Origin of the sequence: Rhizobium sp. Root482 (genome assembly GCF_001426565.1) — a bacterium.
GTDB lineage: Bacteria > Pseudomonadota > Alphaproteobacteria > Rhizobiales > Rhizobiaceae > Pararhizobium.
Genome location: NZ_LMFA01000023.1, coordinates 223251 through 333911 on the forward strand (window position 1 = coordinate 223251; position 110661 = coordinate 333911).

A 110661-nucleotide genomic window follows, 5' to 3' on the forward strand; every position below is an offset into this window, starting at 1 on the left:
GACGGCCGGCAGCGCCGGGCCGCTGACGGACGGCCCCGAGGCGCGCGCCCGTTTCATCCACCGCCAGTCCATGGCCAACGCCATGCGTTTCACCACCACCGAGCTTGCCGATCTCGAAACCAGAATCGCCAATGCCGCCGACCGGGCGCTGACCATCGAGCTGGAGGCTTTCGACCGATTGACCGCGGCCGTCGTCGCTGAAGCCGAGGCGATCAAGGCGGCGGCCCTGGCGCTTGCCGTCCTCGACCTCACGGCCGGTCTGGCATGTCTGGCCGAAGAACAGGCCTATTGCCGGCCGCTGGTTGATCGGTCGAAGATGTTTGCCATCGAAGGCGGCCGCCATCCGGTCGTCGAGCAGGCCTTGCGCCGCCAGACCGGCGCCGCCTTCGTCGCCAATACCTGCGATCTGTCACCCTTCGACGGTGAGGGAAATGGGGCGATCTGGCTGCTCACCGGCCCCAATATGGGCGGTAAATCCACCTTCCTGCGCCAGAATGCGCTGATCGCCATCATGGCGCAGATGGGAAGCTTCGTGCCGGCCGCCTCTGCCCATATCGGCATTGTCGATCGCCTCTTTTCCCGCGTCGGCGCCTCGGACGATCTGGCGAGGGGCCGCTCCACCTTCATGGTCGAAATGGTCGAGACGGCGGCGATCCTCAACCAGGCGACGGACCGCTCGCTGGTGATCCTGGATGAGATCGGCCGCGGGACCGCCACCTTTGACGGCCTGTCGATCGCCTGGGCCGCCGTCGAGCATCTGCACGAGGCCAATTGCTGCCGTGGCCTGTTCGCCACCCATTTCCACGAATTGACGGTGCTGTCGGAAAAGCTCGCGCGGCTGTCCAATGCCACGATGCGGGTCAAGGAGTGGGACGGCGACGTCATCTTCCTGCACGAGGTCGGCCCCGGTGCGGCCGACCGTTCCTATGGCATCCAGGTGGCGCGGCTTGCCGGACTCCCGGCCTCCGTCGTCGCCCGCGCCAAGGATGTGCTGGCCAAGCTCGAGGATGCCGATCGCAAGAACCCGGCAAGCCAGCTGATCGACGACCTGCCCCTGTTCCAGGTGGCGGTCCGCCGCGAGGAGCGCGACAAGGCCGGCCCCTCCAAGGTCGAGGCGGCGCTGAAGGCACTCAATCCCGACGAGATGACCCCGCGCGAGGCAATGGACGCGCTTTATGCGCTGAAGACGCAACTTGGCGCATCGTGACCGCGCAAGCCTTGTCCGCGCCCGGACAAAAGGTCTATAGCGCATGAAGAGCGGCGCGCGGCGCCCGCCGGACGGGAAGATGGTCGGCATTGACAGGCAAGAACGAAAATTCATCTCCTGATAAACTGGCCGGCATCCTCGACGTCCAGGCGCTGAGGGCCAGATGCAGCTTCATCGCCTCGGCGCATGCCGAACAGCGCGACCTGATGCGCCAGGCCCTGCTGGCGGCTTTCCGGCAGGCCAATCTGGAGGGGCGTGAAAAGGCCCGCCAATTGCTCCTTGAGGACGGCAGCGGCCATAAATGCGCCGAGCGGATCTCCTGGCTGCAGGACCAGCTGATCACGATCCTGCATGATTTTACCCTGAACGAAGTGTTCAACGCGGCCAATGCCAAGCCCTCGACGCGGCTCGCCGTCACCGCCGTCGGCGGCTATGGCCGCGGCACGCTGGCGCCGGGCTCCGACATCGATCTTCTGTTCCTCCTGCCGGCCACCAAGGCGGTGTGGAGCGAGCCGGCGATCGAGTTCATGCTCTATATCCTGTGGGATCTCGGCTTCAAGGTCGGCCACGCCACCCGCACCATCGAGGAGTGTATAAGGCTGTCGCGCGGCGACATGACGATCCGCACGGCGATCCTCGAGACCCGTTATGTTTGCGGTTCGATGGAACTGGCGGCGGAACTTGAAATCCGCTTCGACGCCGAGATCGTCAAGAATACAGGCCCCGATTTCATCGCCGCCAAGCTTGCCGAGCGCGACGAGCGCCATCGCAAGGCCGGCGACACGCGCTATCTGGTCGAACCCAATGTCAAGGAAGGCAAGGGTGGGCTGCGCGACATCCATACCCTGTTCTGGATCGCCAAATATTTCTACCGGGTCAAGGACAGCGCCGATCTGGTCAAGCTCGGCGTCCTGTCGCGCCAGGAATACAAGCTGTTCCAGAAGGCCGACGATTTTCTCTGGGCGGTGCGCTGCCATATGCATTTCCTCACCGGCAAGGCCGAGGAGCGCCTGTCCTTCGACATCCAGCGCGAAATCGCCGAAAGCCTCGGCTATCACGATCACCCCGGCCTGACCGCGGTCGAGCGTTTCATGAAGCACTATTTCCTGGTGGCCAAGAATGTCGGCGATCTCACCCGCATCTTCTGCGCGGCGCTGGAGGACCAGCAGGCAAAGCAGCTCCCGGGCTTCACCGCGGCGCTGAACCGATTCACCCATCGCATCCGCAAGATCGCCGGCACCCTGGAGTTCGTCGATGACGGCGGGCGCATCGCGCTGGCCAGCCCGGATGTCTTCAAGCGCGATCCGGTCAACCTGATCCGCCTCTTCCATATGGCCGATATCAACGGCCTGGAATTCCATCCCGCCGCCCTCAAGCAGGTAACGCGGTCGCTCGGTCTCATCACGCCCTCCGTGCGCGAGGATGAGGAGGCGAACCGGCTGTTCATCTCGATGCTGACCTCGCGGCGCGATCCGGAACTGATCCTGCGGCGCATGAACGAGGCCGGCGTGCTTGGCCGCTTCATTCCGGAATTCGGCAAGATCGTCTCGCTGATGCAGTTCAACATGTATCACCATTATACGGTGGACGAGCATCTCCTGCGCGCCGTCGATGTGCTTGCCCGTGTCGATCAGGGGCGCGACGAGGACATTCATCCGCTTTCCGCCAAATTGATGCCGGGCATCGAGGATCGCACCGCGCTTTTCGTCGCCGTGCTCCTGCACGATGTCGCCAAGGGAAGGCCCGAGGATCATTCCACCGCCGGCGCCAAGGTTGCCCGCAAACTCTGCCCGCGCTTCGGCCTGACGCCGAAACAGACCGAAACGGTCGCCTGGCTGATCGAGGAACACCTGACGATGTCGATGGTCGCGCAGACGCGCGATCTCAACGACCGCAAGACGATCATCGATTTCACCGAGAAGGTGCAGTCGCTGGAGCGGCTGAAAATGCTTCTGGTCCTGACGGTCTGCGATATCCGCGCCGTCGGCCCGGGCGTCTGGAACGGCTGGAAGGGCCAGCTTCTGCGGACATTGTATTATGAGACGGAACTGCTGCTGTCCGGTGGCTTTTCCGATCTGCCGCGCAAGGAAAGGGCGGCCCATGCCGCCGATATGCTTCAGGAGGCGCTGTCCGACTGGAGCCAGAAGGACCGCAAGACCTATAGCAAGCTGCACTATCAGCCCTATCTTCTGTCGGTGCCGCTGGAGGACCAGTTGCGCCATGCCCGCTTCATCCGCGAGGCCGACAAGGCGGGCCGGGCACTCGCCACCATGGTGCGCACCCACCAGTTCCACGCCATCACCGAAATCACGGTCCTGTCGCCGGATCATCCCCGGTTGCTAGCGGTGATCGCCGGTGCCTGTGCGGCGGCAGGCGCCAATATCGTCGATGCGCAGATCTTCACCACATCCGATGGCCGGGCGCTCGATACGATCCTGGTCAATCGCGAATTTCCGGTCGATGAGGACGAGATGCGCCGGGCCGCCAGCATCGGCAAGATGATCGAGAATGTCCTGTCCGGCGCAAGGCGCCTGCCGGAGGTGATCGCCTCGCGCACCCGCAATCGCAAGCGCAACAAGACCTTCACGGTGCCGCCCGCCGTCACCATCTCCAACAGCCTGTCCAACAAGTTCACGGTCATCGAGGTCGAGTGCCTCGACCGGACCGGCCTCCTGTCGGAAATCACCGCTGTGCTCTCCGATCTCTCCCTCGACATCGCCTCGGCCCATATCACCACGTTCGGCGAAAAGGTTATCGATACCTTCTATGTCGCCGACCTCGTCGGCCAGAAGATCACCAATGAGAACCGGCACAACAATATCGTCGCACGGCTGAAGGCCGTGATGTCGGACGAGGCGGACGAGATGCGTGACCGCATGCCCTCGGGCATGATCGCGCCGCAGCACATCCGTTCCGTCACCGGCGCAAGGAAGGCCAAGGCAGAATCATGAGTCTGGTGCGGAAATTCATGACCGTGGGCGGCGCCACGCTCGGCAGCCGCATCTTCGGTTTCGCCCGCGAAATGCTGATGGCGGCGGCGCTCGGCACCGGGCCAATGGCCGACGTCTTCTATGCCGCCTTCCGGTTTCCCAATCTGTTTCGCCGCCTCTTTGCCGAAGGCGCCTTCAACGCCGCCTTCGTGCCGCTGTTTTCCAAGGAAATAGAAGCCAACGGCATCGATGGCGCCAAGCGCTTCTCCGAAGAAGTGTTCGGCGTGCTGTTTACCGTGCTTCTGCTGATCACCATCGCGATGGAACTGTCGATGCCGCTTCTGGTGCGCTTCGTCATCGCGCCCGGTTTTGCCGACGATGTCGAGAAATCGAGCCTCACCGTGCGCATGGCGATGGTGATGTTCCCCTATCTGATGTGCATGTCGCTGACGGCGATGATGAGCGGCATGCTCAATTCGCTGCATCATTTCTTCGCCGCCGCCGTCGCGCCGATTTTCCTCAACATCGTGATGATCAGCGCGCTCATTTATGCGCTTTATACAGGCGCCGATCCGCTGATGACTGCCTGGTACCTGTCCTGGGGCGTGCTCGTGGCGGGCGTGCTGCAGCTTGGCGTCGTCTATTTCGGCGTCCTCCATGCCGGCATGAGCATCGGCCTGAAATTTCCGCGCTTCACACCCAACGTCAAGCGCCTGCTCGTCCTGGCCGTGCCGGCCGCCATCACCGGCGGTATCACCCAGATCAACCAGATCATCGGCCAGGCGATCGCATCGGCGCAGGACGGCGCCATCGCTGCCCTGCAATATGCGGATCGCATCTACCAGCTGCCGCTCGGCGTGGTCGGCATTGCCGTCGGCGTCGTCCTCTTGCCGGAATTGTCACGGGCCTTGAAGGGCGGGCATCTGCGGGAGGCCGGAAACCTGCAGAACCGGTCGATCGAGTTCGTGCTGTTCCTGACCATCCCCGCCGCCTTTGCACTGTGGATACTCTCCGACGAGATCATCCGCGTGCTCTACGAGCGTGGCGCCTTCCATGCCGAAAATACCGCCATCGTCGGCTCGATCCTTGCCATCTACGGTATCGGCCTGCCGGCCTTCGTCCTGATCAAGGCGCTGCAGCCGGGTTTCTACGCCCGTGAGGACACCAGGACGCCGATGCGGTTCTCGGCAGTCGCCGTGGCGGCAAATTGCGCGCTGGCAATCACGCTGTTTCCACGCCTCGGCGCGCCGGGCATTGCGGTGGCTGAGGCCACGGCCGGCTGGATCAGCACGGTCCTGCTCTTCGTCACGCTGCTGCGCCGTGGCCATCTTGTCTGGGAATGGTCGCTTCTGCGCCGCGCGGCGCTGCAGGCCGTGGCAGCCGCCGTCATGGGCGGCGTTCTCTATTATCTGCGCGGCATCTTTGCCGCCTCGCTGGCCTCCGGTGCGCCGTTCTGGCCGAAGCTGGGCGCGCTTGGAATCCTGATCGGCGTGTCGATGGTCGTCTATTTCGCCGTCGCCTTCCTGATCGGCGGAGCGGATTTGTCGATGATCCGCCGCAATATCAAGCGCAAGGGCGCGGCCGCACCGCCACCCCCAACCGATAGCTGAGGCTTCAGGATCGCTTCCCCGAGCGGCGCTTGGCGCTGAGGAAATGGCGTTTCGATCTGCCGCAATGAGCCCATTGGCGCCGGGGGCCGGTATCGACGTGAACGATGCCGTTGCAATAGCGGCCGATGCCGCCGATGCCCGGCGCGGTTCTTGCGGCGGCGAGTATCCTGCTTTCCGAAACGCCTGGCACGCGGATATCCGCCGCTCGGCAGGATCTGTGCATCGAGCCGCGCCGATGCGCCCGCGGCCGATGGCCTGATGTCACCAGCGGCCGATGCCCGGTTTTCGCGGCGATATGCGCCAGGATACCCTCGAGTCGCGCCGAAAAGCAGCCTGTTCTGACCGACACGGTCTGGACGGCATAAGCCATGGTTCTGCTATGGGCGGGAAGCTTCGCTTTGCGCGGGCGGTTGTCTCTGGCTTCGGCAATGGCGAAATTGGAAATGGCGAGCAGGCTCGCAAGAGCGAGCAATAATAGATTACGCATGACAATCCCCTCGGCACGCCCGCTCCGCGTCGTTCGGGGGGGCATGCAAATCTGGGTTCGCCGCGCCATTGGTATGCATCGTACAGCAGGATGAGCTCGGCTGAGAACCTGTCTGTGGTGGCAATTGGTGAATTCATCCGAAATGCAGCAATTTTATGGAATTTTCTTCCGACGGCGCAGAATAATGTCCTGCAGTTCCGCCTCCTGCCTAACTTCATAGGAAACATTAGAGGAAAAATTTCTAATATGAATCTTTGGATTCAAGGTCTTGGCGGTTCGCTCCCTTTCCATGAGTGGAATTTGCCGAAGGTGCGCCTGCATGCCCCTTGATCGCTGCCGGCGCCTGTGCGCATAAGCCTGCCAACAGCAACAGAGGCCGGGCCCTCCACAAGCCCGAATGAGGACACGATGTCAGACTTCAAGCCGCTCGTCTTTTCCGGCGTCCAGCCGACCGGAAACCTGCATCTCGGTAATTATCTCGGCGCGATCCGCAAATTCGTGGCCCTGCAGCAGGACCATGACTGCATCTATTGCGTGGTCGATCTGCATGCCATCACGGCGCAGCTCGTCCACCAGGACCTGCGCGGCCAGACCCGCTCGATCGCCGCCGCCTTCATCGCCTCGGGCATCGACCCGGAAAAGCACATCGTCTTCAACCAGTCCGCCGTGCCGCAGCATGCCGAGCTTGCCTGGGTCTTCAACTGCGTCGCCCGCATCGGCTGGATGGAGCGCATGACCCAGTTCAAGGACAAGTCCGGGGGCAAGAATGCCGAGCAGACCTCGCTCGGCCTGCTCGCCTATCCGAGCCTGATGGCTGCCGATATCCTCGTCTATCGCGCCACCCATGTGCCTGTCGGCGACGACCAGAAGCAGCATCTGGAGCTGGCCCGCGATATCGCCCAGAAGTTCAACATCGACTTCACGGATCATATCCGCAAAACCAGCTATGGCGTCGATATCATGGTCGGCGAAGAGCCGGTCCATGCCTATTTCCCGATGGTCGAGCCGCTGATCGGCGGCCCGGCGCCGCGTGTCATGTCGCTGCGCGACGGCACCAAGAAAATGTCGAAGTCGGATGCCTCCGACCTGTCGCGCATCAACCTGATGGACGATGCCGAGACGATCTCGAAGAAGATCCGCAAGGCCAAGACCGATCCGGACGCCTTGCCGTCCGAAGTCGAAGGCCTGAAGGGCCGGCCCGAGGCCGACAATCTCGTCGGCATCTATGCGGCCCTGTCGGACAAGACCAAGCAGGAGGTTCTCGGTGAGTTCGGCGGCCAGCAGTTTTCCGTCTTCAAGCCGGCCCTGGTCGATCTTGCCGTCGAAGTCCTGGCGCCGATCTCGGGCGAGATGCGTCGCCTCATGGACGATACCACCCATATCGATGCCATCCTGCGGAAAGGGGCCGAAAAGGCCCGGGCGCGCGCCGATCTCACCATGAACCAGGTGCGCGAGATCGTCGGCTTCCTGCAATAATTCGCCGCAAATGAGTCCTTGCAGCCGAAAATATCGGGTGTAAGAGTCCCGCCATGGTTTCGACACGACTCTCAAGACTGGAAGGTCACCGCCGCAAGTTCATGGCGGTGATCGACGACACCCCGGAATGCGGCCGCGCCGTCCACTATGCCGGCATGCGCGCGAAAAACTCCAGCGGCGGCCTCGTTCTCCTCTATGTCATCGCCGACGCCGACTTCCAGCAATGGCTGGGCGTCGAAGGCATCATGCGTGCCGAAGCGCGCGCTGAAGCGGAAGCGACGCTGGCAAAGATCGCCCAGACGGTGCGCGAGACGATCGGCATCGAGCCGGAAATGGTCATCCGGGAGGGCAGCGCCACCGAGCAGATTTACGGCCTGATCGAGGAAGACCGCGATATCGCCATCCTGGTCCTTGCGGCAGGCTCGGCCAAGGAGGGCCCCGGTCCGCTGGTATCCTCCATTGCCGGCAAGACGGCCGCCTTTCCTATCCCGGTCACCGTCATCCCCGATCTTCTGACGGACGAGGAAATCGATGCGCTCAGTTGAGTGCCGCTTTCGACTGTGCCGAAAGCCGTTTGCTGCCGATGCCTGCCGACTTCCCGATTGTCTGAATTTCGGCCCTGCGATAAGAGACTTCAAGCACGTCCATGTCTCTTGAAGCAGGGCGTCAAACCGCTTATATTGGCTAGAATAATTCTAAACAGCCGCCTGCCGACAGGTGGCACGGAGCCGTCATGTTCATCCAGACCGAAGCTACCCCGAACCCCGCGACGCTGAAGTTCCTGCCTGGCAAGGTGGTGATGGAGAACGGTACCGCCGAATTCCGTGATGCGGAAGAAGCGGCGGCCGGTTCCGCGCTTGCCGCCCGCCTGTTCATGATTCCCGGCGTCACCGGCGTCTATTTCGGTTACGATTTCATCGCCGTCACCAAGGAAGCCCAGGAATGGCAGCATCTGAAGCCTGCTATTCTGGGTTCGATCATGGAGCATTTCATGTCCGGCCAGCCGGTCATGGCCGTTCACACACGCGCCGAGGAAAGTGACCAGGACGGCGAGTTCTTCGAGCCGGGCGACGAGACGATCGTCGCGACGATCAAGGAACTGCTGGAAAGCCGGGTGCGCCCGGCCGTGGCCCAGGATGGCGGCGATATCACCTTCAAGGGGTTCCGCGACGGCACTGTCTTTCTCAACATGAAGGGCGCCTGCGCCGGCTGCCCGTCCTCGACGGCGACGCTCAAGCATGGCGTGCAGAACCTCCTTCATCATTTCATTCCCGAAGTGCAGGCCGTCGAAGCCGTTTGAGCGAGCGTTTCCCGTGCTGTCCCCATCCAAGGCCCGAAAGCCATGATCGTCCTGGCCCTTGATACGGCCGGGACGGGTTGTTTTGCGGCTGTCTATGACGGCGGCGAAGACCGGGTTCTCGCCTCTGCCGGCGCCGTGATCGGTCGCGGTCATGCAGAGCAATTGATGGCCTTCGTCGATCAGGCGCTGGAGGCAAGCGGCAGGACGCTGGGCGAGGTCGAGCGGATTGCCGTCACCATCGGCCCAGGTTCCTTTACCGGCATTCGCGTCGGCGTCGCCGCCGCGCGCGGTTTTGCGCTGGCGCTGGGCGTTCCGGCCGTCGGTATTTCCATTCTTGAAGCCCTTGCGAAGGCGGCGCGTGAAGTCCAGCCCGGGCGTGACGTGCTCGCCGTGATGGATGCCAAGCGCGACGAACTCTATTGCCAGAGCTTCAAGGCAAACGGCGAGGCCAGCGACACACCTGCGATCCTTTCCCTGGACGAAGCGCGCAGGCTCCATGCGGGTTTTGACGGCGTCGTCTGCGGATCCGCTGCCGGGTTTCTGACCGATGCTCCGCAACCCGGCATTTCCGTATCCGATGCGGTCGATATCGGCGTTGTCGGGCGGCTTGGCGCGGCAGCCGATCCGCGCCGGGGAAAACCCAGCCCGCTTTACCTGCGCGGTCCCGATGTCAAGTCGCAGGCCGGCTTTGCGGTGGCGCGGGCTTGAGATGTCGCTGACGGATTATTTCGCCCGCAAGCCGCAATTCGAAATCTTCCCCTTGGAAACAAGCGACCTGGGGCAGGCGGCGGCCATTCACCGGCTGGGTTTCAAACGGTGCTGGAGCGATGGCGAACTGCACGCTTTGCTTGCCCAGAGTACAGTTTTCGGTTTTATCGCCCGCCAGAGCAATGCCGTCTCGCGGCCCTTGACGGGCGGTTTCGTGCTGTTTCGGATCGCGGGCGGCGAGGCGGAAATCTTGACCATCTGCGTCGATCCACGCTTCTCGAGGCTCGGCCTCGGCTGGCGGTTGATGCGGGCGGCCATCCGGGAGACGCGCGACCAGGCGGCGGAAGCAATGTTTCTCGAGGTCGATGAAACCAATCTCGCTGCCGTCGGGCTCTACCGCAAGCTGGCCTTCGCGAAGGTCGGCGAGCGGCAGGCCTATTACCAGGATGAGTCGGGCAAAAGGACGTCCGCCCTTGTCATGCGCCTCGATCTTGGCTAGCCCTTTTTCCATGGGAAAAGAGTTGCAACTGCACTGGCAGTCCGGCGAACCCTGCCGGCAGGCGGCGAGGCGACCCCTGTCGGCTTTGGCACGGGAATTTCGCGCGTGATCAACTGGCTGCGTGTCGCGCTCTGCATGACCGTGCTTCTGGGCGCGACCCTCGTCATGGCGCCGGCGCAGATGCTGTTCCTGCGCTTCGACCTGCCGCAGCGCCGCACCTTGCCGCGCCTCTGGCACCGCATGGCTTGCCGCCTCGTCGGCATAAGGGTGCGTGTCCATGGTACGCCGGACCGGCAGCGGCCGCTGATGCTGGTGTCCAATCACGCCAGCTGGAAGGATATTCTCGTTCTCGGTTCGATCTGCGATGTCGTCTTCGTCGCCAAGTCGGATGTGAAGTCCTGGCCGGTCTTCGGCCTTCTGGCCCGGCTGCAGGCGACGATCTTCGTCGAGCGTGAGCAGAAACGGACCACCGGCAATCAGGTCAACGAGATCGGCAAACGGCTGGCCGATGGCGAGATCGTCGTGCTTTTTCCTGAAGGCACGACTTCGGACGGCAATCGGCTTCTGGAGATCAAGACCTCGCTGTTCGGCGCCGCCGCTGCCGCCGTGCCGCTGTCTCCCACCGGCGCGGTGCATGTCCAGCCCGTTGCCATTGCCTATACCGGCATTCACGGCATGCCGATGGGCCGCTACCATCGCCCGATCGCGGCCTGGCCGGGCGATATCGCCCTTGGCCCGCATCTGCTTGGCATCCTCCATGAGGGCGCCGTCGATGTGGATGTGATCTTCGGCGAGCAGTTCACCTATACGCCGCAAAGCAACCGCAAGCTCGTCAGCCGCGAGGTCGAGAAGAGCATCCGCTCGATGCTGGCGCTGAAGCTGCGCGGTCGCTGATGACGCCGAAAGGGCTTCAAATCAGGCCCTCTTTGCTCTATGGAACCGCCTATGACACAGGAAACCGCCATCCTCTCCGCAAAACCCGACATGGGCGTCGAAGCGCCGCCTGTCCGCAAGGTCTTCGTCAAGACCTATGGCTGCCAGATGAACGTCTATGATTCCGAGCGGATGACCGATGCGCTGGCGAAGGACGGTTATGTCGCGACCGATATGGTGGAAGACGCCGACCTCGTCCTGCTCAATACCTGCCATATCCGCGAGAAGGCGGCGGAGAAGGTCTATTCGGCGCTTGGCCGCCTGCGCGACCTGAAAAGCCGAAAGGCCAGCGAAGGCAAGACCGTGACGATCGGCGTCGCCGGCTGCGTCGCCCAGGCCGAAGGCGACGAAATCCTGCGCCGGGCGCCCTCCGTCGATCTCGTCATCGGCCCGCAAACCTATCACCGTCTCCCGCAGGCCTTGAAGCGCGTCGAACGCGGCGAGCGCGTGCTGGAAACGGACTATGCTGTCGAGGACAAGTTCGAGCATCTGCCGGCGCCCGATAAGGCAAGGACCCGCTCGCGCGGCGTCACCGCCTTTCTCACCGTCCAGGAAGGCTGCGACAAGTTCTGCACCTTCTGTGTCGTGCCCTATACGCGCGGTTCGGAAGTGTCGCGCCCGGTCGCCCAGATTGTCGCGGAAGCACGCAAACTGGTCGAGGCCGGGGTGCGCGAGATCACCCTTCTCGGCCAGAACGTCAATGCCTGGCACGGTACCGGCCCGGATGGCGACAAATGGGGCCTCGGCGAACTCCTCCACCATCTGGCAGGGATCGAGGGGCTGGCCCGCCTGCGCTATACCACAAGCCATCCGCGCGACATGGATGACGGCCTGATCGCGGCCCACCGCGATCTCGGCCAGCTGATGCCCTATCTGCATCTGCCGATCCAGTCCGGTTCGGACCGGATCCTGAAGGCGATGAACCGGCGCCATACCGCGGCCGAATACATTGCGCTGATTGCCCGCATCAAGGCGGCGCGGCCGGATCTCGCCCTGTCGGGAGATTTCATCGTTGGTTTCCCCGGCGAGACCGATGAGGACTTCGAGGATACGCTGAAGCTGGTCGAGACGGTCGGTTATGCACAGGCATTTTCCTTCAAATATTCGACCCGTCCGGGAACGCCGGGCGCCGATCTCGAGGATCAGGTGCCCGAGGAGGTCAAGGCCAACCGGTTGGAAAGATTGCAGGCTTTGCTGCTTTCCCAGCAGAACGCCTTCGCCAGGGCCTGTATCGGCAAGACCATCGACCTGCTTCTGGAAAAGCCCGGGCGCATGCCGGGACAGTTGATCGGCCGTTCGCCCTGGCTGCAATCGGTGAATGTTGATGCAATGTCATCGCAAATCGGTGACATTATTTCTGTACGAATCACTGGTGCGGGCCCTAACAGTCTGTTTGCCGAGGTGGTAAGCTGAAGGTCCGCCACATCAAGGAGCCTGACCGCTTGAACGGACACGAATTGGTTTCATCCTCGCCGCGCCAGTCGAAAACATCCGCGACAGACGTCAATCACTTCGTGCTCACCTTCGAGAACAACCGGTTCGCCAGCGAGCTTTTCGGCCAGTTCGACCAGAACCTGAAGCTGATCGAGCAGCGGTTGAACATCGATGCCCGTCCGCGCGGCAACTCCGTTTCCATCTCGGGCGAGGTCGTGGCCACCAACCAGGCGCGGCGGACGCTGGACTATCTTTACGGGCGGCTGCAGAGCGGCGGCATCGTCGAGGCCTCCGACGTCGAGGGCGCCATCCGCATGGCCGTCGCCGCCGATGACCAGTTGCAACTGCCCACCATGGAAAAGAAAGCCAAATTGAATCTGGCGCAGATTTCTACCCGCAAGAAGACGATCACTGCCCGCACGCCAACGCAGGACGCCTATATGCGCGCGCTGGAACGGGCCGAGCTGGTCTTCGGCGTCGGCCCAGCCGGTACCGGCAAGACCTATCTGGCCGTCGCGCATGCCGCCCAGCTTCTCGAGCGCGGTGCCGTCGATCGCATCGTCCTGTCGCGCCCGGCGGTCGAAGCCGGCGAAAGGCTCGGCTTCCTGCCCGGCGACATGAAGGACAAGGTCGATCCCTATCTGAGGCCTCTCTATGATGCGCTCTACGACATGATGCCCGGCGACAAGGTGGAGCGGGCGATCACCGCCGGCGTCATCGAGATCGCGCCGCTCGCCTTCATGCGCGGCCGCACTCTTGCCAATGCCGCCGTCATTCTCGACGAGGCCCAGAACACCACGACGATGCAGATGAAGATGTTCCTGACTCGTCTGGGCGAAAACGGCCGGATGATCGTCACCGGCGATCCGAGCCAGGTCGACCTGCCGCGCGGCGTCAAGTCCGGCCTGGTCGAGGCGCTGCAGATCCTCCACGGCGTCGAAGGCGTGTCGGTGACCCGCTTCAAGGATGTCGATGTCGTCCGCCATCCCATGGTCGCCCGCATCGTGCGGGCCTATGAGGCGCAGACCGCCGTGCCGGACGAAAGCGAGCAGGCCTATCGCTGAGGCGATGGCGATTGTCATGACGGCCCTAGATATCCAGATCAGCATCGAGGAAGGCCCCTGGCCGCCGGAAACCCAGCTTGAGGCCATCTGCGGCCGCGTGCTTGGCGCTGCCGCGGCCTTCCTGGCGCGCGAGGAAAAGCAGCCCTTTCCGAAAATGCCAGCGGAAGTGTCGCTGGTTTTCACCGACGATGCCTCGATCCGGGCCATCAATGCCGAATGGCGCGGACAGGACAAGCCGACCAATGTCCTGTCCTTCCCGGCCTTTCCGCTGGTCCCGGGCAAGATGCCGGGGCCGATGCTTGGCGATATCATCCTTGCGCAGGAAACTTTGGTGCGCGAGGCAGCGGAACTCGGCAAGCCTTTCGATGACCATCTCACCCATCTTCTCGTCCATGGTTTCCTGCATCTTTTCGGCTACGACCATATCGATGAGCGCGATGCGGAAAGAATGGAGAGCCTCGAGACTGGTATTTTGGCCGGTCTTGGTCTATCTGATCCCTATGGGGACAGTGATCCCGTATGATAGTCTGGAACGATGAGCGAATTTAGAGCACAGCCGGCTGCGGCTGTAAGAGACGAGGCGGAAGCCTCCAGCCAGGACGAGGCAGGCAGTAGTAGCGCCGCCGCCCCACGGCCTGAGGGCGGCAAATCCGGTTCTACCTTCTGGAGCCGCGCTGCACGATTGTGGCGCAGCAACGGCAACAGCCTGCGCGAGGATCTCGCCGATGCGCTGATGACCGATGCCGGCGGCGATACGGCATTTTCGCCGGCCGAGCGCGCCATGCTCAACAATATCCTTCGCTTCCGTGAGGTGCGTGTCGAGGACGTCATGGTTCCGCGCGCCGATATCGAGGCAGTCGATATGAGCATCACCATCGGCGAGTTGATGACCGTCTTCGAGGAATCGGGCCGCTCGCGCATGCCCGTCTATAGCGACAGCCTGGACGATCCACGCGGCATGGTGCACATCCGCGATCTTCTCTCCTATGTGACGAAACAAGCGCGCAACCGGCGCCGTGGACCGGCCCGGATCGCGGTTGCCTCATCCGACAAGCCGGAAAAACCGCAGCGCCAGCCGAAGGCCGGCTTCGACCTTGGCCGCGTCGATCTTTCGAAGTCGCTGGAAGAGGCCGGCATCGTCCGCCAGGTCCTGTTCGTGCCGCCGTCCATGCATGCCTCGGACCTGATGCAGCGCATGCAGGCGGCCCGCATCCAGATGGCGCTGGTGATCGACGAATATGGCGGCACGGATGGACTGGCCTCGCTCGAGGACATCGTCGAGATGGTCGTCGGCGATATTGAGGACGAGCATGACGACGAGGAGGTCATGTTCGCCAAGACCTCCGATGATGTGTTCGTCGCCGATGCGCGCGTGGAACTCGAGGAGATCGCGGCGGCGATCGGTCCGGATTTCGACGTGCGCGAGCAGTTGGAGGATGTCGATACGCTGGGCGGTCTGGTGTTTGCCTCGCTCGGCCGCATCCCCGCCCGTGGCGAGGTTGTCCAGGCGATACCCGGCTTCGAATTCCAGGTGCTCGATGCCGATCCGCGCCGCGTGAAGCGGGTGCGGATCGTGCGCAAGCGGCCGCCGGCGCGCCGCCGTCCGACAAAGGGCGAAGACGAGCTTCATGCCGAGGCCGCCCCTTCCTCCGTGATCGAAAAATCCCTGCGCGAAACCGGTTGAACCTTGTCCATCTGCAGATGATCGCCCTTGCGGGCAGGACAAGCGGCCGCTTTTTTGGAAGACTGCCGCGGATTGATTCGGATGGATGGTTTTGCGCCGTCGCCCCTCCGTGCTTCTGGCCGGAAAGCGGCTGTGCCGATGGGGGACGTTGATGGAGTGGCTTGCGGGCAGGATCATGCTGTTGTCGGGCGGTAGCCGGGCCTGTGTCGCCATTGCCGCCGGCCTTGTCGCCGTTCTTGCCCTGCCGCCCTTCGGCATTTTCGCAACACCCTTTCTCAGTTTTCCCATTCTCGTCTGGCTCATCGACGGCGCATCGGGAGATCCGGATCATGGCCGCCTGCGGCGCAGCCTTCCGGCTTTCTTCATCGGCTGGTGTTTCGGCTTCGGTTATTTTCTCGGCGGTCTCTGGTGGCTCGGCAATGCGCTGCTGGTCGAGGCCGACGACTTCGCCTGGGCGCTGCCGCTGGCGGTGATCGGGCTGCCGGCCTTGCTGGCGATTTTCCACGGTGTCGCCGCAGCGCTCGCCCGTCTTCTCTGGTCGGACGGTATGGCCCGCATCGCCGCGCTCGCCTTTGCCTTCGGGCTTGCGGAATGGCTGCGCGGCTTCGTTCTTACAGGCTTTCCTTGGAATGCGCTCGGCTACATGGCCATGCCCGTGCCGGTGATGATGCAGTCCGCGGCCGTTATCGGGCTTTCCGGCATCACTATGCTGGCGGTCTTCGTCTTTGCCATGCCGGCGCTGCTTGGGACGCGCAAGGGGCTGCGGGCAGGCCTTACCCTTGCCTTGCTGCTGATCGCCGGCCATTTCGGCTACGGCCTTTACCGCCTGAGCCAGTTGCCGCCAGCTGCCGCCGATCCGAACATGATCATCCGCCTCGTCCAACCGCTGATCGACCAGTCGAAGAAGCTCGACGACCGGCAAAGGGCGTCCGTCTTCGAGGAACATCTGAAGCTGACGCAGGCAAAGCCGTTGGATGGCGCCCGCCGGCCGGATGTCGTGGTCTGGCCGGAAACCTCCGTGCCGTTCATCCTCACCGAGAACCCCGATGCGCTGCTGCGGATCTCCGACGTGCTGCAGGAGGGCCAGATTCTGATCGCCGGCGCCGTGCGCGCCGAGGATGCAGGCGCCGGCCAGCCGCCGCGCTACTATAATTCGATCTACGTGATCGACGACCGCGGCCAGATCGTCGGTGCCGCCGACAAGACCCATCTCGTGCCTTTCGGGGAATATCTTCCCTTCGAGCAGCTCCTGTCGTCGGCCGGCCTGCAGGCTATAGCCGCCGCCATGCCCGGCGGGTTCACCGCCTCCGCGTCGCGTGCGCTGCTGACGTTGCCGGGCGGCCGCACGCTCTACCCGCTCATTTGCTACGAGGCGATCTTCCCCGGGGAAATCGGCGACAATGCCCTGGCCGCCAGCGCCCTTCTCAATCTCACCAATGACGCCTGGTTCGGCGATACGCCCGGCCCCTATCAGCATTTCCAGCAGGCCAGGCTTCGTGCCGTCGAGACCGGGTTGCCGCTGATCCGGGCCGCCAATACCGGGATTTCAGCGGTCGTCAACGCCCGCGGCGAAGTCGTCACCGGGTTTCCTTTCGGCACAAAGGGATTTGTGGACACAATTTTGCCGGGAAAGCTTGATTTGCTAATGTATCCACGGGATCAAGCGAGAAATGCACTCCTGATCGCTGGTCTTTTACTAGGATTGGCGCTTATTTCCCGCGTTAGTTTTACTTCAAGGGAGAATTGACCAAAAACCGCCCAAATTGCAGTGTGATGTCCGCGAATGATTTTCACCTCGGTTTGGAAGGTTTAGCCATCTGCACGCATCTTGCGTGTGGCCCGCTCTCTGGACGCCCATTATGGGCCATCTGAAAACACCGCTTATTAGGAAGCCGTCATGATAGAAAACAAGAAGAAGCCGAATCCGATCGATATTCATGTCGGCAGCCGGATCCGTCTTCGCCGCACGATGCTTGGCATGAGCCAGGAAAAGCTCGGAGAGAGCCTCGGGATTACCTTCCAGCAGATCCAGAAATACGAAAAAGGCACCAACCGGGTCGGCGCCAGCCGTCTGCAGAACATTTCGACCATTCTGAATGTTCCGGTATCCTTCTTCTTCGAAGATGCACCGGGTGAGAACGCAGCCGGTGCCTCCGGCATGGCGGAAGCCTCCAGCTCGAACTATGTAGTCGATTTCCTGTCCTCCTCCGAGGGGCTCCAGCTCAACCGGGCCTTCGTCAAGATCAACGATCCCAAGGTTCGCCGCAAGCTGGTGGACCTGGTCAAGGCGCTCGCGGCCGAAACCGAGGCCGAATAGGCCTGCGGACACGATTTGAAGAAAGCGGCCCGGGTGCCGCTTTTTTTGTGTGGTGGATCCTCCCGAGTGGAACGCATGAACCGGCCCGGCCAGATAATCCCCGCTTCCGCGCCCGCAAATCCCGCAAAAACTTTCCCGCCTTAGACATATAAAGATATATTTATGTCCTTGTGCGCTTGTGTTTTTGTGCCAAAATCACTAAACGCTTTTAGCAGTTTTTTCTTTGAGGGGACGTCCCGCATGCGTGCAAACTACCTGTTTACGAGTGAGTCCGTGGCAGAAGGCCATCCCGACAAGGTCTGCGACCGGATTTCCGACGAGATCGTCGATCTCGTCTATCGTGAAGCCGCCAAGACCGGTGTTGATCCCTGGGGCGTCCGCATCGCCTGCGAAACGCTGGCGACGACCAATCGTGTCGTCATCGCCGGCGAAGTCCGGGTGCCCGATACGCTGTTGAAGAAGGACAAGGAAGGCAAGGTCCTGCAGGACGCCGCCGGCCATCCCGTGATCAATCCGGCGAAATTCAAGGCCGCGGCCCGCAAGGCCATCCGTGAAATCGGCTATGAGCAGGCCGGCTTCCACTGGAAGAGCGCCAAGATCGACGTGCTGCTGCATCCGCAATCGGCCGATATCGCCCAGGGCGTCGACAATGCCGCCGACAAGCAGGGCGACGAAGGCGCTGGCGACCAGGGCATCATGTTCGGCTATGCCTGCCGCGAGACGGCCGATCTCATGCCGGCTCCGATCTATTATTCCCACCGCATCCTGGCGCTGTTGGCCACGGCCCGCAAGACGGGCGAGGGCGATGCCGGCCGGCTTGGCCCCGATGCCAAGAGCCAGGTCACGGTACGCTATGTCGATGGCAAGCCGCGGGAAGTCACCACGATCGTGCTCTCGACCCAGCATCTCGACGAAAGCTGGGATTCGGCCAAGGTCCGCACCGTGGTCGAGCCCTATATCCGCGAGGCGCTGCACGATATCGAGATCGCCGAGGACTGCGACTGGTACATCAACCCCACCGGCAAGTTCGTCATCGGTGGACCGGACGGTGATGCGGGCCTGACCGGCCGCAAGATCATCGTCGATACCTATGGCGGGGCTGCCCCCCATGGCGGCGGTGCCTTCTCCGGCAAGGACACGACCAAGGTCGACCGTTCGGCCGCCTATGCCGCCCGCTATCTGGCAAAGAACGTCGTCGCTGCCGAACTGGCGGATCGCTGCACCATCCAGCTTTCCTACGCGATCGGTGTTGCCCAGCCCCTGTCGATCTATGTCGATCTGCACGGCACCGGCAAGGTGAGCGAGGACGAGGTCGAGAACGCGATCCGCAAGACGATGGACCTTTCGCCGTCTGGCATTCGCCGCCATCTCGATCTCAACAAGCCGATCTACGCCAAGACGTCTGCTTACGGTCATTTCGGCCGCAAGGCCGGCCGCGACGGGTCCTTCTCCTGGGAGAAGCTGGATCTCGTCAAGCCGCTCAAGGACGCCTTGAAAGAGGACGCGCGCAAGGCCGCCTGATCCGCCTCTGGACGGATGACCGCTGAAAACAGTAAAGAGCGGGTGTTTCCTTCATGGGAGGCACCCGCTTTTTTTGCAATGGCCCGCTTTTTTGCAAGGGAAAGACCGCGCATGACCGAACAGCACCGAAACCGCTCGACGGAAGCCTTTTTCGGACGCCGCAAGGGCAAGCCCCTGCGCGCCCTGCAGGCATCCCATCTGGAAACGGTGCTGCCGGCCCTCAGGCTCGATCTGGAAACGCCGGCACCGGCGGACCTCAGGACGCTGTACAGGCATCCTGTTGACCGGGTCCGGCTGGAGATCGGCTTTGGCGGCGGCGAACATCTGATCCACCGAGCCGTGGAGGCGCCCACCACCGGCTTCATCGGCGTCGAGCCCTTCGTCAATTCCATGGCAAAGCTGGTCGGGCACATCGAGGAACGCGGTGCCGAGAACATCCGCCTTCATGATGACGACGCGACGCAGGTGCTCGACTGGCTGCCGGATTGCTCGGTCGACCAGATCGACCTTCTCTATCCCGATCCATGGCCGAAGCGGAAGCACTGGAAGCGCCGTTTCGTCTCGAAGGCCAATCTCGACCGGTTCGCGCGCGTGCTGAAGCCCGGCGGCCTGTTCTGCTTTGCCTCGGATATCGATAGCTATGTCAATTGGACGCTGATGTTTTGCCGCGATCACGCCGCTTTCGAATGGACGGCGGAAAATGCCAACGACTGGCTGATCCCCTATCCCGGTTGGCCGAGCACGCGCTACGAGGCCAAGGCACGACGGGAAGGGCGCAAGTCAGCCTATCTGACGTTCCGGCGGGCCTGATACCACGCTCGGAACGATCGGCATTTCAGGTAGACTCGTCTCAGTGCAGGCTGACGGTGCGCAGATCGTCCTCGGCTGCCTTGAAGAAGGTGCTCGAGCGATTGTCGGTCAAGAGGATCGGCGTGCCGTCGGCGCCGAACAGCGCCCAGAGGTCGAGACCCGGATCCATGTCCGGCGCTTCCGGAAAGACGCGCGACACTTCGTCGGAGCGCATCTTGCGGATATAGCCGACTTCACCGGCGCCCAGATGCGCCAGGTCGTTTTTCGACAGATGCGAGCTGATCTGCTTCAATCCCATGAGACTTACTCCGTAGCCTTTCCGCAGTGTTCGCCAAGTGGCGCGCAGAAGCGGAAATCATTGATTCGCTGCGGCAAACGTCCGAGTTTACATAGGTTCCCGGTGCTTTCCGCAGCCGGCAGAAACTGTCGGCTATCTTACTCTGGGACCAAAATATTAATTTTCTTTACCATGCGCTGAGGTTCCGGCCGGATGAGATCGACGGACAGTAGGCCGTTCTTCAGTTCCGCCTTCATGACCTGCATTCCCTCGGCGAGCACAAAGACGCGTTGGAACTGGCGGGCGGCGATGCCGCGGTGCAGATAGTCCCGTTCGCCCGTTTCCGCCTGGCGGCCGCGGATGAAAAGCTGGCTTTCCTCGATGGTGACGTCGAGATCGTCCTCGGAAAAGCCGGCGACCGCGAGCGTGATGCGCAGGCGCTCCGGCGTGCCGACAGGGTCGTCGCGGCGGATGCGTTCGATATTGTAGGGCGGGTAGCCGTCATTGCCCTTGGCGATCCGCTCGAGGGTCTTTTCCATCGCGTCGAAGCCAAGCAGAAGCGGGCTCGTGAAGGGCGTGATTCGGGCCATGTCTTAGTCCTTGGCTTCAAGCGACCGTTTGCGTGGACCTGCAAGGCAGCATCCGCGAGGGCTCAATATGGTAGTTGTGCGTAGCCAGCGCAAGGCGCTTGCACAGCGCTGGCCAGCAAATCATAGTCGGCGCGCTGATTTGAGAGGAAGACCCGCATGACTGTTCCGAGAAAGATCATCATCGATACCGATCCGGGGCAGGACGATGCCGCCGCGATCATGCTGGCGCTCGGCAGCCCCGCGGAAGTCCACGTGCTCGGTATCACCGCCGTTGCCGGCAATGTGCCACTGGCGCTCACCGAAAGAAATGTCCGGATCATCTGCGAACTCTGCGCCCGCCCCGACATCAAGGTCTTTGCCGGCGCCGACAGGCCGCTCTCCCGGTCGCTGGTGACGGCCGAGCATGTCCATGGCAAGACCGGGCTCGACGGACCCGAACTGACAGAGCCGACCATGCCGCTTCAGCCCGGCCACGCCGTCGATTTCATCATCGAGACGCTGCTTTCCGAAGCGCCGGGCACGGTGACGCTCTGTACCCTGGGCGCGCTCACCAATATCGCGCTGGCGCTCACCAAGGCGCCTGAAATTGCTTCCCGTGTCCGTGAGCTGGTGATGATGGGCGGCGGCTTCTTTGAAGGCGGCAACATCACGCCGGCCGCCGAGTTCAACATCTATGTCGATCCGCAGGCAGCCGATATCGTCTTCAAGTCCGGCATCCCGATCGTCATGATGCCGCTCGACGTCACCCACCGCGTCCTGACCCACAAGGCCCGGGTCGAGAAGATCAAGGCGATCCGCTCGCCGGCCGCCGTCGCCATGGCTGAAATGCTGGAATTCTTCGAGCGCTTCGATATCGAGAAATACGGCTCGGATGGTGGCCCGTTGCATGATCCGACGGTAATCGCCTATCTCCTGCGCCCGGATCTCTTCAAGGGGCGCGATTGCAATGTCGAGATCGAGACGAAATCCGAGCTGACCATGGGCATGACGGTGGTCGACTGGTGGCGGGTGACCGGACGCAATCCCAATGCTAGGGTCATGCGCGAGGTGGATGCCGATGGCTTCTTCGAGCTCCTGACGGAGCGTCTGGCGCGCCTGTGATCGGTGCGAGACCTTGAAATGAAAAACGGCGCCGCAAGGGCGCCGTTTCCATTTCAGTCCCCGGGCTTAGAATTCTTCCCAGTTGTCCTCCGCCAACGCGGTATTTCCGGCAACCGGCGGCATGGGTCTGGGCGCTGCCGCGACGCTGCGTGCCGGTACCGGACTTGCAACTGCGGCATAGCTCGGCGCCGACACTCTGGCGGGCGCCCGCATCTGCTTGGCGGTTTCGCGCAGCGCCTCGGCCGGCGAGCGGCCCTGCTGCGTGACCTGGAAGCGCGAGACGAGTGTGCTCAGCGCGCGTGCCTCTTCGTTCAGGGCCATGCTGGCGGCAGTGGTTTCCTCCACCATGGCTGCATTCTGCTGGGTCACCTGGTCCATCTGGTTGACCGCCGTATTGATCTCCTTGAGGCCGACCGCCTGTTCGGAGGCCGAGCCGGAAATCTGGCGGATCAGTCCGTTGATCTGGACGACCTGGTCGGCGATCTTCTGCAGCGCGCCACCGGCGCGGCCGACGAGATCGACACCGTCTCGAACCTGTCCGGCCGAGGTATTGATCAGCGCCTTGATCTCCTTGGCGGCATTGGCCGAACGCTGCGCCAGTTCGCGGACCTCCTGGGCAACGACCGCAAAGCCCTTGCCCGCCTCTCCGGCGCGGGCCGCCTCGACGCCGGCATTCAGCGCAAGCAGGTTCGTCTGGAAGGCGATTTCGTCTATGACGCCGATAATACGGCTGACCTCGCCGGAGGATTGCTCGATGCCCTTCATCGCCGCGATCGCCTTCTGCACGACCTCGCCGGACTGCTCGGCATCGCTGCTGGCGGTCTCCACCGACTTCGCCGCCACCTTGGCATTGTCGGCGCTGGCATTGACCTGCGAGGTCAGCTGGTCGAGCGCTGCCGCCGTTTCTTCCAGGCTTGCGGCCTGCTGCTCGGTGCGGTGCGACAGGTCATTGGCCGCATTGCTGATCTCGCTCGTGCCGGTGCCGATATTGACGACGGAGGTATTGACCGTCTGGATCGTCTCCTCCAGGCTGTCCATGGCCGAGTTGAAGTCGGTCTTCAGCTTGGCATATTCGCCGGGGAAATCCTCGACGATCCGGTAGGCGAGGTCGCCGGCCGAAAGACGCGACAGCCCGTTTGCAAGCCGGGCGACGATCTCGCGCTGTGTCGCGTTCGACTGTGCCCGTTCCGCCTCCGATTGGCTGCGTTGCTGTTCCGAATGCTGGCGCTCGTGCTCCGCCTCGGCTTCCAGGCGCTTGGTATCGGCCAGACGATGGCGAAAGCCTTCAAGCGCCTGTGCGACCGACCCGGTCTCGTCGCCCCGGTCCTGGCCGGAAATCGGCTTGGTATAGATCCCGCTGTTCAGTTCGGCGACGTCGCTGACCAGTCCGGCCAGCGGCTTCTGAACCAGCTGGCGCACGGCGAGATAAAGCCCGAGAAGGACGGCACCCAGAACGATCAGCCCGCCGAAAACCATCAGATAGGTCTGGTCGGCGATCGGCGCATTGATGGCGGAATGCGGCACATCGACGAGAACCAGCCAGGTGGCATTCACGTCCGGCAGCGCGAACGGATAGACGATGCGCTCGAATGTCTCGAGACCATCATAGCTCAGATCATGGACGATGCCCGGGCTGGATGTGGAAAGAGCGGTCTTGACGATATCCGCGCCGACCCCGTCATACTCCTTCATCAGGAGATCGGGCTGGGGTGCGACGAGCCATTTGCCGGTCTGCGACAGAAGCATCACGCGACCGGTTCCGAAGGGGTGGATGTCCTTCAGCTTGTCGGCCAGCGAGCTCAGCGAAACATCGGCGCCGCTGACGCCCAGCAGCTTGCCGTTGGACATAACCGGATAGCCGATCGACGACATCGTGATATTGTTGCCGGTACCGGTCTCGGTGTAGGGCGGGGAGATCGCGCCCTTCATGCTGCGGGCCGCCAATGCGTACCAGTCGGCCTTGTAGTCCGAATTGAACACGGAAAGGGCGATGCCTGTCTTGCTCTTGGTCCAGTAGGGGTTGAACGATCCGTCCTTGTTGCCGCCGAACTCCGTCTTGCCGGCAAATTCCGTGGCCTTGCCGTCGAAAGCGGCGGGCTCCTCGGCAAACCAGCTGCCGAAGGCCGAAGGGTTCTTCTCGACATTGGTCTTCAGCATGTCGACGACGGCCTTGCGGTCGAGATAGCCGCCTTCATGCCCACGCCCGATGACGCCCGCCATCGAGCGCACCGCGCCGGCCAGTTCGCCGATACCGCTGGCGATGTCGGAGGCGATGGACTTCGCTTCGCCGCGCGCCTGGTCCAGGACAAGCGTCTCGACGCGATCCTGCGTCTGCGAAATCAGTACATAGTTGGAAGCGAGAAGAACGAGCGCAATCGTGCCGCCGGTGACGGCGATAAGCTTTGTGGCCAGCGATCTGGTCCGGAAGTTGAGCATGAATGTCCCCACAGGTGAGAGATCCACGGTTTTCGGCCGAGGATGACGTGATCAAAATGCTTGGAAGTGTCCCCTCATGGGACGCCAGATGCCGACCGACATCGTCAGGCCGTTTCAATGCAGAAGGACGGCCTTTGAGAGGAATTGAATAGCGCGATATTTGTTAAAATTGGACCAACATCGAAGACGCAAATCTCGGGATTTCCAGAAGATTTACGCGGACCTATCGTGGATGCGGCCTTTCCTGTCCTGTTTGCACATCCGGCCTTCCGGCAGGCCTGGTCAAGCCCTGACGTCGACCTCACGAGCATCCGGAATCGCCGGCTGGGCACCGGGCTTCAGGCAGGCGAGGGAGCCGGCCACGGCCGCCCGGCGAAGGGCGGCGGTGAATTCCATGCCGGCATCCAGGCTGGCGGCAAGATAGCCGCAGAACGTGTCGCCGGCGCCGACCGTATCGACCGGCTCGATGGCCAGCCCCGAGGCGCGGTGAAGCGCGCCGTCGCGCACCGCAACGACGCCCTGCGCACCGAGCGTCACGATGATGATCTGGAGGGTTTCTCCCGAGAGCCGCATCATGGCCTCCTCACGCTCGGAAGCCGAGAGTTCGCTGCGCCCGGCAAGGAGCTCGAATTCGGTCTCGTTGGCAACGACGATATCGGCCATCCTCCCGAGGCGCGCCGCCTCGTCCGTCAAAGGGGCGATATTGATGATCGAGGTGACGCCTCTGTCCCTGGCAGCGGCAAGCGCCGCTTCCACCGCGGCGGGCGGGATTTCCAGTTGCAGCATCAGCGTATCGCCGGAAGCCATCGTCTCGACGGTTCCCTGCGCATCGGCGGCACTGACCGTGCCATTGGCGCTTGCCACGACGACGATGACATTTTCACCGTTGCCGCTGACGAGGATATGCGCCGTACCCGTGGGCTTATCCACCGTCCTGGTGAGCGAAAGATCGGTACCTGCCTGTTTCAGCAGGGCAAGCGCACCCTCGGCAAAGCCGTCCGATCCGACGGCGCCCGCCATGCGAACTTTAGCCCCGGCCCGGCTGGCCGCCAGCGCCTGGTTGGCGCCCTTGCCGCCGGCCGCGGTCGAGAAACCGGTTCCGGCCACCGTTTCGCCAGGCTTCGGCAGTCGCGGCGTGGTGGCGATCAGGTCCATGTTGATAGAGCCGAATACCGTGATCATCTGAGCCTCCCCATGCCGGCGATTTTGCCCGGACAGTGCCCGAGACCCTCAGTCCTCGTCAACCACCCTGAGCTTCAACTGCCCCAGGCGATTGTCCAGCGGCCGAGCATCCGGCGATGGCTGCGCCTTGTCGAGCTCAAGCGCCTCGATCCTTGCGCCGCGGCGCTTGAGCTTTTCCGAGGAAATGAGGATGTCGTCGACATCCTTCTGGGATGTCAGGAAATGGCCGTGCAGCTTGCGCACCCGGTCGTCGAGACGGGTCAGGTCCTCCATCAGCCGGATGACTTCGCCCTGGATCAGATGCGCCTGTTCGCGCATTCGCGCATCGCGCAGGATCGCCTGGATGACCTGGATCGACAGCATCAAGAGCGATGGCGAGACAATGACGATGCGTGCTCGGTGCGCCTTCTGGACGATGCCTTCGAAATGTTCGTGGATTTCCGCGAAGATCGATTCGGACGGGACGAACAGGAAGGCGGTTTCCTGGGTTTCGCCGGGGATCAGATATTTGCCAGAGATATCGCGGATATGCACCTCCATATCGCGCCGGAACTGCTGCGATGCCTGCCGGGCGCCGTCCGGATCGGTTGCCGCCCGGATCGCGTTCCAGCCTTCCAGCGGAAACTTGGCGTCGATCACCAGTACGGGCTGGTCGTTCGGCATGCGGATGGTGCAGTCGGGCCGCGAGCCGTTGGAAAGCGTCGCCTGGAAAGCATAAGCGCCCATCGGCAGTCCATCGGCGATAATCGTCTCCATGCGCGACTGGCCGAAGGCGCCACGCGTCTGCTTGTTGGAGAGAATGCTTTGCAATCCGGCCATGTCGCGGGCCAGAGACTGGATATTGGTCTGCGCCGTATCGATCACCGCCAGCCGCTCCTGCAGCCGCCGCAGATTGTCGTGCGTGGCCTTGGTCTGCTCGGTGATGGAGGCGCCGAGTCGGTGCGTCATGCCGTCTATTCTCTGGCTGATCGACTGGTTGAGCTCCGACTGGCGAGCGCCGAAAACCTCCGCCATCGCCGCGATGCGCCCCTGCATCTCCGTCTGGGCGGCAAGCAGCGCCGTCATGCGTTGTTCCGCCTCCAGCGCCGATTGCCGGGCGCGGCGCCTCGCCAATGTCGCGGGAATGCCAGCAAACAGAAGAAGAGCGACGGCGAAAAACAGGCATAGTCCAAGCGTCACCGGAAAGGTGCCGAGCTGGAAGAGCGGCTGGTCGAAGGAAAGGCTTGCGGGTTCCATCTTGCCAGCTTAGGCGAAATTGTGCGGCATGACCAGATCAAAACAAGAACATCGGCGAGGCGGAAAGAGCCAGCTGCCGCCTCGGCAACAAAAATCTTGAAATCGAGAATTCCATCGGGGCAAAAGATCGGTTATGGGAGCCAGATGACCATCAAGCCCCTCATCATCCTTCCCGATCCCGTGCTGCGCCAGCTTTCCGAGCCGGTGGAAACGGTGAATGCCGATATTCGCCGACTGGCGGACGACATGCTGGAAACGATGTATGACGCGCCGGGGATCGGCCTCGCCGCCATCCAGATCGGCATTCCGCGCCGGCTTCTGGTCATCGACGTATCGAAGGAGGGCGAGGACAAGCAGCCGCAGGTCTTCATCAATCCGCAAATCCTCACCTCGTCCGACGAGCGTTCGGTCTATGAGGAGGGCTGCCTGTCGATCCCGGATTACTATGCCGAGGTCGAACGCCCGGCCGCGATCAAGGTCGATTATGTCGATCTCGACGGCCGCCAGCAGATTGTGGAAGCCGACGGTCTTCTTGCGACCTGCCTCCAGCACGAGATCGACCATCTGAACGGCCTGCTGTTCATCGATTATATCTCCAAGCTCAAGCGCGAAATGGTGATCCGTAAATTCACCAAGGCCGCCAAGGTCCGCGGCGCCAAGGCAATCTGACACGCGTTGAAAATCCCTCCGTTTCGTCCTATGATATCGGTGATATCAAAAGGAGGCGAGCATGGGCGATTTGCTGATCCGCGGGATTGACGAGGCACTGAAGATCGATCTTCAGGAAAGTGCGCGCCGGAACGGCCGTTCTCTTTCCGACGAGGCGATCGAGCGCATTCGCTCGGCACTGGGGCAGGAGCAACATCAAGGTCAAACAGCCGGAACGCGACTGCGTGCCGCTTTGGGAGAAACCCGCTTCGAGGACGACGAGTTGCAGGCGATCGAGGCATTCCGCAAGCAGCCGGATCGCGCGCCGCCTGGCTTCGAATAATTGCCATGATCGTCCTGGACACCAATGTCATTTCCGAGCTGCAGGGCAGGCGGCACAGCGACCTCATCCTCCGTTGGCTGGACCGCTATGACAGGGAAGTCGTGTTCGTGACGGCGATTGCCGTGGCGGAGATTCACTTCGGCATCGCGCAATTGCCGCAAGGAGCACGACGAGAGGCCTTGGCTGCGGTGTTTCGGCGTATCGAAGAGGAATTTTCGGGAAGAGTCCTCAGCTTTTCCCACGTCTCAGCTGCTCGTTATGGAACGCTTGCCGCCCATTACCAGAAAAGCGGCAGGCCGATGGAAACCAAGGACGCCATGATCGCCGCGATCTGCCTCTCCCATGGCGCGACATTGGCGACGCGCAATGTAAAAAACTTCGAAGGGCTTGATTTGAAGCTCGTAAACCCGTTTGAAGAAACCTGATCAGAAACGGGAGGCAGCCGCGATGCCGCTTCGCATCATCTTCATGGGAACGCCGGAATTTTCGGTCCCGACGCTTGCGGCGCTGGCGCAGGCCGGCCACGAGATTGTCGCCGTCTATACGCAGCCGCCGCGTCCCGGCGGCCGGCGCGGTCTCGATCTCCAGAAATCGCCGGTCCATCAGGCGGCCGAACTGCTCGGCCTGCAAGTGCTGACGCCGGTCAATTTCAAGGGCGAGGCCGACCGCCAGACTTTCCGCGATTTCAACGCGGATGTCGCCGTCGTCGTCGCCTATGGGCTCTTGCTGCCGAAGGTCATCCTCCAGGGCACACGGCTCGGCTGCTACAACGGCCATGCTTCGCTTCTGCCACGCTGGCGCGGTGCTGCGCCGATCCAGCGTGCGATCATGGCCGGCGACCACGAAACCGGCATGATGGTGATGAAGATGGACGAGGGCCTGGACACCGGCGATGTCGCGCTGACCAGGGTCGTGGCGATCACGCCGGAGATGACGGCGGGTGAACTGCATGACAGGCTGATGCTGGCCGGCGCCCGTTTGATGACCGAGGCGATGGAAAAGCTCGATGCGGACGATCTGCCGCTGACGCCGCAGGCCGGGCACGGGGTGATCTATGCGTCGAAGATCAGCAAGGCCGAGACGCGGATCGATTTCAAGAAGACCGCGACGGAAGTGCACAATCATATTCGCGGCCTGTCGCCTTTTCCCGGTGCCTGGTTCGAGCTTGAGATCGGCGGCAGGCAGGAGCGGATCAAGGTTCTCGCCGGCGTGGTCGAGGCGGCTGGCGGGGAAAGCGGAACGGCGCTCTTCGATGACCTGACGATTGCCTGCAGCGAGGGCTCGGTGCGCCTCACGCGGCTGCAGAAGGCGGGCGGCAAGGTTCTCGACGCTGATGATTTCCGCCGCGGCACGCCCATTCCCGCCGGCACGAGGCTCGCCTGAATGCCGCGTTTCCGCCTGACCATCGAATATGATGGCTCGGCCTATGTCGGCTGGCAGCGGCAGGAGAATGGGCATTCGGTACAGAGTGCCGTCGAAAAAGCGATCCTGGCGCTGACGCGCGAACCGGTGCTGATCCGCGGGGCGGGGCGAACCGATTCCGGCGTGCATGCGAAAGGCCAGGTCGCCCATGCCGATCTCTCGCGGTCCTGGAAGCCGGAGACATTGCGCAATGCGTTGAACGCCTATCTCGGACAGTCCGGCGAACAGGTCTCGATCATCGAGGCGGCCGAGGTTTCCGACGAGTTCGACGCCCGCTTTTCGGCGTTGAGGCGGCATTATCTCTACCGTATCATCTCTCGTCCTTCGCCGCTGGCGCTGGAGGCGAAACGGGCCTGGTGGGTGTCGCGGAAACTGGATCACGAGGCGATGCACGAGGCGGCCCAGATCCTGGTCGGCCATCACGATTTCACCACCTTCCGCTCCACCCATTGCCAGGCGAACAGCCCCTTTCGGACGCTCGACCGGCTGGACGTGACGCGCGACGGCGAACTGATCGAGATCCGCGCCACCGCGCAGAGCTTCCTGCACAACCAGATCCGCTCCTTTGCCGGCACGCTGAAGCTGGTGGGCGATGGCAAGTGGGCGCCGGACGATGTCCGCGCAGCGCTCGACGCCAGGGACCGCAAGGCCTGCGGCCCGGTGGCGCCGCCGGACGGGCTTTATTTCATGAAGGTCGATTACTGACGATGCTTCAGAACGGCATGAGCCCGAGCGCGCGCTGCAGGCTTTCTCCAAGAATGAGCGATGGCAAGACGAGCAGGGCGGTCAGGGTGCAGGCCAGCAGCGTCTGGTCGTTGGCAATGGTCTTTATCAGCCGGAAAATGGCCGCGAAGGCGGTTATCAGGAGGATTAGCGACAGCAGGCTCGTCAGGCCGCCACTGCCCGGAATCACCAGCCTGATAGCGGCGGGAACGGCCATCGCGTAGAACACGGGCACGCAAAGCCAGTTGGTGGCAACGACGATCGCCGCCAGGAACTCGCCATAGCCGAGCGGTCGGGCGAGAGCGGCCACCAGAAGCAGCGGGAACATCCAGGCGGCAAGATCGACAAGCAGCAATTTGAGGATGAAGACCAGGCCGGTCTCGGTGCCGGGCGGCATATTGGCGAGATAGAAGAGCCGCCAGGCGCCCCAGCTCACCGCCATGGCCGGCAGGCACCAGAGGAAGGCGGCAAAGGAGCGCCAGACGCCGGAAACGCTGATGTCGAGCCAGTCGTAACCGTCGCGATTGCCCTGGATGAGCAGCCAGATACCCCTGACATAGGCGCCGACCTCATCAATCTGCGGCATGGTCGAACCAGCGGCGGATGAAGTTTTCGTAGATCCGCGTCAATGTCTCCAGGTCGGCGACGGCGACGCGCTCATCGACCATGTGCATGGTCTGGCCGACAAGGCCGAACTCGACGACCGGGCAGAAATCCTTGATGAAGCGCGCGTCCGACGTGCCGCCGGTGGTCGACAGCTTTGGCGCGCGGCCGGTGACGGTCTCGACAGCACCGGACAGGGACGCGATCAGCGCATTGTTGCGGGTGAGGAAGACCTGGCTCGGCCTTTCGCTCCAGACAAGGTCGTAGCGAACCGGCGGGCGGTCCGGCCGTAACGTGCTATCGGCGGCGGCGCGATCGAGGCGGGCGATGATCTCGGCCTTGAGGCTGTCCGCCTCCCAGCTGTCGTTGAAACGGATGTTGAAGCGCGCCGAGGCCTTGGCCGGGATGACATTGGTTGCCGGATTGCCGACATCGATCGAGGTCACTTCGAGATTGGATGGCTGGAAATTCTCGGTGCCGGCGTCGAAGGGCGGGTCCATCAGCGCCTGGGCAAGGGTGAGAATGCCGCGCACCGGACTGTCGGCCAGATGCGGATAGGCGGCGTGGCCCTGGACGCCGTGGACGGTGATCGTTCCCGACAGGGAGCCGCGTCGGCCGATCTTGATCATGTCTCCCAGCCGGTCCGGATTGGTCGGCTCGCCGACGAGGCAGGCATCCCAGCGCTCGCCCCGGGAGGAGGCCCAGTCGAGCAGCTTCGTGGTGCCGTTGATCGCCGGACCTTCCTCGTCTCCGGTGATCAGGAAGGAGACCGATCCCGCGGGCGCGCCATGGTTCTCGACATGGCGGGCGATGGCGGCGATGAAACAGGCAATTCCGCCCTTCATGTCGACGGCGCCGCGCCCGTACATCTCGCCATCGGCGATCTCGGCCGAAAAGGGCCCATGCGTCCAAGCCGCCGCGTCGCCGACCGGCACCACGTCCGTATGGCCGGCAAACATCAGATGCGGGCCCTCTGTGCCGAGCCGCGCATAAAGGTTCTCGATATCGGGGGTGCCCTCCTCTGACGCCGTGACCCTGTCGACCTTGAAGCCGAGCGGGCGCAGCATGTCCTCCAGCGCGCCGAGCGCGCCGCCTTCTGCGGGAGTGACGGACGGACAGCGAATCAGGGTGGCGAGATTGGCGAGGGGATCGGTAGCGGTCATTGGCAAGCCTGTTGTTTTTCGCGATTGGTTTAGCCGATCCGTTCGGGGCTGTCACGGGGTTCCCCGTGGCGTTCGAGACGAAGTGCCGGCGCTCGACACACGCCTCGGCCCCTCATCCGCCCTGTCGGGCACCTTCTCCCCGTCTGGACGGGGAGAAGGGAAGAACGGCGTTTGCAGCCCCCACAACGACCTCCAGCCACGCCCGGAAAATCCGTCGTGGGTTTGCTCTGCATTCATTCACTTGGCCGGGGCGCTGGAAAGTGCCGTGACTAAGTTAATTTATATGACGCCTTCCAGCGCCCCGTTCAGTGTTGGTCGATGGGCAACTTCGGTTTCTCTGCGGGGGTGGCGGCGCCTTTTTCTAGCACAGGGTGACGCTCGTCGTGCCCGGATTGCTCCGGTGCCGGTGGCGCCACGAAAGGGATTGCTTGTGGCAAGCCCAGTCGCCGCTCCTCTTGTGCGCCTCACAAGCGCGCCCCGCCCTGTTTCAGGCGAGAGGGAAACCATTTTCTGCCCATCCACCGAATGAAGACTTGCGTCCCGCCCCCATCCGGNCCTCACAAGCGCGCCCCGCCCTGTTTCAGGCGAGAGGGAAACCATTTTCTGCCCATCCACCGAATGAAGACTTGCGTCCCGCCCCCATCCGGCACCGGCTCCGCCTCACCACCACGCCTGGCAGCGTATCCAATGACGGAACAGGCATAAGGTGACACGGATTCGTAGGGCGAGGATGAGCGGGGAGGAATTTTTGTCTTGGGGGGTAGTGGGTGGAGGGAGGCTGGCTTCTTCAAAGGGCCGCTGCCCTAGGCTGTGAGGGAGCCGTTCCCACCGTCCAACAGGCTTTTCCCTATAGCCGGCTCTTCTCTCTCCGTCATCCTCGGGCTGACCCGAGGATCTGCGTTCGTGCCCGTTTTCCGTGCTTGCGGTTTGGATCCTCGGGTCAAGCCAGAGGATGACGGAGGTGGGGTATGAAGACGAGACGAAGGAGGCGCGGAGGTGAAATCCAAAGAGGCTCTTTCCTTGGCAATGCCCGGGGGAAGCAACCCGGGCGAAACCGCATTGGCGCCTGTACACGACGGTCTTTCGCGTCCAAGGCTTGCATCTTGGCGCCATTCCGCCGAAATAGAAAGCTCGCTTTGTATCTTCAATCGAAAGCAAAACATTGGACGACTTTCCCGCCGCTGCCGTCGAGGCGATCGCGCAGATCAGTGTCGTGCCGACCATCCTCGATGTGGTCTGTAAAGCAACCGGTATGCGCTTTGCCGCCGTCGCCCGGGTGACCGCAGACCGGTGGATCGCCTGCAGCGTCCGCGACGAGATTGCCTTCGGATTGCAGCCGGGCGGAGAATTGAAGATCGAGACGACGATCTGCAACGAAATCCGCGAGCATCGGCAGGCGGTGATCATCGACAATGTCGCCGAAGACCTAGTCTATGCCCGCCATCACACGCCAGCCATCTATGGCCTGCAAAGCTATATTTCGGTGCCGATCCTGCTAGCCGACGGGACCTTCTTCGGGACGCTCTGCGCCATCGACACGGTTCCGCGCCAGCTCAGCAGGCCGGAAACGACGGGTATGTTCCAGCTCTTCGCCAATCTGATCGCCTTCCATCTCGAAGCCCAACAGCGCAGCGATCAGGAGCGGCAGGGCAATGAGCTGCGCGAGCAGTTCATCGCCGTGCTCGGCCATGACCTGCGCAATCCGCTCGCCTCTCTGGATGCCGGAACGCGCATGCTGCTGCGCACCGTCGAGGACGAGAAGGGAAAATCTGTGCTGGCGCTGATGCAGAGCAGCATTTCACGCATGTCCGGCCTGATCGACAATGTGCTCGACTTTGCCCGCGGCCGGCTGGGTGGCGGCATTCCGGTGGAGCAGGCCGATCGTGTGCCGCTGCGGCCGGTGATGGAGCAGGTGATTTCCGAACTGCGTATTGCCAACCCCGGCCGGATGATCGAGGCGGACCTGACCGAGGCGCTGGTGCGCTGCGACGAGGGCCGCATCGGCCAGCTTCTTTCCAATCTCTTGGCCAATGGGCTGACGCATGGCGACCCCGAGCGCCCGGTTCGCATATGTTCCAGCGTGGATGGCGAGTGGTTCGAGCTTTCGGTGACGAATTTCGGCGAGCCTATTCCGCAAGAGGTGACGAGAGATCTGTTCAAGCCCTTCGTGCGCGCCTCCGCCAAGGCAAACCTGGAAGGCCTGGGGCTTGGCCTCTATATCGCCTCTGAAATCGCCAAGGCGCACAAGGGCAGGCTTTCGGTGACCTCGTCGGGCGACGAGACCCGGTTTACCTTTCGCATGCCCAGGCAGTAGCGCACGAACCGCCGGCCAACCCAAAGCGCGCCGCGATCTCTCGGGCGCGCTTTCCTGTTTCAGGAGCCGTGGCTTGCCTATGCGCAAACCACGGCTCCTGTGCGAAAAGCCGGTTGCTAATCCCGCAGCAATTCGTTGATGCCGGTCTTCGAGCGGGTCTTTTCATCGACGCGCTTGACGATGACGGCGCAATAGAGGTTCGGTGCCGGCTGGCCATTGGCCATGGTGGCGTTCCCGGACGGCATGGAGCCGGCGACGACGACCGAATAGGGCGGCACTTCGCCATAGGTGACCTCGCCGGTGGCGCGATCGACGATCTTCGTCGACTTGCCGATGAAGACGCCCATGCCGAGCACCGAGCCCTCGCGCACGATGCAGCCTTCGACCACTTCGGAGCGGGCGCCGATGAAGCAATTGTCCTCGATGATCGTCGGGCCGGCCTGCATCGGTTCCAGCACGCCGCCGATGCCGACGCCGCCGGAAAGATGCACATGGCGGCCGATCTGGGCGCAGGAGCCGACCGTCGCCCAGGTGTCGACCATCGTGCCTTCGCCGACATAGGCACCGAGATTGACGAAGGACGGCATCAGGATGGCATTGGGGGCGATATAGGCCGAGCGCCGGACGATGGCATTGGGCACGGCGCGGAAGCCGGCCTTCTCGAACTCGTTGACACTCCAACCGTCGAACTTGGAGGGGACCTTGTCCCACCAGGAGGCATCGCCCGGCCCGCCCTTGACTACCTCCATCGGGTTGAGCCTGAAGGAGAGGAGCACGGCTTTCTTCAGCCATTGATTGACGGTCCAGTTGCCGTCTTCGCCGCGGTCCGCGACGCGCACCTTGCCGGCATCGAGCAGGTTGAGCGCGGTTTCCACCGCGTCGCGCACCTCGCCCGTCGTGGCGGTGGTGATGGCGTCGCGATTGTCGAAGGCGGTGTCGATGGAATGCGACAGGGAGGCGAGATCATGGGTCGTCATCGGGAATTCCTTAAACTTCGGCATCTATCGTGACCTGCTCTAGTGCATGATCCCGAAGAATTGAAGAGTTTTCGGTTGCTGTCGGCGCTGGATAAAGGTGTATGGCACGAATGGCGGCGGCAAGCGATCTTGCAGCCTGCGTGACATTGGCCCCGAAATCGGGAGAAGGAGCATCCGGCAGCGATGAATTGCCGCCGGTTTGCGGCAGGAAAGTATGACATGGCAAGGATGAAGAAGAAGAACCTGCGGCGCAAGGACGGGGTCTGGGACCCGCTGGCGGACAGCGACCAGGCCCGCCACCGGGCAGCCGGCGTGCCGCTGACGCCGCAATCAATGTCGCCGGCCTACCGGCTTGCCTATGCCGACGATGATTTTCTCTGCCGCGAGGAATTGCGCCCGGTGCGGCTGCAACTCGAACTGCTGAAGACCGAAATGATGTTGGCCGAGCGCGGCATCACCTCCACCGTGGTGATGTTCGGCGGCGCGCGCATCCCGGAACCGGGCGGCGATGCCTGGGCGGCAAAGAACGAGACGCAGCGCCGCAATCTGACGGCGGCCTCGGTTTACTACGAGGAAGCGCGCAAGTTCGCGCAGCTCTGCTCGCTGCATTCGGCCCAGTCCGACTACAAGGAATATGTCGTCGTCACCGGCGGCGGGCCGGGCGTCATGGAGGCGGGAAACCGGGGCGCCGACGAGGTGGGCGCGCCATCGATCGGCCTCAATATCGTCCTGCCGCACGAGCAGGCGCCCAACCGCTTCGTGACGCCGGAGCTTTCCTTCAATTTCCACTATTTCGCCATTCGCAAGATGCATTTCCTGGTGCGGGCGAAGGCAGTGACGGTGTTTCCCGGCGGCTTCGGCACGCTGGACGAGCTTTTCGAGACGATCACGCTGATGCAGACCGGCCGCATGGCGCTGGTGCCGCTCATCCTGTTCGGCGAGAAATTCTGGCGCCAGATCATCGATTTCCAGGCGCTCGCCGATTTTGGCACGATCGCGCCCAGCGACATGGACCTGATCAAGTTCGTCGAGACGGCGGAGGAAGCCTGGGAAATCATCTCGACCTTCTATGAAGCCGTCGATCCCGCATCGATCCCGATGGCTTCGGGCGCACGCTAGGCCGGTGCCGGCCGCCGCCTGAACCAATCGGGCTGATCCGCGTTTCCGCTTTATCCTTGAAGCGGAGACGACCAATGAGCGAGAAAAGCCTTTCCGAAATAGCCAAGAGAATGCGCGATATCGATATCGCCATGCTGTCGACCCATACGGACGGCGGCGCCATTGCCGGGCGACCGATGAGCAACAATCGCGAGGTCGATTATGACGGCGATTCCTATTATTTCACCTGGGAGAAATCCCGCATGGTCGAGGATATTCGCGGCAATTCGAAAGTGTCACTGGCTTTCCAGGGCAAGAAGGCATTTTCGGTGGCGGTGGAGGGGCAAGCCGAGGTGATCAAGGACAAGGCCGAATTCAAGGACCACTGGACACCGGATCTCGACCAGTGGTTCGAGGACGGCATCGACACCAAGGGCGTGGTGATGATCAAGATCAGCGCGACGCGTCTCCATTACTGGGACGGCGAGGACGAGGGCGAGGTCAAGCTTTCCGCCAAGCGCCGAAAGTAGGCAGGGCCTCTTTCGGCCCAGTCATGCATTGAGAGAGGAACGGCCGCCCTGTCTCCATGGCGGCCGTTTCAGGTCATGACGAACGCGTCAGATCTTCCGGGCGAAATCGGCGGCGTCGAGAACGCCGTCGCTGTTCTTGTCGCGGCGCTTGAACATCCGGCCGGCCTGCTCGGTCACCTCGGCAAGGCTGAGCGAACCGTTCTTGTCGGCATCGGCGTGCTTGAAGCCCTTGCGGCCCATGCCGGGCAGCATGGCCGGGCGCATGGCCTTGACCTTTTCCATTGCCGCCGTCTTTTCCGCGCCGGTCTTGTCCCTGGCAGCCCGCCATTCCTTGCGGACTTCGCGAAACGCCTGGCGCTTGACCTTGATTTCGTCGCGGGTGACTTCGCCATTCCCGTCCGCATCGAAGGTCTTGAAGGCCGCCGATGCCTGCGCATGGACCTCGTCCAGCGAAACCTTGCCGTCGCCATTGGTATCGAGCCGCTTCATCATCCGCTCGGCGCGCCGTTCGGGATTGTGCTTGCCCTGGCCGGCAAAGCTCGGGGTGATGGAACCGGTGAGGGCAAGGGCGGCCGCGAGGCCGGAAATAAGAATGGTGTTGCGCATGTCGCAGTCCTTTCAGTGATCATGTCCCTGGAAGGAAGATAGGCGGGTGCACCGACAACGCCAGTTAAATTTTGGTAATGCGGACTTGGGGTTAGCCCGTGATCAGTCGTCCGACAGAAGCCGGGTGAGGAAGCCGGTGAGGTCCTCGGTGACGTAATCGACCTCGGTGTCGGTGCCGTTGGTGCGCTCCCAGGTCTCGGCGAATTCATATTCGAAATTGCGCGGCACGAGGAGCACGGTCTTCATGCCCAGCGTCTTCGGCACGATGAGGTTGCGCGGCAGGTCCTCGAACATGGCGGCATTCTTCGTATCGACCCGGTGCAGGCTCATGAACTTGTGATAGGTATCGCCGGCCGGCTTGGGCACGAAATCGGCGGCGACGATGTCGAAGATATCGTCGAAATGGTCGAGAATGCCGAGCGCCCGCGCCGTCTTTTCCGCATGCGGCACGCTGCCATTCGTGAAGATGAACTTGCGGCCCGGCAGTGCCTTGATGGCCTCGCCGAGCGCCGGATCGGCGGGCACCACGGTATAGTCGATCGCATGCGCTTTTTCGAGGAAATCGTTCGGGTCGATGCCGTGGTGGAGCATCAGCCCCTGCAGCGTGGTGCCGTGATCGCGGTAATAATCCTTCTGCAGCGTCTTGGCCGCCACCGGATCCATCTGCAGCAAGGCCGCGACATAGGCGGTCATGTTGCGGTCGATCTGCGAGAACAGATTGACGTGATGCGGATAGAGCGTGTTGTCGAGATCGAACACCCAGTCGGTGACATGGGCGAAATCGGCTTTGGTGGGCAGGCGGTCGAGCTGGTTCATGGCGCTCTTATGCCACGGGCGGCGACCAAGGCAAACGGGAAATGCGGGCAAGCCAGGTGTCTGGACGCTGATCGCATCACCCGATCCTTTGCAACGACTGCCGCCCGGCAAAGATTCCGTCCAGGGCGACGCCCGGCAATGGATTCTCTGCGCGGCTCATGTTAGCTCGAACCATGCAAACTTGGATTCTCATCACCATCGCGGCTGCCTTCCTGCAGAATATCCGCTCCTCCCTGCAAAAGCACCTCAAGGGCGTCATGGGCACGACCGGGGCGACCTTCGTGCGCTTCGGCTACGGAGCGCCCTTCGCGCTCGTCTATCTCGCCATCCTCTGGCGCGGCCTCGGCCATCCGCTGCCGGTACCGGACCGGCATTTCTTTCTCTGGGCGGTCATTGGCGGACTGTCGCAGATCACCGCGACCTTCCTTCTCGTTCATCTCTTTTCCTTCCGCAATTTCGCCGTCGGCACCGCCTATTCGCGCACCGAGCCGGCGCAGGCGGCGCTGTTCGGGCTGATCTTCCTTGGCGAAACGGCCAGCCGCGGCACATTGGTGGCGATCGCCATTTCGGTGGTCGGGGTGATGATCATCTCGGTGGCGCGCACGACGCTCAGCCTGAAATCGCTGGTCACCTCGGTCTTTACCCGCACCGCCGGCGTCGGGCTCTTGTCCGGCACTTTCTTCGGCCTGTCGGCGGTCGCCTATCGCTCCGCATCGCTCAGCCTGGCGCCGAGCCTGCCGCAGCCGGATTTCGTCATGCAGGCAAGCTTCACGCTCGGCTTCGTCATCCTGTTGCAGACGGTGATCATGCTCGCCTGGATCCTGATCCGCGAACGGGACGAGATGAAGCGCGTGCTTGTCGCCTGGCGGCCGGGGCTGATCGTCGGCTTTGCAGGGGCTTCCGCCTCCTTCGGCTGGTTCATGGCCATGACGCTGCAGCAGGCGGCGATCGTCAAGGTGGTGGCGCAGGTGGAAATGCTGTTCACCTTCGCTTCGGCGGTGTTCATCTTCCGCGAATGGATCAACCGGCTGGAGGTGATCGGCTGCCTCTTGATCGTGCTCGGCGTGGTCATGCTGCTGGTGATCTGAGAACGGCGATGCGCTTGATGGAAACACTCTGAAAAAATAGACGCCCGATTTTCGGCGGCGTCCGGTTTGTCCGGGTGGTAGAACGTCTCATGCTTTTTGATCTGCCCCCCGAGGAAACCCTCTACGACGCGCTTTTGGCGCGCAGCACCGATTACGAAGGTTCGGCCTTCGTTTGCGTCAAGACAACCGGCATTTTCTGCCGGCTGTCGTGTCCGGCCCGCAAGCCCAAGCGCGAGAATACGATCTTCGTCGATTCGATCGGCACCTGCCTGGAGGCGGGCTTTCGAGCCTGCCGGCGTTGTCGGCCGCTGGAAACCGCCGGCGGCAAGGATGCGATCGTCGACGATCTGATGCGGGCGCTCGATGCCGAGCCCGAGCGGCGCTGGATGGAGGGCGATATGATCCGGCGCGGCTACGATCCCTCGACCGTGCGGCGCGCCTTCAAGCGTCATCTCGGCATCACCTTCCTCGATCTCGCCCGGTATCGCAGGCTCGGCGCCGCTGCCCGGCAGTTGGCCGATGGCGGCAGCGTCATCGATGCCCAACTCGAGGCGGGCTATGAATCGCCGAGCGGTTTTCGTGCCGCCTTCGCGCGGCTGATCGGGGAGGCGCCGGCGATGACGCAGGGGCGTGAACTGCTGTATGCCGACTGGATGGAGACGCCGCTTGGCCCGATGGTCGCGGTCGCCGACGAGGCATACCTGCATCTACTTGAATTCCACGACCGCAGGGGATTGCCGGCCGAGATGGAGCGCTTGAGACGCAGGACGCGCTCCTCCATCGCGCCGGGAAGGACGCCGCCGATCGAACAGATCAAGACGGAGCTCATGGCCTATTTCAAGGGTGAAAGCGGTGCATTCAACACGCCGCTGGCGCTCAGTGGCACGGCCTTCGAGCGACAGGTCTGGGCGAAGCTGCAGGATATTGCGCCCGGCCAGACACGCTCCTATGGCGATATTGCCTTGGAAATAAATACGATCAAGGCGGTCCGGGCGGTTGCCAAAGCCAACGGCGCCAACCAGATTGCCATCGTCATCCCGTGCCACCGCTGCATCGGCTCTGACGGTTCGCTGACGGGATATGGCGGCGGGCTCTGGCGCAAGCAATGGCTTTTGCGGCATGAAGGCAGGATGGCGGAATTGTTTTCGGAGGAAAAGCGATGAACCAGACGGAGAAAGCACGGGCATTCACGGCATTGCACCGCAAGGGCGATCCGGTGGTGCTCTACAATATCTGGGACGCCGGCAGCGCCCGCGCGGTCGCGGAGGCGGGCGCCAAGGCGGTGGCGACCGGAAGCTGGTCGGTGGCCGAAGCCAATGGTTATGGCGACGGCCAGGAAATCCCGATGCTGCAGCTTGTCGATATCGCCCGCGGTATCGTCGCGGCCACGGATTTGCCGGTGTCCATCGATTTCGAGGGCGGTTACGCGGACGACGCGGCGACCGTCGCCTTGAATGTCGGCCGGGTGATCGATGCTGGCGCCATCGGCATCAATTTCGAGGATCAGGTGGTCGGCGGCAGCGGGCTGCACGCGCTCGACGCGCAGGCTGAAAAGATCAAGGCGATCCGGGCGATGGCGCAGGAGAAGGGCGTGCCCTTCTTCATCAATGCGCGCACCGACCTGTTCCTCAAGGTTTCCGATCCCGTCCGGCACGCGCCGCTGGTGGACGAAGCGATCGAGCGGGCGGCGGCCTATGCGCAGGCCGGCGCCAGCGGCTTCTTCGTGCCGGGATTGTCGAATCCGGACCTGATCGGACGGGTCTGCGAAGCCGTGGCCTTGCCGGTCAACATCATGATGCGGTCGGGAATGGATGCAAAAGCCCTGGCCGGGCTCGGCGTCGCCCGCATCAGCCACGGGCCGGGGCCGTATCGGGCGATGATCGAATGGCTGAAGGCGGAGGCGGGGAAGGTTTACTGATGGGGGCTGGCTGATCGGCTTCGCTGACCGACGTGGCCGGAAATCGGGGCGGCTTACCCCCCTCTGTCACTCCGTGACAGAGGGGGGTAATTCTCCTCAACCTCCGAGGCGATCGACCGGAAACAGCATCACGGAACGATCAGTGTCCCCGCGCCATGCTCGGTGAAGATTTCCAAAAGCACCGAATGGGCCGTCTTGCCGTTGAGGATGACGACGCCCTCGACGCCGCCGGCGAGCGCCTCGATGCAGGTTTCGACCTTGGGGATCATGCCGCCGGAAATCGTGCCGTCCTTGATCAGTGCGCGCGCTTCGGCGACGGAAAGCTCCTTGATCAGTTCCTTGTTCTTGTCCAGAACGCCGGGCACATCGGTGAGGAACAGCAGGCGGGTGGCGTGCAGCGCACCGGCAATGGCGCCGGCAAAAGTATCGGCGTTGATATTATAGGTGGCGCCGTCGCGGCCGGGCGCCACGGGCGCGATCACCGGGATCATTTCGGAACGGGCAAGAAGATCGAGCAGGGTGCGGTCGACCTCGACGATCTCGCCGACGAAGCCGAGATCGAGCACGCGCTCGATATTGCTGTCGGGGTCCTTGATGGTCTTGCGGGCCTTTTCGGCAAAGACCATATTGCCGTCCTTGCCGCAGAGCCCGATCGCCCATTCGCCGGTCTGGTTGATCAGCGCGACGATTTCCTTGTTGATCGAACCGGCCAGCACCATTTCGACGATCTCGACCGTCTTCTGGTCGGTCACCCGCAGGCCGCCTTCGAATTTCGATTCGATACCCATCTTGTCGAGCATGGCCCCGATCTGCGGGCCGCCGCCATGGACGACGATCGGATTGACGCCCGACTGTTTCAACAGCGCGATATCGGCAGCAAAGGCCTTGCCAAGCTCGGGATTGCCCATGGCATGGCCGCCATATTTGACGACGATGGTCTTGTTCTCGTAGCGCTGCATATAGGGCAGGGCCTTGGCGAGAAGATTTGCCTGGATTTCGCTTTCGGATGCGGACATCAAAAATACCTCTGGAAGAACCGGGTGCTGTTTAGCGCAACTTGCCAGCGGAGGGAATGATCGCCGACAAAGATAAAGCCGCTGTGACGCGTGAGCGGCGGGGGCTGGATTATCTGTCGCGCCGGTCTTTTTATCCCGCATCTCGTGCTCTATGTTCGCCAGCGAGACGGAGAGCGGAACCCTATATGGCCATTGACGATATTTCAGCGCTGATCGGCCGTGTTTCGCTGAAGGATCGTGCGGCCTTCTCCGATCTCTACCGCAGGACAAGCCCGAAACTATTTGCAATCTGCGTCCGTATCTTGAGGGATAGGACGGAAGCGGAAGAGGCCCTGCAGGAAATCTACATCAAGATCTGGCAGCGCGCCGACCGCTATGCCGCCGGCGATACCCATCCGATGTCGTGGCTTTCAGCGATCGCGCGCAACCAGGCGATCGACCGCCTGCGGGCGCGAAAGCCGGTGGCGAACACGATCGACGAAGCCTATGATCTGGCCGATTCTGCTCCCGATCCGGAGAAAACCGCCATCAATACCGGCGAAGGCCGCCGGATCGACCAGTGCATGAAAGAGCTTGAGGCAGAGCGCGCGGATGCCGTGCGCAAGGCCTATGTCGAGGGATTGAGCTATCAGGAACTGGCTGAAAACTTCGGCATTCCCTTGAATACGATGCGGACCTGGCTGCGCCGCAGCCTGTTGAAACTGAGAGAGTGCATGGAGCGATGAGCACACAGGACCCCGAAGGCGGAGATTCCCGCCGCGACCAGGTGATCGCGGGCGAATATGTGCTGGGCGTTCTCTCCCTCGAGGACCGCCGCAAGGTGGAAGCCCGGATCGTTCTCGACCGCGCCTTCGCCGCCATGGTCAAGCACTGGCAGAGCAATCTTTCCTCGCTCGATGAGGCCTATGAGCCGGTGCCGCCGCCGCCGCAGGTGTTCGCTGCCGTGGAGCGCCGGCTTTTCGCCGAAGAGGAGAGGCCGGCTGCGAAGGCGGGCGGCATCTGGAACTCGCTGGCCTTCTGGCGAGTGCTGACGCTTTCGGCCGTGGCCGGTCTCGTCGCCCTGGCGACGTTTGATTCGGGAATTCTGACGCCGGCGGACAGGCGAGAGCCGCTGGTCGCCGAACTTGCCGGCGAGGGCAGCGCCTCGGTCAATCTCCTGGCGCAATACGATCAGCCGAGCGGCACCCTCAAGGTAACGCCGGTGGCAGCCAGGCAGGGCGAGGAAAAATCGCTGGAACTCTGGCTGATCGAGGGTGACAACCCGGCCGTATCGCTCGGCGTCCTGCCGCAGAGCGGTGATGGCCGGATCGTCATTGCGCCGGAGATGCGCGCGAAAATCAGTGAAGGCGTGACGCTCGCCGTCAGCATAGAGCCGCTCGGCGGTTCTCCGACCGGCGTGGCCACGGGCGCCGTGATCGCCGTTGGCAAGACCCGCCGGCCTTAGCCGTTCTATCCGAATTGCTGGTCCCCAGATGCCGCGCCCGTTGCGCGGCATTTTTCCATCGAGCGGCCTGATAAATACAGAAAGACCAATTTATCAATGGCTTGAACGATTTTTGATTTTCCTGAAACTCTTTTTCGTGCCCTCCCGTTTCTTGCTCTGTCCTCTGCAGGGAACGGAATTCCAGAACAATCGGGAGAGGCCCGCCAAGCGGGTCCGCGAGATCAACAGGAAGGAAGAGAAATGTTCAAGTCCATGCTGCGCACGGTCACCGTCGCTTCGATACTGGCCGCCGGCACCTTTGCCGCCCATGCCGAGAACCCGATGGTGGGCGGTGCGGCGATGTATGAAAACAAGAACATCGTCGAGAATGCCGTCAACTCCAAGGACCACACGACGCTGGTTGCTGCCGTCAAGGCCGCTGGCCTGGTGGAAACCCTGTCCGGTGCCGGTCCCTTCACGGTGTTTGCGCCGACCAATGCCGCCTTCGAAGCGCTGCCGGCCGGCACGGTCGACACGCTGCTGAAGCCGGAAAACAAGGATCAGCTTACCAAGGTTCTGACCTGCCATGTGGTCGCTGCCAATGCCATGTCCGACGCGATCTCGAAAATGGTCGCCGACGATGGCGGCACGCATGACGTCAAGACAGTCGGCGGCTGCGTGCTCAAGGCCAAGGCCGATGGCGGCAAGATCACCCTGACCGATGAAACCGGCGGCGTTGCAAATGTCACCATCGCCGACGTCAAGCAGTCGAACGGCGTCATCCACGTGATCGACAAAGTCCTGCTGCCGAAGTCCTGATCGGCGTCTGACCGTTTGAGGGCCTGATGCGTGTCGGCACGCATTTTCGGCCCCGGCCGGAGACCTTATCCCTCCGGCAAGGCCACCGGTTTCACTCCCGGTGGCCTCTTTCGTGTTCCGGTTGGCCTTGCGCTTCTTGGCAAAGGGCCGATCGCGGAGCATCCTGTCACGCCGGATTGATCGGCAATTGTTTTGCTCAAAGCCATCGCTGGCGCTAGCGTCTCGCCATGGCTGCCAAAGGTGGAGCAGAAGGAGACCAGCATGAGGAACAGGCGATTTTTTCTTCTATCCGGTGCCGCCGTCCTGGTCGCGGCGGCCGGGCGCAGTTTTCCGGGCAGGCCCATGGGCGCGCAGGCAGCCGAAACATTCGAGGTAACCCGGACCGATGCCGAATGGCAGGCGCTTCTCGGCGAGGAGCGCTATAGGGTCCTGCGGCATGAGGATACCGAGGCGCCTTTCACCAGCGCGCTCAACGACGAAAAGCGCAAGGGCATCTTCCATTGCGCCGGCTGCGACCTGCCGGTTTACTCCTCGGAGACGAAATTCGAGAGCGGCACGGGCTGGCCGAGCTTCTGGGAGGCACTGCCGAACGGGATCGGCACCCGCGAGGACAATTCCCTGTTCATGGCGCGCACCGAATGTCACTGCCGCCGCTGCGGCGGCCATCTCGGCCATGTCTTCAACGACGGGCCGAAGCCGACTGGAATGCGCCACTGCATCAATGGCCTGGCAATGACCTTCAAGCCGGCCGCGGCCGCCTGACCGTCATGTTGCCGGTCGCCGGCATCAGGTGGTGATGGCCACTCTGATGGCGGCGCGCAGCTCTTCCATGCCGATACCCTTTTCCGAAGAGGTGGCAAGCACCTCCGGGAAGGCGGCCGGCCTCTTCCTGATTTTTTCCAGCGTCTCGGAGATCAGCCTTGGAACGGCCGGTTCCTTGATCTTGTCGGTCTTGGTCAGCACGACCTGGTAGGAGACGGCCGCCTTGTCGAGCAGGTCCAGCACGTCGTCATCGTTCTTCTTGATGCCGTGGCGGCTGTCGATCAGCACATAGACGCGCTTCAGCGTCGAGCGGCCGCGCAGATAGTCGAAGACCAGCCTGGTCCAGGCATCGACATGCTCCTTCGGCGCCTGGGCATAGCCATAGCCGGGCATGTCCACAAGCGCCATGGGCGGCAGGTCGCCGTCGGCGCCCGAATAGCCGTCCGGAACGAAATAATTGAGTTCCTGGGTGCGGCCCGGCGTATTGGAGGTTCGCGCAAGACCCTTGTGGCCGACCAGCGCATTGATCAGCGAGGATTTTCCGACATTGGAGCGGCCGGCAAAGGCGATTTCCAGCGGGCCTTCCGGCGGCAGGAACTTCATCGCCGGCACGCCACGAATGAAGATCCACGGCCGTCCGAACACGGGCTTGTCGTCCTGGGGCTTCACGTCTGTCATGTCGGTTCCGTCCTTGAGGCTATCGACTGGACTTCAGGCTTTTGAGCAGTGATGTCAAGGAACTTGCAGCGGATTGCCACTTGGCCGGCTGGCAAGCGAGCTGGGAGAAGGGAAAAAGAAAAGGCCCCGGACGATCGTCCGGGGCCTTGGCATGCGGTGGGAAGTCCGGCCTATTCGGCCGGTTTGGGTTTCCTCGAGAACAATCCCTTCAGATTGCTGAACAGCTCGACCTTGACGCCATGGCGCTTCATGATCACCGCCTGCTGGGTGATGGACAGCGTATTGTTCCAGGCCCAGTAGATGACGAGGCCGGCCGGGAAGCTCGCCAGCATGAAGGTGAAGACGACCGGCATCCAGGTGAACAACATGGCCTGGGTCGGATCCGGAGGCGTCGGGTTCATGCGCATCTGCAGGAACATGGTGATGCCCATGATCAGCGGCCAGATGCCGATCATCAGCGCATGCGGAACGTCATAGGGCAGGAGGCCGAAGAGGTTGAACAGCGAGGTCGGGTCCGGCGCGGACAGGTCCTGGATCCAGCCGAAGAACGGTGCGTGGCGCATTTCGATGGTGACATAGATCACCTTGTAGAGCGCGAAGAACACCGGGATCTGCAGGAGGATCGGCCAGCAGCCGGCGATCGGATTGATCTTTTCTTCCTTGTAGAGGGCCATCATGCCCTGCTGCAGCGCCATGCGGTCGTCGCCATGCTTCTTCTTCAGTTCCTCCATCTTCGGCTGAACCTTCTTCATGTTCGCCATGGAGGCATATTGCTTGCTGGCGAGCGGGAAGAAGAGGGCCTTGACGACAATGGTGGTGAGAAGGATCGCCACACCGAAATTGCCGAAATAACGGAAGAAGAAATCCATCAGTTTGAACATCGGCTTGGTGATGAAGTAGAACCAGCCCCAGTCGATCAGCAGGTCGAACTGGGGGATCGAGTAGGTCGTCTCGTAGCCGTCGACCAGCGGCACCTGCTTGGCGCCGGCAAAGACGAGGGTCTTGAGTTCAACAGCCTCGCCGGCGGCGATCGTCACGGCGTCCTGCTTGTAGTCCGCCTGGTAGCGCGGGCGTCCGTCGGGGAAATGGGCGAATTTGGATTCGTACGGCGTCGCCTGTGGCGGAACGATCGCAGCCGCCCAATATTTGTCGGTGATGCCGAGCCAGCCGGAGGTTGCCTTGCCGGGCTGGATCGGAGCTTCGTCCTCGATCTTGCCATAGGCGACCTCGTTGAGGCCATGCTCGCCGATGACGCCGATGAAGCCTTCATGCAGCACGTAGACGCTTGGCGTGGTCGGTTTGTTGAAACGGGTAACGCGGCCATAGGAGGAGAGCGAAACCGGAGCGCCGCTTTGATTGTCGATGGTATCGACGACCTGGAACATGAAATGTTCGTCGATGGAGATCTTGCGTTCGAACACCACGCCCTTCTCGTTGGTGAAGGTCAGCACCACCGGCGTCTCGGTCGTCAGCTTGTCGCCGCTCTTCACCGTCCAGACCGTCGTCGGGCCGGGAACCGAGCCGGTTGCCTCGCTGCCGATATAGCCGATTTCGGTAAAGTAGCCTTCCGGCGTATCGGCCGGGCTGAACAGCGTGATCAGCGGGCTCTGGTCATCGACGGTCTCGTGATATTCCTTGAGCTTCAGGTCGTCGAAGCGGGCGCCGGTCAGGTTGATCGAGCCGCTGAGTGCCGGCGTGTCGATGGTGACGCGGGCCGACTTGGCGATGGCCTGGTCGCGGGTTTCGACAGCGCCGGGAACCGCGGCCTGAGCCGGCTGGGCCTGGCCCGAAACGGCGGGCGTGCCGGCCGGCTGGCTCTGCTGGGTGAGCTGATGCTGGGCTTCCGCCGCAATCCGTTCTCTCTCTATCTTCGGGTTGACGTAGAGAAACTGCCAGGCAATCAGAATGAGCACCGACAGCCCGATCGCCACGAAGTAATTGCGGTTTTTTTCCATCATTCTTTCCTGGAGCCGGCCGGGGGCCGTGAATTTTTTTGCTTGCTTTCAATCCGCTCGCAGAGGGTCTTGCCGATCCGCTCGAAAGGGGCGTTCAAAAGGTCGCGCCTGGCGACGATCACATAGTCATGTCCGGGCTTCATTGCAAATGACGCCGAAAGCCTGACGGCCTCCCTGAGGCGTCGGCGCATCCGGTTGCGCTCGACCGCATTGCCATGTTTCTTGGTGACGGTGAAGCCGACGCGCGGAAGGGCATCCGGTTCGCCGCGATCGAGAACCTCGAGCAGGAACAGCGGTCCCCTGCGTTGCTCGCCGTTGCGAACGGCAAGAAACTGCGGCCGGCTTTTCAGCCGCCCGGCAGTTGTGTTTCGATCAGATGAGGTCATTCGCCAGCCTTCCCTCAGAAAGAAGGGGCATCAAGCGTCCCTTCGGACGCGATGGCGACGCCCCGGCGCCGCGAACCGCGCCTGCATGCTTCAGAAAACCGAATGCAGGCGAGCGCGGCACGCGCTTGACGGCCTCAGGCCGACAGACGCTTGCGGCCACGTGCCCGGCGGGCAACGATAACCTTGCGGCCACCCTTGGTGGCGATACGTGCACGGAAGCCGTGACGGCGCTTGCGAACAAGCTTGGACGGTTGATAGGTACGCTTCGTCATTTATTTTAATACCGCGGTGTGCGGCCCTTCTTGGGTTTGCTTCTTAGCAAGGGAGCGTTACGTTCCGGACACGGCATTGCGCAGGGCGCAAGGGGACTTGTCCGGACGTGGGCGGCTTATAGAAGCAAAGACCGGCGAAAGTCAATTGCCGGTGCATGAAAGCCCGCAATCGTGGGCGGGTGGCGCCTCGGACGCTGCTCACAAGGGGAATGCGCGAACAGGCCATTGCGCCCCCCATCTGGTTTGAAAAGCCATCGTTTTCAAAAGCGCAGCGGAAACAGCGGCGTAGCCCGGATGTACTAAAATTTTACAAGTTTGCGAGGGCTTCGTTAACCAAGGATACGCTATGGTTTCTCTCATATCACCGCCGCCAACTGCGAAATATCCGGCGGAGCCCGCTTGAAAGAGAGAATATTCCATGAAAATTCGAGGCAAAATCTACCTTATCGTCGGCATAATGAGCCTGATCACGCTTGCCGTCACCGGCATGGCTCTGACGGTGGTCCGCCAGTACAATGCCCAGCTGGTCCAGTTCGACAATGCCTCGGATCGCGCCTATCACGGCGAACACCTCAACCGGCTGGTAACGGCGGTGGTCATGGAGGCGCGTGGTATCTACGCCGCGCCGACGATCGAGAAGGCAAACCCCTTCGCCGCGGGACTGATGAAGAACCTCGACAAGATCGATGCGCTGCTTGCCGAATGGCGACCGCTGGTTCCATCCGAAGAGCTTGCGACCTTCGAGGCCGTGGTCGAGCGCGCCGCCGAATTCCGGACCTTCCGCACCGAAACGGCGCGGCTCGGCCAGGAAGTCTCGCCGCAGGCCGCCAACGAGCAGGGCAATAACGAACTGAACCGCGCCAACCGCAAGGCTTTCCAGGCCGAGATCGATGCCGTGACCGCAACCGACCGGGAGGTGCTGGACCTGATCAAGGCCGAGGTCGACGCGATCGAAGGCCGGATGACCCTGATGGTGCTCCTGACCGCCGGTCTTGGTCTCGCCATCGGCGCCGGGATCGCCTTCACGATCGCCACCAACCAGCTCAGCCGCCCGATCCTGAAACTGACGGATGCGATGAAGCAGCTGGCCGGCGGCGATCTCGATGCCGAGGTTCCCTTTGCCGGACGCAACGACGAGATCGGCGAAATGGCCGCCGCCGTCGAGATTTTCAAGCGAAACGGCATCGCCGTCAACGAACTGAATGCGCAGGAAACGGCGATGCGCCAGAAGAGCGCCGACCTTCAGTCGAGCATCGGCGTCGTCGTCACGGCCGCCGTTGCCGGCGATTTTACCCAGCGCATCAACAAGGACTACGGCAATGCCGACCTGAACAGGTTCGCCTCGAGCGTCAATGAACTGGTGGGCAGCGTCGATAGCGGCATCAACGAGACCCGCCGGGTCATCGCCAGCCTGGCGGTCGGCGACCTCACGCAGAATATGAACGGCAATTTCCAGGGCGCATTCGCCGAATTGCAGCAGAACGTCAACGACACGCTTTCCACCCTGCAGAACACCCTTCGCGAAGTGCGCACCACCACGGATTCGATCAACGGCAATTCGACCGAGCTGCGTTCGGCAGCCGACGACCTGTCGAAGCGCACCGAGCAGCAGGCCGCGGCGCTGGAGGAAACCTCGGCGGCACTCGACGAGATCACCTCGGCCGTACGCCTTTCGACCGACCGTGCTCAGGAAGCGACCGTCATGGTTTCCGAAGCCAAGCAGAGCGCCGAGCAATCGGGCGAAGTGGTGCGCAAGGCCGTGGACGCCATGGGCCGGATCGAGCAGGCCTCCAACGAGATCGGCCAGATCACCAATGTCATCGACGAGATCGCCTTCCAGACCAATCTTCTGGCATTGAACGCCGGGGTCGAGGCCGCGCGCGCCGGCGATGCCGGCAAGGGCTTTGCGGTCGTCGCCCAGGAGGTTCGCGAGCTTGCCCAGCGTGCCGCGAGTGCCGCCAAGGACATCAAGGGCCTGATCGCCAAGTCTGATTCGGAAGTCGCGACCGGCGTCAAGCTCGTCCAGGAAACGGGCGAGGTGCTCGGCAAAATCGAAACGCGGGTCCTGACGATCAACGATCATATCCATTCGATCGCCACCGCCGCCCGCGAGCAATCGACCGGTCTCGGCGAGGTCTCAACCGCCATCAACCAGATGGACCAGGTGACCCAGCAGAACGCCGCCATGGTGGAAGAGGCGAATGCCGCCACCCACAAGCTCTCCGCCGAGGCCGACAGCCTGGCCCGCCTGATCTCGCATTTCAGGCTCGACGAGACCGGATCGCGCCGCGTGGCGGCCGCGCCGGTTCGCGAAGACACGCGCCCTGTCGCTTCGCCCGCCCGCAAGATGCTCAACAGCGTCGCCCGGGCCTTCGGCGGCGCACAGTCCAATGCAGCGGTGGCCAAGGACAGCTGGGAAGAATTCTGATCTCTCCGGATAGTGCCGTGCATTGACAAGATCCCGCGGCCTGGCCGCGGGATTTTTTATTCGATCACGCCGACGTTTGTTGCCGCGATCATTCGTTATTGGTTTGCGCCCGACTTTCCTTCTAATGCTGCTGGAGATCAGGGGACGACGGCGGGAAAGGCGATAATCGACCGTGGACGGGCACCAGAAGGCGACAGATGCGAAATCAGGACCCGCGCTGCAAAAGGCGCCGCCTGTCCTGCGCGCCCTGCCGCTGATGCTTCTCCTCGCCGGGCTTGCCTGCGCCTATGCCCTTGAGCTTCATCACTATGTCTCGCTCGGCTGGCTTGCCGACCAGCGCCAGGCGCTGCTCGACTTCGTCGCCCTGCATTCGGTCGGCGCGGCGGCGCTGTTCTTCATCGTCTATGTCGCCGTGGTTGCGCTTTGCGTGCCCGCGGCCTCGGTGCTGACGATCTTTGCCGGCTTCCTGTTCGGCTGGCTGGCGGGCGGGCTGCTGGTGCTGGCCGCCGCCACGCTCGGCTCCTGCCTTTTGTTTGCGGCGGCGCGCAGCATGTTCGGCGATGTGCTGCGGCAAAGGGCAGGCCCCTTCCTTGCCCGCTTCTCAGAGGGGTTCTCGAGCCACGCCTTCGGCTATCTGCTGGTCCTGAGGCTGGTGCCGCTCTTTCCGTTCTTCGTCGTCAATATCGCTCCGGCCTTCTTCTCCGTCAGCCTGCGAAGCTTTGCCGCCGCCACGCTCGTCGGCATCATTCCCGGCACCTTCGTCTATGCCTGGCTCGGCCGCAGTTTCGAGCAGCTTATCGGCGATGCCGCCCTTGAGGGACGTCCGCTGGCGCTGGCCGATTTCCTGACGCCGCAACTGACGCTCGCCTTTACCGCGCTTGCCGCCATTGCGGCGCTGCCGCTTGTCGTGCAAGCAGTGAGGGAAAGAAAGGCGGCGAGCCGCGCCGGGGACGACTGACCGCGTGACGAATATCCTTCATCCCGATATCTGCGTGATCGGCGCCGGCTCGGCGGGGCTTTCGGTGGCCGCCGGCGCGGCCGCCTTCGGCGTGCCGGTCGTGCTTGTCGAGAAAGGCCTGATGGGTGGCGATTGCCTGAACCATGGCTGCGTGCCTTCCAAGGCGCTGATCGCCGCGGCGCGGCATGCGCATGCGGTGCAGCAGGCCGCCGCTTTCGGGATCGCTGCGGGCGAACCGCGGGTCGATTTCGAGAAGGTGCAGGCCCATGTAAAGGACGTGATCGCATCGATTGCGCCCAATGATTCGGCCGAGCGCTTCACCGCCATGGGCGTCCATGTCATTCGCGACGAGGCGCGCTTTGCCGATGCCGAAACGGTTGCGGCCGGCGACACGCTCATTCGCGCCCGCCGCTTCGTGATCGCCACCGGGTCTTCACCGGCAATTCCGCCCATACCAGGCCTTGCCGATCTCGATTACCTCACCAACGAGACGCTGTTCGGCCTCAAGCGCTGCCCTGACCATCTTCTGGTGATCGGCGCCGGGCCGATGGGGCTGGAAATGGCGCAGGCGCATCACCGGCTGGGGGCAAGGGTCACCATCGTCGAGACCGCAACGGCTCTGGCGGGGGAGGCGCCCGAACTGGTGCGGATCGTTATCGAAAGCCTGCGCGGCGAAGGCGTCGCCCTATTCGAAAAGACCCGCATCATCGCCGCCGAAAGAATGGCACAGGGCGTGCGGCTGACATGCGAGACCGAAGAGGGGCCGTTGACGGTAGAAGGCAGCCATCTCCTGGTGGCGACCGGGCGCCGCGCCAACAGTGCCGGGCTCGGGCTGGCGGCGGCCGGCATCCGCGAGACATCGTCCGGCATCATGGTCGATGGCAATCTGCGCACGGACAATCGCCGTGTCTATGCGATCGGCGACGTGGCGGGCGGCCTGCGGTTCACCCATGCGGCCAATTACCACGCATCCCTGGTGCTGCGCGAAATCCTCTTTCGGGTGCCGGCCCGCGAAAACCGCGCGATCGTTCCGCGCGTCACCTTCACCGATCCGGAAATTGCCTCCGTCGGCCTGAGCGAGGCGGAGGCGCGGCGGGCGCATGGCAAAGTCGACATCCTGTCCTGGTCCTATGGGGACAACGACCGTGCCCGAACCGAGCGCGCGACGACGGGCCTGATCCGCATCATCGCCGGCCGGCGCGGCAGGATTCTCGGCGTCGGCATCGTCGGCGCCGGCGCGGGCGAGATGATCCATCTCTGGGCAATGGCGCTTTCGAGCGGCCGCAGGCTGAAACATATGCGCGACTATGTCGGCCCCTATCCGACCCTGACGGAGATTGGAAAACGCGCGGCCATCGCCTATTATGCGCCCTTGGCGCGAAAGCCGTTCGTCCGGGCGATTGTCCGGCTGCTACGGCGTTTCGGCTGACGACAGGATCGCGCGTGACATGGTGGCAGAGATGACAGACCCAGCAAGCAGCGGAAAGGCGCCGGTGCGCGCAGCCCTGCTTCGCGGCCTTTCCGGCAAGCTGCTTCTGCTGACCGTGGTTTTCGTCATGCTGGCCGAAGTGCTGATCTTCGTGCCCTCGGTCGCCAATATGCGCATCCGCTGGCTGGAAGACCGGCTGAACACGGCCGCCGCCGCCAGCGTGGTCGTGGACGGCATGGAGGGCGTCCAGCTGTCGCAGATGGTGCAGAAGGAGACGCTGATGGCGACCGGTACCAAGGCGATCGTGCTCCGGCGCAAGGGCGCCTCGCGGCTGATCGCGGCGGCCGATGCCATGCCGCTGGAGGTTGATGCGCAATACGACGTCGCGGCCATGACGCCGCTGATGGCGATCCGCGATGCTTTCGACACGCTTTTGTTCGGCGGCGACCGGATCGTGCGCATCTACGGGCCGGTCGGCGACAGTGCGGCGATCATCGAAGTGGTGATGGAGGACCAGCGCCTGCGCAAGGCGATGCTGATCTATTCGCGCAACGTCCTTATCCTCTCGATCGCCATTTCGCTGTTTACCGCGACACTGATCTTCCTGGCGATCAACCGGATGATGATCGCGCCGATCCGCCGCATGACTGCCAATATGCAGGAATTCTCCGCCGATCCGACCGATCCCGCCCGCGTTCTCCAGCCGCAACCGGGCGGCGACGAATTGTCGATGGCCGGCCAGCATCTGGCGACGATGCAGCGGCGGCTGCAAAAGACCCTGAAGGAGCAGAAGAATTTGGCCGATCTCGGCCTCGCCGTTTCCAAGATCAACCATGACATGCGCAACATCCTCGCTTCGGCGCAACTGATCTCCGACCGGCTTGCCGATGTCGACGATCCGATCGTCAAGCGCTTCGCGCCGACACTGCTGCGCACCATCGACCGCGCCGTCGGCTATACGACGGAGGTGCTCTCCTATGGCCGCACCACCGAGCCGGAGCCGCGCCGCCGGTTCCTGCCGCTGCGGCCGCTGGTTGGCGATGTCGCCGAGATACTGGCGATCGATCCGAAATCCGGCATCGATTTCAACATCCAGATACCGGAAGACCTGCAGGTGGATGCCGATGGCGAGCAGTTGTTCCGCGTCATCCACAATATCAGCCGCAATGCCGTCGAGGCGCTTTCCGGCGAACGGTCCGACGGGGAGCTGCCGCGACGGATCAATGTCTCGGCGATGCGCACCGGCAGCGTCGTTGCGATCTCGATCGACGATACCGGGCCGGGCATGCCGCAAAAGGCGCGCGAGAACCTGTTTGCCGCTTTCCGCGGCTCGGCCCGCTCGGGCGGCACCGGGCTTGGCCTGGCGATCGCCCGCGAACTGGTGCTCGCCCATGGCGGCACGATCGCGCTGGTGGAAAAGGCGACGCTAGGCACCCTGTTTCGCATCGAACTGCCCGATCGACCGGTGCCGCTCGACGCCTTCCGCTCCCGGGCGCATCACTGAACGGAAGCCCGGCGGCAGGCCTCCGCCGCTGCCGAAACGCAAGCGCCGATACCTGGATACCCATGGAATTCGCCTAACGTTTCAACGCAGTAGACGAGGAAGCGGGACAAAAAACAAAGTTTCTGCGCAAATTCGCTTGCATTCCCCGGTGGGACGTTTTAGAGGATCGCCACGCCAGCGGTTCTGCACCGCGGCAAGACGCACCCGTAGCTCAGCTGGATAGAGCATCAGACTACGAATCTGAGGGTCGGACGTTCGAATCGTTCCGGGTGCGCCATTTTTCCCCTTACTATCAATCTGTTCCGGTATTCTGGCGTAACCGCATTCCTGCGCGCGTTCTATGTCGGCCTTCGCCGCAGGGTCTCGATCAGCATGCGGGTTTTTCCGGTGGCGTAGGAAATATCCTCGCGTTCGAGATGCACGGTGATCTCGACATCCTTCCAGCCGGCGCCGTTGTCGCGGGCAAAGATCACCGCTTCTTCCAGCGATGGGAAAAGCGAGGGAGCGTCGCCCTCGACCCAGAACTGCACCGAACATTCCGCCTGCGAATAATTGGCGAGTGCCTTGAGTGGATCGAAGGTCATGCGGGTCTCCGGCAATTGATATCAGGCTCACAGGGCGTCCGAGCGCCGAACGCTGCTATAGCGGGAAAAAATCGCTCCGTCTCCCCCGCACGAATGCCGATTGCGGCTTCACAGGCCGCCAAGGATGTCCAGGGTCCTGCCGTCGGCCTCGCCGTCGAAATAGCGGTCGAGGGCTGCCTGGAAGGGTTTGGGGTCTTCCGCCGCCTCGCGAAACAGCGTCATCGACGAGCCGAATTTCAGGTCGTCGGGCGAGCCGAACAGGTCGAGGGCGCTGACGGCTTGCGAGGCATTGATGGTTCGCGTGCATTCCAGGAGCCGGGCGCCGAGCAGGGGATGGGCGCCATAGGCACGGGCCTCCTCGAGGCTTGAAATGGCGAAATAACGCGCGGTCGAGGAATGGCCGAGGCCGGCGATCTGCGGAAAGACGAACCACATCCAGTGTGTTTCCTTGCGGCCGCGTTCCAGTTCGGCAAGGGCATTGCGGTAAAAGGGTGCCTGCGCCTCGACAAAGCGAAAAAGATTGAACCGGTCCCGCATGTCGTCTCTCCCTCTGTCGTCCTGCCATCGGACAGCCTTGATCGAACGCCGGTGCATGTCCACCGGTTCCACGCGTGCTATCGTGAGCGAGGCGAAGAAGCGGCGTGCGTCGATCGGTTGTGCTGTACTAATCGTCGAGGCGGACGGTGGCGCGGCCGCGGCTGAGATCGGCGATTGTCGCGACCGCCGCGCCGCATCCGGCTTTCTCGATCCGCACTGTCAGTTCGGCGCCGGTATCGGTAAAGCTCTCGGCCGTGAGCGTTGCGCCGACGCCCGGCAGGCGCGCCTTGATGAGAGCCAGATCGGCGAAGTCGCAGGCGATCACGGCGCCGACGGTTTCGATCAGTTCGGTCTTCTCCGCCGCGCGAAAACACATTGCCGCCGTGCCGCCATAGGCGCGCATCAGGCCACCGCTGCCGAGCAGCGTGCCGCCGAACCAGCGGGTGACGACGACGGCAACGCTATCGAGCGACTGGCCGTCGATCGCCTGCAGGATCGGCTTGCCGGCCGTACCGCTCGGTTCTCCGTCGTCGTTGAAGCGGTAGGTCTGGCCGATGCGGAACGCCCAGCAATTATGGCTGGCTGTGGGATCGGAATGGCCGGTGACGAATTCCTTGGCCGCCGCTTCGTCGGTCACGGGGGCGCAGACCGCCAGAAAGCGGCTCTTCTTGATTTCCTGCTCGAAACGCTCGATGCGCTGAAGCGTAAACATCCGCCGGCCCCGTTTGTGCGCGGTGATAGCGCATCGGCAAACGGGATGCCAGCGGTTGTCGGCCTTATCCGATCGACATCAGGCTGGCATTGCCGCCGGCGGCCGCCGTATTGATGCTGGTGGAAACCTCTTCCAGCAGCCAGTTGAGGCAATAGGCATCGGGATTTGCCGACAGCTCCTGCGCCGATGCGGCCTGGACGAGCACCAGCGGGCCGGGCAGGGCGGCGATCTTCTTGTTGGCGGTGCGGATATGGTCCGCATCGCCTTCGATCAGCGCCCCGGAAAAGGGCACGTCGGCCGCCCAGTCCGAGGTGAAGGATAGCCGGGCCGCAACATTGGCGGGCAGGGCCGAAAGCCTGTCCTTCAGGCCGGAAGCGGTGTCGATCACGGCGGCATTGCCGGTGGCGAGCACGGCGGCGAGCTGGCGGTAAAGCCCTTCCTCGGTTTCCGAGACCAGCAGAATGCGGCCACGCGGATGCAGCGCATACAGATTGCGCTCGCCGACCGGTCCGGCCAGTTCCGTGGTCAGGCCGAGCGCCGACTGGCTGCCGGTTTCGCGCGCGGCCTGCGCCTGCGCCTTCAAGCCCTTGCCCTCCAGCCATCTGGCGAAATCGAGCAGGACCGGATCGAGATGGACCGAACTATGCTGCGGCGGCACCGGCGGCGTGGCGACGAGGCGGCCGAGATAGAGCGGGCCGCCGGCCTTGGGACCGGTGCCGGAAAGCCCGCGCCCGCCAAAAGGCTGGACGCCGACGACGGCGCCGATGATATTGCGGTTGACGTAAAGATTGCCGGCCTGCACGCGGCTCGTCACATGGGCGATCGTCTCGTCGAGGCGTGTATGCAGCCCGAAGGTGAGGCCGTAGCCGGTGGCATTGATATCGTCGATCAACCGGTCGAGATCGTCACGCTCGTAGCGCAGCACGTGCAGGACCGGGCCGAAGACCTCCTGCTTCAGGTCGGAGAGATTTTTCAGCTCGATGATCGTCGGCGGCACGAAGGTGCCCTTCGCGGTTGCCGGCGAAAGCGCGATCTGCTCGACCTTGGCACCGATGCCGCGCATGGCTTCGATATGCTTTTCGATAACGCCCTTGGCTTCCTCGGTAATCACCGGGCCGACATCGACGGCAAGACGGTCGGTGCGGCCGATATCGAGCTCGTGCAGCGCGCCCTTCAGCATGGCGAGAACACGGTCGGCGACATCGTCCTGCAGGCAGAGCACGCGCAATGCCGAGCAGCGCTGGCCGGCGCTGTCGAAGGCCGACGCGATGACATCGCCGACGACCTGTTCGGCAAGGGCGGAACTATCGACGATCATGGCGTTCTGGCCGCCGGTTTCGGCAATCAGCGGGATCGGCTTGCCGGCCGCAGACAGCCGGTCCGCCAGCTGCGCCTGGATCAGGCGGGCAACGGCGGTCGAGCCGGTGAACATCACGCCGGCAATGTTCGGCGCGCCGACAAGGGCGGCGCCGACGCGGCCGTCGCCCGGCAGAAGCTGCAGCGCTTCGGCTGGAATGCCGGCCTCGTGCAGGAGGCGCACGCCCTCGGCGGCGATCAGCGGCGTTTCCTCGGCAGGTTTTGCCAGCACCGGATTGCCGGCCACCAGCGCCGCTGCGATCTGGCCGCAGAAGATCGCCAGCGGGAAATTCCACGGGCTGATGCAGACGATGGGCCCGAGCGCCTTATGGGCCGGGCCGAGCGTGCGGGCCGCCTGTTCGGCATAGTAGCGCAGGAAGTCGATCGCCTCGCGCACTTCGGCAATCGCGTTGGGCAGCGATTTGCCGGCTTCGCGGATGATCAGGCCGAGCAGGGTGGGCATGCGCGCCTGCATCAGATCGGCGGCGCGCACCAGGCATTGGGCACGCTCGGCGGGTGCAACCGTGCTCCATCGCGCGCCTTCCGCAAGGGCGATCTCGACCGCACGGCGGGCATCGTCTTCCGCGGTCTCGATGACCGAACCAACCACATCACGATGGTCACCGGGATTGAGCACGGGGCGGCTCTCGCCGCGCAGTTTTTCAGCGCAGAGATGCGGGGCAGCCGTCCAATCCATCGCAGCACTGGCTTTCAGGGCATCCGACAGCATCGACAGCGTTGTCTCGCTGGAAAGATCGAGGCCGGCGGAATTGTCGCGTCCGGCATAGAGATCGACCGGCAGCTTGATCTGGTCATGCGGCGCGCCCATGACGGGCATGGCGCGGACGGTATCGACGGGATCGGCGATCAGTTCTTCCACCGAGACCGTCGGATCAGCGATGCGGTTGACGAAGGAGGAGTTCGCGCCGTTTTCCAGAAGGCGGCGAACGAGATAGGCGAGCAGCGTCTCATGGGTTCCGACTGGCGCATAGATGCGGGCCGGGCGATCGAGCTTGTCCTTGCCGACGACCTCGTCATAGAGCGGCTCGCCCATGCCGTGCAGGCACTGGAACTCGTATTTTCCGACCTTGAAATCGGGGCCGGCCATTTCGTGGATCGTCGCCAGCGACTGGGCATTGTGGGTGGCGAATTGCGGGAAGATCACGTCCACCGCATCGAGCAGCTTTTTCGCGCAGGCGATATAGGAGACGTCGGTATGGATCTTGCGGGTAAAGACCGGAAAATCCTCCAGCCCGTCGATCTGGGCGCGCTTGATTTCGGCATCCCAATAGGCGCCCTTGACGAGGCGCACCATCATGCGGTGGCCGGAGCGGCGGGCAAGGTCGATGATGAAATCGAGCACGAAGGGGCAGCGCTTGCCATAGGCCTGGACGACGAAGCCCATGCCGTTCCAGCCTGAGAGGTCCGGATCGAGCCGCAACGCCTCAAGCAGATCGAGCGACAGTTCCAGCCGGTCGGCTTCTTCGGCATCGATATTCAAGCCGATATCGTAGCTCTTGGCGATCAGCGCCAGCGCCTTCACCTTCGGCAGAAGTTCGCCCATGACGCGGGCCGACTGGGCGCGGACATAACGGGGATGCAGCGCCGAAAGCTTGATCGAGATGCCGGGACCTTCATAGATGCCGCGGCCGTTCGAAGCCTTGCCGATGGCATGGATGGCGTTTTCGTAGTCGGCATAATAGCGCTCGGCATCGGCCGCCGTGGTCGCGGCCTCGCCCAGCATGTCGTAGGAATAGCGGAAGCCGCGTGCCTCGAGCGCCCGCGAGCGCTTCAGTGCTTCCTCGATGGTTTCGCCTGTCACGAACTGCTCGCCCATCATTCGCATCGCCATGTCGACGCCGCGGCGGATCACCGGCTCGCCGGCGCGGGCAATGAGGCGGGTGAGGGCGGCGGACAGGCTACGGTCGTTGACGGTGGAGGTGAGCTTGCCGGTAACGACGAGGCCCCAGGTGGCGGCATTGACGAAGAGGGAGCGGCCGCCGCCGATATGCGAGCGCCAGTCGCCATCGGCGATCTTGTCGCGGATCAGCGCGTCGCGGGTGGCGGTATCGGGAATGCGCAGCAGGGCCTCGGCCAGGCACATCAGCGCCACGCCCTCCTGGCTCGACAGCGAATATTCATGCACCAGGCCCTCGACGCCGGAGCCCTTGTGCTTGGCGCGCAGTGCCAGGATCAATTTGCGGGCGGTCGCCTTGGCGCGGGCGCGGATATCCTCGGGCAGAGTGGCGGCCGCTACCAGCGGCGCCACGCATTCGGTTTCCGGCCGACGATAGGCGGCGGTGATGGCCTGGCGCAGGACCGTCTGGGTGGAAATCGGCGGGGCGAAATCGGCAAAGGGCAGGGGCGCGGATGCGGTCTGCGAGGTCTCGGACTGCTGCGGCTGGCTCATCAAATTTCGTCCCTTTGAAACTGGCCCGGCGCACCGACTATGCGCCTTTTATGCTGGGCGCAAAATAGGAGAGAGGACGCCGCATATCCATCCGGTAAATTAGGGTGAATTCGGGATGTTTCACTAAACGATACGGGTAACGACGAATGATATACGGAGAAGGCAAGTTGTCGCCGGATGACTGCCCTATAGCAGGACGGTCTGCGACAGTTTGTGCCGGGCCATCAGGCATTCGTCGTCACCGGGCATGCAGGTACGGCAGACGATCGGCCGTACCGCATAGATCTTGCAGCCGACATGGACGCCGAGCCTGCCGTCGAGCGCCGAACAGCGATTGTCCTCGCAGCGCATGCCGCCGAGATCGGCGGACACATAGGCGGCCGGAATCCGGTCCAGTTCCTCGTCCGTCTCCAGCGAAAAGCGCGGCCAGTCTTCGGAGTAGCTGCAGCAGGCGCCACAACTCTGGCAATCGAACTCTTCGGTGGGAACGGTAAGGGTCATGGGGGCGAGGGTAACATGGAATGGGGGGATGGCGGAATGGGGCGGCATATCCCTTCTCCCCGCATGCGGGGAGAAGGTGGCCGACAGGCCGGATGAGGGGGAAAAGCCACATCATGAACGGCCAGACGGACAAGAGACTTTGAAAAAAATGAAACGAAATCAATGCTACGCCGATGCCGTACCACCCCCTCATCCGCCCTTCGGGCACCTTCTCCCCAAGGGGAGGAGAGACGATGCGGTCGGCTTCCCGGCACTTCAAGGCCACCCTGCACGCGGGGAGAAGAGACTACGGAGTGCGCAAGGCTCGGCACGTCTCCCCGCTGGGGAGAAGGGAAATCAAGCCACCGCCGCTTCCCGCACGGCGATCTCGTAATCCTCCGTATGCACCAGCACGCCCGTGTCGGTCATGACGGCGATGCCGTAGGCTGCGGGTTCGTCGATGGAGAGCGAAGTATCGGGCGTGTCGAAGGGCATGGGCTGCTGGTGCACCGGGCTCTTGAAGACGGAGAAGGGGATGCCGCGGCTGGAGCCGGAAATCGTCCGGTGCACATGGCCGGCGAAAATATGCAGGACATTGCCGCGGCGCTTCACCAGATCGTAGAAATCCACCTCGTTGATCAGTCGCATCATGTCCATGCCGGAAAAGCCGGTGGCATGTGGCGGGTGATGCATGAACAGCAGCACAGGCCGGTCGCCCGCCGTTTCCAACTGCCGGTCGAGCCAGGCAAGACGCTTGGCGCACAGGAAGCCGGCATGGCTGCGCGGATAGTCGTAGGGCGGGGCGAACAAGGTATCGAGAAGCACGGCGCGGCAATCGGGAAAATCCACCACCCGCTGGACGAAGCCGTCCTCGTCGTGCACCGCATCGGCAAAGACCTCGAGGAAGATATCGCGGCGGTCGTGATTGCCGATGGTGATGGCAAGCGGCGGAACAAGCCGGTCGAGCAGCGTCTTCAGCCGCTCATAGGACGGCCGGTCGGCCCGGTGGGTGAGGTCCCCCATGACGATCACCCCGTCCGCATCGGCGTGATAGCGGTTGACATGGTCGATGCCGGCTAAAAGCCGCTGGTAGGGATCAAGGCCGATGATCGACGCGCCCTCGGGCACCATGTGCAGGTCGGTAAAGATGATCAGCTTTGTCATTGGAATGCCCGGTGAGAGGAAGGCGGATGGAGGTCGCCAAGCTGTCGGCGGCGGCCTCTGGCGTCAAGCAACATAATTGGGAGGGTTCAGCCCGGTCCGATCTCGAACAGTGCCTCGCCATAACCGACACCCCGGCCCGGCGCGGCGAGGATGCGGAGCAGGGTGCAATCGGTCGCCGCGCCGACGGCACGCAGCGTCATGCCGGTCTTGATATAGGCGACAACCTCGCCCTTTGCTGCCCTGCGCGGCAGGGGCAGCGGAGCGGCGGCGCTGGCCGGATGGGCGAGAAGAAGGAGGCCGACGCCCGGCGAGCAGAGGTGGCCCACCGGCTCTTCCGCTTGCGGCGGCGCTATTTCGACCGGGCTTGTCTGCCGGTGGCCGCCGTCGAGCCTCAGCCGGAGTTCCGTCGCGCCGGACTCATAGTCGAAGGCGGCGATGCCATGCCGCTCCATCAGGGCGATCGCCTGCCTTATATCCTCGCTGTCCATCGCCTCACGCCGTCTTTTCGATGGTGAAGAGCGCCATGCCCGCTGCCACCGGGGCGGCGTCCGGCAGGTGGATGGCGGTGATGCGGCCGGCGCAGTCGGCTTCCACCGGATTCATCATCTTCATGGCCTCGACGATGGCCAGTTTCTGCCCGTCCTCGACCAGGTCGCCGACCTCGACGAAGGGCGGCTCGCCGGGCATTGGCGAGCGGTAGAAGGTGCCCGGCAATCCGGCGACGATGATGTGGGTCGCGGCGGTCGTGGCGGCCGCGGCCGAGGCTGCTCCGGCCTCTCCGCTGGAGGAAAAGGAGGAAGCTGCGTGGACCGTGCCGGGTGTCGGAGCCTGCGTCACCGTCTTTGCCAGACGGATGCGCGTGCCGTTCTCCGTCAGTTCCAACTCGTTGACGCTGGAGCTTTCCAGAAGCCGCATCAGCCGTTCGATCAGGTTGAGGTCCATGATTGTCCCGTTTCGCCGCTCAGGAGAGAAAATTCTTCACGGCGATGCCATCGGCCTCGAGCGCCCGGCGCACGGTCAGCGCAATGGTGACGGCGGCCGGCGTGTCGCTGTGGACGCAGATGGAGTCGATCGGCGTCTCGATCGCCTGGCCGGTGATGGTTTCGATGGCGCCGGCGCGCACCATGCGCACCACGCGGGCGGCGGCCTCGGCCGGATCGTGGATGACCGAGCCGGGCAGCTTGCGATCGACCAGATGGCCTTCCGGCGTATAGGCGCGATCGGCGAAAATCTCCGATGCCGTCTTCAGGCCCATCTCATTGGCCTGGCGCTGCTGGTGGCCAAGCGCGATGACGAGGCAGACGAGCGAGGGATCGACCGCCTTGATGGCGCGGTTGACGGCCATCGCCACCTCGGCATTCTGCTGGGTGAGATTGCCGAGCGCGCCATGCGCCTTGACATGGGTGATCGGGTGGCCGGCATAGGCCGATAGGGCCTGCGCGGCACCGATCTGGTAGGCGGTCAGCCGCTCGATCTCTCCGGCCGAAAAGGGAATGTTGCGGCGGCCGAAGCCCCAGAGATCCGGAAAGCCGGGATGGGCGCCGACGGCCACACCGCGCTCCTTGGCAAGAGCAAATGTCGTCGCCATGATCTCCGGATCGCCGCCATGGAAGCCGCAGGCGATATTGGCGGAGGTGACGATCTTCAGGATCGCATCGTCGTCGCCCATCCGATAGGCGCCGAAACCTTCGGCCATGTCGGAATTGAGGTCGACGCTCAAGGGCTTGCTGTTCAAGGCTTTTTCCAGTTCGTTGCATGCGGGTCGCGGCGATCCTAGCGCATGTGGAAGGTGGTGGGAATAACGGGCAGGCAGCCTAAGCCGTCAAAAATCCGCCGGCTCTGCAGTCACCCCCGCGATTTCATGGGGCGGATGCGATAACGACTAGGCAAGGCCGGAAAGCTGAATTATCAAATCCCCCATCGTGTTCTGCAAGACGGGTATCCGGTGACCGAGACTGTTTCTCCAAGGCTCAGCATGCAAGGGGCGGGCGCGATCCTGCTGGATGCGGCCGGCGCCGTCTTTTCCGACGATATCCAGTCGCGCCTCTGGGCCGTGGCCGCGCATATGAAGACGCGCGAGGGCATTGCCGAGACCGTGCCGGGCATGAACAATCTGATGATCGTCTTCGATCCGCTCCTGGCTGCACCGGATCGCGTCGAGCAAGTGTTGCGCGATGCCTGGGAGAGCGTGGTGCCGGATGCCGTGGGCGGCCGCGATGTGGATATTCCCGTGGTCTATGGCGGCGAAACCGGCGAAGATCTCGCGGTGCTTGCCGCGCATGCCGGTCTGAGCGTCGAGGATGTGGTGCGCCGGCATTCGCAGGCGGTCTATTCGGTGGCAGCCGTCGGCGCCATGCCGGGCTTCGTCTATCTCTCCGGGCTCGATCCGCAGCTTGCCATGCCACGCCGGGCGGTGCCGCGCATGAAGGTGGAGATCGGCTCGGTGATCATCGGCGGCGCCCAAGCGGGCATCATGCCGTGCACGGCGCCCTCCGGCTGGCATATCATCGGCCGGACACAGGTCCCGCTGTTCGACCCTTTGCGTGATCCGCCGGCAGCCTGCAGGCCGGGCGATCGCATCCGCTTCCGGGCGGTCGAGGTCAAATCATGATCGAGATCCTGTCGACCGGCGCCGTCAATTCCGTCCAGGACCTCGGGCGTGTCGGCCATCTGGATGCCGGCGTCGGCCGCTCCGGCATGATGGATGCGGCGGCACTCGAAATCGCCAATCTGATGATCGGCAACGAACGGGAGGCAGCCGGCCTCGAAGTGGCGCTGTTTCCCTTCCGGCTGCGGTTCGAGGCTGATACGGTGTTTGCCATCGCCGGTGCCGATTGCCCGGCAAAAATCGGCGACAGGCAAATGCCCTGCTGGTGGGCGATGAATGCAAAGGCGGGCGAGGTGCTGACGCTCGGCCTGCCGCATTCAGGCGCCCGCGCCGTCATCGCCTTCAAGGGCGGTATCCAGGTGCCACCGGTTCTCGGATCGCGCTCGACCGATCTGAAGAGCGGTTTCGGCGGGCTGGAAGGGCGCGGCTTGAACCGGGGCGACCGGCTGCCGCTTTCACAAACGCCGGCCAGATTGCTGAAAATGGACGGCGGTTTCGGCGTCGATCCCTCGTCCCTGCGACCACCGGCGGACAGCGATCAGCCCATCGCCCTGCGCGTCCTGCCGAGCGCGGAATTTGATGCCTTCACCGACGAGGCGGTTTCGCATTTCCTCAAGTCCGACTGGCTGGTCACCAATGACGCCAATCGCATGGGCTATCGCCTGGGCGGGCCGGAGCTTTCGCTGATCCGCAAGCTGGAGCTCTTTTCCCACGGCATCATGCCCGGCACGGTGCAGGTGCCGCCGAACGGTCAGCCGATCATCCAACTGGCGGAAGCCAATACCTGCGGTGGCTATCCGAAGATCGCCAATGTCATCGAGGCCGACCTGTGGAGACTGGCGCAGGCGCCCGTCGGCACCCGGCTGCGCTTCGCCATGACAGACCGCGCCGCCGCCATTACGGCGCTGCGGCAGGAGCGGGATTTCATGGCCGAGGTGGCGGCATCGGCAAGCCTGATGCGCGGCTGGATGTGATTTTCGGGAGCGGTGTTGTTGTCCGCTTGCCCCTCATCCTAGCCCTCTCCCCGCAGGCGGGGAGAGGGGGCGACTAAGGTCGATTGTAACGACTGAGCATGCCGCACATTCCTTCTCCCCGCCTGCGGGGAGAAGGTGCCCGATAGGGCGGATGAGGGGTGGTTGCCCGGATTGCGACTGCGGCTGTAGCCGCGTTCCCTCACTTCACCCGGTTTGTCTTCGACAGGACGAGACTTGCCTGTTCGCTCGCTTCGACGGCCGCGGTGGTGACCGTGTCGACGGGCGGCGGGGTGATCCTGGCAAGCGCGAAGCTGTCGCCTTTCCTGGCGGCCATCGAGAACAGGGCGGCTGCGGCGGCAGGATCGGCCGGCATGCCTTCGCCGGTTTCCAGCATCAGGCCGAGATTGACCATCGCATCGACATTGCCGCGTTCGGCCGCCAGCCTGTAGAAATAGGCGGCCTTTCCATTGTCCTCGTCGATCCCGGTTCCTTCGTCCAGCATCACGGCAAGATTGAATGCGCCGAGATTGTCCCGGGCAAGCGATGCCCGCTCGAACCATTGCGCCGCAAGCCTGCCATTGGCCGTCGTGCCGACGCCGTCGCGATAGGCAACACCGAGATTGTAGGCGGCAAGGATGTTGCCGGCCGCGGCGGCTCTCTGGTAGAGGGCGAAATCGCCGGCATGATCACCCCGCTCGCCGACCGCGACCGCATAGCTCACCATGGCGGCCGCATAACCGCTTTCGGACGCCTCTTCGAGCAGGACCATTGATTTCGCCGGCTGGCCGGCGGCATGGAGCACACGGGCAAGCTGGAAGGTCTGCCGGGCGCCGCTTTTCTGGTTATAGGCCTCGCGGCAAGCCGAAAGGGCAATGCCGATGCGGAGATCTTCGTTCGCCACCGGCCGAAAGGAGAGGTTGCGCTGGAGATCGTGCTCGCTGCCTGCCTCCGCGTCGCATTGGTCCGCTGGTAGGAGCGAGGCGGCCCGTGCCGAGGGAAGAGCGATGGCGGCAACCGATGCAAGACTGACGGCGGCGAGCAGGATGGCGTTGAGCGCTGACACGCGCCTGGAAATGCGGTTGCCGGTTTCGTTTTTCATGGCTTTCTCCCTTGCCTTTGTGTCACCCTATTGTCCGTGCCGGACTGCGGCAGTTCCTTGGGAAACAGGCGCAAGCCGGGCCGGATGGAAGAATGCGTGAGACCGGACAGATCCGTCCCGGAAGCGCGTCGGAAGCCGGATGGTGGACAGGGAGCAAGGGCAATGATCAGAGATAGTTTCCCGATGCGTGATATCCTCTTCGGACGCCGGGCATTTCTCGCCGGCTGCGCATTGGTCGCAACCGGCCTCGAAGCAATGCCGGTGCAGGCCGGCGCCGTCATCGGCAAGGCGTCGGACGTGCGCGGTACGGTCGATGTCAAGCGGGCGGAGCAACAGGAAGGCCTCGTTGCCGGCGGGCAGATCATGGATAGGGACACTGTGCTCACCGGCACAGAGAGCTTTGCCGATCTGCAACTGGACGACACGCGCATCCTGCTCGGCAGCGACACGGAGCTGCTGCTCGACAGCTTCATCGCCAGCCAGGGCGGCACGATGGAACTCGGCACCGGGCAGATGGTCTTCGACCGGCCGGAAGGCCTGCCGAAGATCGATCTGACGCTGCGCACCACTTTCGGCATGATCGGTGTGCGCGGCACGAAATTCTTCTGCGGACCGAACCGCGGCGTCTTTGCGGTCTTTGTCGAGCATGGCGCGGTCGCGGTCGAGGGCGGCGGCGTCGAGCGGCTTGTCGGCGCCGGCGAAGGCGTCGAGATCGCCAGGCCAGGCGATCCGCCGGGCAAGGTCGTCGTCTGGAAGGAAGCAAGGATCGTCGAAGCCTATGCCAGCGTTGGCCTCAAGCGCTGACCGTCCTCAGGCCGGCGTCGTAAACAATTCCATTTCGCCGAAGCCGCGGATGCCGTGCATCCCGAGGGATCGCAGGTCGCGGCCACTTTCCGCTGCGGCCTGCGGGCCGATGCAGATGGCCGTGCCCAGGAATTTATTGGCCTCTTGAAGCCGGGCGGCGAGATTGATCGCATCGCCATGGGCGGTGTAATCGAGCTTGCCGCCGGCGCCGACCTCGCCGAGCACGGCGATGCCGGTCTCGATGCCGATGCGGGTGCGGCCGAATTCATGTTCGATGAAGCCCGACCGCCGGCGCATCTCCTCCGTCAGCGCCCCGATCGCCTGCGCGCAGTCGATCGCCCTGTTGACGTGGTCGTCGAGATCCTCAGGCGCGTTGAAGAAGGCGTGCACGGCATCGCCGACCACCTTGTCGACCATGCCGCCATGGGTGGCGACCAGGCCGTTGACCTCGGCATAATAGATGTCGAGCAGGGTGACGAGGTCGCGCGGCGGTAGCTTCTGCGAAAGTGTCGAGAAGCCTTCGATATCCGTGAACAGCGCGGTGACGGGCCGCTCCTCGCCGGCCAGGCGGTCGTCGTCCGGATTGTCGATATAGCGCGCAACGACGGAGTGCGGCAGATATTGCGAGAATTTGCTGCGCGCCGCCGATTCCGCCCGCCGAACCCGGGCGAATTGCAATGTACTGGTGACGATCAGCACGAAGACCAGCACAAGACCGATGCCGACCGCATCGACGAGAAGCGCGTTTGTCGCATAGATCGCCACCGCCGCCCCGATCGTCGCTGAAATCGCCAGCAGCCCGAGCGCAGCAGAGGTAACCGGGCGCAGGCGTGTGGCAACAAGCGCCACCAACAGCCCGGCGCTCAGCGCCACGCCGGCTTCGAGCAACGGAAGCCGGGCATCGCGGCGCGGAATGAAGCCGGTCAGGATGGCATTGGCGATATCGGCATGGATTTGCACCGATGGCTGCAACGGCATGGAGGCCGTAGCGCGCAAGCCGCCGAGATTGGGCAGGCTGCTGCCGATAAAGACGGTCTTGTCCCTGAAACGGTCCTGCGCGACCGTGCCTTCAAGCACATCGCTGGCCGATACGGTTCTCTTCCCGATCGTTTCGGCCTTGCTTGCGGCAAAGCGCAGGCTGCCATCTTCTTCCAGTTCGACCAGATGATTCGCTAGCTTCAGCCAGGCCGGCTCGCCGCCGAGGATCGGCGTGTGGCCGCCCTCCGCCAGGCGCGCCGCCTCGACCCCAAGCGCCGGATAGATCTGGTTTCCAAGGATCGAAAAGGCCTGGACGCGGCGGATAAGGGCATCCTCGTCGCCAACGAGAAAGGCGGCGGCTGCCGAATGCGATGCTTCCTGCAGGAAGGGGCAGGAGGCCTCGGCGCCGGCGATGAACCACGATTCCGGGATCGCCAGCGGCTTTCGAACGGCAACCGGCGGCATCGGTCGCGGATACCCGCCGCCCTCGGCAATCAGGAAGCCGAGGATGACCGGCGCTCCGGAAATCGCCCGGGTCAGCGCGGCATTGGCGGGCTCGGCGGCATCGCAGCCGGTGCTGAAAACGAAATCCATGGCAATGGCGCGGGCACCCGCCTTCGACAGGCGGTCGAGGAGATCGGCGGTTTCCGCCCGGCCCCAGTTTTTTTCGATCGTCCCTTGCACCGATGCCCGGTCTATATCGACAACGGCGATCAGGGTGGATTGCGGGGCGGCGATCCATTGGGTGAGGGTGTCGAAAAACATCTCCCTCTGCGTTTCCAGCATCGATCCTGCGGAGAGGAACAGGAGCGCTGCGCCGAGCAGGCTTGCGGCCATTCCGGCAAGGAACGGCCTGATCCGCAGGAGGCGCCGGCTCTTCACGGTGCTATTCCTCTTCGGGCTCGGCGATCCTGCGCAACCGGCCGATATGGCAGGTGATGACGCCATCGGCCCGCTTGATGGCCGCGCCTTCCTCCAGCGCCAGAATGGCGCGATTGACCTTCGGCCGGCTGGCGCCGAGAATACCGGCAATGTCGGACTGGCTGAGCGTCAGGCGCAGATTGGCGCTTTCGGGCAGTTCGCTGCCATGGATCTGCTTCAGCGTTGCCAGGAAGAAGCGCGCCACCCGCGCATGCAGGTCATAGAGCGCGATCGTCTCCAGCCGGTCTGTCGTGTCGCGCAGGAGCGAGCAGAGATAACGCATGATCGATTCGGCGGCATTGGGCGTGTGGGTGATGAAATCGAGAAAAGCCTTCTTGGCGATCACATAGCCCTCGGTGGCGATGATCGCGGTGGCATCCGCCGAGCGCGGCTGGTCGTCGAGAACGGCCATTTCGCCGAACAGCGCGCCGGCCTCGATATGGCGCAACAGCAATTCCCGCCCTTGCGGTGTGATCAGCGACAGCTTGATGCGGCCGGAGACCACGGCAATCATGTAATTGCCCTCGTCGCCGCGCTGGAAGATCACCGTGCCGGGACTCCATTTCCGATAGGTGGCAAGGGCCGAAATGGCGGCGACGGCATCCCTGTCGAATTCCTCGAAGATCGGAAAGGAGCGCCAGAAGGCCGGGCTCTTGTTGATTTCGTTCATGCCGCTTCCCCATCCGCGGTTCAATTCCACCCCATTGAAAATTCTTCTCGCAGTCTGCCTGCGGTTGCAACAAAAAAGGGAAAGTCGGCGAAGCCTTGCCCTTCTGATGTGCCATTTGCGGAAGAAATAAGGTTATGGTGTTTTCTTGACGATTGATGCCCGCTGTTTTTCCATTGTGAACGATCTGTTTCGTTGCGCCGGGCTGGTCGGTTTTAAAATAGCTGATAGAAATATACGGGAAACGAACCCAACCGGAGCCACTCTCATGCCGTCAAGCACTGTTGTCCTTATCGGACGTATCCTCCTTTCGATCATTTTCATTCTTGCCGGTTTCGGCAAATTCACCGGCCTTGCCGGCACTGCCGGCTATTTCGGCAGCATGGGCTTACCCATGCCGATGGTCACCGCCGTCGTCGTCGCGCTGGTGGAACTTGTCGGCGGACTTGCGATCCTTCTCGGCTTCTTTACCCGTCCGGCCTCCTATCTGCTGGCGGCCTTCTGCCTGGCGACGGCCTTTGTCGCGCATTTCGATTTTGCCGATCAGATGCAGATGATCAATTTCCAGAAGAACCTCGCCATGGCCGGCGGATTCCTAGTTCTGGCCGCCTTCGGCCCGGGCGCACTCTCGGTGGATGCCCGCCGCGCCTGAGCATTGTGGTCGAGATGACGAAGGCCTGCCGGCATCCGCCGGCGGGCTTTTTTGCTGTCAAGATCAAGGACGGATGACGCCCTTGCGCAAAATGATATTGCCATGGAGACGCGCTTCGCTGGTCTGGACGACCGCATGGGCGGCGCGCACCCTTGGATAGAAATCGGCTCCGAGCAGCGGCGTCACTGTACGGCCGGGCGCATGCCGCGCGCAGCAGGCGATGATCTCCGCATGCACCGGATCAAGGGCGTCGCGGTCCTGCCCGACCGTGGCGCGAAAGATCGCCTCCGGCACGAAATCGTCGATCGGCAGGACGCTCAATATGGCGTCGAGCACCCGGACGAGCGGATGGCCGTCGAGGCGGATCAGCCGCCGGCCGTGTTCGAGGCCGGGATAATTGCCGTCGACCAGGGCGATCTCGTCGCCATGACCCATGGCGCGCAAGGTTGCCAGAAGTTCGGGGCCGAGCAGGGGATCGAGACCCTTCAGCATCATGCGGTCTCCTTGAAGAGAACATTGGTGTCGATGAGGTAGCGGGAAAACAGCGGCAGGCTGGCGCCACCGATCGCCCGCGCCTGCGCACCGACCGCGCCTTCGATGATATCGGGCACAAGCACGCCCTGGAGATCCAGTTCCTGGATGGCACGGCGGGTTGCCGCGACGATGCGGGCGCGAACCCAGGGCGGGAATCCGCCATCGATCACGGCTGCCGAAAAGTCGATGATCGAGGCCGCCGAAACGACAGCCTGCGCCAGGGCTTCGGCGCTCTCCTGGATCCAGGTTTCGAGCGGCTCGCCGAAATCGATCCAGTCGTCGGCAGAATACCAGAGCGGCTTCGGGTCGATGCCGCGGGCGCGCAGCAGGTTTTCGAGCACGAAGACGGAGGCGACTTTCAGCAATTGCTGGGTCTTGCCGGTCTTGCCCGCCACCTGCAGCGGACCGACCGCGCCCGCCGTTCCTGTGCGCCCGGAAAACAGCGCGGAATTCAGCACGATGCCGCCGCCGATGAACGAACCGATGTAGAAATAGATGAAATCCGGATAGCTGGCGCCGACCCCGAATACCAGTTCCGCCCCGCAGGCGCTGGTCGCGTCGTTCTGCAGGAAGACCGGAAGATTGGTGCGCGCGGCCAATTCCGCCTGCAGGTCGAAGCCGCGCCAGCTGTCCATGGCTTCGGCCGGTGCGCCGACCTCGTCTGCCCAGTTCCAGAGCTGGAACGGCGTGGCGATGCCGATGCCCGTGACGCGCCGGCGCTGGTCGGAGGTCAGCATTTCTTCGAGCTCCGCCATGCCCTCGATGATGAAGGCGAGAATTTCGCCGGGCATCGGGAAGGCATGGATCCGGTGCAGGTGCAGACGGATCGTGCCGACGAAATCCATCAGCACGAGATCGCAGCTGCGCCGGCCGATCTTGACGCCATAGGAATAGACCGCGTCCGGATTGAGCCGCATCGGCGTCGAGGGCTGGCCGACCCGGCCGCGCACCGGATCGCCGCGCATCAGGAGATCGTCCTTCTCCAGCGCCCGCATGATCACCGAGACGGTCTGTGCCGAAAGACCCGACCGGCGGGCGATATCGGCCTTCGAAAGGCTGCCATGGCGGCGTACCAGCGACATGACCAGTCTCTCATTGTAGGCGCGCACACGCGTCAGATTGGCGCCGCCGCCGGGATCGACGACGTCCGGCACGGTCGGCGCGCCGCCGCCTTGTGTGATCATGCCCGTCTTCCTTCCGTCAATGCCACTGCTTTCCGGTGCGTCCCTGATCAGGCCTTATCGTATTCATGGTCGTCGGCGCATCGTCCATTGCGCTCGATACACATTTATCGCGCTGGAGAATGCCACAGAATTTAAATAATTCAATTTGATTTATTTATTGACAGGCCCCTGGTTTGATGTTTGGTTTGAGCCCGGAAGCGCCCGTCCGACCGAGGAGAATGTCGTGGCGGGCGAGGCCTGACGGACCGGCTTTGCCGGAACCTATTCATCCTTGGGAGGATTCTATGAAGAAGACTATCGTTTCCGCCGCTCTCGGCGCGCTGGCGCTCGGCGTCGCATTTTCAAGCCCGATCAAGGCCGCCGATGTCTCGGCCTGCCTGATCACCAAGACCGATACCAATCCCTTCTTCGTCAAGATGAAGGAAGGCGCTGAAGCCAAGGCAAAGGAACTCGGCGTCACGCTGAAATCCTATGCGGGCAAGGTCGATGGCGACCACGACAGCCAGGTCGCCGCCGTCGAATCCTGCATCGCCGATGGCGCCAAGGGCATCCTGATCGCCGCCTCCGATACCAAGGCGATCGTCGATCAGGTCAAGAAGGCGCAGGACGCCGGCCTTCTGGTCATCGCGCTCGACACGCCGCTCGATCCGGCAACGGCTGCGGACGCAACCTTCGCCACCGACAATCTGCTCGCCGGCAAGCTGATCGGCCAGTGGGCCGCCGCCACGCTCGGGGACAAGGCCAAGGACGCCAAGGTCGGCTTCCTCGACCTGACGCCGTCGCAGCCCACCGTCGACGTCCTGCGCGACCAGGGTTTCATGATCGGCTTCGGCATCGACCCGAAGGACCCCAACAAGATCGGCGACGAGGATGATCCGCGCATCGTTGGCCATGACGTGACCAATGGCAACGAGGAAGGCGGCCGCACGGCCATGGAAAACCTTCTCCAGAAGGATCCGGACATCAACGTCATCCACACGATCAACGAGCCCGCCGCTGTCGGCGCCTATCAGGCGCTGAAGGCCGTCGGCAAGGAAAAGGACGTGCTGATCGTCTCCGTCGATGGCGGTTGCCCAGGCGTCAAATCGGTTGCGGAAGGCGTGATCGGTGCTACCTCGCAGCAATATCCGCTGCTGATGGCTTCGCTCGGCATCGAGGCGATTGCCCAATACGCCAAGGACGGCACCAAGCCGAAGCCGACCGAAGGCAAGGATTTCTTCGACACCGGCGTGGCGCTCGTCACCGACAAGCCGGCGGAAGGCGTTGAATCGATCGACGTCAAGACCGGCACGGAAAAGTGCTGGGGTTGATGCCCTGATATTTTAGGAACAGTATCATTAGGAAGGGCGGTTCAGGCCGCCCTTTTCAATAACCGGCGCGATAAGCCGGGCTTTTTGGGAGGGAAGCACACTCATGGCTGGCATCCAGGAATTCGAACAAAGCCTCGATCAGAGCGACAAGGCGGTCGCTTCCTTCGAGGATCGCTCGCCTCTCCGGCGCATCCAGCATTTTCTGCATTCGACGCCGGCAGCGGTCCCCGCGATCGTGCTGGTCGTGTCGATCATCGTGTTCGGCGTCCTGAAGGGAGAGAGGTTCTTTTCGGCGGGTACGCTGACACTCATTCTCCAGCAGATCGCCGTCGTCGGTATTCTCGGCGCCGCCCAGACCCTCGTTGTGCTCACCGCCGGCATCGATCTGTCGATCGGCGTGATCATGGTGCTTTCGGCCGTCGTCATGGGCAATTGCGCCGTGGCCTATGGCATGCCGGCGCCGCTTGCCATTTTCGCCGGCTTCGTCTGCGGCACGGTCTGCGGCATGCTCAACGGCTTCCTCGTCGCCCGCATGAAACTGCCGCCCTTCATCGTGACGCTCGGCACCTGGAACATCATCGCGGCGGTTAACTATATCTATTCGGCCAACGAGACGATCAGGCGCGCCGACATCGAAACGACGGCGCCGCTACTCGGTATTTTCGCCACCAGCCTCAAGCTGGGCTCCGCCGTCTTCACGCTGGGCGTGATCATGATGGTGGTGACCGTCGTCGTGCTCTGGTACGCGCTCAACCACACCGCCTGGGGGCGCCATGTCTATGCCGTCGGCGACGATCCGGAAGCGGCGGAATTGTCGGGTATCCGGGTGAAGGGCGTGCTGCTTGGCGTTTATGGCCTCGCCGGCGCCATCGCGGCGCTCGCCGCCTGGGTCTCGATCGGCCGCAATGGCTCGATCTCGCCCTCCTGGGCCGTCACCGACTATAATCTCCAGGCCATCACGGCGGCGGTTATCGGCGGCATCTCGCTGTTCGGCGGCCGCGGCTCCATCCTCGGCACGCTGTTCGGTGCCCTGATCGTCGGCGTCGTGTCCATGGGGTTGAACATGCTGGGCGCCGATCCGCAATGGAAGGTGCTCCTGACCGGCGTCCTCATCATTTCGGCCGTCGGCATCGACCAGTGGATCAGAAAGGTAGCAGGCTGATGCAAAGAGACCCCATCCTGACCGCTCGCGGCATCGTCAAGCGTTATGGCCGCGTCACCGCCCTCGACCAGTCCGATTTCGATCTCTACCCCGGCGAAATCCTCGCCGTCATCGGCGACAACGGTGCCGGGAAATCATCGCTGATCAAGGCGATTTCCGGCGCCGTCCATCCCGACGAGGGCGAGATCCGGCTCGATGGCCAGGTGGTCAATTTCCGCTCTCCGCTGGAGGCGCGCGAAGCCGGTATAGAAACCGTCTACCAGAACCTCGCTTTGTCGCCGGCGCTCTCGATTGCCGACAACATGTTCCTGGGACGTGAAATCCGCAAGAGCGGGCCGATGGGCTCCATCTTCCGGATGCTCGACCGGCCGAAGATGGAAAAGCTTGCCCGCGAAAAGCTGTCGGAACTCGGCCTGATGACCATCCAGAACATCAACCAGGCGGTGGAAACCCTGTCCGGCGGGCAACGCCAGGGCGTTGCCGTCGCGCGCGCTGCCGCCTTCGGCTCCAAGGTGATCATTCTCGACGAGCCGACGGCCGCACTCGGTGTCAAGGAAAGCCGCAAGGTGCTGGAACTGATTCTCGACGTGCGCTCGCGCGGCCTGCCGATCGTGCTCATCTCGCACAATATGCCGCATGTCTTCGAGGTTGCCGACCGCATCCACATCCATCGGCTGGGCAAGCGCCTCTGCGTCATCGATCCCAAGGACTATACGATGTCGGATGCCGTCGCCTTCATGACCGGCGCAAAGCTGCCACCGGAAGCCGTCGCCGCATGAACCTGTCGCTTGCCGCCATTGCGGATCGTCTCATCGAGAAGGCGGGCGGCTTTCAGCGCTTCCTCGTCGCCATCGCCGGGCCCCCGGGCGCCGGCAAATCGACGCTTGCCGATGCGCTGCAAGCGGAACTGACCCGCCGGGGCGAGACCTCGGCGGTCTTGCCGATGGACGGTTTTCACATGGACAACGGCATTCTGGAAGAGCGCGGACTGCTGAAACGCAAGGGCGCGCCGGAAACATTCGATGTCCGGACCTTCATCGATATTGTTTCGGCGGTGCGCCGTGCGGATGAGGAGGTGCTGGTGCCGGTCTTCGACCGCGCCCGGGAAATCGCCATCGCCTCCGCAAGGGCGATCACGCCCGATACGCGCTTCATTCTTGCGGAAGGCAACTACCTGCTGCTCGACGAGGCGCCATGGTCACGGCTCGCCGGATTGTTCGATCTCACCATTTTCGTCGGCCCGCCCTACGCGGTGCTTGAGGAGCGGTTGCGGCAGCGCTGGGTGCATTACGGGCTGGATGTGGCCGGTATCGAATGGAAGCTTTACGGCAATGATCTGCCGAACGGAAAGCGGATTCTCGACAATTCACGGCCCGCCGACATCGCCATCGAGATTTTCGAAACGGCCTGACCGAGCCGATCCTCCATTGTTTCCAGGGCTGGAATGATGCTATCGGAACCTCCGGTCAGCGCATGCTCCGAGCCTATGCGCAAAAAGATTGCGTCTGGAGATATCCGCATGAGCCCACAGTCGATCACCGAACTGACGATCCGCCGCCCCGACGACTGGCATCTGCATCTGCGCGATGGAGAGATGCTGAAGGGCGTTATCGGCGATAGCAGCCGCCACTTCGCCCGCGCCATCATCATGCCCAATCTCGTGCCGCCCGTCGTGACGACAGCCGATGCCACTGCCTATCGCGAGCGCATCATGGCCGCGCTGCCGAAAGGCGACCGCTTCGAACCGCTGATGACGCTATACCTCACTGAAGGGACCAATCCGGACGATGTCGAGGCGGGGCACGAGAGCGGCCTGATCACGGCGGTCAAACTCTATCCGGCGGGCGCCACGACCAATTCGCATGGCGGCGTGCGCAATATCGACAAGGCCATGCCGGTGCTGGAACGCATGGCAAGGATCGGCTTGCCGCTCTGCGTGCACGGCGAGGTGACGACGCCGGAGGTGGATATCTTCGACCGCGAGGCGGTGTTCATCGAAACCGTGCTCGATCCCTTGCGGACCCGGTTGCCGGAGCTGAAGGTGACGATGGAGCACGTCACGACCAAGGACGGCATCGATTATATCAAGGCATCGAAGGGCAATCTCGCCGGCTCGATCACCACCCATCACCTGATCATCAACCGCAATGCCCTGCTCGTCGGCGGCATCCGCCCGCATTATTACTGCCTGCCGGTCGCCAAGCGCGAGGTCCATCGCCTTGCCTTGCGTGCCGCCGCCACCTCCGGCGACGCCCGCTTCTTCCTCGGCACCGACAGCGCCCCGCATGTGGACCCGATGAAGGAATGCGCCTGCGGCTGCGCCGGCATCTATACCTCGATCAACACGATGAACTGCCTTGCCCATGTGTTCGAGCAGGAGGATGCGCTGGACAGGCTGGAGGCCTTTGCCTCGCTCAACGGACCGGCCTGGTACGGCCTGCCGGTCAACGAGGAAACGATCACGCTGTGCAAGCAGGCGGAAGCTGTGACGTTCCCGGGAAAGATCGAGACGGAGGCGGGAACGGTCACCGTCTTCGATCCGATGTTTCCGCTGCACTGGAATGTTGTCTGAGGCCAAGGGTTTTGGCCTCGCGGCAATCACTTGATCAAGCTGCGAAATTCAAAGCACGGTGTTTGCGACAAACGAAAAGAAGTCTTCAGCCTCCGTTTCAAATGTCGGGCCACCCATATCGAGACAAAAAACTTTCTCTCCCAGAGAGGGGCAAAGGCAATATCGCCAAGCAAAGCCACTGTCGGCAATCATAACGGCGTCGGCTGGAATAGGATGGCATTGGCTCTTGCCCGAAAGTGTGCGGTAGGAGGCGGACTGGTAAAGCTGAAACGATGAATGCTGTTCAACATGTGATGCGGGCTCAGGCTCATAAATATAGAAATCTCGTCTGGTTGAGCCCACCCCGACTATATGAATGAAATCAAGATATTGCTTGGAAATACCGGCGTGACGCTCGGCAATGCCCATGGCGACGCCATCTGGCACGGCTTTCAGCAAAGACAGCTGGTTTTCTCTATCGAGTTCCAATAGATGCGCAATGTCTCTGATCACTGGGATTCCAACGTAATTTTTCGCTTGATCTTGACTATCTTTGCATGTTTGGCATCGGCAATCACCACTAAGATCGACTATCCGCGAAAATCCGGCCGCCGTATGTTTTAACAGTTCCAGTCTTGTCTTGAACACCCTGGAAACTTCGCCTAACACTGCCGTTGGCCGGATGCGGCCAGCCGTCCCGCAGTGCCTCGGCACGATGGTGAATGCATCCCTGGACAACCTTTCTCATCCTGCCTTTGGCGTGATGGCGAACGGTCAGCAGAGCGGGCACTGATCATCCTGTTCGCCGTGACAAGGAGGATGAAACATGCGCGACTTTCGCGATGCGAAACTGATGGCCAAGGTCCTGAGACAGGCCTTCGCCGATCGGGATATGACCCTTTCCCACAGCGAGGCCCTGGAAATCGTCGCCAGGCAGTTCGGCTATGATCAATGGAATATCCTGTCGGCTCGGATCGAGGCGGCAGGCAAGGTTCCGGAGAAGAATGCCGGCCCTGTCGGTATCCAGCCGCCGATCCCGATCTTCCGCATCTTCGATGTCGACAAGGCGATGGAATTCTATTGCGGCTTTCTCGGCTTCAGGCTCGATTGGGAACATCGTTTCGGCGATAATTTTCCGCTCTATTGCCAGGTCACACGAGAAGATATGATCCTGCATCTGAGCGAGCATGCCGGTGATGCCAGCCCCGGTGCCCGCGCCTTCGTGCGTGTCGAAAATGCCGCTGCCCTGCAAGCGGAACTGGCGGCCAGGAATTATCGCTACATGAAGCCAGGCCTGACAAAGGCGCCCTGGGGTCTGGAGGTGGAGGTGACAGATCCCTTCAACAACCGTATCACCTTCTGCCAGCAGCAGGGCGAGAACCAGAAGGACTGAATTCGGCGTCGCGGCAGGCTTTACCCCGCCTTCCGCCTCTGGCATTGCGCGGCAAGGCCTGCTATGCGGCGGAGTATAAAATCCCCGGGCAGCAGGAGACCGCAGATGATCCAGACATCCTTTCCGGACAAGGCCGTCATGGCCGAATTGGTTGCCAGGATGCTCTGGGAAATCAAGGCGGTGCATTTTCGCGCCGATGAGCCCTACAAGCTGGCCTCCGGCATGGCGAGCCCGGTCTATATCGATTGCCGCAAGCTGATCTCCTATCCGCGCATCCGCTCGACGGTGATGGATTTCGCCGCCGCCACCGTGCTGCGCGACGCCGGCTTCGAACAGTTCGACGTGATCGCCGGCGGCGAGACGGCTGGCATCCCCTTCGCGGCAATGCTCGCCGAACGGCTGGCGTTGCCGATGATCTATGTCCGCAAGGCGCCGAAGGGCCATGGCCGCAACGCCCAGATCGAGGGTCATATGGCAGACGGCGCGCGGGTGCTGGTGATCGAGGACCTGACGACGGCCGGCGGCTCGATGTTCAAGTTCATCGACGCGATCCGCGCCGCAGGCGGCGTGGTCGAGCACGGTATCGCGCTGTTCTACTATGATATTTTCCCTCAGGCGCGCGGCGAGATGAAGGACAAGGGCGTCACCCTGCACAATATCGCCACCTGGCGCGATGTGCTGGCGGTGGCGAAGGCTGAGAAGCTGTTCGACGAGAAGACCCTTTTCGAGGTCGAATCCTTCCTCAACGGGCCGCTCGACTGGTCCGGCCGCAATGGCGGCGTCAGCGCCCTGGCGACGGCCTGAAGACGGTGCTGGAATTCTCCACTGGAATAGTTTAATCGATTGAAATTCGGTTTTATGGGAGGTTGTAGCCATGATCATCTGTTGCGGCGAAGCGCTGATCGACATGCTGCCGCGCCAGACGGCGGCGGGTGAAACGGCGTTTGCGCCCCATTCCGGCGGGGCCATTTTCAACACGGCGATAGCGCTGGGGCGCCTCGGCATCGAAGCCGGTTTCTTCACCGGTCTTTCCGACGACATGTTCGGCGATATGCTGCGCGAGACGCTGGCATCCAGCAATGTCGATTTCAGCCCCTGCGCAACCCTTCCGCTGCACACCACCCTTGCCTTCGTCAAGTTGGTCAACGGCTCGGCAACCTATGCCTTCTTCGACGAGAACACCGCAGGCCGGATGATCGGCCTGGAAGACCTGCCCTTGCTCGACCAGACCTGCGAAGCGCTGCATTTCGGTGCCATCAGCCTGATCTCGGAACCCTGCGGCTCCACCTATGAGGGGCTGATGACGCGGGAATATGAAAAGCGGGTGATCTCCTTCGATCCGAATATCCGCCCCGGCTTCATCAAGGATGCGGAGGCCCACAAGGCCCGCATGATGCGCATGGCGGCACTTTCGGACATCATCAAGTTTTCCGACGAAGACCTCGACTGGTTCGGCGAGGAGGGCGGTCATGAGGAACTGGCAGCCAGATGGCTTGAGCGTGGCCCGAAGCTCGTCGTCATCACCAAGGGCGCCGATGGCGCCGATGGCTATACGGCGCGCGGCAAGGTCTCGGTTCCCGGTGAAAAGGTCACGGTCGTCGATACGGTCGGCGCCGGCGACACGTTCGATGCCGGCATCCTGGCATCGCTGAAGAGGAACGGCCTGCTGACCAAGGCTGGCGTTGCGAGCCTGAGCGATAGTGCTGTGCGGGATGCCCTTGCCCTTGGCGCCAGGGTCGCCGCCGTCACCGTCTCCCGGGCCGGCGCCAACCCGCCCTGGAGCCACGAGATCGGGCTGTAGAAGGTCTACGGGGAGGGCGGCCTGCCGAGGCAGGCGCGCCTGCCGAAATCCCTATTCCGCCGCCTTCAAGAGCGCCGCTACCAGTCCGGCGGTCGAGGAATCATGCCCCTCGGCGCTTTCCTTGCCTTCCACAACCGGCAGAAGCCCAGTCGCCAGTTCCTTGCCGAGCTCGACGCCCCACTGGTCGAAGGAATTGATGTTAAACAGGGCGCCCTCGACGAAGACGCGATGCTCATAGAGCGCGATCAGGCGACCGAGCGTGAACGGCGTCATCCTGTCATAGACGAGCGTCGAAGACGGGCGATTGCCGGTAAAGACGCGGTGCGGCGCGATCTTCTCGATGAAAGCCGCGTCCTGGCCCTTGGCGGCCATCTGCGCCTTGGCCTCATCGAGGCTGCGGCCCTTCATCAGTGCTTCCGACTGCGCCAGGCAATTGGCGATCAGCAACTGGTGCTGGTGGCGTAGTTCCGGCTCGTGGCCATTGGCGGCGATCATGAATTCGGCCGGGATGACGCTCGTTCCCTGATGGATCAGCTGGTAGAAGGCGTGCTGGCCATTGGTGCCGGGCTCGCCCCAGACGACGGGGCCGGAATTGCCCTCGACCGGCTCGCCGTCCAGCGTCACGCCCTTGCCGTTCGATTCCATGTCGAGCTGCTGCAGATAGGCCGGAAAACGCGAAAGGCGCTGATCATAGGGAAGGATGGCGCGGGTTGCATAGCCCAGCACGTTGCGATGGTAGTAGCCGATCAGCCCGAGCAGCATCGGAATATTTTCGCGCACTGGAGCGGTGCGGAAATGCGTGTCGATCGCATGGGCACCGGCGAGGAATTCGCCGAATTTTTCCCTGCCGATGGCAATCATCAGCGGCAGGCCGATGGCCGACCAGATCGAATAGCGTCCGCCGACCCAATCCCAGAAGCCGAAAATCCGGTCGCTGCCGATGCCGAAGGCCGCGACCTTGTCGAGTGCGGTGGAGACGGCGCAGAAATGATGGCCGACGGCCTTTTCGCCAAGCTTTTCGGCGATGAAGGCGCGTGCGGTGGCGGCATTGGTCATGGTCTCGATGGTGGTGAAGGTCTTCGAGGCGATGATGAACAGCGTCGTTTCGGCATCGACAAGCTTCAGCGTGTCGGCGATATGGGCGCCGTCGATATTGGAAACGAAATGCAGGCGCGGGCCGTCATGATCCGGCGCCAGCGCCAGCGTCGCCATGACCGGGCCGAGATCGGAGCCGCCGATGCCGATATTGACCACATCGGTGATAGCCTTGCCGGTCGCGCCCTTGAGCGCGCCCGAGCGGATGCCATCGGAGAAGGCGCCCATGGCCTCAAGCACTGCGTTGACATCAGGCATCACGTCCTTGCCATCGACGAGGACCGGCGTATTGGCGCGGTTGCGCAGCGCCGTGTGCAGCACGGCCCGGCCTTCAGTGATGTTGATGATCTCGCCGGCAAACATCGCGTCGCGCTTCTGCGACACCTTGGCTGCAGCGGCGATCGCTTCCAGTCCATCGAGGATTCTGTCGTTGACGGCGCATTTCGAATAATCGAACAGCATGTCGTCGAGCGTCACGCTATATTTCGAGAAACGCTTGGGATCGGCGGCAAAGGCCGCCCGGATATCGGTCGCCTTGGTATCGGCAACGGTGGCTTTCAGCTGGTCGACGAGACTGGTCGTTGCGGGCGCGCTCATGGCAGGTTCCTTGCGTCGCGGAAGGGTTGCGATAGCTAGTCGCTTTGACCCCCGCAAATCAAGCCTGTCCCGATACGAAAAACCCGCACGAGCTGGTCAATCGCCGTGCGGGTGAACTTCTTAAGCTAAGAAAACGGTGGCTGGAGTTCGCGCTCCGGTCACCACTCCGCCAATATAGACGCTCCATCCGGTTCGGACAAGAATGGCCTCGCCGTTCCCTATCCGCGCAAGTCCTTGCGCAGGATCTTGCCGACATTGGATTTCGGCAGGTCGGTGCGGAATTCCACGAATTTCGGCCGCTTGTAATTGGTGAGGTTGGCGGCGCAATGCGCCTTCACGGCGGCTTCGGTCAGGTCCGGGTCCTTCTTGACGACGAAGAGCTTGACTGCCTCGCCCGAGCGCTCGTCAGGAACGCCGATGGCGGCACATTCGAGAATGCCGGCATGGCTCATGGCCACTTCCTCGATCTCGTTGGGGAAGACGTTGAAGCCGGAGACCAGGATCATGTCCTTCTTTCGATCAACGATCTTGGTCAGTCCTTGCGGGTTCATGAACCCGATATCGCCGGTGCGGAAGAAGCCGTCGGCGGAAATGGCCTTTTCCGTTTCCTCCGGGCGCTGCCAGTAGCCGGCCATGACCTGCGGTCCGCGGATGCAGATTTCGCCGATCTCGCCGAGCGGCAACGTCTTGCCGTCCTCGTCCCTGATTTCTACGTCGGTCGAAGGCAGGGGCAGGCCGATCGTGCCGGTGAATTCGGGTTCATCCAGCCGGTTTGCGGTGGCGACCGGCGATGTTTCCGAAAGCCCGTAGCCTTCCTTGATCGAGGCGCCGGTGAGCTTTTCCCAGCGTTCCGCCACCGGGCGCTGAACAGCCATGCCGCCGCCGAAGGTCAGCGCCAGGCCGGAAAGATCGAGCTTCTGGAAGTCGGCATTGTTCATCAGCGCGTTGAACAGCGTATTCAGGCCCGGGAATATGTTGATCCGGTATTTGGCGATTTCCTTGACGAAGGCCGGAATGTCGCGAGGATTGGGGATGAGGATATTCTCGCCGCCGGTGCTCAGCGCCATCAGTGCGTTCACCGTCAGGGCGAAGATATGATAGAGCGGCAGCGCGCAGAGGAAGACCAGCCGATCCGGCCGGGCCCGGTGGATGAAGGCCGCATCGAGCCAGAGCCCCATCTGCGCCATGTTCGACAGAAGATTGGAGTGGGTTAGCGTCGCGCCCTTGGAGACGCCGGTGGTGCCGCCGGTATATTGCAGGAAGGCGATGTCGCCGGGCGCCACGTCGACCGGCCTGAGCGTGGCCCGATGGCCTTTCGACAGCACGGATTTGAAGGAGAGATGGCCGGGCAGGGACCAGGCGGGAACCAGTTTCTTGACCTTGCGCACGACGATATTGACGACCAGCCCCTTGAGGCCCAGGAGATCGCCCATCGTTGCGACGACGATATGCTTGAGTTCGGTCCTGGTCGCTACCTGCTCGACCGTATGGGCGAAATTCTCGAGCACGAAGATGGCTTTCGCGCCGGAATCCTTCAACTGATGCTCGAGTTCACGCGGGGTATAGAGCGGGTTGACGTTCACGACCACATAGCCGGCGCGCAGGATGCCGAAGACAATCACTGGATTCTGCAGGATATTGGGCATCATCACGGCGACGCGGTCGCCCTTGGCAAGCCCCGTCGATTGCAGGAAGGCGCCGATCTTGCGGCTCTCTGCTTCGAGGTCGCCGAAGGTCAGCGTCTTGCCCATGCAGGTATAGGCGGCGCGTGCCGCATAGGTCTTGCAGGACTGCTCGAAGAGTTCGCCGATCGAGCGATAGGGAAGGGGAGAGATCTCGGCCGGCATTCCCGGCGGATAGGATTGCAGCCAGGGTCTGGCCGTGTCGGGGGCGGGCGTCTGTGTCTGGGTGTCCGGCATGTCTCTCACTCCCTCATGCTGCCTCTGCGGGCCAGCGGACCGGCCCGGATGATATCGACCGCCCGGGAGCCTGGAGCGCCGGGCGAGCACGGCGCCAAGCCATCCCTCCAGATGTCCCCGCCGCCTCAAGATGCGGCTTTTGTTCTGCCCCATCAAGTCTATTCGCGATTATATTACATTGACGTAAACGTCAATGTAAGCCGTGGCGCGCGCCTGTGAATATCCCGGCTTCGTGCGCCGGAAAGCGAGCCGTCCGGCCTGGCGCTTCACCTATCACCGGCGTCCGGGCTTTTCCGGCTGTCCCCATAAAGGCAAGGACAGTATTTCGAGGGAAGTGCGGCATCCCTTGCGCCTTTTGCCGGACAAGCGGCGCTAGGCCCCGCGCGGCTGTCATCGGCTTGTGTTGACCATGCGGCCATACTTGACTATGGCGCAAGCTTCATCGTGATGGCGGTGTGCCGGAACAGGCTGGCCCATGCCGGCTTTTGCTGTCATCTTGAGGAAAATGGAGGATGCTTCTTGCCAGTGAGCAATCGTGAACGGGGCGAGCCGTCGGAGCCGCGACTTTTCGGCCGTCCGGCCTATGAACGCTCGGCGCTGGTCGGGCCGATTTCGGCGGCGCGCTGGCTCCTGGTCTTCGTCCTTCTGGCCGGCGTCTATTTCTTTCACGGTTTCCTGGTGCCGGTGCTGGCGGCGCTCGTCATCGGCTTCGCCACCTGGCCGATCTATCGACGGCTTCTCCTCGCCATCGGCGGCAGCCGGACGCTCGGGGCGACAATCGCCATTATCGCGGTGATCTCCTTCATCGTCGCGCCGATATCCCTTGCGGCGGTCTATGCCATCGACGAGGTCCATAGCTGGGTGGCCTGGACGGTCGAGACCAACAGGGCGGGCGCGCCTGTGCCGATGTGGCTGACCCAGATCCCCGGCTTCGGTGCCTGGCTGGCCCAGCAATGGGCGAAATATGTCGGCCATCCCGGTGCGCTCGGCGAACTCGTCCAGCTCGTCAGCGGTTCCAATATCGGCAATATCTATCGCGGCGTGCTGGTCATCGGCGCCTCGGCCTTCCGGGCCTTGCTGACGCTCCTGTTCATGCTGATCACGCTGTTCTTCGTCTATCGAGACGGCGAGAAACTGGTGGCCCAGCTCGACCGGCTGGGCGAGCGCATCCTGCCCATGCGCTGGGAGCGGGTGTCGCGCATCGTGCCTTTGACCATCAGCTCGACGGTAACCGGAATGGGCGTCATCGCCATCGGCGAAGGTATTGTCCTTGGTGTGGCCTACTGGCTGGCCGGCGTCCCGTCGCCGGTTACGCTCGGCATCATCACCGGCGTCATGGCGCTCATTCCGGGCGGCGCGCCGCTCTGCTTCACGCTCGTCTCGGTCTATCTCTTTGCCAGCGGCGCCCCGTTCGCGGCTCTTGCCCTGTTTGCCTGGGGAACGATCGAGCTGTTCATCGTCGACAAGACCCTACGGCCGCGGCTTGTCGGCGGGCCGATCAAGCTCCCCTTCCTGCCGACATTCTTCGGGCTCGTCGGCGGCGTCAAGACCATGGGCTTCCTCGGTCTCTTCGTCGGTCCGGTGCTGATGGCGCTCCTGGTTGCGATCTGGCGGGAATGGCTGCGGGAGGTCAACACGCAGCCTCCGGCATCAGGGACCATCATTACGTAGGGCCTGCCGTTTCCTCTTGCCCACGCGAAACTGTACCATGGAAATACCGGGGAATCCCTGCGTGATCTGCGCGACGCCTTGCGCTAAGCTTTGACGTCCGCCCGGCGATCGCTGCCGTGGCGGCCGGCTATTTCAAGTTCAGGAAAGCAGATGAACCGTACCTATTACGCCCCGACCGGCGGCACTCCGGCGCAAACCCAGCTCTTGACGGACAGGGCCGTCTTCACCGAAGCCTATGCCGTCATTCCCAAAGGCGTGATGATGGACATCGTCACCAGCTATCTGCCCTTCTGGGAAGAGACCCGGCTCTGGGTGTTGTCGCGGCCCCTTTCGGGTTTCGCCGAGACCTTTTCGCAATATATCATGGAAGTGGCGCCAGGTGGCGGCAGCGACCGGCCGGAACTCGATGACGGCGCCGAAGGCGTTCTGTTCATCGTCGAGGGAGAGCTTGCCGTCACGCTGAATGGCGCGGACCACCGGATGGTACCGGGCGGCTATGCCTTCATCCCGCCGGCCAGCAAATGGTCGGTGCGCAACCGGACCGACCGGCCGGTGCGCTTCCACTGGATACGAAAGGCCTATGAGGCTGTCGCGGGGCTCGATGTGCCGCCGGCGCTGTTTCTCAACGAAGCCGATATTGTTCCGTCACCCATGGCGGGGACCGAAGGAAAATGGGCAACGACCCGTTTCGTCGATCCCACTGATCTACGCCATGACATGCATGTGACCATCGTCACCTTCGAGCCCGGCGCGGTCATTCCCTTTGCCGAAACCCATGTCATGGAGCACGGGCTCTATGTGCTGGAAGGCAAGGCCGTCTACAGGCTCAACAAGGATTGGGTCGAGGTCGAGGCCGGCGATTATATGTGGCTGCGCGCCTTTTGCCCGCAAGCCTGCTATGCCGGAGGGCCGGGCAGGTTCCGCTACCTGCTCTACAAGGATGTCAATCGCCACATGAAACTGAAGCCGCGCGCCTGATGGCCTTGCGGCGAGCCGGAGGTTTGGCGCCGGATCGTGCCGCCTCCGGTTTTTCTCAGCAGAACCGTGCCGGAAGCGGGGCGACAGTCCGGTCGCTGCCGTAGTCGCGTTGATGCGCGAGATGCCCGCCGATGCGGCGCGGCGCCAACGTCATGGCGGCGGCCGGTGCGTCGAAAGCGCCATCGGCATAGGTGCCCGTGTCGCTCGTCTCGTCGCACTTTGTTTTCAAAAGATTGAAGATCATCGAAAGCCTCCCGGTGTCCCATCAACGGCCGATCCATCGACGGCGTTCCACACCTACCCGAAAAAGTGTTAAAAAATTAACCATGTTTCGACGGGCGCTGATCGTCGGGCGGGAGGCCGGTCGTCAGTTGAGTTGCGGGGAGCGCAGTTCTTCGCTGAGGATCCGGAAAGCCTCGTCCAGGGCATCGACCAGAATGTCGGTCAGCTTGTCGCCGTCGCCATCCTGCAGGAACAGGGCGATCATGGCATCCTGGGAATTGGCGGCATAGTCGGTCATTTGCGACATCTCATTGTCCTTCGCTGCTGGGCGTCATGCCCATGATGGGGACAGGCTAGGGCGCGTCGCTTGCGCCTGGCTTGAGGCCTTGGCCCTTCCCTGGCCCTTGCCGCTTCGGTCCGCAAGCCTATCTAGGCGGAATGGGCCGGGTTTCCAGTCATGCCTTGATAGGCTTGCCGGAGAGCGGCCGCCAAGGCCCGTCGCCCGGTGCCTTCGAAATGTCCCAATGGCGGGCAAACTGGGAATTCGGCCGTCGGCCGCTGCCTCTGGCGGCAGCTACGGTCGCCCATAAGACCGGCCCTGCACGAACCGCGAGTATCCTCCCCACCGGCTCGACGGTCAGGCAAGGGCTGAGAATCATGAAGATAGGGAAAGACATGATGAACAGAATTCTTGCGATGGTCCTCGCCACAGCTCCGCTTGCCATCGGCGGTGCGAACGCCGCTGATCTCGCCAACGAAGCGCCGGCTCCCACCTATGAGGAAGCGGATGTCCGAAATGGCGTCAAGATCGGCTATCTCGAATGCGATATCGGCGGTGGCGTCGGCTATGTGCTGGGATCGGCCAAGGAGGTCGATTGCGCCTTCCGTTCGGCAATGGGCAGGGAAGCTTCGGATCATTATACCGGCGCCATCCGCAAGATGGGCGTCGATCTCGGCTTCACCACCCGCAGCCGCCTTGTCTGGGCGGTGTTTGCACCCACGGCCGGCTATCATCGGGGTTCGCTGAGCGGTCTCTATCAGGGTGCCAGTGCCGAAGCAACGGTCGGGGCCGGTGTCGGCGCCAATATTCTTGTCGGCGGCACGTCGGGTTCGATCCACCTCCAGACGGTCAGCGTCACCGGCCAGCTCGGCCTCAACGTTGCCGCCGGCGGCGCGTCGATAACGCTCACCGCGGTGAACTGAAAAACAGGAGCATGTTGGAAATCAGAAATGGTGCCGCTTGCAGGACTCGAACCTGCGACCCCATCATTACGAATGATGTGCTCTACCACCTGAGCTAAAGCGGCCCATGCGTTTCGCAGTGCTGCGGAACGATGTGTGAGGGGCTGATACCTGCAAACCGATGGGATTTCAAGCCATCAGTTTTGCGAAGAAGAAAAAAGGCGAGGACGGATCAGGAGGCGCGTCACAGGCTCAGCTTGCGGCGCGCCTCCTGGTATTCTCCGGCAAGCCGATCGACGAGGTCGGCAACCGGCGCGACCTGGGTCACGGCGCCGATGCCCTGGCCGCAGCCCCAGATATCCTTCCAGGCCTTGGCGCCGGTCGTGGCCGTCTCGAAATCCATCTTCGAGGGATCGGCCTGCGGCAGGTGATCGGGATCCATGCCTGCCGCCGCGATCGAGGCCTTCAGGTAATTGCCGTGGATGCCGGTGAAATAATTGGAATAGACGATGTCGGCAGCACTGCTGTCGACGATCATCTGCTTGTAGGCGTCGCTGGCGCGCGCCTCGCTGGTGGCGATGAAGGGCGAGCCGATATAGGCCATGTCGGCGCCCATGGCCTGCGCCGCCAGCACCGCTCCGCCGGTGGAAATCGCGCCGGAGAGCAGCAAAGGCCCGTCGAACCAACTGCGGATCTCCTGGATGAGCGCAAAGGGCGACAGCGTGCCCGCATGGCCGCCAGCACCGGCGGCAACGGCGATCAGGCCGTCGGCGCCCTTGCGGATGGCGGAATTGGCATGGCGGTTGTTGATCACGTCGTGCAGCACGATGCCGCCATAGGAATGGATCGCCGCATTGACCTCCGGCACTGCACCGAGCGAGGAAATGACGATCGGCACCTTGTATTTGACGCAGGCCATCAGGTCGTGTTCGAGCCGCCGATTGGACTTGTGGACGATCTGGTTGACCGCAAAGGGCGCCGCCGGCCGTTCGGGATTGGCGGCATTATAGGCCGCCAGATCTTCGGTGACCTCGGCAAGCCATTCGTCCAATTGCGCCTCCGGCCGGGCGTTCAGCGCCGGAAAGGAGCCGATGACGCCGGCCTTGCACTGGGCCAGGGTCAGGGCCGGATGGGAGATGATGAAAAGCGGCGCTGCGACCACGGGTATGCGCGTGGTGCCGTTGAGGGGGGCTGGCAATGTCAAGTTTCGCTCCGGGTCCCGATATTTGACGTGTTCGTAAACGTAAGAATGTGTAGCAGCGCCTTGGCCTTTTGCAAAGGCATGTCGGTGATCTTGGCGGCCGCAAGCTCAAACCCCGGGATTTCTCCCCTGCCAGCCGGCTCTTTGCCCCGCAAGGCTTGCGGATCGGCGCGCCAACCGTTACCCAATCGTTAATATATCCAGATGCGCGCCGGATTTTATCAACGAGGCGTCGCGACGGGACGGCCTGAAACGCCGAGTGCCGGGGCCGCGCACCAAGAAGGACGAACAGTGAGCGGACTGGAAACTGCGATCAGACACGCGCTGGAGCGCTCCGAACGGGAAAATTCCGAAACGCGCGCGCGCATCTATCAATCGGCCCGAAATGCCCTGGAAGCCGGCCTGAAAAAACAGGATGTCCACGATCCGGATGTGGTCGCCCAGCAGCGCCACCGGCTGGAGGCGATCATCCGCGCGATCGAGATTGAGGAACGGGCGGCCCTGAAAGCCGCCGCCGCCGTCGCACCGCCGCAAGCCTCTCGGCAGGAGCCGGTGGATGCTTCGCCGTCTGTAGAGCTCGACGATGGCCTGCATGAGCGGGCCGACCGAAACATGCCGGTCGATGGCCCGGTTTCCGAAGAAAGGCTTGATGGCGGACTTGACGGAGGGCTGGACGGCCTGCGCGCCGAGCGGCGCACGGCCGCCGCCGAGACGCCCGCTCCGGCACCTGCTGCCGGCCGGCGTGGCCGCAATGCCAGGAAGGCGGACCCCAAGCCGCGCCGCAGGCGCAGCAGCTTCCTGTCCTTCGTGATGGTCGTGACCGTTCTGGTGGCGGCCGTCGGAACGGCGGCCTGGTGGGTGCAGACCAGCGGCCTGTTGAAATCGCCCGCCGAGCGTGACACCAGCGTCGCCAATCCGCCGGCAACCGTGCGGTCGGAAGATTTTGACGGCGGCGCGGGCTTGAAGACGCTTGGCAGCCGTTCGGGCTTTTCCGGCGACTGGATCGATGTCTTCACGCCAGGCGAGGCGGACAAGGTGAAGGCCGGCAGCCAGGCCGCGGCCGATCCCGTCAGCGACGAAGGCGGCCGGCGTCTTCGCATCACCTCGGCAAGCGCCGGGAGCGACGGCAATGTTCTGGTGGAAATCCCGGCCTCGGTGCTCGAGCAGATTTCCGGCAAGACATCGACGCTTGCGCTCAGCGTCCGGGCGGATGAAGGCAAGCCGACGCAGTTTTCCGTCGAATGCGATTTCTCGACGCTCGGCGATTGCGGCCGCCACCGGTTCACCGCCCATGACGAAAAGAACGACATGCTGTTCAAGGTGACGTTCGACCGCAGCCTCGCGCCGAATGCGCCCGGTCATATTCTGGTCAACAGCGATGTGACCGGCGCCGGCAACAGTCTCAGCCTCTATGCCATCCGGGTTCTTCCGGGCCAGTGATGTTTGCGATGGAACCGGGCTATTTGACGAAGCCCGGCCCGAAGCCAAGGATCTTGCCGTCGATCTTGCCGATCGCCTTCTTGTCCTTGCCGTCATAGTCGAGCGACGACAGGATGTGACGGATGATGTTGAGGCGGGCGCGGCGCTTGTCATTGGCGCGCACCACCGTCCATGGCGCGTGGTCCGTATGGGTGGCCTTCAGCATTTCATCGCGCACCTTGGAATAGTCGTCCCATTTCGTCAGGGCGGCGATATCCATCGGCGAGAGCTTCCAGATTTTCAGCGGATCATGCCGTCGGTCGTGGAAGCGTTTCAGCTGCATTTCGCGGCCGATCTCCAGGTAGAATTTGAAGAAGGCGATGCCGTCGCCGGTGACCAGCTTTTCGAGCCGTGGGGTCTGTTCGAGAAACTGCCGGTGTTCCTGGGGCGTGCAGAAGCCCATGACCGGCTCCACCCCGGCGCGGTTGTACCAGGAACGGTCGAACATCACGAATTCGCCGGCCGTCGGAAAATGGGTGATATAGCGCTGGTAATACCACTGCCCCTTTTCCGTTTCCGTCGGCTTGGTGAGTGCCACGACGCGCGCCGCGCGCGGGTTCATGGAGGCTCGGGTGGCAAGGATCGCGCCGCCTTTTCCGGCGGCATCGCGGCCCTCGAACAGAGCCATGACGCGTTTCCCCGTCGCCTGCATCCAGAACTGCACCTTGACGAGTTCGACTTGCAGCTTTTCTAGCGTGTCGTCATATTCGTCGCGGTCGAGCTTCTTGTCATAGGGATAATCCCCGGAACTGAGCGTTTCCTTGTCGATCCAGCCTGGCAGGTCGGGTTCGTCGACGTCGAAAATCCGCTGCTTTCCTCCGATCGACAGTTCGACCGATTGGCTCTCTTCAAGTCCTGCCATGGATTGCTCCCCCTGCCTTGCCGTTTTGCTGAATTCCTATGGAGGAGGCCATAATTGGATTGCGAATTCAAGCACGCCGTGGAAACCATGTCATGAACGTCGGATAGGGTCGCCTGGTTTACCCGGTCGTGAGAGAGAATCTTGGAAAAGGCAGCTATCATCTGGACGCAACTCAAGGCCAGCGTCGGCGCGCAGAAATGGGCCATCGCGCTTTCGGCCATCGTCGCCATCGGACTCGGCCTTGCCGGCATTTCGGTGCCAGCCGTCCTGTTGTTCTGGCTCGTCTGGCTGGTGGCGCTGGTCAATCGCGCTGCCGATCCCCGTCCGCCGGTCCCCTCCAGCAATCCGTCCGCGATGGAGCATGCCGGTCTCGGTCCGCTTGCCGCCGCCTTCGATGCACTCGATACGCCGATCCTGGTGGTGGCCGCCGATGAAACGGTGATCCTGCAGAACCAGGCCGCCGAAAAGGCCTTCGGTACCATCCCGCCCAATACGGATCTTGCGGCGCGGGTTCGCTCGCCCGGCATTCTCGACATGGTGCGCGAGACGATCGTCACGGGCAAGGCAAACCAGTTCGAGCATTCCGAGCGGTTTCCCTCCGAAGCGGTCTATATCGTCCGCGTTGCGCCGGCCGATATAGGTGCGCCACCGGCGCGGCGCCTCTTTGTCCTCTCCTACCGCGATATATCGCAGGCCCGGCGCATCGACCGGATGCGGTCCGATTTCGTCGCCAATGCGAGCCACGAGTTGCGCACGCCGCTTGCCTCGCTGCGCGGTTTCATCGAGACCCTGCAGGGACCGGCCCGCAACGATGCCAAGGCGCATGAGAAATTCCTTGCCATTATGCACGAACAGGCAACGCGGATGAGTCGGCTCGTGGATGACCTTCTGTCCCTGTCCCGCTTCGAGCTGAAATCCCATATCGCGCCGGACGAGGCGATCGATCTGGCGCCGCTGCTGGGCCATGTCCGCGATACGTTGCAGCCGCTTGCGAAGGACCTCAATGTCGAGATCGTGCTTGATCTCCCAGTTGGTTCGGTCATCGTTCAGGGCGACCGTGACGAACTGACGGAGGTCTTCGAGAACCTCATCGAGAATGCCTGCAAATATGGCCAGGACGGTAGGAAGGTGGAGGTCACGCTTTTGGGCGGCGGTGGTATGCCGGCGGAAGTCGCGGTTCGGGACCATGGTCCGGGCATTCCCGCCGAGCATGTTCCACGCATCACCGAGCGCTTCTATCGGGTGAATGTCGAGGCCAGCCGTTCAAAGAAAGGCACCGGCCTCGGGCTTGCCATCGTCAAGCATATCCTGACCCGCCACAGGGCCCGGCTAATCGTGCAGTCGGAACTGGGCAAGGGTACGGTCTTTACCGTGCGGTTTTGACATAATCCCGCCTCTCCGAAAGAGGGTTTTGGAAAATACAGTGTGAAAACAGCGGCTTGGCATGTCACAAATGTTTCGTCAAACTGACATAAAAGATGGGGCTATCGGACGCTAGTTAAGGGCAGCCGATCGAGACGGCGAAAGCGAGCGCTTGAGAAAAAGCGCACCCACACAAGCCCATCATGGGGAGAGTTCTGATGAAATCCTTGAAACTCACTGTTGCAGCGCTGGTTGCATCCGCTGCTTTTGCCGGCGTGGCGATCGCCCGCGACCAGATCCAGATCGCCGGTTCCTCGACTGTTCTTCCCTATGCCAAGATCGTTGCCGAAACCTTTGGCGAAACCTTCCCGGACTTCAAGACGCCGATCGTCGAATCGGGCGGCACCGGCGGCGGCCTGAAGGAATTCTGCAAGGGCGTTGGTCCCGACACGATCGACATCGCCAATGCCTCGCGCAAGATCAAGGACAGCGAACTGGAAACCTGCAAGGCCGCAGGCGTCACTGAAATCCAGGAAATCCAGATCGGCTATGATGGCATCGTGTTTGCCACCGACGCCGGCAATGCCGACCTGGAGCTGGTTCCGAAGGATCTCTATCTGGCGCTCGCCGCCGAGGTCGTCGTCGATGGCAAGCTGGTCGCCAATCCCTACAAGAAGTGGTCGGAAGTCAACGCCGAGCTGCCGGACGTTGAAATCGCCGCCTATATCCCCGGCGAAAAGCACGGCACCCGCGAAGTCTTCGAAGAGAAGATCCTTGCCGAGGGCTGCGCGGAAGCCGGCGCGACGGATGTCATCAAGGGCCTGGTCGCCGATGAAAAGGAAGCCGCCGCGAAATGCGTCGCGGTTCGCAAGGACGGCCTGGCCGTCGATATCGACGGCGACTACACCGAAACGCTTGCCCGTATCGCCTCGAACAAGAACGGCATCGGCGTCTTCGGCCTTTCCTTCTTCGAAAACAATGCCGACAAGCTGAAGGTCGCGACAGTCAGCGATGTCGTGCCCTCGACCGAAACCATCGCATCCGGCGAATATCCGGTCTCGCGCCCGCTGTTCTTCTACGTCAAGAAGGCGCATCTCGGCGTGATCCCCGGCCTCAAGGAATATGTCGAATTCTTCCTCGACGACCAGATGGTCGGCCCCGACGGCCCGCTGGCCGCCTATGGTCTGGTTTCGGCACCGGATGCCGAGCGTGAAGAAGGCCGCAAGGCATTCACCGCCGGCAACATGCTCTGATAGAGAAAACCAGAATCCGGCGCGGCGGGAATGCCGCGCCGGACCTCCCAGGTTCGGATTTGCCGGCCTGACGTTTGATGGGCCGGGGGACAATGTCGATGAACACATCACTTATTCTATTGCTTGTTTTGGTCATCGGCCTCGCGACCTATCTCGCCGGTCGCGCCCGGGCTCTCGCGACCTCGAAGGGCAAGCTTTCCGCCCTTCATTCCCTTCCGGGCTATCACGGCACCTATGCCGCCATCTGTGCGACGATCCCGGCCCTTCTGGTTCTCGCCCTGTGGCTGGTTGCGGCGCCCGTCTATATCGATAATGACATACGCTCTTCCCTGCCAGAAACGGTGCTCGCCGAGGGCGAGGCGACAACAGAGCTTGCGCTTGGCCAGGTAAAATCCATCGCTGGCGGCCTGAAGCTGCTGAATGCTGCGGAATTGTCCACGCTTTCCGATGACCCGGCCAATCTGCGCGAGGTTCTGGCGGCCAAGGGTGTTCCGCTTGCTGGCGAGGGCGAGGCCTATATGGTCGGTTCGGCACAACGGTTCAACACGCTGACGACGGCAAGCCGCTATCTCATGGCGGCTGCCGTATTCCTCGTCGCTGTGGCAGGGGCCGTCCTTGCGCTGCGCGGCATCAAGACGCCGTTTCGGGCACGAAACCAGGTGGAGCGCGTCATGCTTGGCGCCCTCATGCTGGCCTCATCGATCGCGATCCTGACGACGATCGGCATTGTCGGATCCATGCTGTCGGAAACCATCCGCTTCTTCCAGTCCGTTTCCCCCGTCGAGTTCTTCTTCGGCACGGTCTGGGACCCGCGCTTCTCCGCCGCCGGCAGCAGCGATACGTCGGGCCAGTTCGGGCTGCTTCCGCTGCTGGCCGGCACGCTTTATATCGCCCTTGTCGCCATGTTGTTTGCCGTGCCGATCGGGCTGTTCGCGGCGATCTACATGGCCGAATATGCGCGCCCCGCCGTACGCTCCGCCGTCAAGCCGCTTTTGGAAATCCTCGCCGGCATCCCCACCATCGTCTACGGCTTCTTCGCCCTGGTAACGGTCGGGCCGTTCCTGCGCGATATCTCCGCCGAACTGAATGGATTGGTGACCGGCAATTATGTGTCCTTCATCCAGGCACAGAGCGTTCTGACCGCCGGCATCGTCATGGGGATCATGCTGATCCCCTTCGTCTCCTCGCTTTCGGACGATATCATCACCCAGGTTCCCGCATCGCTGCGTGATGGTTCGCTTGGACTTGGTGCGACGCGGTCGGAGACGATCAAGCGTGTCGTCCTGCCGGCGGCCCTTCCGGGCATCGTCGGCGCCCTTTTGCTGACGGCCTCGCGTGCTGTCGGCGAGACGATGATCGTGGTGCTTGCCGCCGGCGTCGCCGCGCGCATGCAACTCAATCCCTTCGAGGCGATGACCACGGTCACCGTCAAGATCGTCAACCAGCTCACCGGCGACCTCGAATTCAACTCGCCCCAGACGCTGGTGGCCTTTGCGCTCGGGATCACGCTGTTCTTCATCACGCTCTGCCTCAATATCTACGCGCTCTACATCGTGCGCAAATACCGGGAACAGTACGAATGACCGAGATCGCAACATCCGTCTTTCCGCGTTCGCCCGCTGCCCGGCGCGATATCGGCATCAAGCGCCGCTACGCAGCCGAGCGCCGCTTCCGCGCCTATGGGGTCGCTGCCATCCTGATTGGCCTGCTCTTCCTGTTCGTGCTGCTCTGGACTGTCGTTTCGAAGGGCTATACCGCCTTCCAGCAGACGACGATCACCCTGCCGATCGAATTTGCCGAGAAGGTGATCGACCCGAAGAACGAGCGGGCCGCCAATCCGGCGAAACTGATGTCGGCCAATTACCCGCTTCTGGTGCGCGATGCGCTCGTCAAGACGCTCGGTATCGATCCCGCCAACCGGGCCGAGGTCAAGAAGGCGACCGACATGGTCTCGGCCAGCGCCCGTACCCAGCTGCGCGATATCGTCGTCGCCAATCCAGCTGTCATCGGCACGACGCTGAACGTGTCGCTGCTTGCCAGCGGCGATATCGACAGCGCCAACAAGGGGCAGATCAATCTTGAGGTCGAGGAGAGCAAGCGCAAGGTCAATGACCGCCAGCTTGCCTGGATGAAGACGCTCTCCGAGGACGGCGTGTTGAGCAAGGAATTCAATACCGGCATCTTCACGTCCGGCGCCTCCAGCCGGCCCGAGGCCTCCGGCATCGGCGTCGCGGCGCTCGGCTCGCTCTACATGATGCTGATCGTGCTTGTCCTGGCGCTGCCGATCGGCGTCGCGGCCTCCATCTATCTGGAGGAGTTCGCCCCGAAGAACCGGCTGACGGACCTGATCGAGGTCAATATCAACAATCTCGCCGCCGTGCCCTCGATCGTCTACGGCTTGCTCGGCCTGTCGATCTTCATCAATTTCGCCGGCATGCCGCGCTCGGCGGCTTTGGTCGGCGGGCTGGTGCTGACGCTGATGACGCTGCCGACCATCATCATCGCCACCCGGGCCGCATTGAAGGCGGTGCCGCCATCGATCCGCTCCGCCGCCCTTGGCCTCGGCGCCTCCAAGATGCAGATGGTCTTCCACCATGTCCTGCCGCTGGCCGCCCCCGGCGTGCTCACCGGCACGATCATCGGGCTTGCGCATGCGCTGGGCGAAACGGCGCCGCTGCTCCTGATCGGCATGGTGGCCTTCGTGGTCGATTATCCCGGCTCGCCGATGGAGCCTTCGACTGCTCTGCCGGTGCAGATCTATATGTGGGCCAATGAGGCCGAACGTGCATTCGTGGAGCGGACTTCGGGCGCGATCATCATCCTGCTGATCTTCCTCGTGGTCATGAACCTTGGGGCAATCCTGTTGCGACGTCGCTTTGAGCGGCGCTGGTAGTGAGGTAGAAACATGAACATCATGACGGAAGCAGCAGTTGAAAAGGCGCTGGATCAGAAAATGAACACCGTTTCCCACAAGATGGTCGGCAAGGACGTTTCGGTCTATTACGGTGAAAAGCGCGCGCTTTTCGACGTAAACCTCAATGTCCGCGAAAACACCGTGACGGCGCTCATCGGCCCGTCCGGCTGCGGCAAGTCGACCTTCCTGCGCACCCTGAACCGGATGAACGATACGATCGAGAGCTGCCGCGTCACCGGCAGGATCACGCTGGACGAGGACGATATCTACGATCCGAGCATCGACGTGGTCGAATTGCGGGCACGCGTCGGCATGGTCTTCCAGAAGCCCAATCCGTTTCCGAAGTCGATCTACGAGAATGTCGCCTATGGCCCGAAGATTCATGGTCTGGCGCGCACCAAGGCCGAGTTCGACCAGATCGTCGAAACCAGCCTGCAGAAGGCCGGCCTCTGGAACGAGGCGAAAGACCGCCTGCACGAGCCCGGCACCGGCCTCTCCGGCGGCCAGCAGCAGCGCCTGTGCATTGCCCGCGCCGTCGCCGTCAGTCCGGAAGTCATCCTGATGGACGAACCCTGCTCGGCGCTCGATCCGATCGCCACCGCCAAGGTCGAGGAACTGATCCACGAATTGCGCGCCAATTACACGATCGTCATCGTCACCCATTCGATGCAGCAGGCGGCGCGCGTGTCGCAGCGCACCGCCATGTTCCACCTCGGCAATCTCGTCGAGGAAAACGACACCGACAAGATGTTCACCAATCCCGACGACCAGCGCACGCAGGATTATATCATGGGCCGCTTCGGCTAAGATCGACAGCGCCCGACCCCGGCATGTGATTTGCAAGGAAAACAAACATGGCGACCCATATTGCTTCCGTCTATGACGAAGACCTGAAATATCTGACCCGCCGCATTTCCGAAATGGGCGGCCTTGCCGAGCAGATGGTGGCCGAATCCGTGCGCGCGCTGGTCAATTCCGACCTGGCGCTCGCTCAGAAGGTCATTTCCGACGACGCCATTCTCGACGATGCCGAGCGGCAGATCGGCGAGAAGGCCATCATCACCATTGCCAAGCGCCAGCCGATGGCCGCCGATCTCCGCGAAATCATGGGATCCATCCGCATTGCCGCCGATCTCGAGCGCGTCGGCGATCTCGGAAAGAACAATGCCAAGCGGGTCATCGCCGTATCGAGCGCCAGCCTGCCGCGCCAGCTTGCGCGCGGCCTCGAGCACCTGGCCGAACTCGCCCTTGTCCAATTGAAGGAAGTGCTCGACGTCTATGCCTCGCGCTCTCCGGAAAAGGCCAACAGCATTCGCGAACGCGACGGCGAGATCGATGCGATCTATACCTCGCTGTTCCGTGAACTGCTGACCTATATGATGGAGGATCCGCGCAACATCACCCCGTGCACGCATCTCCTGTTCTGCGCCAAGAATATCGAGCGCATCGGTGACCATGCGACGAATATCGCCGAAACCATCTACTATATGGCAACGGGCGCGCAGCCCGTCGGCGAGCGTCCGAAGGACGACACCGCCAATACCGTCGGCGCGATCGGTACCTGACCATCGCTCCGTAAAAGGTAAGTAAGCACTGACATTCGATCGCCCATGGCCCTGTTGCCAGGGGAATGCCCTTCCGTATCTCATGGGGCGTCAAGGAGTTGAGACCGCATGTTGCCAAGAATAGCCGTTGTCGAAGACGAGGAGGCGCTCAGCGTCCTCCTGCGCTACAATCTGGAGGCCGAAGGCTTTGAGGTCGATACCATCAACCGCGGCGACGAAGCCGAAATCCGCCTGCAGGAACGCCTGCCGGACCTTCTGATCCTCGACTGGATGCTGCCCGGCGTCTCCGGCATAGAGCTTTGCCGCAGGCTGCGCCAGCGCGCGGAAACCGAGCGCCTGCCGATCATCATGCTGACGGCGCGCGGGGAAGAGAGCGAGCGGGTTCGCGGCCTTGCCACCGGCGCCGACGATTATGTCGTCAAGCCGTTCTCGACGCCGGAACTGATGGCGCGCGTCAAGGCCATGCTCCGGCGCGTCAAGCCGGAGGTCCTGTCGACGCTGCTCAAATGCGGCGATATCGAGCTCGACCGCGAAACCCACCGCGTGCATCGCAAGGCCCGCGAAGTCCGTCTCGGGCCGACCGAGTTTCGCCTGCTCGAATTCTTCATGGCCTCGCCCGGCCGGGTGTTCTCCCGCTCGCAATTGCTCGATGGCGTTTGGGGGCACGATATTTATGTCGACGAGCGTACGGTCGACGTCCATGTCGGGCGCCTGCGCAAGGCGCTGAATTTTTCCAATATGCAGGATGTCATCCGCACCGTGCGCGGCGCCGGCTATTCGCTGGAAAGCTGAATGGGCATATAGCAGACATGAAAAAAGGGGCCGGTTTGGCCCCTTTTTTATGGGATGAATGATGGTCTCAACGGGCCCGGCGGCGTTCACCGGAAGGCTGGTAGGCCAGCTTCGCGTGGAAGGTGCAGTAGGGCGACGTGTCCGGGCTGTCATTGCCACAGAAATGGAATTCGTCCTTCATCGGATCGCCGATCGGCCATTTGCAGGTCCGGTCGGTCAGCTGCGTCAGGACCAGGCGACGCGACATCGGCACGACGACATTGCTGGCGGGTACCAAGCTGCGATCTTCGATGGTCTCGACCTCGACCTCTTCCTTCATCACTGTGGTGCCGGCGGGGCGCGGGGCGGTGCGGGCGGCAAGGCGCGATGCAAAGGTCGGTGCGCGAGGCGTCGTGGCCGCCGGGCGCTTGGTGCGCGCCGTGGCAGCCGTACCGCCGGCCTTGGCGCGGCCGGGCAGGCACAGCCGATGCACCTTGCCGATAACGGCATTGCGGCTGACGCCGCCGAGCTGCGCTGCGATCTGGCTGGCGCTCAGGCCTTCGGCCCATAGTTTCGTGAGTTTCTCGACCCGCTCGTCAGTCCAGTTCATGGTCTTGTCTCCATTCGCAGCGCTGGTGATGGTCGAATCCTTCACCGAGCTCCGGATGTGTTCCGAAGCTGAAACGCGATAACTCTTTTGGTGACTAGGTCCGCCGCATGCGTTCTAGTAATTGTTTATTAACGTAGAGAGCGGGGGACTCCCTGACAAGAGTCCCTTGAATCCCACCGAATCGATTTTCGAGTTTTCCCCAACTTGCTTGCCATTCACCGCGTTTTTGCAAGAGCGCCGACGAGAATTTTTCGTTACGCCCGGCTCTGCGCAAATCACCGCGAAACTCGGGCTTTTGTTGACACGGGGCGGTGAAATGAAGATAGTGCCATCGCCGCCGCAAGGCGGCATTTTGATTTTTCAGGGCCGACCCCGGCCCGATACAAGAAACCGAGCGATACAATCACCGGTATGATTGAGGAGACCCGCGCCATGGCCGCTGCCACGCCGCTTTACGACACATATGCGCGCGCGCCCTTGCGGTTCGAGCGCGGCGAAGGCGTCTGGCTGATTGCGGAAGATGGCACGCGCTATCTGGATTTCGCCGCGGGCGTCGCGGTCAATTCGCTTGGCCATGCCCATCCGCACCTGGTTTCCGCCTTGAAGGACCAGGCGGAAAAGGTCTGGCATCTCTCCAATCTCTATGAAATTCCCGGCCAGGAGCGCCTCGGTCGGCGGCTGACGGATGCAAGCTTCGCCGACAAGGTGTTCTTCACCAATTCCGGCGCGGAGGCGCTGGAATGCGCGATCAAGACGGCGCGCCGCTATCATTTCGCCAAGGGTCAGCCGGAAAAATTCCATATCATCACTTTCGAGGGCGCCTTTCACGGTCGCACGCTCGCCACCATCGCGGCCGGCGGCCAGGCGAAATATCTGGAGGGCTTCGGCCCGAAGGCGCCCGGTTTCTACCAGGTTCCGTTCGGCGATATGACTGCCCTCAAGGCCGCCATCACCGAGGAGACTGCCGCCATCCTGATCGAGCCGATCCAGGGTGAGGGCGGCATCCGGACCGTACCGAAGGAATTCCTGCAGGAACTGCGCGCCCTTTGCGACGAATATGGCCTGCTGCTCATCCTCGACGAGGTTCAGAGCGGCGTCGGCCGTACGGGCAAGCTGTTTGCTCATGAATGGTCCGGGGTCACCCCGGATATCATGGCGGTCGCCAAGGGGATTGGCGGCGGCTTCCCGCTCGGCGCTTGCCTTGCGACCGAGGAGGCCGCCAGTGGCATGGTTGCCGGCACCCATGGCTCGACCTACGGCGGCAACCCGCTGGCCATGGCCGTCGGCAATGCGGTGCTTGATATCGTTCTGGCCGATGATTTCCTGCCGCATGTGCGCGATGTCGCGCTGGTCTTCCGGCAGGGGCTTGCCTCGCTTGCCGACCGTTTCCCCGAGGTCATCGAGGAAATTCGCGGCGAAGGCCTGCTGCTCGGCATAAAGGCCAAGGGGCCGTCGACCGAACTGCTTGCCGCCATTCGCGCAGAAAAGCTGCTGGCGGTACCGGCCGGCGAAAATGTCATCCGGCTTCTGCCGCCGCTTGTCACCACCGCCGAGGAGGCCCGCGAGGGCCTGGCGCGTATCGAGCGTGCCGCCGAGCATCTGACCGAGGAACGACGACGGGCCTCCGCCTGAACGACGTTCTTCGCCAAGCTCAACAGGACCTGGATTCAAAATGACAAGACATTTTCTCGATCTCTCCGCCATGTCGGCCGCCGATCTCCGCGCCATCATCGACGATGCCCGCATCCGCAAGGCCGCCACCAAGGCAGGCACCGCCGAAAAGCCGCTCAGCGGCAAGATGCTGGCGATGATCTTCGAGAAGCCCTCGACCCGCACTCGCGTCTCCTTCGATGTCGGCATGCGCCAGCTCGGCGGCGAGACGCTGTTTCTCTCCGGCACCGAAATGCAGCTCGGCCGCGCCGAGACCATCGGCGATACCGCCAAGGTCCTGTCGCGCTATGTCGATGCGATCATGATCCGCACCACCGAGCATTCGCGGCTGATGGAACTGGCCGAACACGCCACCGTGCCGGTCATCAACGGGCTGACGGATACGACCCATCCCTGTCAGATCATGGCCGATATCATGACCTTCGAGGAACATAGCGGCCCGGTGAAAGACAAGACCATTGCCTGGACCGGCGACGGCAACAATGTGCTGCATTCCTTCGTCGAGGGCGCGGCGCGCTTTGGTTACCGGATGAACATGGCCGTTCCGCTCGGTTCGGAACCGGATGACAAAATCCTCAACTGGGCCCGCAACAATGGCGGCGAGATCAGGCTCTATCATGATGCCGATCAGGCTGTTGCCGGCGCCCATTGCGTGGTCACCGATACCTGGATCTCGATGAACCAGGAGCATCGCGCCCGTGGCCACAATGTCTTCCAGCCCTTCCAGGTCAACGCCGCCCTGATGGAGAAGGCCGACAAGAACGCCCTGTTCATGCACTGCCTTCCCGCCCATCGCGGCGAGGAAGTGACGGACGAGGTGATCGACGGCACGCAATCGGTCGTCTTCGACGAGGCGGAAAACCGCCTTCATGCCCAGAAATCGGTGCTCGCCTGGTGTTTCGGGGCGCTGTGACCGGGCTTTGCCACGCCTATTGAAAATCGGCGCGCGGCACACGATCTCTGAAGCAGAAAGATGACCGGCGCCGAATACGCGACCGGTCGTCGTCGTTAATGACGCCAACCATCCGTTCGCTCGATCCTGAAGTGACAAGACCGGCCGCGGTTTTTCCGGGTGCGCTCTGGACAAACCGGGACGGCACGGGATCAATGAACATCAGACATCGTGTCGCTGCGAGCCTCGCTCTTCGAGTGCATCGATGGCCGAATGCGAAGGAGTAAAGTGATGACGGAAACCACGCCGGGCCTCGGTCAGTTCGATTATGCCGGCGACGATCACGTCGTGCCGTTCCAGGTGGAAGGTCTCGACGTGCGCGGGCGGGCCGTGCAGCTCGGCCCGATGCTCGATGCCATTCTCGAGCGTCACAACTATCCCCTGCCGGTCGCGCGCCTCGTCGCCGAAACGGTGGTGTTGACGGTTCTGCTCGGCACATCGCTGAAATTCGAAGGCAAGCTGATCGTTCAGACGAAGAGCAACGGTCCGGTCGATCTTGTGGTTGCCGATTTTTCCACGCCGGACCGGGTGCGTGCCTATGCACGCTACAACGAGGAAGCCCTGTCGATCGCCGAAGAGAATGGTTTGACCCAGCCACAGCATCTGCTGGGGGAGGGCATTCTTGCCTTCACCATCGACCAGGGTGCCCATACCCAGCGCTACCAGGGCATCGTGCCGCTCGACGGCGCGACGCTGGAGGAGATCGCCGGGGTCTATTTCCGTCAGTCGGAGCAGATTCCCACCAAGGTGCGTCTCGGCGTCGCCGAATTGCTCGATCGTGACGAAAACGGCAAGCCGCGCCATCGATGGCGGGCAGGCGGCATGGTCGCGCAGTTCCTGCCGGAAGCCCCCGAGCGCATGCGCCAGCCCGATCTGCCCGGTGGCGACGGCGGCGATGCCGAAGGCGCATTCGAGGTGGATGATCTCTGGGATGAAGCCAGCGTCATGGTCGAGACCATCGATGCCGACGAACTGACCGATCCGATGGTCGGCACAGAACGGCTGCTTTATCGGCTCTTCCATGAGCGTGGCGTCAAGGTCTATCCGCCGCAGGCGGTCTACGACAAGTGCAGTTGTTCGCGCGAAAAGCTGCGCGATGTGCTGGCAGGCCTCAGCCAGGACGATATCGACCATTCGATGGAAGACGGGAAAGTGGCGGTCACCTGCGAGTTCTGCTCGACCACCTACCGTTTCGAAGCGACCGAAGTGCGGCCGCAATAGACCGGTTTAGTTCAACGTCCGGGTCTGTCCGGGAGAATCCAGCGAGAAGGCGGGTATGTCCACGGTAAAGGTCTCGCCTTCCGTCGTTTCCATCGCATAATGGCCGAACATCACGCCCGATGGCGTGTCGAGCGGACAGCCGGAGGAATATTCATATGTATCCCCCGGATTGAGAACCGGCTGCTCGCCGATCACGCCAGGTCCCCTGACCTCGTCCACCTGACCGTTCTCGTCGGTGATGTGCCAGTAGCGCGTCATCAGCCGGACGGTCATGGCTGAAAGGTTCGAGATCAGGATGCGGTAACCCCAGACATAGCGACTGTCGCCCGGATCGGACTGCTCCTCCAGGTAATAAGGCTCGACGGTGACCTCGATATCCCGTGTCAACGCGCGGTACATGTGCAAACCCTTTTCAAGTTCATTCGCACTAATCTACATGGGGATGGTTTCCCCAAGCATAACGGACAGGGCAAACTGTAACGATAGGGCACACTATGCTTGACGGATATTTGAGGGCGCGGATCGATCCCTGGATGGACCGCGCCGGGCGGGCGCTGGCAAGGCGCGGCGTCGGCGCGAACGCAGTGACGCTGGCGGGCTTTGCCATCGGCGTGGCGGCGGCAGTGGCCATTGTCTGCGACGCCTTTGCGCTCGGCCTCCTGCTGATCCTCGCCAGCCGCCTATGCGATGGGCTCGACGGGGCCGTTGCGCGGGCGACGGCAAAGACGGATTTCGGGGGTTTTCTCGATATCGTGCTCGATTTTGCCTTCTACGGCCTCGTCCCTTTCGCCTTCATCCTCCATGACCCTTACGAGAACGGCATGGCCGGCGGCTTGCTGCTTCTATCCTTCTACATCAACGGCGCGAGCTTCCTTGCCTTCGCCGTCATCGCCGAAAAGCGCGGCCTTTCGACGAAGGCGCGGGGCGAGAAATCGCTCTATTTCACCACCGGGCTTGCCGAGGCGAGCGAAACCATCGCCGTGTTCCTGGCCTTTTGCCTGTTCCCGCACTGGTTTCCGGAAATCGCCATCGGCTTTGCGCTGGTCTGCGTCTACACGACGCTGTCGCGGATCATGCTGGCCCGCGCAAGCTTCGGGTCCAGAGCCAATATGTAGAGGCGTTCGCATCCCGGAAGACGCGAACGCCGGACAGGTTTTCGCTCACGCCTGGACGGATTTCAGCGCCCTGGCAAAATCATTGATCAGGTCTTCGCTGTCCTCGATGCCGGCGGAGAAGCGCACCGTGCCGGGCGAGATGCCGAGTTCCGCGCGGGCTTCGTCCGAGAGGTTCTTGTGCGTCGTGGTTGCCGGATGGGTGATCAGGCTCTTGGAATCGCCGAGATTGTTGGAAATCAGCACGATATCCAGCGCGTTCTGCAGCGCAAAGGCCGCCTCCTTGCCGCCCTTCAGCTCGAAGCAGACCAGCGTCGATCCGCCTTTCATCTGTCGGGCGATGATATCGGCCTGCGGATGGTCCTTGCGGCCGGGATAGATGACCTTGGAAACCTGCTTCTGCTCGGCGAGGAAATCGGCAAGGCGCGCCGCGTTCTCGCTCTGCTGGCGCACCCTGAGCGGCAGCGTCTCGATGCCCTTCAGCAGCGTCCAGGCGTTGAACGGCGATAGTGCCGGGCCGGTATGGCGGAAATAATCGTGCAGATGCTCGTTGATCCAGTCCTTGTCCGAGAGGATGACGCCCCCCAGGCAGCGGCCCTGGCCGTCGATATGCTTGGTGGCGGAATAGACGACGATATGGGCGCCCAGTTCCAGCGGCTTCTGCATCAGCGGCGTGGCAAATACATTGTCGACGATGACCTTCGCACCCACCGCATCGGCGATTTTTGCGACGCCGGCGATATCGACCACTTCGAGCGTCGGGTTGGTCGGGCTTTCGAGAAAGAACACCTTCGTGTTCGGCCGGACGGCCTTTTCCCAGTTCTCGAGGTGCCGCCCGTCGACCAGTGTGAAGTCGACGCCGTATTTCGGCGCCAGTGTTTCTACCACCCAGCGGCAGGAACCGAAAAGGGCGCGCGCGGCGACGATGTGGTCGCCGGCCTTCACCTGGCAGAGGATGGCCGCCGCCACCGCCGCCATGCCGGATGCCGTGGCGCGCGCATCCTCGGCGCCCTCCAGCAGGCACATGCGCTTTTCGAACATGTCATTGGTGGGGCTGCCGTAACGGGCGTAGATGAAACCGTCATCCTCGCCCTTGAAGCGCGCTTCGGCGGCCTCCGAGGTCTCGTAGACAAAGCCTTGCGTCAAAAAAATGGCTTCGGAGGTTTCGCCGTGGTTCGAACGGGTCGTGCCGCCATGAACGAGTTGTGTTGCCGGGCTCCAGTTTTTGCTCATCGAGTGTCGCTTTCACAAACAAAAAAACCGGCCGCGAAAAGCAAGCCGGTTTGAAACCCGGCCTTTTTAGCTATTTGTTTAACGTGGCTGCAAGCCGACCGGCCAAATCACCACGGGATAATTCTTCAAATACTGCGCAAGCGTGCTTGCGTCAATTCCCCGGAACAAGAAGATATGTCACAGGAACAATTTGGTTTATGACCTGCCGTTCGCAGAAAAGAGGAAGACAGGAATGACAAGGGCTACGGGCATTCTGGCCGACCGCGCCATCGCCGCGCTGTTTGACGCCGGGCGGTTGAAGAGCGAGGCCAAGCTGGATGTCGATCAGATCCAGCCGGCGAGCCTCGACCTGCGGCTCGGATCGATCGCCTTTCGCGTGCGCGCAAGCTTCATGCCGGGTCCTGGCCACCTCGTCGCCGATAAGCTGGACCGCCTGAAACTGCATGTCGTCGATCTCTCCGAAGGGGCGGTGCTGGAAACGGGCTGCGTCTATATCGTGCCCCTGATGGAAAGCCTCGACCTGCCGGCGGGCATGTCGGCCTCGGCCAATCCGAAAAGCTCCACCGGCCGGCTCGATATATTCACCCGCGTCATCACCGACCGCGCGCAGGAATTCGACAAGATTCCGGCCGGCTACAACGGCCCGCTCTATCTGGAGATCAGCCCGCGCACCTTTCCGGTGATCGTGCGGCGTGGCTCGCGCCTGTCGCAAATCCGCTTCCGCATCGGGCACGCGCTTCTCAGCGAAACCGAACTTGCAGCCCTGCACGAAAGCGATGTTCTGGTCGCCAGCGAAACGCCGAACGTCTCGGGCGGCGGCATTGCCCTGTCGATCGATCTCAAGGGAACCGGGCCGGACGGGTTGATCGGCTACCGGGGCAAGCACCACACCGCCGTCATCGATGTCGACAAGAAGGGTGAGCACGGCATCCACGATTTCTGGGAGCCGCTCTACAGCCGCGGCCGCGATGAGCTGATCCTCGATCCCGACGAGTTCTACATCCTCGTCTCGCGCGAGGCGGTGCATGTGCCGCCGCTCTACGCCGCCGAGATGACCCCGTTCGATCCGCTGGTCGGCGAATTCCGCGTCCATTATGCCGGTTTCTTCGATCCGGGCTTCGGCCATGCTTCGGTCGGCGGAACCGGCAGCCGCGCCGTCCTCGAAGTGCGCAGCCACGAGGTTCCCTTCATCCTCGAGCACGGCCAGATCGTCGGCCGGCTGGTCTACGAGCATATGATGGACCGCCCCGAAGGCCTCTACGGTCTCGGCCTCGGCTCCAATTACCAGGCGCAGGGCCTGAAGCTCTCCAAGCATTTCCGCGCGGAATAATCACCCTCGAAACCGCCCCGGCCTTGACAGCCGGCCGGGCTTGGTGGAAACCTCAGGCTCAAGGCGGGTATGATGTAGTGGTAGCTTGTCAGCTTCCCAAGCTGATCGTGCGGGTTCGATTCCCGCTACCCGCTCCACCTTTGCTTTTATGCTTTGCTGAATTTTCCATCGCTGTCATGCGAACATCGTAAACTTGCCTTCAGATATGTCCTATCTGCATTTCATTGGTGCGCACACAGGTGACACCCGCAAGAAGTGAAGTTGTCAGGCAGGCGGATAAAATATCTATTCGGCGCAGGACGATCCCGGCATGATTTGCCGGGACTTAACCGATCTTCTGCCGTGTCGTTCTAAGCTGACGTCAGAGAAGGTTTGGCAAAGAAAGTTCTTGGTTTGCCGCAGTGTTTTTCTGCTTCCGCTCATGATCCTTTAGGAATTGACCAGTCAATTCTCCAAAGCGAGCGAAAGTAGCGTCACGATCTGCTTCATGGACCTGGTAGCGCTTCGTAAAGGTCCAGAGAAACCTCTTTATGTCCTCGGAACTTGTCAGAGGCGTGCCAATGCGGCTCAAGGCTTCGGCCAATTCCGCCTCGTTGCGCGTGAGCGTAGTGGCCGCAGCATAGTCAGAGTCCCCGGTGGTAATGACGGGCTTTAGATGAATAAGCGCCTCTGCCCCCACGCCCGAATTAACGGCGACAACAGCTTCAGCGCCGGCAATTAGTTCATGAATCGATGCATTCGAGACGACGATGCTGCCAGCTTTCTGCTCGCGCTCTATGGCCTTCTTTACTGCCGCAACTGTGCATTTGGGATGGCGCTTTACAATGATTTTATACCCCGACATCTTACCCCATTCTGCAAGAACTTGCAGTAGGCGAAGCCCGTTTATATGCGCGAGACGCGCCACGGTATCCGTCATCACCTGCATTGGATAAAATATGTATTTACCCACATCGGGAACAGGTTCGGTTTGCTGTTTGTATTTTGATCTCCCCGTTGCAACCAAAGTCTCGTACAGGTTGGCATACTGGACTTCAGCCTCGTCTCGGGAAATGTTCGAGATTATCTCCGCTAGAGGTTTATGGGCAAGAGACGACCATCCAGAGTAACCTCGGTCATCTATAATGATATGGCTGTTGAGTGGCCCTACCTTGAGGTGGATCTGTCCGTCCACGCCGGAATGCGTTGTGTGCCACGTCGCAGAAGGGAACTCAGAGGAAATGGGAACAGCGCCACGGTGGCCGGCCTGAATGCGAGGAAGGATTGCCCACCCTCTGCGACGTAGGGCATCTACCGCGTTTTGAGTAATTGATAGCATCGCTTCGCGCGCACCGTCGTTTTCTTCTCCCACAATTCTTGCGAAGCCGAGCATCAAGGACATTTCAAAAATTGGCGCTTTGATGTCGCCGACCGGCAGCCATTCCCCGTCAGGTGTTATTGCCGCCTGGCCCAACAGTCCCGTAGCCTCATTGGCAGCCGCGATATCGAGATATTTTGCCAGAGGGCCCAGCAAATTCGCGGCGGACACAAGCTTGGTTTGAGCCTCGTCCGCTTCCGAGCTACCCAGCGCGACCGCCTCTGAAAGGTAGCCTAAATCGCGAAGAATTGCACGACGAACCTGCGTCGTCCCTGCTTGGGAATCATTTGCGAACGCCACCAAGGCGTTATGCAGGGCTCGATTTTTTGTGCGACTGAACCGCAGGTTCGCCGCAGCACAGTAAAATTGATATAGCGCTCTTCGTGCGACATCCGGACGCGACCTTGCCCAATCTTCAATGCACAGACCAAGGCCGAAAAACTCTTCTTGATCCTGGAGGCGTCTTAAAAGTTCCTGTCGGGCCGCAGCGCCTTTCGGCACTGTAGCCCTTATGTTGAGCTTCGTGGTATGGCTCTTATTCGTGGCACTTGTCTCTGCCAGCGAACGTGTAGCTGCCTCTCGACCACTAGCGTCCCTCGATCTGAAATAAAGGTAGCTCTCCGCGCGCGGCATGCCTGCATGGTGAGATATCTTTGCGAGAGTCACAAGCAACGAAGCTGGCAGCCTGTTTAGCGCTTTGGTTACAGGCGATAGCTTGCGTGGGGAACGTGTAGTAGCTTTGACGGCCTTGCTGTTTGCCTGAGCCTTCGAGGTCGTCGAAAGTCGCCGCATCGCAGCATCATGCGCTTTGCCCAGGATCGCTGTTCTTACATTTGAGGCTACATATGCTTGAAGGTCGTGGTGCTGAGGTTCACCCACTATAAAGGAACGGATGCCCGCAGCGGCAATTGCCGCGCAGCCGCCGCGTTGGACAAATGATTCCCTTACCAATTCCTCATTTACTTCGGTATAGGGGTGGTTATCTCCCAACATCAATTCAACGGCGTCGTGTAGATCTTGCGGCTCAAGGACAAGTGGGCCAATACGGTCTGTATGGGCGATTTCCAGCGCAGAAGGGTCCGCTTTCGCGTGAGCCTCCAAATCGCGTCCTAAACTCAACAATACAAGCGGTTTTCGGCAGTAAAGCGAGTCGAAGATTGCTCCACTCATATCGGAAACAACAACGTCAGCCAGTTCCATCAGATAGGGGCCTGAATCCAGAACGTCCGCAATTTGGGTCGCATCAATTGCGCCGCTGCCGAGGGATGCCGCATCGGCAGCGTCGCGGAGCGCCGTCATATGATGTGGCTTATAAATTACGTTGAAATTCGGAAGAAGGCTGCTCAAGCTCGACTTGAATCTCTCCTGCGAACTTAAATCCCCCCATGTCGGCAAGAATAAAATGGTTTTCTTATTCGGGTTCAGCGGTGCCTTAAATCGGCTTAGGTTCTGTTGACAAAGTAGGGTAGCCAAATCTTTGCGGCAGCCAACGCGAGGAAGGCTTCAAAGGAAGCTCTGGTCTTATCGTATCTGGTGGCGATC

107 protein-coding genes, 3 tRNA genes and 1 riboswitch (1 of these 111 cut by a window edge) are annotated in these 110661 nt (G+C 62.5%); of the genes, 68 read left to right on the top strand and 42 right to left on the bottom strand.

The window, feature by feature from the left end:
- The 3 genes from mutS to murJ form a co-directional block, all read left to right on the top strand.
- Positions 1-1207, top strand: partial view of a DNA mismatch repair protein MutS gene (mutS, locus tag ASD31_RS19685; RefSeq protein ID WP_056337874.1) — the 3' portion only. 1538 nt of this gene lie to the left of the window's left edge; the window shows 1207 of its 2745 coding nt (coding positions 1539-2745); its start codon lies off the left edge, out of view; it ends in the stop codon at positions 1205-1207.
- A gap of 89 nt (positions 1208-1296) precedes the next feature.
- A complete protein-coding gene (locus ASD31_RS19690; protein WP_056337876.1) occupies positions 1297-4158 on the top strand; it encodes a [protein-PII] uridylyltransferase in 2862 nt (953 codons plus the stop codon).
- A complete protein-coding gene (gene murJ / locus ASD31_RS19695) occupies positions 4155-5747 on the top strand; it encodes a murein biosynthesis integral membrane protein MurJ (protein ID WP_056337877.1) in 1593 nt (530 codons plus the stop codon). Before ASD31_RS19690 ends, murJ begins: the two co-directional genes overlap by 4 nt.
- 4 nt (positions 5748-5751) lie before the next feature.
- Here the strand turns inward: murJ and ASD31_RS19700 are convergent, their stop codons facing one another.
- The gene (locus ASD31_RS19700; RefSeq protein WP_056337881.1) at positions 5752-6234 is read right to left on the bottom strand and encodes a YcbK family protein; all 483 of its coding nucleotides are present in this window, start codon (positions 6232-6234) and stop codon (positions 5752-5754) included.
- Positions 6235-6324: 90 nt separating this feature from the next.
- Between ASD31_RS19700 and ASD31_RS26525 the strand changes: the two genes are divergently transcribed.
- From ASD31_RS26525 to trmB, 15 genes are all read left to right on the top strand, one after another.
- The gene (locus tag ASD31_RS26525) at positions 6325-6564 is read left to right on the top strand and encodes a hypothetical protein (RefSeq protein ID WP_156392733.1); all 240 of its coding nucleotides are present in this window, start codon (positions 6325-6327) and stop codon (positions 6562-6564) included.
- A gap of 78 nt (positions 6565-6642) precedes the next feature.
- Positions 6643-7710, top strand: coding sequence for a tryptophan--tRNA ligase (gene trpS, locus ASD31_RS19705; RefSeq protein ID WP_056337884.1), 1068 nt, complete (start codon positions 6643-6645; stop codon positions 7708-7710).
- A 53-nt stretch (positions 7711-7763) separates the two neighbouring features.
- Positions 7764-8255, top strand: a complete 492-nt coding sequence (locus ASD31_RS19710) for a universal stress protein (protein ID WP_056337887.1) — start codon at positions 7764-7766, stop codon at positions 8253-8255.
- 188 nt (positions 8256-8443) lie between these two features.
- Entirely contained in the window at positions 8444-9010 is a 567-nt protein-coding gene (locus ASD31_RS19715; RefSeq protein ID WP_056337889.1) for a NifU family protein, read from the top strand.
- A gap of 42 nt (positions 9011-9052) precedes the next feature.
- Positions 9053-9718, top strand: a complete 666-nt coding sequence (tsaB, locus tag ASD31_RS19720; RefSeq protein WP_056337890.1) for a tRNA (adenosine(37)-N6)-threonylcarbamoyltransferase complex dimerization subunit type 1 TsaB — start codon at positions 9053-9055, stop codon at positions 9716-9718.
- A 1-nt stretch (position 9719) separates the two neighbouring features.
- Positions 9720-10217 (top strand): GNAT family N-acetyltransferase, encoded by a 498-nt coding sequence (locus ASD31_RS19725; RefSeq protein WP_056337894.1) that lies wholly within the window; start codon positions 9720-9722, stop codon positions 10215-10217.
- A gap of 105 nt (positions 10218-10322) precedes the next feature.
- Positions 10323-11111: a lysophospholipid acyltransferase family protein gene (locus tag ASD31_RS19730; RefSeq protein WP_056337897.1), complete on the top strand. Its 789-nt coding sequence runs from the start codon at positions 10323-10325 to the stop codon at positions 11109-11111.
- A gap of 51 nt (positions 11112-11162) precedes the next feature.
- Positions 11163-12563 carry a tRNA (N6-isopentenyl adenosine(37)-C2)-methylthiotransferase MiaB gene (miaB, locus tag ASD31_RS19735; protein WP_056337901.1) on the top strand — a complete coding sequence of 467 codons (1401 nt, stop codon included), beginning with the start codon at positions 11163-11165 and terminating at the stop codon, positions 12561-12563.
- Positions 12564-12592: 29 nt separating this feature from the next.
- Positions 12593-13648: a PhoH family protein gene (locus ASD31_RS19740; protein WP_056337904.1), complete on the top strand. Its 1056-nt coding sequence runs from the start codon at positions 12593-12595 to the stop codon at positions 13646-13648.
- A 16-nt stretch (positions 13649-13664) separates the two neighbouring features.
- Complete coding sequence (gene ybeY / locus ASD31_RS19745) at positions 13665-14171, top strand: rRNA maturation RNase YbeY (protein WP_056338275.1); 507 nt, start codon at positions 13665-13667, stop codon at positions 14169-14171.
- Between the two features lie 12 nt (positions 14172-14183).
- A complete protein-coding gene (locus ASD31_RS19750) occupies positions 14184-15332 on the top strand; it encodes a transporter associated domain-containing protein (protein WP_056337905.1) in 1149 nt (382 codons plus the stop codon).
- 151 nt (positions 15333-15483) lie between these two features.
- The gene (gene lnt / locus ASD31_RS19755; protein ID WP_056337907.1) at positions 15484-17079 is read left to right on the top strand and encodes an apolipoprotein N-acyltransferase; all 1596 of its coding nucleotides are present in this window, start codon (positions 15484-15486) and stop codon (positions 17077-17079) included.
- A gap of 150 nt (positions 17080-17229) precedes the next feature.
- Positions 17230-17649 (top strand): helix-turn-helix domain-containing protein, encoded by a 420-nt coding sequence (locus ASD31_RS19760; RefSeq protein ID WP_056337910.1) that lies wholly within the window; start codon positions 17230-17232, stop codon positions 17647-17649.
- Between the two features lie 240 nt (positions 17650-17889).
- Entirely contained in the window at positions 17890-19170 is a 1281-nt protein-coding gene (gene metK, locus ASD31_RS19765; protein ID WP_056337916.1) for a methionine adenosyltransferase, read from the top strand.
- Positions 19171-19281: 111 nt separating this feature from the next.
- On the top strand, positions 19282-19980 hold the full coding sequence (trmB, locus tag ASD31_RS19770; protein WP_056337929.1) for a tRNA (guanine(46)-N(7))-methyltransferase TrmB: 699 nt from the start codon (positions 19282-19284) through the stop codon (positions 19978-19980).
- 40 nt (positions 19981-20020) lie between these two features.
- Here trmB and ASD31_RS19775 read toward each other — a convergent pair whose 3' ends face one another.
- Both ASD31_RS19775 and ASD31_RS19780 read right to left on the bottom strand, forming a co-directional pair.
- Complete coding sequence (locus ASD31_RS19775; protein ID WP_056337931.1) at positions 20021-20278, bottom strand: DUF1150 family protein; 258 nt, start codon at positions 20276-20278, stop codon at positions 20021-20023.
- Between the two features lie 137 nt (positions 20279-20415).
- Entirely contained in the window at positions 20416-20847 is a 432-nt protein-coding gene (locus tag ASD31_RS19780; RefSeq protein ID WP_056337934.1) for an Hsp20 family protein, read from the bottom strand.
- A 156-nt stretch (positions 20848-21003) separates the two neighbouring features.
- On the opposite strand from ASD31_RS19780, the gene ASD31_RS19785 reads away from it, so the two are divergent.
- Positions 21004-21948 carry a nucleoside hydrolase gene (locus ASD31_RS19785; protein ID WP_056337937.1) on the top strand — a complete coding sequence of 315 codons (945 nt, stop codon included), beginning with the start codon at positions 21004-21006 and terminating at the stop codon, positions 21946-21948.
- Between the two features lie 66 nt (positions 21949-22014).
- On the opposite strand, the gene ASD31_RS19790 is transcribed toward ASD31_RS19785, so the two are convergent.
- The 3 genes from ASD31_RS19790 to ASD31_RS19800 form a co-directional block, all read right to left on the bottom strand.
- The gene (locus ASD31_RS19790; protein WP_056337941.1) at positions 22015-24384 is read right to left on the bottom strand and encodes a methyl-accepting chemotaxis protein; all 2370 of its coding nucleotides are present in this window, start codon (positions 24382-24384) and stop codon (positions 22015-22017) included.
- Between the two features lie 282 nt (positions 24385-24666).
- Entirely contained in the window at positions 24667-25566 is a 900-nt protein-coding gene (locus ASD31_RS19795) for a ribokinase (protein ID WP_056337944.1), read from the bottom strand.
- Between the two features lie 48 nt (positions 25567-25614).
- Positions 25615-26802 carry a DNA recombination protein RmuC gene (locus ASD31_RS19800; protein WP_056337948.1) on the bottom strand — a complete coding sequence of 396 codons (1188 nt, stop codon included), beginning with the start codon at positions 26800-26802 and terminating at the stop codon, positions 25615-25617.
- A 144-nt stretch (positions 26803-26946) separates the two neighbouring features.
- Here ASD31_RS19800 and def point away from each other — a divergent pair, with 144 nt between their 5' ends.
- The 5 genes from def (at position 26947) to truA (ending at position 29920) form a co-directional block, all read left to right on the top strand.
- Positions 26947-27471, top strand: coding sequence for a peptide deformylase (gene def / locus ASD31_RS19805; RefSeq protein ID WP_056337954.1), 525 nt, complete (start codon positions 26947-26949; stop codon positions 27469-27471).
- 61 nt (positions 27472-27532) lie between these two features.
- Positions 27533-27793 (top strand): FitA-like ribbon-helix-helix domain-containing protein, encoded by a 261-nt coding sequence (locus ASD31_RS19810; RefSeq protein ID WP_056337957.1) that lies wholly within the window; start codon positions 27533-27535, stop codon positions 27791-27793.
- A 5-nt stretch (positions 27794-27798) separates the two neighbouring features.
- Positions 27799-28218, top strand: a complete 420-nt coding sequence (locus ASD31_RS19815; protein WP_056337959.1) for a type II toxin-antitoxin system VapC family toxin — start codon at positions 27799-27801, stop codon at positions 28216-28218.
- 22 nt (positions 28219-28240) lie between these two features.
- Entirely contained in the window at positions 28241-29176 is a 936-nt protein-coding gene (gene fmt, locus ASD31_RS19820; RefSeq protein WP_056337971.1) for a methionyl-tRNA formyltransferase, read from the top strand.
- Positions 29177-29920: a tRNA pseudouridine(38-40) synthase TruA gene (gene truA / locus ASD31_RS19825; protein WP_056337974.1), complete on the top strand. Its 744-nt coding sequence runs from the start codon at positions 29177-29179 to the stop codon at positions 29918-29920.
- A 7-nt stretch (positions 29921-29927) separates the two neighbouring features.
- Here the strand turns inward: truA and ASD31_RS19830 are convergent, their stop codons facing one another.
- A complete protein-coding gene (locus tag ASD31_RS19830) occupies positions 29928-30524 on the bottom strand; it encodes a hypothetical protein (RefSeq protein ID WP_056337981.1) in 597 nt (198 codons plus the stop codon).
- Positions 30511-31704, bottom strand: a complete 1194-nt coding sequence (dapE, locus tag ASD31_RS19835) for a succinyl-diaminopimelate desuccinylase (protein WP_056337986.1) — start codon at positions 31702-31704, stop codon at positions 30511-30513. Before dapE ends, ASD31_RS19830 begins: the two co-directional genes overlap by 14 nt.
- Before the next feature lie 1162 nt (positions 31705-32866).
- On the opposite strand from dapE, the gene ASD31_RS19840 reads away from it, so the two are divergent.
- The gene (locus ASD31_RS19840; protein WP_056337988.1) at positions 32867-34018 is read left to right on the top strand and encodes a GAF domain-containing sensor histidine kinase; all 1152 of its coding nucleotides are present in this window, start codon (positions 32867-32869) and stop codon (positions 34016-34018) included.
- A 116-nt stretch (positions 34019-34134) separates the two neighbouring features.
- On the opposite strand, the gene dapD is transcribed toward ASD31_RS19840, so the two are convergent.
- Positions 34135-34995 carry a 2,3,4,5-tetrahydropyridine-2,6-dicarboxylate N-succinyltransferase gene (gene dapD, locus ASD31_RS19845; protein WP_056337991.1) on the bottom strand — a complete coding sequence of 287 codons (861 nt, stop codon included), beginning with the start codon at positions 34993-34995 and terminating at the stop codon, positions 34135-34137.
- Between the two features lie 219 nt (positions 34996-35214).
- Here dapD and ASD31_RS19850 point away from each other — a divergent pair, with 219 nt between their 5' ends.
- Together ASD31_RS19850 and ASD31_RS19855 are read left to right on the top strand one after the other, a co-directional pair.
- A complete protein-coding gene (locus ASD31_RS19850) occupies positions 35215-36114 on the top strand; it encodes an LOG family protein (protein WP_056337994.1) in 900 nt (299 codons plus the stop codon).
- Positions 36115-36188: 74 nt separating this feature from the next.
- Positions 36189-36623, top strand: coding sequence for a pyridoxamine 5'-phosphate oxidase family protein (locus ASD31_RS19855; RefSeq protein WP_056337997.1), 435 nt, complete (start codon positions 36189-36191; stop codon positions 36621-36623).
- Between the two features lie 87 nt (positions 36624-36710).
- Here ASD31_RS19855 and ASD31_RS19860 read toward each other — a convergent pair whose 3' ends face one another.
- Together ASD31_RS19860 and ASD31_RS19865 are read right to left on the bottom strand one after the other, a co-directional pair.
- Entirely contained in the window at positions 36711-37229 is a 519-nt protein-coding gene (locus tag ASD31_RS19860; RefSeq protein ID WP_056338000.1) for an EF-hand domain-containing protein, read from the bottom strand.
- Between the two features lie 102 nt (positions 37230-37331).
- On the bottom strand, positions 37332-38045 hold the full coding sequence (locus tag ASD31_RS19865; protein WP_082520637.1) for a pyrimidine 5'-nucleotidase: 714 nt from the start codon (positions 38043-38045) through the stop codon (positions 37332-37334).
- A gap of 173 nt (positions 38046-38218) precedes the next feature.
- On the opposite strand from ASD31_RS19865, the gene ASD31_RS19870 reads away from it, so the two are divergent.
- The 3 genes from ASD31_RS19870 to ASD31_RS19880 all read left to right on the top strand — a co-directional run bounded on the left by ASD31_RS19870 (position 38219) and on the right by ASD31_RS19880 (position 41051).
- On the top strand, positions 38219-39133 hold the full coding sequence (locus ASD31_RS19870) for a DMT family transporter (RefSeq protein ID WP_056338005.1): 915 nt from the start codon (positions 38219-38221) through the stop codon (positions 39131-39133).
- An 89-nt stretch (positions 39134-39222) separates the two neighbouring features.
- A complete protein-coding gene (locus ASD31_RS19875; protein ID WP_056338010.1) occupies positions 39223-40296 on the top strand; it encodes a bifunctional transcriptional activator/DNA repair enzyme AdaA in 1074 nt (357 codons plus the stop codon).
- Complete coding sequence (locus ASD31_RS19880) at positions 40293-41051, top strand: isocitrate lyase/PEP mutase family protein (RefSeq protein WP_056338013.1); 759 nt, start codon at positions 40293-40295, stop codon at positions 41049-41051. The genes ASD31_RS19875 and ASD31_RS19880 overlap by 4 nt, the downstream gene beginning before the upstream one ends.
- Positions 41052-41179: 128 nt before the next feature.
- Here ASD31_RS19880 and argB read toward each other — a convergent pair whose 3' ends face one another.
- A complete protein-coding gene (gene argB / locus ASD31_RS19885; RefSeq protein ID WP_056338016.1) occupies positions 41180-42067 on the bottom strand; it encodes an acetylglutamate kinase in 888 nt (295 codons plus the stop codon).
- A 185-nt stretch (positions 42068-42252) separates the two neighbouring features.
- Here argB and ASD31_RS19890 point away from each other — a divergent pair, with 185 nt between their 5' ends.
- The 4 genes from ASD31_RS19890 (at position 42253) to msrB (ending at position 45071) form a co-directional block, all read left to right on the top strand.
- On the top strand, positions 42253-42792 hold the full coding sequence (locus ASD31_RS19890; RefSeq protein WP_056338018.1) for a sigma-70 family RNA polymerase sigma factor: 540 nt from the start codon (positions 42253-42255) through the stop codon (positions 42790-42792).
- Entirely contained in the window at positions 42789-43511 is a 723-nt protein-coding gene (locus tag ASD31_RS19895; RefSeq protein WP_056338021.1) for an anti-sigma factor domain-containing protein, read from the top strand. Before ASD31_RS19890 ends, ASD31_RS19895 begins: the two co-directional genes overlap by 4 nt.
- A gap of 240 nt (positions 43512-43751) precedes the next feature.
- Complete coding sequence (locus ASD31_RS19900; protein WP_056338023.1) at positions 43752-44309, top strand: fasciclin domain-containing protein; 558 nt, start codon at positions 43752-43754, stop codon at positions 44307-44309.
- 261 nt (positions 44310-44570) lie between these two features.
- On the top strand, positions 44571-45071 hold the full coding sequence (gene msrB / locus ASD31_RS19905) for a peptide-methionine (R)-S-oxide reductase MsrB (protein ID WP_056338026.1): 501 nt from the start codon (positions 44571-44573) through the stop codon (positions 45069-45071).
- A 24-nt stretch (positions 45072-45095) separates the two neighbouring features.
- Here the strand turns inward: msrB and yihA are convergent, their stop codons facing one another.
- The 4 genes from yihA to rpmH form a co-directional block, all read right to left on the bottom strand.
- Positions 45096-45749, bottom strand: a complete 654-nt coding sequence (yihA, locus tag ASD31_RS19910; RefSeq protein ID WP_056338029.1) for a ribosome biogenesis GTP-binding protein YihA/YsxC — start codon at positions 45747-45749, stop codon at positions 45096-45098.
- Between the two features lie 170 nt (positions 45750-45919).
- Entirely contained in the window at positions 45920-47704 is a 1785-nt protein-coding gene (gene yidC, locus ASD31_RS19915) for a membrane protein insertase YidC (protein WP_200952225.1), read from the bottom strand.
- Positions 47704-48090, bottom strand: coding sequence for a ribonuclease P protein component (gene rnpA, locus ASD31_RS19920; RefSeq protein ID WP_056338036.1), 387 nt, complete (start codon positions 48088-48090; stop codon positions 47704-47706). Before rnpA ends, yidC begins: the two co-directional genes overlap by 1 nt.
- A 134-nt stretch (positions 48091-48224) precedes the next feature.
- Entirely contained in the window at positions 48225-48362 is a 138-nt protein-coding gene (gene rpmH / locus ASD31_RS25610; protein WP_037104763.1) for a 50S ribosomal protein L34, read from the bottom strand.
- 418 nt (positions 48363-48780) lie between these two features.
- Here rpmH and ASD31_RS19925 point away from each other — a divergent pair, with 418 nt between their 5' ends.
- From ASD31_RS19925 to ASD31_RS19945, 5 genes are all read left to right on the top strand, one after another.
- A complete protein-coding gene (locus ASD31_RS19925; protein ID WP_056338040.1) occupies positions 48781-50790 on the top strand; it encodes a methyl-accepting chemotaxis protein in 2010 nt (669 codons plus the stop codon).
- Between the two features lie 172 nt (positions 50791-50962).
- Positions 50963-51748, top strand: coding sequence for a TVP38/TMEM64 family protein (locus ASD31_RS19930; RefSeq protein ID WP_244483906.1), 786 nt, complete (start codon positions 50963-50965; stop codon positions 51746-51748).
- A gap of 4 nt (positions 51749-51752) precedes the next feature.
- A complete protein-coding gene (locus tag ASD31_RS19935) occupies positions 51753-53177 on the top strand; it encodes a dihydrolipoyl dehydrogenase family protein (RefSeq protein ID WP_056338042.1) in 1425 nt (474 codons plus the stop codon).
- A 19-nt stretch (positions 53178-53196) separates the two neighbouring features.
- Positions 53197-54681, top strand: a complete 1485-nt coding sequence (locus ASD31_RS19940; protein ID WP_056338281.1) for a sensor histidine kinase — start codon at positions 53197-53199, stop codon at positions 54679-54681.
- A gap of 200 nt (positions 54682-54881) precedes the next feature.
- Positions 54882-54958, top strand: a tRNA-Arg gene (locus tag ASD31_RS19945).
- A gap of 61 nt (positions 54959-55019) precedes the next feature.
- On the opposite strand, the gene ASD31_RS19950 is transcribed toward ASD31_RS19945, so the two are convergent.
- From ASD31_RS19950 to ASD31_RS19990, 9 genes are all read right to left on the bottom strand, one after another.
- Positions 55020-55265: a hypothetical protein gene (locus ASD31_RS19950; protein WP_056338045.1), complete on the bottom strand. Its 246-nt coding sequence runs from the start codon at positions 55263-55265 to the stop codon at positions 55020-55022.
- Between the two features lie 108 nt (positions 55266-55373).
- The gene (locus ASD31_RS19955; protein WP_056338046.1) at positions 55374-55802 is read right to left on the bottom strand and encodes a DUF1810 domain-containing protein; all 429 of its coding nucleotides are present in this window, start codon (positions 55800-55802) and stop codon (positions 55374-55376) included.
- Positions 55803-55929: 127 nt separating this feature from the next.
- Positions 55930-56514, bottom strand: coding sequence for an IMPACT family protein (locus ASD31_RS19960; protein WP_056338050.1), 585 nt, complete (start codon positions 56512-56514; stop codon positions 55930-55932).
- A 64-nt stretch (positions 56515-56578) separates the two neighbouring features.
- Positions 56579-60280, bottom strand: coding sequence for a trifunctional transcriptional regulator/proline dehydrogenase/L-glutamate gamma-semialdehyde dehydrogenase (putA, locus tag ASD31_RS19965; RefSeq protein ID WP_056338052.1), 3702 nt, complete (start codon positions 60278-60280; stop codon positions 56579-56581).
- Between the two features lie 186 nt (positions 60281-60466).
- Positions 60467-60781, bottom strand: coding sequence for a YkgJ family cysteine cluster protein (locus ASD31_RS19970; RefSeq protein ID WP_056338284.1), 315 nt, complete (start codon positions 60779-60781; stop codon positions 60467-60469).
- Between the two features lie 336 nt (positions 60782-61117).
- Entirely contained in the window at positions 61118-61924 is an 807-nt protein-coding gene (locus ASD31_RS19975; RefSeq protein ID WP_056338055.1) for a phosphodiesterase, read from the bottom strand.
- An 86-nt stretch (positions 61925-62010) separates the two neighbouring features.
- A complete protein-coding gene (locus ASD31_RS19980; protein WP_056338058.1) occupies positions 62011-62412 on the bottom strand; it encodes a hypothetical protein in 402 nt (133 codons plus the stop codon).
- Between the two features lie 4 nt (positions 62413-62416).
- Complete coding sequence (locus tag ASD31_RS19985; RefSeq protein ID WP_056338060.1) at positions 62417-62866, bottom strand: acetyl-CoA carboxylase biotin carboxyl carrier protein; 450 nt, start codon at positions 62864-62866, stop codon at positions 62417-62419.
- Between the two features lie 19 nt (positions 62867-62885).
- On the bottom strand, positions 62886-63659 hold the full coding sequence (locus ASD31_RS19990) for a LamB/YcsF family protein (protein WP_056338063.1): 774 nt from the start codon (positions 63657-63659) through the stop codon (positions 62886-62888).
- Between the two features lie 210 nt (positions 63660-63869).
- Between ASD31_RS19990 and pxpB the strand changes: the two genes are divergently transcribed.
- Positions 63870-64535 carry a 5-oxoprolinase subunit PxpB gene (gene pxpB, locus ASD31_RS19995; protein ID WP_244483908.1) on the top strand — a complete coding sequence of 222 codons (666 nt, stop codon included), beginning with the start codon at positions 63870-63872 and terminating at the stop codon, positions 64533-64535.
- Entirely contained in the window at positions 64532-65506 is a 975-nt protein-coding gene (locus ASD31_RS20000; protein WP_056338069.1) for a biotin-dependent carboxyltransferase family protein, read from the top strand. The genes pxpB and ASD31_RS20000 overlap by 4 nt, the downstream gene beginning before the upstream one ends.
- Before the next feature lie 199 nt (positions 65507-65705).
- On the opposite strand, the gene ASD31_RS25615 is transcribed toward ASD31_RS20000, so the two are convergent.
- Complete coding sequence (locus ASD31_RS25615) at positions 65706-66605, bottom strand: tetratricopeptide repeat protein (RefSeq protein ID WP_082520638.1); 900 nt, start codon at positions 66603-66605, stop codon at positions 65706-65708.
- A 183-nt stretch (positions 66606-66788) separates the two neighbouring features.
- On the opposite strand from ASD31_RS25615, the gene ASD31_RS20010 reads away from it, so the two are divergent.
- The gene (locus ASD31_RS20010; RefSeq protein ID WP_056338071.1) at positions 66789-67409 is read left to right on the top strand and encodes a FecR domain-containing protein; all 621 of its coding nucleotides are present in this window, start codon (positions 66789-66791) and stop codon (positions 67407-67409) included.
- A gap of 6 nt (positions 67410-67415) precedes the next feature.
- Here ASD31_RS20010 and ASD31_RS20015 read toward each other — a convergent pair whose 3' ends face one another.
- Both ASD31_RS20015 and ASD31_RS20020 read right to left on the bottom strand, forming a co-directional pair.
- Positions 67416-69224 (bottom strand): CHASE2 domain-containing protein, encoded by a 1809-nt coding sequence (locus tag ASD31_RS20015; protein ID WP_056338286.1) that lies wholly within the window; start codon positions 69222-69224, stop codon positions 67416-67418.
- Between the two features lie 49 nt (positions 69225-69273).
- Positions 69274-69978: a Crp/Fnr family transcriptional regulator gene (locus tag ASD31_RS20020; RefSeq protein WP_056338074.1), complete on the bottom strand. Its 705-nt coding sequence runs from the start codon at positions 69976-69978 to the stop codon at positions 69274-69276.
- A gap of 265 nt (positions 69979-70243) precedes the next feature.
- Between ASD31_RS20020 and ASD31_RS20025 the strand changes: the two genes are divergently transcribed.
- Positions 70244-70627: a DoxX family protein gene (locus ASD31_RS20025; protein WP_056338077.1), complete on the top strand. Its 384-nt coding sequence runs from the start codon at positions 70244-70246 to the stop codon at positions 70625-70627.
- Positions 70628-70690: 63 nt separating this feature from the next.
- Here the strand turns inward: ASD31_RS20025 and ASD31_RS20030 are convergent, their stop codons facing one another.
- Both ASD31_RS20030 and ASD31_RS20035 read right to left on the bottom strand, forming a co-directional pair.
- The gene (locus ASD31_RS20030) at positions 70691-71119 is read right to left on the bottom strand and encodes an RbsD/FucU family protein (protein ID WP_056338289.1); all 429 of its coding nucleotides are present in this window, start codon (positions 71117-71119) and stop codon (positions 70691-70693) included.
- A complete protein-coding gene (locus ASD31_RS20035; RefSeq protein WP_056338079.1) occupies positions 71119-72345 on the bottom strand; it encodes an ROK family transcriptional regulator in 1227 nt (408 codons plus the stop codon). The genes ASD31_RS20030 and ASD31_RS20035 overlap by 1 nt, the downstream gene beginning before the upstream one ends.
- 284 nt (positions 72346-72629) lie before the next feature.
- On the opposite strand from ASD31_RS20035, the gene ASD31_RS20040 reads away from it, so the two are divergent.
- The 5 genes from ASD31_RS20040 (at position 72630) to pyrC (ending at position 77389) form a co-directional block, all read left to right on the top strand.
- Positions 72630-73655, top strand: a complete 1026-nt coding sequence (locus ASD31_RS20040) for a sugar ABC transporter substrate-binding protein (RefSeq protein WP_056338083.1) — start codon at positions 72630-72632, stop codon at positions 73653-73655.
- 103 nt (positions 73656-73758) lie between these two features.
- Entirely contained in the window at positions 73759-74817 is a 1059-nt protein-coding gene (locus ASD31_RS20045) for an ABC transporter permease (RefSeq protein WP_056338087.1), read from the top strand.
- The gene (locus ASD31_RS20050; protein WP_056338090.1) at positions 74817-75596 is read left to right on the top strand and encodes an ATP-binding cassette domain-containing protein; all 780 of its coding nucleotides are present in this window, start codon (positions 74817-74819) and stop codon (positions 75594-75596) included. Before ASD31_RS20045 ends, ASD31_RS20050 begins: the two co-directional genes overlap by 1 nt.
- Positions 75593-76228 carry a nucleoside triphosphate hydrolase gene (locus ASD31_RS20055; protein ID WP_056338093.1) on the top strand — a complete coding sequence of 212 codons (636 nt, stop codon included), beginning with the start codon at positions 75593-75595 and terminating at the stop codon, positions 76226-76228. Before ASD31_RS20050 ends, ASD31_RS20055 begins: the two co-directional genes overlap by 4 nt.
- 123 nt (positions 76229-76351) lie before the next feature.
- On the top strand, positions 76352-77389 hold the full coding sequence (gene pyrC / locus ASD31_RS20060; protein WP_156392740.1) for a dihydroorotase: 1038 nt from the start codon (positions 76352-76354) through the stop codon (positions 77387-77389).
- 48 nt (positions 77390-77437) lie between these two features.
- On the opposite strand, the gene ASD31_RS26080 is transcribed toward pyrC, so the two are convergent.
- Positions 77438-77881 carry a hypothetical protein gene (locus ASD31_RS26080; protein WP_156392736.1) on the bottom strand — a complete coding sequence of 148 codons (444 nt, stop codon included), beginning with the start codon at positions 77879-77881 and terminating at the stop codon, positions 77438-77440.
- A gap of 313 nt (positions 77882-78194) precedes the next feature.
- Here ASD31_RS26080 and ASD31_RS20065 point away from each other — a divergent pair, with 313 nt between their 5' ends.
- From ASD31_RS20065 to ASD31_RS20075, 3 genes are all read left to right on the top strand, one after another.
- Entirely contained in the window at positions 78195-78761 is a 567-nt protein-coding gene (locus ASD31_RS20065; protein WP_056338098.1) for a glyoxalase superfamily protein, read from the top strand.
- Between the two features lie 105 nt (positions 78762-78866).
- The gene (locus ASD31_RS20070) at positions 78867-79565 is read left to right on the top strand and encodes an orotate phosphoribosyltransferase (RefSeq protein ID WP_056338101.1); all 699 of its coding nucleotides are present in this window, start codon (positions 78867-78869) and stop codon (positions 79563-79565) included.
- A 70-nt stretch (positions 79566-79635) separates the two neighbouring features.
- A complete protein-coding gene (locus ASD31_RS20075) occupies positions 79636-80562 on the top strand; it encodes a carbohydrate kinase family protein (RefSeq protein WP_056338104.1) in 927 nt (308 codons plus the stop codon).
- 51 nt (positions 80563-80613) lie between these two features.
- Here ASD31_RS20075 and pgi read toward each other — a convergent pair whose 3' ends face one another.
- Both pgi and ASD31_RS20085 read right to left on the bottom strand, forming a co-directional pair.
- The gene (gene pgi / locus ASD31_RS20080) at positions 80614-82254 is read right to left on the bottom strand and encodes a glucose-6-phosphate isomerase (RefSeq protein WP_056338107.1); all 1641 of its coding nucleotides are present in this window, start codon (positions 82252-82254) and stop codon (positions 80614-80616) included.
- A 218-nt stretch (positions 82255-82472) separates the two neighbouring features.
- Entirely contained in the window at positions 82473-84173 is a 1701-nt protein-coding gene (locus tag ASD31_RS20085; RefSeq protein ID WP_056338110.1) for a long-chain fatty acid--CoA ligase, read from the bottom strand.
- A 519-nt stretch (positions 84174-84692) separates the two neighbouring features.
- Between ASD31_RS20085 and ASD31_RS20090 the strand changes: the two genes are divergently transcribed.
- A complete protein-coding gene (locus ASD31_RS20090) occupies positions 84693-85844 on the top strand; it encodes an AI-2E family transporter (protein ID WP_056338114.1) in 1152 nt (383 codons plus the stop codon).
- Between the two features lie 150 nt (positions 85845-85994).
- A complete protein-coding gene (locus ASD31_RS20095; RefSeq protein WP_056338116.1) occupies positions 85995-86822 on the top strand; it encodes a bifunctional allantoicase/(S)-ureidoglycine aminohydrolase in 828 nt (275 codons plus the stop codon).
- Between the two features lie 55 nt (positions 86823-86877).
- Here ASD31_RS20095 and ASD31_RS20100 read toward each other — a convergent pair whose 3' ends face one another.
- Both ASD31_RS20100 and ASD31_RS26380 read right to left on the bottom strand, forming a co-directional pair.
- Entirely contained in the window at positions 86878-87066 is a 189-nt protein-coding gene (locus ASD31_RS20100; RefSeq protein WP_056338118.1) for a hypothetical protein, read from the bottom strand.
- Positions 87067-87189: 123 nt separating this feature from the next.
- On the bottom strand, positions 87190-87351 hold the full coding sequence (locus ASD31_RS26380; protein ID WP_200952226.1) for a hypothetical protein: 162 nt from the start codon (positions 87349-87351) through the stop codon (positions 87190-87192).
- 371 nt (positions 87352-87722) lie between these two features.
- Between ASD31_RS26380 and ASD31_RS20105 the strand changes: the two genes are divergently transcribed.
- On the top strand, positions 87723-88247 hold the full coding sequence (locus tag ASD31_RS20105; protein ID WP_056338292.1) for a DUF992 domain-containing protein: 525 nt from the start codon (positions 87723-87725) through the stop codon (positions 88245-88247).
- Between the two features lie 28 nt (positions 88248-88275).
- Here the strand turns inward: ASD31_RS20105 and ASD31_RS20110 are convergent.
- Positions 88276-88351: transfer RNA gene (locus tag ASD31_RS20110), tRNA-Thr, on the bottom strand.
- Between the two features lie 119 nt (positions 88352-88470).
- Entirely contained in the window at positions 88471-89430 is a 960-nt protein-coding gene (locus tag ASD31_RS20115; RefSeq protein WP_056338119.1) for an NAD(P)H-dependent flavin oxidoreductase, read from the bottom strand.
- Between the two features lie 288 nt (positions 89431-89718).
- Here ASD31_RS20115 and ASD31_RS20125 point away from each other — a divergent pair, with 288 nt between their 5' ends.
- A complete protein-coding gene (locus ASD31_RS20125; RefSeq protein WP_056338121.1) occupies positions 89719-90867 on the top strand; it encodes a hypothetical protein in 1149 nt (382 codons plus the stop codon).
- 19 nt (positions 90868-90886) lie between these two features.
- Here ASD31_RS20125 and ppk2 read toward each other — a convergent pair whose 3' ends face one another.
- On the bottom strand, positions 90887-91768 hold the full coding sequence (gene ppk2, locus ASD31_RS20130) for a polyphosphate kinase 2 (RefSeq protein ID WP_056338123.1): 882 nt from the start codon (positions 91766-91768) through the stop codon (positions 90887-90889).
- 141 nt (positions 91769-91909) lie between these two features.
- Between ppk2 and phoR the strand changes: the two genes are divergently transcribed.
- From phoR to phoB, 7 genes are all read left to right on the top strand, one after another.
- Positions 91910-93151, top strand: coding sequence for a phosphate regulon sensor histidine kinase PhoR (phoR, locus tag ASD31_RS20135; RefSeq protein ID WP_056338127.1), 1242 nt, complete (start codon positions 91910-91912; stop codon positions 93149-93151).
- Positions 93152-93348: 197 nt separating this feature from the next.
- The gene (locus ASD31_RS20140; protein WP_056338130.1) at positions 93349-94383 is read left to right on the top strand and encodes a substrate-binding domain-containing protein; all 1035 of its coding nucleotides are present in this window, start codon (positions 93349-93351) and stop codon (positions 94381-94383) included.
- A gap of 98 nt (positions 94384-94481) precedes the next feature.
- The gene (gene pstC, locus ASD31_RS20145) at positions 94482-95966 is read left to right on the top strand and encodes a phosphate ABC transporter permease subunit PstC (RefSeq protein WP_056338133.1); all 1485 of its coding nucleotides are present in this window, start codon (positions 94482-94484) and stop codon (positions 95964-95966) included.
- Positions 95963-97276 carry a phosphate ABC transporter permease PstA gene (gene pstA / locus ASD31_RS20150; protein ID WP_056338136.1) on the top strand — a complete coding sequence of 438 codons (1314 nt, stop codon included), beginning with the start codon at positions 95963-95965 and terminating at the stop codon, positions 97274-97276. Before pstC ends, pstA begins: the two co-directional genes overlap by 4 nt.
- A 12-nt stretch (positions 97277-97288) precedes the next feature.
- On the top strand, positions 97289-98104 hold the full coding sequence (gene pstB, locus ASD31_RS20155; protein ID WP_056338139.1) for a phosphate ABC transporter ATP-binding protein PstB: 816 nt from the start codon (positions 97289-97291) through the stop codon (positions 98102-98104).
- A gap of 47 nt (positions 98105-98151) precedes the next feature.
- A complete protein-coding gene (gene phoU, locus ASD31_RS20160; protein WP_056338142.1) occupies positions 98152-98862 on the top strand; it encodes a phosphate signaling complex protein PhoU in 711 nt (236 codons plus the stop codon).
- 108 nt (positions 98863-98970) lie between these two features.
- Positions 98971-99654, top strand: coding sequence for a phosphate regulon transcriptional regulator PhoB (gene phoB, locus ASD31_RS20165; RefSeq protein WP_056338145.1), 684 nt, complete (start codon positions 98971-98973; stop codon positions 99652-99654).
- A 67-nt stretch (positions 99655-99721) separates the two neighbouring features.
- On the opposite strand, the gene ASD31_RS20170 is transcribed toward phoB, so the two are convergent.
- A complete protein-coding gene (locus ASD31_RS20170) occupies positions 99722-100243 on the bottom strand; it encodes a GcrA family cell cycle regulator (protein ID WP_056338295.1) in 522 nt (173 codons plus the stop codon).
- 432 nt (positions 100244-100675) lie between these two features.
- Between ASD31_RS20170 and ASD31_RS20175 the strand changes: the two genes are divergently transcribed.
- From ASD31_RS20175 to ASD31_RS20185, 3 genes are all read left to right on the top strand, one after another.
- Entirely contained in the window at positions 100676-101875 is a 1200-nt protein-coding gene (locus ASD31_RS20175; protein ID WP_056338148.1) for an aspartate aminotransferase family protein, read from the top strand.
- Between the two features lie 40 nt (positions 101876-101915).
- Positions 101916-102827, top strand: a complete 912-nt coding sequence (gene argF, locus ASD31_RS20180) for an ornithine carbamoyltransferase (protein ID WP_056338151.1) — start codon at positions 101916-101918, stop codon at positions 102825-102827.
- A 270-nt stretch (positions 102828-103097) separates the two neighbouring features.
- On the top strand, positions 103098-104087 hold the full coding sequence (locus ASD31_RS20185) for an Hsp33 family molecular chaperone (RefSeq protein WP_056338154.1): 990 nt from the start codon (positions 103098-103100) through the stop codon (positions 104085-104087).
- Positions 104088-104093: 6 nt separating this feature from the next.
- Here the strand turns inward: ASD31_RS20185 and apaG are convergent, their stop codons facing one another.
- Positions 104094-104486 (bottom strand): Co2+/Mg2+ efflux protein ApaG, encoded by a 393-nt coding sequence (gene apaG, locus ASD31_RS20190; protein WP_056338158.1) that lies wholly within the window; start codon positions 104484-104486, stop codon positions 104094-104096.
- A 95-nt stretch (positions 104487-104581) separates the two neighbouring features.
- Here apaG and ASD31_RS20195 point away from each other — a divergent pair, with 95 nt between their 5' ends.
- Positions 104582-105202 (top strand): CDP-alcohol phosphatidyltransferase family protein, encoded by a 621-nt coding sequence (locus tag ASD31_RS20195; protein ID WP_056338161.1) that lies wholly within the window; start codon positions 104582-104584, stop codon positions 105200-105202.
- A 45-nt stretch (positions 105203-105247) separates the two neighbouring features.
- On the opposite strand, the gene ASD31_RS20200 is transcribed toward ASD31_RS20195, so the two are convergent.
- Positions 105248-106432 (bottom strand): O-succinylhomoserine sulfhydrylase, encoded by a 1185-nt coding sequence (locus ASD31_RS20200; protein ID WP_056338163.1) that lies wholly within the window; start codon positions 106430-106432, stop codon positions 105248-105250.
- A gap of 45 nt (positions 106433-106477) precedes the next feature.
- Positions 106478-106556, bottom strand: a riboswitch (SAM riboswitch).
- A gap of 108 nt (positions 106557-106664) precedes the next feature.
- On the opposite strand from ASD31_RS20200, the gene ASD31_RS20205 reads away from it, so the two are divergent.
- Together ASD31_RS20205 and ASD31_RS20210 are read left to right on the top strand one after the other, a co-directional pair.
- Positions 106665-107762, top strand: a complete 1098-nt coding sequence (locus tag ASD31_RS20205; protein WP_056338166.1) for a 2'-deoxycytidine 5'-triphosphate deaminase — start codon at positions 106665-106667, stop codon at positions 107760-107762.
- A 63-nt stretch (positions 107763-107825) separates the two neighbouring features.
- Positions 107826-107899, top strand: a tRNA-Gly gene (locus tag ASD31_RS20210).
- A gap of 224 nt (positions 107900-108123) precedes the next feature.
- Here ASD31_RS20210 and ASD31_RS20215 read toward each other — a convergent pair.
- The gene (locus ASD31_RS20215; RefSeq protein ID WP_056338171.1) at positions 108124-110466 is read right to left on the bottom strand and encodes a hypothetical protein; all 2343 of its coding nucleotides are present in this window, start codon (positions 110464-110466) and stop codon (positions 108124-108126) included.
- Positions 110467-110661: the final 195 nt, after the last annotated feature.

What these genes read in the sequence shown, in the direction of transcription:
- fmt (WP_056337971.1), top strand. Translation starts at nt 28,241, where the DNA reads ATGCCGCTTCGCATCATCTTCATGGGAACGCCGGAATTTTCGGTCCCG.
- ASD31_RS19855 (WP_056337997.1), top strand. Translation starts at nt 36,189, where the DNA reads ATGAGCGAGAAAAGCCTTTCCGAAATAGCCAAGAGAATGCGCGATATC.
- ASD31_RS20070 (WP_056338101.1), top strand. Translation starts at nt 78,867, where the DNA reads ATGATCCAGACATCCTTTCCGGACAAGGCCGTCATGGCCGAATTGGTT.
- msrB (WP_056338026.1), top strand. Translation starts at nt 44,571, where the DNA reads ATGAGGAACAGGCGATTTTTTCTTCTATCCGGTGCCGCCGTCCTGGTC.
- ASD31_RS19865 (WP_082520637.1), bottom strand. Translation starts at nt 38,045, where the DNA reads ATGAACCAGCTCGACCGCCTGCCCACCAAAGCCGATTTCGCCCATGTC.
- ASD31_RS19895 (WP_056338021.1), top strand. Translation starts at nt 42,789, where the DNA reads ATGAGCACACAGGACCCCGAAGGCGGAGATTCCCGCCGCGACCAGGTG.
- ASD31_RS20030 (WP_056338289.1), bottom strand. Translation starts at nt 71,119, where the DNA reads ATGCTGAAGGGTCTCGATCCCCTGCTCGGCCCCGAACTTCTGGCAACC.
- ASD31_RS19785 (WP_056337937.1), top strand. Translation starts at nt 21,004, where the DNA reads ATGACTGTTCCGAGAAAGATCATCATCGATACCGATCCGGGGCAGGAC.
- ASD31_RS19975 (WP_056338055.1), bottom strand. Translation starts at nt 61,924, where the DNA reads ATGACAAAGCTGATCATCTTTACCGACCTGCACATGGTGCCCGAGGGC.
- apaG (WP_056338158.1), bottom strand. Translation starts at nt 104,486, where the DNA reads ATGTACCGCGCGTTGACACGGGATATCGAGGTCACCGTCGAGCCTTAT.
- ASD31_RS19955 (WP_056338046.1), bottom strand. Translation starts at nt 55,802, where the DNA reads ATGCGGGACCGGTTCAATCTTTTTCGCTTTGTCGAGGCGCAGGCACCC.
- ASD31_RS19860 (WP_056338000.1), bottom strand. Translation starts at nt 37,229, where the DNA reads ATGCGCAACACCATTCTTATTTCCGGCCTCGCGGCCGCCCTTGCCCTC.
- ASD31_RS19715 (WP_056337889.1), top strand. Translation starts at nt 8,444, where the DNA reads ATGTTCATCCAGACCGAAGCTACCCCGAACCCCGCGACGCTGAAGTTC.
- ASD31_RS19810 (WP_056337957.1), top strand. Translation starts at nt 27,533, where the DNA reads ATGGGCGATTTGCTGATCCGCGGGATTGACGAGGCACTGAAGATCGAT.
- ASD31_RS20040 (WP_056338083.1), top strand. Translation starts at nt 72,630, where the DNA reads ATGAAGAAGACTATCGTTTCCGCCGCTCTCGGCGCGCTGGCGCTCGGC.
- ASD31_RS19980 (WP_056338058.1), bottom strand. Translation starts at nt 62,412, where the DNA reads ATGGACAGCGAGGATATAAGGCAGGCGATCGCCCTGATGGAGCGGCAT.
- ASD31_RS20085 (WP_056338110.1), bottom strand. Translation starts at nt 84,173, where the DNA reads ATGCCGGACACCCAGACACAGACGCCCGCCCCCGACACGGCCAGACCC.
- ASD31_RS20065 (WP_056338098.1), top strand. Translation starts at nt 78,195, where the DNA reads ATGCGCGACTTTCGCGATGCGAAACTGATGGCCAAGGTCCTGAGACAG.
- argF (WP_056338151.1), top strand. Translation starts at nt 101,916, where the DNA reads ATGACAAGACATTTTCTCGATCTCTCCGCCATGTCGGCCGCCGATCTC.
- truA (WP_056337974.1), top strand. Translation starts at nt 29,177, where the DNA reads ATGCCGCGTTTCCGCCTGACCATCGAATATGATGGCTCGGCCTATGTC.
- yidC (WP_200952225.1), bottom strand. Translation starts at nt 47,704, where the DNA reads ATGGAAAAAAACCGCAATTACTTCGTGGCGATCGGGCTGTCGGTGCTC.
- ASD31_RS19950 (WP_056338045.1), bottom strand. Translation starts at nt 55,265, where the DNA reads ATGACCTTCGATCCACTCAAGGCACTCGCCAATTATTCGCAGGCGGAA.
- pstA (WP_056338136.1), top strand. Translation starts at nt 95,963, where the DNA reads ATGACCGAGATCGCAACATCCGTCTTTCCGCGTTCGCCCGCTGCCCGG.
- ASD31_RS19775 (WP_056337931.1), bottom strand. Translation starts at nt 20,278, where the DNA reads ATGGGATTGAAGCAGATCAGCTCGCATCTGTCGAAAAACGACCTGGCG.
- ASD31_RS19725 (WP_056337894.1), top strand. Translation starts at nt 9,720, where the DNA reads ATGTCGCTGACGGATTATTTCGCCCGCAAGCCGCAATTCGAAATCTTC.
- ASD31_RS19710 (WP_056337887.1), top strand. Translation starts at nt 7,764, where the DNA reads ATGGTTTCGACACGACTCTCAAGACTGGAAGGTCACCGCCGCAAGTTC.
- phoU (WP_056338142.1), top strand. Translation starts at nt 98,152, where the DNA reads ATGGCGACCCATATTGCTTCCGTCTATGACGAAGACCTGAAATATCTG.
- ASD31_RS20140 (WP_056338130.1), top strand. Translation starts at nt 93,349, where the DNA reads ATGAAATCCTTGAAACTCACTGTTGCAGCGCTGGTTGCATCCGCTGCT.
- lnt (WP_056337907.1), top strand. Translation starts at nt 15,484, where the DNA reads ATGGAGTGGCTTGCGGGCAGGATCATGCTGTTGTCGGGCGGTAGCCGG.
- ASD31_RS19760 (WP_056337910.1), top strand. Translation starts at nt 17,230, where the DNA reads ATGATAGAAAACAAGAAGAAGCCGAATCCGATCGATATTCATGTCGGC.
- metK (WP_056337916.1), top strand. Translation starts at nt 17,890, where the DNA reads ATGCGTGCAAACTACCTGTTTACGAGTGAGTCCGTGGCAGAAGGCCAT.
- ASD31_RS19900 (WP_056338023.1), top strand. Translation starts at nt 43,752, where the DNA reads ATGTTCAAGTCCATGCTGCGCACGGTCACCGTCGCTTCGATACTGGCC.
- miaB (WP_056337901.1), top strand. Translation starts at nt 11,163, where the DNA reads ATGACACAGGAAACCGCCATCCTCTCCGCAAAACCCGACATGGGCGTC.
- ASD31_RS19875 (WP_056338010.1), top strand. Translation starts at nt 39,223, where the DNA reads ATGCTTTTTGATCTGCCCCCCGAGGAAACCCTCTACGACGCGCTTTTG.
- ASD31_RS19970 (WP_056338284.1), bottom strand. Translation starts at nt 60,781, where the DNA reads ATGACCCTTACCGTTCCCACCGAAGAGTTCGATTGCCAGAGTTGTGGC.
- ASD31_RS26380 (WP_200952226.1), bottom strand. Translation starts at nt 87,351, where the DNA reads ATGTCGCAAATGACCGACTATGCCGCCAATTCCCAGGATGCCATGATC.
- ASD31_RS19795 (WP_056337944.1), bottom strand. Translation starts at nt 25,566, where the DNA reads ATGATCACGGTATTCGGCTCTATCAACATGGACCTGATCGCCACCACG.
- pstC (WP_056338133.1), top strand. Translation starts at nt 94,482, where the DNA reads ATGAACACATCACTTATTCTATTGCTTGTTTTGGTCATCGGCCTCGCG.
- ppk2 (WP_056338123.1), bottom strand. Translation starts at nt 91,768, where the DNA reads ATGGCAGGACTTGAAGAGAGCCAATCGGTCGAACTGTCGATCGGAGGA.
- ASD31_RS20200 (WP_056338163.1), bottom strand. Translation starts at nt 106,432, where the DNA reads ATGAGCAAAAACTGGAGCCCGGCAACACAACTCGTTCATGGCGGCACG.
- ASD31_RS20050 (WP_056338090.1), top strand. Translation starts at nt 74,817, where the DNA reads ATGCAAAGAGACCCCATCCTGACCGCTCGCGGCATCGTCAAGCGTTAT.
- ASD31_RS19815 (WP_056337959.1), top strand. Translation starts at nt 27,799, where the DNA reads ATGATCGTCCTGGACACCAATGTCATTTCCGAGCTGCAGGGCAGGCGG.
- ASD31_RS20010 (WP_056338071.1), top strand. Translation starts at nt 66,789, where the DNA reads ATGCGTGATATCCTCTTCGGACGCCGGGCATTTCTCGCCGGCTGCGCA.
- ASD31_RS20020 (WP_056338074.1), bottom strand. Translation starts at nt 69,978, where the DNA reads ATGAACGAAATCAACAAGAGCCCGGCCTTCTGGCGCTCCTTTCCGATC.
- argB (WP_056338016.1), bottom strand. Translation starts at nt 42,067, where the DNA reads ATGTCCGCATCCGAAAGCGAAATCCAGGCAAATCTTCTCGCCAAGGCC.
- ASD31_RS19850 (WP_056337994.1), top strand. Translation starts at nt 35,215, where the DNA reads ATGGCAAGGATGAAGAAGAAGAACCTGCGGCGCAAGGACGGGGTCTGG.
- ASD31_RS19925 (WP_056338040.1), top strand. Translation starts at nt 48,781, where the DNA reads ATGAAAATTCGAGGCAAAATCTACCTTATCGTCGGCATAATGAGCCTG.
- ASD31_RS19880 (WP_056338013.1), top strand. Translation starts at nt 40,293, where the DNA reads ATGAACCAGACGGAGAAAGCACGGGCATTCACGGCATTGCACCGCAAG.
- ASD31_RS20055 (WP_056338093.1), top strand. Translation starts at nt 75,593, where the DNA reads ATGAACCTGTCGCTTGCCGCCATTGCGGATCGTCTCATCGAGAAGGCG.
- ASD31_RS20075 (WP_056338104.1), top strand. Translation starts at nt 79,636, where the DNA reads ATGATCATCTGTTGCGGCGAAGCGCTGATCGACATGCTGCCGCGCCAG.
- yihA (WP_056338029.1), bottom strand. Translation starts at nt 45,749, where the DNA reads ATGACAGACGTGAAGCCCCAGGACGACAAGCCCGTGTTCGGACGGCCG.
- phoB (WP_056338145.1), top strand. Translation starts at nt 98,971, where the DNA reads ATGTTGCCAAGAATAGCCGTTGTCGAAGACGAGGAGGCGCTCAGCGTC.
- ASD31_RS20025 (WP_056338077.1), top strand. Translation starts at nt 70,244, where the DNA reads ATGCCGTCAAGCACTGTTGTCCTTATCGGACGTATCCTCCTTTCGATC.
- trpS (WP_056337884.1), top strand. Translation starts at nt 6,643, where the DNA reads ATGTCAGACTTCAAGCCGCTCGTCTTTTCCGGCGTCCAGCCGACCGGA.
- def (WP_056337954.1), top strand. Translation starts at nt 26,947, where the DNA reads ATGACCATCAAGCCCCTCATCATCCTTCCCGATCCCGTGCTGCGCCAG.
- rpmH (WP_037104763.1), bottom strand. Translation starts at nt 48,362, where the DNA reads ATGACGAAGCGTACCTATCAACCGTCCAAGCTTGTTCGCAAGCGCCGT.
- murJ (WP_056337877.1), top strand. Translation starts at nt 4,155, where the DNA reads ATGAGTCTGGTGCGGAAATTCATGACCGTGGGCGGCGCCACGCTCGGC.
- tsaB (WP_056337890.1), top strand. Translation starts at nt 9,053, where the DNA reads ATGATCGTCCTGGCCCTTGATACGGCCGGGACGGGTTGTTTTGCGGCT.
- ASD31_RS20105 (WP_056338292.1), top strand. Translation starts at nt 87,723, where the DNA reads ATGAACAGAATTCTTGCGATGGTCCTCGCCACAGCTCCGCTTGCCATC.
- dapE (WP_056337986.1), bottom strand. Translation starts at nt 31,704, where the DNA reads ATGACCGCTACCGATCCCCTCGCCAATCTCGCCACCCTGATTCGCTGT.
- ASD31_RS19800 (WP_056337948.1), bottom strand. Translation starts at nt 26,802, where the DNA reads ATGGAACCCGCAAGCCTTTCCTTCGACCAGCCGCTCTTCCAGCTCGGC.
- rnpA (WP_056338036.1), bottom strand. Translation starts at nt 48,090, where the DNA reads ATGACCTCATCTGATCGAAACACAACTGCCGGGCGGCTGAAAAGCCGG.
- ASD31_RS19790 (WP_056337941.1), bottom strand. Translation starts at nt 24,384, where the DNA reads ATGCTCAACTTCCGGACCAGATCGCTGGCCACAAAGCTTATCGCCGTC.
- ASD31_RS20035 (WP_056338079.1), bottom strand. Translation starts at nt 72,345, where the DNA reads ATGATCACACAAGGCGGCGGCGCGCCGACCGTGCCGGACGTCGTCGAT.
- ASD31_RS19750 (WP_056337905.1), top strand. Translation starts at nt 14,184, where the DNA reads ATGAGCGAATTTAGAGCACAGCCGGCTGCGGCTGTAAGAGACGAGGCG.
- ASD31_RS19985 (WP_056338060.1), bottom strand. Translation starts at nt 62,866, where the DNA reads ATGGACCTCAACCTGATCGAACGGCTGATGCGGCTTCTGGAAAGCTCC.
- ASD31_RS19780 (WP_056337934.1), bottom strand. Translation starts at nt 20,847, where the DNA reads ATGGCCCGAATCACGCCCTTCACGAGCCCGCTTCTGCTTGGCTTCGAC.
- ASD31_RS20015 (WP_056338286.1), bottom strand. Translation starts at nt 69,224, where the DNA reads ATGGCCGCAAGCCTGCTCGGCGCAGCGCTCCTGTTCCTCTCCGCAGGA.
- ASD31_RS20000 (WP_056338069.1), top strand. Translation starts at nt 64,532, where the DNA reads ATGATCGAGATCCTGTCGACCGGCGCCGTCAATTCCGTCCAGGACCTC.
- trmB (WP_056337929.1), top strand. Translation starts at nt 19,282, where the DNA reads ATGACCGAACAGCACCGAAACCGCTCGACGGAAGCCTTTTTCGGACGC.
- ASD31_RS19830 (WP_056337981.1), bottom strand. Translation starts at nt 30,524, where the DNA reads ATGCCGCAGATTGATGAGGTCGGCGCCTATGTCAGGGGTATCTGGCTG.
- ASD31_RS20100 (WP_056338118.1), bottom strand. Translation starts at nt 87,066, where the DNA reads ATGATCTTCAATCTTTTGAAAACAAAGTGCGACGAGACGAGCGACACG.
- ASD31_RS19960 (WP_056338050.1), bottom strand. Translation starts at nt 56,514, where the DNA reads ATGTTTACGCTTCAGCGCATCGAGCGTTTCGAGCAGGAAATCAAGAAG.
- ASD31_RS19940 (WP_056338281.1), top strand. Translation starts at nt 53,197, where the DNA reads ATGGTGGCAGAGATGACAGACCCAGCAAGCAGCGGAAAGGCGCCGGTG.
- ASD31_RS26525 (WP_156392733.1), top strand. Translation starts at nt 6,325, where the DNA reads ATGAGCTCGGCTGAGAACCTGTCTGTGGTGGCAATTGGTGAATTCATC.
- ASD31_RS20170 (WP_056338295.1), bottom strand. Translation starts at nt 100,243, where the DNA reads ATGAACTGGACTGACGAGCGGGTCGAGAAACTCACGAAACTATGGGCC.
- ASD31_RS20175 (WP_056338148.1), top strand. Translation starts at nt 100,676, where the DNA reads ATGGCCGCTGCCACGCCGCTTTACGACACATATGCGCGCGCGCCCTTG.
- ASD31_RS19870 (WP_056338005.1), top strand. Translation starts at nt 38,219, where the DNA reads ATGCAAACTTGGATTCTCATCACCATCGCGGCTGCCTTCCTGCAGAAT.
- ASD31_RS20195 (WP_056338161.1), top strand. Translation starts at nt 104,582, where the DNA reads ATGCTTGACGGATATTTGAGGGCGCGGATCGATCCCTGGATGGACCGC.
- dapD (WP_056337991.1), bottom strand. Translation starts at nt 34,995, where the DNA reads ATGACGACCCATGATCTCGCCTCCCTGTCGCATTCCATCGACACCGCC.
- ASD31_RS19890 (WP_056338018.1), top strand. Translation starts at nt 42,253, where the DNA reads ATGGCCATTGACGATATTTCAGCGCTGATCGGCCGTGTTTCGCTGAAG.
- ASD31_RS20205 (WP_056338166.1), top strand. Translation starts at nt 106,665, where the DNA reads ATGACAAGGGCTACGGGCATTCTGGCCGACCGCGCCATCGCCGCGCTG.
- ASD31_RS19700 (WP_056337881.1), bottom strand. Translation starts at nt 6,234, where the DNA reads ATGCGTAATCTATTATTGCTCGCTCTTGCGAGCCTGCTCGCCATTTCC.
- putA (WP_056338052.1), bottom strand. Translation starts at nt 60,280, where the DNA reads ATGAGCCAGCCGCAGCAGTCCGAGACCTCGCAGACCGCATCCGCGCCC.
- ASD31_RS20095 (WP_056338116.1), top strand. Translation starts at nt 85,995, where the DNA reads ATGAACCGTACCTATTACGCCCCGACCGGCGGCACTCCGGCGCAAACC.
- ASD31_RS25615 (WP_082520638.1), bottom strand. Translation starts at nt 66,605, where the DNA reads ATGAAAAACGAAACCGGCAACCGCATTTCCAGGCGCGTGTCAGCGCTC.
- pgi (WP_056338107.1), bottom strand. Translation starts at nt 82,254, where the DNA reads ATGAGCGCGCCCGCAACGACCAGTCTCGTCGACCAGCTGAAAGCCACC.
- ASD31_RS20185 (WP_056338154.1), top strand. Translation starts at nt 103,098, where the DNA reads ATGACGGAAACCACGCCGGGCCTCGGTCAGTTCGATTATGCCGGCGAC.
- ybeY (WP_056338275.1), top strand. Translation starts at nt 13,665, where the DNA reads ATGACGGCCCTAGATATCCAGATCAGCATCGAGGAAGGCCCCTGGCCG.
- pstB (WP_056338139.1), top strand. Translation starts at nt 97,289, where the DNA reads ATGAACATCATGACGGAAGCAGCAGTTGAAAAGGCGCTGGATCAGAAA.
- ASD31_RS20045 (WP_056338087.1), top strand. Translation starts at nt 73,759, where the DNA reads ATGGCTGGCATCCAGGAATTCGAACAAAGCCTCGATCAGAGCGACAAG.